The organism is Pseudomonas sp. gcc21, from assembly GCF_012844345.1.
GTDB lineage: Bacteria > Pseudomonadota > Gammaproteobacteria > Pseudomonadales > Pseudomonadaceae > Halopseudomonas.
This window is the reverse complement of record NZ_CP051625.1, coordinates 3669373-3784715: the sequence shown is the minus strand read 5'-3', so window position 1 is coordinate 3784715 and position 115343 is coordinate 3669373. Positions and strand designations below refer to the sequence as shown.

At 58.9% G+C, this 115343-nt stretch carries 104 protein-coding genes (2 of these 104 only partly in view); 33 read left to right on the top strand and 71 right to left on the bottom strand.

What is annotated here, in order from left to right; all coding sequences use genetic code 11:
* Positions 1-76 carry the start of a cysteine synthase CysM gene (gene cysM, locus HG264_RS17595; protein WP_169408814.1) on the bottom strand. 827 nt of this gene lie to the left of the window's left edge, so only the first 76 of its 903 coding nucleotides appear in the window; its start codon is at positions 74-76; its stop codon lies beyond the left edge, outside the window.
* Between the two features lie 96 nt (positions 77-172).
* Here cysM and HG264_RS17590 point away from each other — a divergent pair, with 96 nt between their 5' ends.
* Positions 173-2974, top strand: coding sequence for a response regulator (locus tag HG264_RS17590; RefSeq protein WP_169409197.1), 2802 nt, complete (start codon positions 173-175; stop codon positions 2972-2974).
* A 22-nt stretch (positions 2975-2996) separates the two neighbouring features.
* Here HG264_RS17590 and acpS read toward each other — a convergent pair whose 3' ends face one another.
* The 13 genes from acpS to rpoE all read right to left on the bottom strand — a co-directional run bounded on the left by acpS (position 2997) and on the right by rpoE (position 14039).
* Positions 2997-3377 carry a holo-ACP synthase gene (gene acpS, locus HG264_RS17585; protein WP_169408813.1) on the bottom strand — a complete coding sequence of 127 codons (381 nt, stop codon included), beginning with the start codon at positions 3375-3377 and terminating at the stop codon, positions 2997-2999.
* Positions 3374-4117, bottom strand: coding sequence for a pyridoxine 5'-phosphate synthase (gene pdxJ, locus HG264_RS17580; protein ID WP_169408812.1), 744 nt, complete (start codon positions 4115-4117; stop codon positions 3374-3376). The genes acpS and pdxJ overlap by 4 nt, the downstream gene beginning before the upstream one ends.
* Positions 4114-4827 carry a DNA repair protein RecO gene (gene recO / locus HG264_RS17575; protein ID WP_169408811.1) on the bottom strand — a complete coding sequence of 238 codons (714 nt, stop codon included), beginning with the start codon at positions 4825-4827 and terminating at the stop codon, positions 4114-4116. The genes pdxJ and recO overlap by 4 nt, the downstream gene beginning before the upstream one ends.
* Positions 4828-4899: 72 nt before the next feature.
* Entirely contained in the window at positions 4900-5799 is a 900-nt protein-coding gene (era, locus tag HG264_RS17570; protein WP_150300657.1) for a GTPase Era, read from the bottom strand.
* Complete coding sequence (gene rnc / locus HG264_RS17565) at positions 5792-6481, bottom strand: ribonuclease III (protein ID WP_169408810.1); 690 nt, start codon at positions 6479-6481, stop codon at positions 5792-5794. The genes era and rnc overlap by 8 nt, the downstream gene beginning before the upstream one ends.
* On the bottom strand, positions 6478-6855 hold the full coding sequence (locus HG264_RS17560) for a DUF4845 domain-containing protein (RefSeq protein ID WP_169408809.1): 378 nt from the start codon (positions 6853-6855) through the stop codon (positions 6478-6480). The genes rnc and HG264_RS17560 overlap by 4 nt, the downstream gene beginning before the upstream one ends.
* Before the next feature lie 192 nt (positions 6856-7047).
* Complete coding sequence (gene lepB, locus HG264_RS17555) at positions 7048-7929, bottom strand: signal peptidase I (RefSeq protein WP_169408808.1); 882 nt, start codon at positions 7927-7929, stop codon at positions 7048-7050.
* 17 nt (positions 7930-7946) lie between these two features.
* Complete coding sequence (lepA, locus tag HG264_RS17550; RefSeq protein ID WP_169409196.1) at positions 7947-9746, bottom strand: translation elongation factor 4; 1800 nt, start codon at positions 9744-9746, stop codon at positions 7947-7949.
* A 167-nt stretch (positions 9747-9913) separates the two neighbouring features.
* A complete protein-coding gene (locus HG264_RS17545) occupies positions 9914-11341 on the bottom strand; it encodes a DegQ family serine endoprotease (RefSeq protein WP_169408807.1) in 1428 nt (475 codons plus the stop codon).
* 58 nt (positions 11342-11399) lie between these two features.
* Positions 11400-11852, bottom strand: a complete 453-nt coding sequence (locus HG264_RS17540; RefSeq protein WP_169408806.1) for a SoxR reducing system RseC family protein — start codon at positions 11850-11852, stop codon at positions 11400-11402.
* Positions 11849-12760, bottom strand: a complete 912-nt coding sequence (locus HG264_RS17535) for a MucB/RseB C-terminal domain-containing protein (protein ID WP_169408805.1) — start codon at positions 12758-12760, stop codon at positions 11849-11851. The genes HG264_RS17540 and HG264_RS17535 overlap by 4 nt, the downstream gene beginning before the upstream one ends.
* 47 nt (positions 12761-12807) lie before the next feature.
* Positions 12808-13407 carry a sigma-E factor negative regulatory protein gene (locus tag HG264_RS17530; RefSeq protein WP_169408804.1) on the bottom strand — a complete coding sequence of 200 codons (600 nt, stop codon included), beginning with the start codon at positions 13405-13407 and terminating at the stop codon, positions 12808-12810.
* A 56-nt stretch (positions 13408-13463) separates the two neighbouring features.
* Complete coding sequence (gene rpoE, locus HG264_RS17525; RefSeq protein WP_150300648.1) at positions 13464-14039, bottom strand: RNA polymerase sigma factor RpoE; 576 nt, start codon at positions 14037-14039, stop codon at positions 13464-13466.
* A gap of 259 nt (positions 14040-14298) precedes the next feature.
* On the opposite strand from rpoE, the gene nadB reads away from it, so the two are divergent.
* Positions 14299-15912 (top strand): L-aspartate oxidase, encoded by a 1614-nt coding sequence (gene nadB, locus HG264_RS17520; protein WP_169408803.1) that lies wholly within the window; start codon positions 14299-14301, stop codon positions 15910-15912.
* Here nadB and HG264_RS17515 read toward each other — a convergent pair.
* On the bottom strand, positions 15881-16333 hold the full coding sequence (locus HG264_RS17515; RefSeq protein WP_169408802.1) for a protein YgfX: 453 nt from the start codon (positions 16331-16333) through the stop codon (positions 15881-15883). The two genes, nadB and HG264_RS17515, sit on opposite strands and share 32 nt — an antisense overlap.
* Entirely contained in the window at positions 16317-16571 is a 255-nt protein-coding gene (locus tag HG264_RS17510; protein WP_169408801.1) for a succinate dehydrogenase assembly factor 2, read from the bottom strand. Before HG264_RS17510 ends, HG264_RS17515 begins: the two co-directional genes overlap by 17 nt.
* Positions 16572-16718: 147 nt before the next feature.
* Between HG264_RS17510 and HG264_RS17505 the strand changes: the two genes are divergently transcribed.
* Both HG264_RS17505 and HG264_RS17500 read left to right on the top strand, forming a co-directional pair.
* Entirely contained in the window at positions 16719-17741 is a 1023-nt protein-coding gene (locus tag HG264_RS17505; RefSeq protein ID WP_169408800.1) for a folate-binding protein YgfZ, read from the top strand.
* Between the two features lie 14 nt (positions 17742-17755).
* A complete protein-coding gene (locus tag HG264_RS17500; protein ID WP_169408799.1) occupies positions 17756-18586 on the top strand; it encodes an HDOD domain-containing protein in 831 nt (276 codons plus the stop codon).
* Positions 18587-18653: 67 nt separating this feature from the next.
* Here the strand turns inward: HG264_RS17500 and HG264_RS17495 are convergent, their stop codons facing one another.
* From HG264_RS17495 to prfB, 6 genes are all read right to left on the bottom strand, one after another.
* Positions 18654-19469: an enoyl-CoA hydratase gene (locus tag HG264_RS17495; RefSeq protein ID WP_169408798.1), complete on the bottom strand. Its 816-nt coding sequence runs from the start codon at positions 19467-19469 to the stop codon at positions 18654-18656.
* 59 nt (positions 19470-19528) lie between these two features.
* On the bottom strand, positions 19529-20233 hold the full coding sequence (gene ung / locus HG264_RS17490; protein ID WP_169408797.1) for a uracil-DNA glycosylase: 705 nt from the start codon (positions 20231-20233) through the stop codon (positions 19529-19531).
* 5 nt (positions 20234-20238) lie between these two features.
* Positions 20239-20565: a hypothetical protein gene (locus tag HG264_RS17485; protein ID WP_169408796.1), complete on the bottom strand. Its 327-nt coding sequence runs from the start codon at positions 20563-20565 to the stop codon at positions 20239-20241.
* 12 nt (positions 20566-20577) lie between these two features.
* On the bottom strand, positions 20578-21861 hold the full coding sequence (locus tag HG264_RS17480) for a flavohemoglobin expression-modulating QEGLA motif protein (RefSeq protein WP_169408795.1): 1284 nt from the start codon (positions 21859-21861) through the stop codon (positions 20578-20580).
* A 408-nt stretch (positions 21862-22269) separates the two neighbouring features.
* Complete coding sequence (gene lysS / locus HG264_RS17475; protein ID WP_169408794.1) at positions 22270-23775, bottom strand: lysine--tRNA ligase; 1506 nt, start codon at positions 23773-23775, stop codon at positions 22270-22272.
* A gap of 133 nt (positions 23776-23908) precedes the next feature.
* A protein-coding gene (prfB, locus tag HG264_RS17470) for a peptide chain release factor 2 (protein WP_218573018.1) occupies positions 23909-25004 on the bottom strand; the annotation gives its coding sequence in 2 pieces (ribosomal slippage) (positions 23909-24931 and positions 24933-25004; 1095 coding nt in all).
* 255 nt (positions 25005-25259) lie between these two features.
* Here prfB and HG264_RS17465 point away from each other — a divergent pair.
* Positions 25260-27668 carry a xylulose 5-phosphate 3-epimerase gene (locus HG264_RS17465; protein WP_169408793.1) on the top strand — a complete coding sequence of 803 codons (2409 nt, stop codon included), beginning with the start codon at positions 25260-25262 and terminating at the stop codon, positions 27666-27668.
* A gap of 40 nt (positions 27669-27708) precedes the next feature.
* On the opposite strand, the gene HG264_RS17460 is transcribed toward HG264_RS17465, so the two are convergent.
* From HG264_RS17460 to HG264_RS17440, 5 genes are all read right to left on the bottom strand, one after another.
* Positions 27709-29979, bottom strand: a complete 2271-nt coding sequence (locus HG264_RS17460; protein ID WP_256663716.1) for an EAL domain-containing protein — start codon at positions 29977-29979, stop codon at positions 27709-27711.
* A 104-nt stretch (positions 29980-30083) separates the two neighbouring features.
* Positions 30084-32783, bottom strand: a complete 2700-nt coding sequence (locus HG264_RS17455) for an HAD-IC family P-type ATPase (protein WP_169408792.1) — start codon at positions 32781-32783, stop codon at positions 30084-30086.
* A 106-nt stretch (positions 32784-32889) separates the two neighbouring features.
* Entirely contained in the window at positions 32890-34608 is a 1719-nt protein-coding gene (recJ, locus tag HG264_RS17450; protein WP_169408791.1) for a single-stranded-DNA-specific exonuclease RecJ, read from the bottom strand.
* Entirely contained in the window at positions 34608-35147 is a 540-nt protein-coding gene (locus tag HG264_RS17445) for a YaeQ family protein (protein ID WP_169408790.1), read from the bottom strand. The genes recJ and HG264_RS17445 overlap by 1 nt, the downstream gene beginning before the upstream one ends.
* A gap of 160 nt (positions 35148-35307) precedes the next feature.
* Positions 35308-35796, bottom strand: a complete 489-nt coding sequence (locus tag HG264_RS17440; RefSeq protein WP_169408789.1) for a CinA family protein — start codon at positions 35794-35796, stop codon at positions 35308-35310.
* Between the two features lie 302 nt (positions 35797-36098).
* Here HG264_RS17440 and glgA point away from each other — a divergent pair, with 302 nt between their 5' ends.
* The 12 genes from glgA (at position 36099) to HG264_RS17380 (ending at position 52621) form a co-directional block, all read left to right on the top strand.
* Positions 36099-37649, top strand: a complete 1551-nt coding sequence (gene glgA, locus HG264_RS17435; RefSeq protein WP_169408788.1) for a glycogen synthase GlgA — start codon at positions 36099-36101, stop codon at positions 37647-37649.
* Positions 37649-39400, top strand: coding sequence for a malto-oligosyltrehalose trehalohydrolase (gene treZ / locus HG264_RS17430; protein ID WP_169408787.1), 1752 nt, complete (start codon positions 37649-37651; stop codon positions 39398-39400). Before glgA ends, treZ begins: the two co-directional genes overlap by 1 nt.
* Positions 39397-41478, top strand: coding sequence for a 4-alpha-glucanotransferase (malQ, locus tag HG264_RS17425; protein WP_169408786.1), 2082 nt, complete (start codon positions 39397-39399; stop codon positions 41476-41478). The genes treZ and malQ overlap by 4 nt, the downstream gene beginning before the upstream one ends.
* 35 nt (positions 41479-41513) lie before the next feature.
* Complete coding sequence (locus HG264_RS17420; RefSeq protein WP_169408785.1) at positions 41514-44324, top strand: malto-oligosyltrehalose synthase; 2811 nt, start codon at positions 41514-41516, stop codon at positions 44322-44324.
* Complete coding sequence (locus HG264_RS17415) at positions 44321-44683, top strand: DUF2934 domain-containing protein (protein ID WP_169408784.1); 363 nt, start codon at positions 44321-44323, stop codon at positions 44681-44683. The genes HG264_RS17420 and HG264_RS17415 overlap by 4 nt, the downstream gene beginning before the upstream one ends.
* A 35-nt stretch (positions 44684-44718) precedes the next feature.
* Complete coding sequence (glgX, locus tag HG264_RS17410; protein WP_169408783.1) at positions 44719-46887, top strand: glycogen debranching protein GlgX; 2169 nt, start codon at positions 44719-44721, stop codon at positions 46885-46887.
* Between the two features lie 58 nt (positions 46888-46945).
* Complete coding sequence (locus HG264_RS17405) at positions 46946-47701, top strand: PIG-L deacetylase family protein (protein ID WP_169408782.1); 756 nt, start codon at positions 46946-46948, stop codon at positions 47699-47701.
* A gap of 724 nt (positions 47702-48425) precedes the next feature.
* Positions 48426-48596 carry a hypothetical protein gene (locus HG264_RS17400; RefSeq protein ID WP_169408781.1) on the top strand — a complete coding sequence of 57 codons (171 nt, stop codon included), beginning with the start codon at positions 48426-48428 and terminating at the stop codon, positions 48594-48596.
* 29 nt (positions 48597-48625) lie between these two features.
* Positions 48626-49555 carry a DUF72 domain-containing protein gene (locus HG264_RS17395; RefSeq protein ID WP_169408780.1) on the top strand — a complete coding sequence of 310 codons (930 nt, stop codon included), beginning with the start codon at positions 48626-48628 and terminating at the stop codon, positions 49553-49555.
* 65 nt (positions 49556-49620) lie between these two features.
* The gene (locus HG264_RS17390) at positions 49621-50340 is read left to right on the top strand and encodes an endonuclease/exonuclease/phosphatase family protein (RefSeq protein WP_169409193.1); all 720 of its coding nucleotides are present in this window, start codon (positions 49621-49623) and stop codon (positions 50338-50340) included.
* The gene (gene clsB, locus HG264_RS17385; RefSeq protein WP_169408779.1) at positions 50337-51572 is read left to right on the top strand and encodes a cardiolipin synthase ClsB; all 1236 of its coding nucleotides are present in this window, start codon (positions 50337-50339) and stop codon (positions 51570-51572) included. Before HG264_RS17390 ends, clsB begins: the two co-directional genes overlap by 4 nt.
* Positions 51573-51622: 50 nt before the next feature.
* Positions 51623-52621: a lysylphosphatidylglycerol synthase domain-containing protein gene (locus HG264_RS17380; RefSeq protein ID WP_169408778.1), complete on the top strand. Its 999-nt coding sequence runs from the start codon at positions 51623-51625 to the stop codon at positions 52619-52621.
* On the opposite strand, the gene glgB is transcribed toward HG264_RS17380, so the two are convergent.
* The 6 genes from glgB to HG264_RS17350 form a co-directional block, all read right to left on the bottom strand.
* Positions 52577-54778 carry a 1,4-alpha-glucan branching protein GlgB gene (glgB, locus tag HG264_RS17375; protein WP_256663715.1) on the bottom strand — a complete coding sequence of 734 codons (2202 nt, stop codon included), beginning with the start codon at positions 54776-54778 and terminating at the stop codon, positions 52577-52579. The genes HG264_RS17380 and glgB overlap by 45 nt on opposite strands.
* Positions 54779-54789: 11 nt before the next feature.
* Positions 54790-58110, bottom strand: coding sequence for a maltose alpha-D-glucosyltransferase (treS, locus tag HG264_RS17370; RefSeq protein WP_169408776.1), 3321 nt, complete (start codon positions 58108-58110; stop codon positions 54790-54792).
* Positions 58110-60125, bottom strand: a complete 2016-nt coding sequence (locus HG264_RS17365) for an alpha-1,4-glucan--maltose-1-phosphate maltosyltransferase (RefSeq protein WP_169408775.1) — start codon at positions 60123-60125, stop codon at positions 58110-58112. The genes treS and HG264_RS17365 overlap by 1 nt, the downstream gene beginning before the upstream one ends.
* 64 nt (positions 60126-60189) lie before the next feature.
* The gene (locus HG264_RS17360) at positions 60190-61044 is read right to left on the bottom strand and encodes an SDR family oxidoreductase (protein ID WP_169408774.1); all 855 of its coding nucleotides are present in this window, start codon (positions 61042-61044) and stop codon (positions 60190-60192) included.
* 378 nt (positions 61045-61422) lie between these two features.
* Positions 61423-62310 carry a Ku protein gene (locus tag HG264_RS17355; RefSeq protein ID WP_169408773.1) on the bottom strand — a complete coding sequence of 296 codons (888 nt, stop codon included), beginning with the start codon at positions 62308-62310 and terminating at the stop codon, positions 61423-61425.
* 98 nt (positions 62311-62408) lie between these two features.
* Entirely contained in the window at positions 62409-62891 is a 483-nt protein-coding gene (locus HG264_RS17350) for an MgtC/SapB family protein (RefSeq protein ID WP_169408772.1), read from the bottom strand.
* 174 nt (positions 62892-63065) lie between these two features.
* Here HG264_RS17350 and HG264_RS17345 point away from each other — a divergent pair, with 174 nt between their 5' ends.
* From HG264_RS17345 to HG264_RS17335, 3 genes are all read left to right on the top strand, one after another.
* Positions 63066-63290, top strand: coding sequence for a hypothetical protein (locus HG264_RS17345; RefSeq protein ID WP_169408771.1), 225 nt, complete (start codon positions 63066-63068; stop codon positions 63288-63290).
* 245 nt (positions 63291-63535) lie between these two features.
* A complete protein-coding gene (locus HG264_RS17340; RefSeq protein ID WP_169408770.1) occupies positions 63536-63814 on the top strand; it encodes a hypothetical protein in 279 nt (92 codons plus the stop codon).
* A 587-nt stretch (positions 63815-64401) separates the two neighbouring features.
* Positions 64402-64689 carry a hypothetical protein gene (locus HG264_RS17335; protein ID WP_169408769.1) on the top strand — a complete coding sequence of 96 codons (288 nt, stop codon included), beginning with the start codon at positions 64402-64404 and terminating at the stop codon, positions 64687-64689.
* Positions 64690-64710: 21 nt separating this feature from the next.
* On the opposite strand, the gene HG264_RS17330 is transcribed toward HG264_RS17335, so the two are convergent.
* Positions 64711-64929, bottom strand: coding sequence for a PLDc N-terminal domain-containing protein (locus HG264_RS17330; protein WP_256663714.1), 219 nt, complete (start codon positions 64927-64929; stop codon positions 64711-64713).
* A gap of 173 nt (positions 64930-65102) precedes the next feature.
* On the opposite strand from HG264_RS17330, the gene HG264_RS17325 reads away from it, so the two are divergent.
* The 3 genes from HG264_RS17325 to HG264_RS17315 all read left to right on the top strand — a co-directional run bounded on the left by HG264_RS17325 (position 65103) and on the right by HG264_RS17315 (position 67773).
* Entirely contained in the window at positions 65103-65480 is a 378-nt protein-coding gene (locus HG264_RS17325) for a Rho termination factor N-terminal domain-containing protein (protein WP_169408767.1), read from the top strand.
* 131 nt (positions 65481-65611) lie between these two features.
* Positions 65612-66301 carry a DUF4142 domain-containing protein gene (locus tag HG264_RS17320; protein WP_169408766.1) on the top strand — a complete coding sequence of 230 codons (690 nt, stop codon included), beginning with the start codon at positions 65612-65614 and terminating at the stop codon, positions 66299-66301.
* A gap of 275 nt (positions 66302-66576) precedes the next feature.
* On the top strand, positions 66577-67773 hold the full coding sequence (locus HG264_RS17315; RefSeq protein ID WP_169408765.1) for a CaiB/BaiF CoA-transferase family protein: 1197 nt from the start codon (positions 66577-66579) through the stop codon (positions 67771-67773).
* Positions 67774-68345: 572 nt separating this feature from the next.
* Here HG264_RS17315 and mdoH read toward each other — a convergent pair.
* From mdoH to HG264_RS17300, 3 genes are read right to left on the bottom strand one after another with little or no spacing between them, the layout of a single operon-like run.
* The gene (gene mdoH, locus HG264_RS17310) at positions 68346-70499 is read right to left on the bottom strand and encodes a glucans biosynthesis glucosyltransferase MdoH (RefSeq protein WP_169408764.1); all 2154 of its coding nucleotides are present in this window, start codon (positions 70497-70499) and stop codon (positions 68346-68348) included.
* Entirely contained in the window at positions 70499-70750 is a 252-nt protein-coding gene (locus HG264_RS17305; RefSeq protein WP_169408763.1) for a hypothetical protein, read from the bottom strand. Before HG264_RS17305 ends, mdoH begins: the two co-directional genes overlap by 1 nt.
* A 10-nt stretch (positions 70751-70760) precedes the next feature.
* The gene (locus HG264_RS17300; RefSeq protein WP_169408762.1) at positions 70761-72308 is read right to left on the bottom strand and encodes a glucan biosynthesis protein G; all 1548 of its coding nucleotides are present in this window, start codon (positions 72306-72308) and stop codon (positions 70761-70763) included.
* Between the two features lie 278 nt (positions 72309-72586).
* On the opposite strand from HG264_RS17300, the gene HG264_RS17295 reads away from it, so the two are divergent.
* Positions 72587-72769, top strand: coding sequence for a hypothetical protein (locus HG264_RS17295; protein WP_169408761.1), 183 nt, complete (start codon positions 72587-72589; stop codon positions 72767-72769).
* 96 nt (positions 72770-72865) lie between these two features.
* A complete protein-coding gene (locus tag HG264_RS17290) occupies positions 72866-73927 on the top strand; it encodes an endonuclease/exonuclease/phosphatase family protein (RefSeq protein ID WP_169408760.1) in 1062 nt (353 codons plus the stop codon).
* A gap of 28 nt (positions 73928-73955) precedes the next feature.
* Here the strand turns inward: HG264_RS17290 and HG264_RS17285 are convergent, their stop codons facing one another.
* The 3 genes from HG264_RS17285 to coxB are packed head-to-tail and all read right to left on the bottom strand — an operon-like array spanning position 73956 to position 77609.
* Positions 73956-74306, bottom strand: a complete 351-nt coding sequence (locus tag HG264_RS17285; protein ID WP_169408759.1) for a hypothetical protein — start codon at positions 74304-74306, stop codon at positions 73956-73958.
* Positions 74306-76822 carry a cytochrome c oxidase subunit I gene (ctaD, locus tag HG264_RS17280; RefSeq protein ID WP_169408758.1) on the bottom strand — a complete coding sequence of 839 codons (2517 nt, stop codon included), beginning with the start codon at positions 76820-76822 and terminating at the stop codon, positions 74306-74308. Before ctaD ends, HG264_RS17285 begins: the two co-directional genes overlap by 1 nt.
* Positions 76815-77609 (bottom strand): cytochrome c oxidase subunit II, encoded by a 795-nt coding sequence (gene coxB, locus HG264_RS17275; protein ID WP_218573017.1) that lies wholly within the window; start codon positions 77607-77609, stop codon positions 76815-76817. Before coxB ends, ctaD begins: the two co-directional genes overlap by 8 nt.
* On the opposite strand from coxB, the gene HG264_RS17270 reads away from it, so the two are divergent.
* Positions 77565-78062 (top strand): DUF2231 domain-containing protein, encoded by a 498-nt coding sequence (locus HG264_RS17270; RefSeq protein WP_372240246.1) that lies wholly within the window; start codon positions 77565-77567, stop codon positions 78060-78062. The two genes, coxB and HG264_RS17270, sit on opposite strands and share 45 nt — an antisense overlap.
* Before the next feature lie 11 nt (positions 78063-78073).
* Here the strand turns inward: HG264_RS17270 and HG264_RS17265 are convergent, their stop codons facing one another.
* The 11 genes from HG264_RS17265 to ffh form a co-directional block, all read right to left on the bottom strand.
* Positions 78074-78508: a CopD family protein gene (locus HG264_RS17265; RefSeq protein ID WP_169408755.1), complete on the bottom strand. Its 435-nt coding sequence runs from the start codon at positions 78506-78508 to the stop codon at positions 78074-78076.
* A gap of 38 nt (positions 78509-78546) precedes the next feature.
* The gene (locus tag HG264_RS17260; RefSeq protein ID WP_169408754.1) at positions 78547-79131 is read right to left on the bottom strand and encodes an exopolysaccharide biosynthesis protein; all 585 of its coding nucleotides are present in this window, start codon (positions 79129-79131) and stop codon (positions 78547-78549) included.
* Between the two features lie 152 nt (positions 79132-79283).
* A complete protein-coding gene (gene thrC, locus HG264_RS17255; RefSeq protein WP_169408753.1) occupies positions 79284-80693 on the bottom strand; it encodes a threonine synthase in 1410 nt (469 codons plus the stop codon).
* A gap of 93 nt (positions 80694-80786) precedes the next feature.
* On the bottom strand, positions 80787-82091 hold the full coding sequence (locus HG264_RS17250; protein ID WP_169408752.1) for a homoserine dehydrogenase: 1305 nt from the start codon (positions 82089-82091) through the stop codon (positions 80787-80789).
* A gap of 79 nt (positions 82092-82170) precedes the next feature.
* Complete coding sequence (gene dsbC / locus HG264_RS17245) at positions 82171-82890, bottom strand: bifunctional protein-disulfide isomerase/oxidoreductase DsbC (RefSeq protein ID WP_169408751.1); 720 nt, start codon at positions 82888-82890, stop codon at positions 82171-82173.
* A 48-nt stretch (positions 82891-82938) separates the two neighbouring features.
* Positions 82939-83820 carry a site-specific tyrosine recombinase XerD gene (gene xerD, locus HG264_RS17240; protein WP_256663869.1) on the bottom strand — a complete coding sequence of 294 codons (882 nt, stop codon included), beginning with the start codon at positions 83818-83820 and terminating at the stop codon, positions 82939-82941.
* 183 nt (positions 83821-84003) lie between these two features.
* The gene (gene rplS / locus HG264_RS17235) at positions 84004-84354 is read right to left on the bottom strand and encodes a 50S ribosomal protein L19 (RefSeq protein ID WP_169408749.1); all 351 of its coding nucleotides are present in this window, start codon (positions 84352-84354) and stop codon (positions 84004-84006) included.
* A 27-nt stretch (positions 84355-84381) separates the two neighbouring features.
* Entirely contained in the window at positions 84382-85131 is a 750-nt protein-coding gene (trmD, locus tag HG264_RS17230) for a tRNA (guanosine(37)-N1)-methyltransferase TrmD (RefSeq protein ID WP_169408748.1), read from the bottom strand.
* 3 nt (positions 85132-85134) lie between these two features.
* The gene (gene rimM, locus HG264_RS17225; protein WP_169408747.1) at positions 85135-85677 is read right to left on the bottom strand and encodes a ribosome maturation factor RimM; all 543 of its coding nucleotides are present in this window, start codon (positions 85675-85677) and stop codon (positions 85135-85137) included.
* Between the two features lie 2 nt (positions 85678-85679).
* Complete coding sequence (gene rpsP / locus HG264_RS17220) at positions 85680-85928, bottom strand: 30S ribosomal protein S16 (protein WP_150301861.1); 249 nt, start codon at positions 85926-85928, stop codon at positions 85680-85682.
* A 138-nt stretch (positions 85929-86066) separates the two neighbouring features.
* A complete protein-coding gene (ffh, locus tag HG264_RS17215) occupies positions 86067-87467 on the bottom strand; it encodes a signal recognition particle protein (protein WP_169408746.1) in 1401 nt (466 codons plus the stop codon).
* Positions 87468-87623: 156 nt separating this feature from the next.
* Between ffh and HG264_RS17210 the strand changes: the two genes are divergently transcribed.
* A complete protein-coding gene (locus HG264_RS17210) occupies positions 87624-88424 on the top strand; it encodes an inner membrane protein YpjD (protein WP_169408745.1) in 801 nt (266 codons plus the stop codon).
* A 49-nt stretch (positions 88425-88473) separates the two neighbouring features.
* Positions 88474-89736, top strand: coding sequence for an HlyC/CorC family transporter (locus HG264_RS17205; protein ID WP_169409192.1), 1263 nt, complete (start codon positions 88474-88476; stop codon positions 89734-89736).
* Between the two features lie 26 nt (positions 89737-89762).
* Here the strand turns inward: HG264_RS17205 and purT are convergent, their stop codons facing one another.
* The 4 genes from purT to HG264_RS17185 are packed head-to-tail and all read right to left on the bottom strand — an operon-like array spanning position 89763 to position 92291.
* On the bottom strand, positions 89763-90944 hold the full coding sequence (purT, locus tag HG264_RS17200) for a formate-dependent phosphoribosylglycinamide formyltransferase (RefSeq protein ID WP_169408744.1): 1182 nt from the start codon (positions 90942-90944) through the stop codon (positions 89763-89765).
* Positions 90941-91156, bottom strand: coding sequence for a DUF1289 domain-containing protein (locus tag HG264_RS17195; RefSeq protein WP_306085222.1), 216 nt, complete (start codon positions 91154-91156; stop codon positions 90941-90943). Before HG264_RS17195 ends, purT begins: the two co-directional genes overlap by 4 nt.
* Positions 91157-91161: 5 nt before the next feature.
* The gene (locus tag HG264_RS17190; RefSeq protein ID WP_169408742.1) at positions 91162-91686 is read right to left on the bottom strand and encodes a gamma carbonic anhydrase family protein; all 525 of its coding nucleotides are present in this window, start codon (positions 91684-91686) and stop codon (positions 91162-91164) included.
* The gene (locus HG264_RS17185) at positions 91683-92291 is read right to left on the bottom strand and encodes a CoA pyrophosphatase (RefSeq protein WP_169408741.1); all 609 of its coding nucleotides are present in this window, start codon (positions 92289-92291) and stop codon (positions 91683-91685) included. The genes HG264_RS17190 and HG264_RS17185 overlap by 4 nt, the downstream gene beginning before the upstream one ends.
* A gap of 308 nt (positions 92292-92599) precedes the next feature.
* On the opposite strand from HG264_RS17185, the gene HG264_RS17180 reads away from it, so the two are divergent.
* The 3 genes from HG264_RS17180 to HG264_RS17170 all read left to right on the top strand — a co-directional run bounded on the left by HG264_RS17180 (position 92600) and on the right by HG264_RS17170 (position 94775).
* A complete protein-coding gene (locus HG264_RS17180; protein ID WP_169408740.1) occupies positions 92600-93160 on the top strand; it encodes an NUDIX hydrolase in 561 nt (186 codons plus the stop codon).
* Positions 93157-93642, top strand: coding sequence for a murein L,D-transpeptidase family protein (locus HG264_RS17175; RefSeq protein ID WP_169408739.1), 486 nt, complete (start codon positions 93157-93159; stop codon positions 93640-93642). The genes HG264_RS17180 and HG264_RS17175 overlap by 4 nt, the downstream gene beginning before the upstream one ends.
* Positions 93643-93776: 134 nt before the next feature.
* Positions 93777-94775: a cytochrome-c peroxidase gene (locus tag HG264_RS17170; protein WP_218573073.1), complete on the top strand. Its 999-nt coding sequence runs from the start codon at positions 93777-93779 to the stop codon at positions 94773-94775.
* A gap of 91 nt (positions 94776-94866) precedes the next feature.
* On the opposite strand, the gene HG264_RS17165 is transcribed toward HG264_RS17170, so the two are convergent.
* The 3 genes from HG264_RS17165 to purL form a co-directional block, all read right to left on the bottom strand.
* Positions 94867-95178 carry a YqfO family protein gene (locus HG264_RS17165; RefSeq protein ID WP_169408737.1) on the bottom strand — a complete coding sequence of 104 codons (312 nt, stop codon included), beginning with the start codon at positions 95176-95178 and terminating at the stop codon, positions 94867-94869.
* 63 nt (positions 95179-95241) lie between these two features.
* Positions 95242-97287, bottom strand: a complete 2046-nt coding sequence (locus HG264_RS17160; RefSeq protein ID WP_169408736.1) for a TonB-dependent receptor — start codon at positions 97285-97287, stop codon at positions 95242-95244.
* 218 nt (positions 97288-97505) lie between these two features.
* The gene (gene purL, locus HG264_RS17155; RefSeq protein WP_169408735.1) at positions 97506-101402 is read right to left on the bottom strand and encodes a phosphoribosylformylglycinamidine synthase; all 3897 of its coding nucleotides are present in this window, start codon (positions 101400-101402) and stop codon (positions 97506-97508) included.
* A 353-nt stretch (positions 101403-101755) separates the two neighbouring features.
* On the opposite strand from purL, the gene mltF reads away from it, so the two are divergent.
* The gene (gene mltF, locus HG264_RS17150) at positions 101756-103162 is read left to right on the top strand and encodes a membrane-bound lytic murein transglycosylase MltF (protein WP_256663713.1); all 1407 of its coding nucleotides are present in this window, start codon (positions 101756-101758) and stop codon (positions 103160-103162) included.
* 138 nt (positions 103163-103300) lie between these two features.
* Here the strand turns inward: mltF and tadA are convergent, their stop codons facing one another.
* The 4 genes from tadA to HG264_RS17130 form a co-directional block, all read right to left on the bottom strand.
* Positions 103301-103759, bottom strand: coding sequence for a tRNA adenosine(34) deaminase TadA (gene tadA, locus HG264_RS17145; protein WP_169408734.1), 459 nt, complete (start codon positions 103757-103759; stop codon positions 103301-103303).
* A gap of 3 nt (positions 103760-103762) precedes the next feature.
* A complete protein-coding gene (gene cysN, locus HG264_RS17140; protein WP_169408733.1) occupies positions 103763-105670 on the bottom strand; it encodes a sulfate adenylyltransferase subunit CysN in 1908 nt (635 codons plus the stop codon).
* A 21-nt stretch (positions 105671-105691) separates the two neighbouring features.
* Entirely contained in the window at positions 105692-106597 is a 906-nt protein-coding gene (gene cysD / locus HG264_RS17135; RefSeq protein WP_169409190.1) for a sulfate adenylyltransferase subunit CysD, read from the bottom strand.
* 140 nt (positions 106598-106737) lie between these two features.
* The gene (locus HG264_RS17130; protein ID WP_169408732.1) at positions 106738-107511 is read right to left on the bottom strand and encodes a Nif3-like dinuclear metal center hexameric protein; all 774 of its coding nucleotides are present in this window, start codon (positions 107509-107511) and stop codon (positions 106738-106740) included.
* Between the two features lie 150 nt (positions 107512-107661).
* On the opposite strand from HG264_RS17130, the gene HG264_RS17125 reads away from it, so the two are divergent.
* Positions 107662-108807 (top strand): S1C family serine protease, encoded by a 1146-nt coding sequence (locus tag HG264_RS17125; protein ID WP_169408731.1) that lies wholly within the window; start codon positions 107662-107664, stop codon positions 108805-108807.
* A gap of 48 nt (positions 108808-108855) precedes the next feature.
* On the opposite strand, the gene hisC is transcribed toward HG264_RS17125, so the two are convergent.
* The 9 genes from hisC to mlaE form a co-directional block, all read right to left on the bottom strand.
* Positions 108856-109911, bottom strand: coding sequence for a histidinol-phosphate transaminase (hisC, locus tag HG264_RS17120; protein WP_169408730.1), 1056 nt, complete (start codon positions 109909-109911; stop codon positions 108856-108858).
* 63 nt (positions 109912-109974) lie between these two features.
* Positions 109975-111285 (bottom strand): histidinol dehydrogenase, encoded by a 1311-nt coding sequence (gene hisD, locus HG264_RS17115; protein WP_169408729.1) that lies wholly within the window; start codon positions 111283-111285, stop codon positions 109975-109977.
* A 33-nt stretch (positions 111286-111318) separates the two neighbouring features.
* Entirely contained in the window at positions 111319-111963 is a 645-nt protein-coding gene (hisG, locus tag HG264_RS17110) for an ATP phosphoribosyltransferase (protein ID WP_169408728.1), read from the bottom strand.
* Between the two features lie 10 nt (positions 111964-111973).
* The gene (gene murA / locus HG264_RS17105; protein ID WP_169408727.1) at positions 111974-113239 is read right to left on the bottom strand and encodes a UDP-N-acetylglucosamine 1-carboxyvinyltransferase; all 1266 of its coding nucleotides are present in this window, start codon (positions 113237-113239) and stop codon (positions 111974-111976) included.
* A 26-nt stretch (positions 113240-113265) separates the two neighbouring features.
* The gene (locus tag HG264_RS17100) at positions 113266-113505 is read right to left on the bottom strand and encodes a BolA family protein (RefSeq protein ID WP_169408726.1); all 240 of its coding nucleotides are present in this window, start codon (positions 113503-113505) and stop codon (positions 113266-113268) included.
* 31 nt (positions 113506-113536) lie between these two features.
* On the bottom strand, positions 113537-113857 hold the full coding sequence (locus HG264_RS17095; RefSeq protein ID WP_169408725.1) for a lipid asymmetry maintenance protein MlaB: 321 nt from the start codon (positions 113855-113857) through the stop codon (positions 113537-113539).
* Entirely contained in the window at positions 113854-114501 is a 648-nt protein-coding gene (locus tag HG264_RS17090; RefSeq protein WP_169408724.1) for a phospholipid-binding protein MlaC, read from the bottom strand. The genes HG264_RS17095 and HG264_RS17090 overlap by 4 nt, the downstream gene beginning before the upstream one ends.
* Before the next feature lie 12 nt (positions 114502-114513).
* The gene (gene mlaD, locus HG264_RS17085; RefSeq protein WP_169408723.1) at positions 114514-114981 is read right to left on the bottom strand and encodes an outer membrane lipid asymmetry maintenance protein MlaD; all 468 of its coding nucleotides are present in this window, start codon (positions 114979-114981) and stop codon (positions 114514-114516) included.
* A gap of 19 nt (positions 114982-115000) precedes the next feature.
* On the bottom strand, positions 115001-115343 hold the 3' end of the coding sequence (mlaE, locus tag HG264_RS17080) for a lipid asymmetry maintenance ABC transporter permease subunit MlaE (RefSeq protein ID WP_169408722.1). The gene runs 443 nt beyond the window's last position; only the last 343 of its 786 coding nucleotides appear in the window; the start codon falls outside the window, past its right edge; its stop codon occupies positions 115001-115003.

Genomic DNA, 115343 nt, shown 5'->3' with positions numbered 1-115343 from the left:
CACCTGGCATACGCTGCAGTCTTACCAGCGGAGTGTTACCGATAAAATCGGCAATGGTCGGAAATTCGATGCTCATCATCCACCCTTGCGGCCTCGCCCGGTCAAGCCGTGCGCAAGGCTGTGCTTTTGTGTCAGTCGGCATATGATACCGGCATCGGAGAGACGGATACACATAATGAACGAGATTGGCATCAAGGCCCGGATACTGGCGATGACGCTGGTTCCTGCTGGCATTCTAGCTCTCTCACTGGGGGTGTATTTCAGCTGGCAGCACGTGCAGGACCTGGACCGGCAACTGCTGGAACGGGGGCTGCTGACCACCGAATATCTGCAAAGCCCGGCCGCAGCTGCGCTGCTTGAAAACCAACCAGAACGTCTCAGACCGATGATGTCGGTAGCGCTGAACCATCGCGATGTCCGTGCCGTCACCCTCTACGATGCCGATATGCAGCGTCTTGAGCACAGTGGTCCGCAGATGCACACCCCGGATCGTATTCATCAGAGCGAGTTCGGTGCTGGATCAGGCCTGCAAGTCCAGGCAAGCAGCTCCAGCAGCCGATTCAAGTTGCCGTTGCTGGCCAGCCCCGACCTCACCGGGTTGCGCACTTCGCCTGCGGTGGAACCGGACGCGCTGCTGGGTTGGGTAGAGGTAGAACTCAGCCATGGCAATACCATTATCCGCCGCTATCAGACCGTGCTCAGCGCCTTGGTGCTGATTGTGCTGGGGTTGGTCGTTACTGGTGCAGTCGTGGGCCTGATGGGCCGGCGTATCACCCGCCCGATTGGTCAGATCAACCAGGCCATCAGCCGCATCAGCGAGGGGCGTCTGGATATTCGCCTGCCACCGCAAGGCAGCCGGGAGCTGAACGAGCTGGCCGAAGGCATCAACACCATGGCGCAGACTCTGCAAAGCGCGCAGGGCGAACTGCAGCAGAACATTGACCAGGCCACCGAAGATTTACGGCAGACGCTCGAAACCATCGAGATCCAGAACATCGAGCTGGACCTGGCGCGCAAGACCGCGCAGGAGGCCAGCCGTATCAAGTCCGAATTCCTGGCCAACATGAGCCACGAGCTGCGCACACCGCTCAACGGTATCCTGGGCTTCAGCAATCTGTTGCAACGCACCGAACTCAGCGGCCGGCAACAGGAATATCTCACCACTATCGAAAAATCGGCCGACAATTTGCTGGCGATCATTAACGAGATTCTGGATTTTTCGAAGATCGAGGCCGGCAAACTGGTGCTCGACAACCTGCCCTTCAACCTGCGTGACCTGATTCAGGACACGCTGACCATGCTCGCGCCGGCAGCGCACCAGAAAGGACTGGAACTGGTCAGCATCATTTATCGCGATACGCCGCTGGGCCTTAGTGGAGACCCGTTACGTCTCAAGCAGATCCTCGCCAACCTGGTGAGCAACGCCATCAAGTTTACCCATCGCGGGTCCGTCAGTGTGCGCGTGATGCTTGAGCAGGAAGACGACACCTACGCACTGCTGCGAATCAGCGTCACCGATACCGGGATCGGCTTGTCGCCGTCCCAGCAGAAATCCCTGTTCCAGGCGTTCAGCCAGGCGGATAACTCACTGTCACGCCAGAGCGGCGGCACCGGCCTTGGGCTGGTTATCTCCAAGCGGCTGGTTGAGCAGATGCAGGGGGAGATCGGACTCCACAGTCAGCAGGGCGAAGGCTCTGAATTCTGGTTGACCTTGCGCCTCGGCAAATCCAGCCAGGCGCTCGACGATCTGCCATCCAAGCCCCTGAGGGGCATGCATGCGGCACTGGTCGAGCCACAATTACTCAGCCGTCAGGCCATCATGCATAACCTTGAAGACATGGGCTTGCAGGTAAGGCTGTTCGATAGTCCTGAGGAGCTGCATATCGCGCTCGAAGCAGGCAATACACGCGTCGAGCTGGCTCTGCTGAGCACTGCCAGCAGCAGCACATCAGCCAAGGCCATCTTCGACATGGTCAGCTACTGGGCCGAGCAAGGCTGGTGCAAGACGCTGCTGTTCACCGATACCACGGAGCATTATCCCGAACTCGATTCGCTGCCCCGGGCGCAGTGCCAGATACTCTCCAAACCGCTGTGTACGCGAAAGCTGTTCCGTGCGGCCTCACAGCTTCTGCTCAAGCCAGCCCCCAGCATACCCGCGTTGAAGCCACCGCCTCGCTCGGCTTCGCCTGCCCTGCGTGTGCTTTGCGTGGATGACAACCCTGCCAACCTGAAGCTGGTCGAAGCATTGTTGACCGATATGGGCGCACAGGTGTTGCTGGCGACTAGTGGCGAGGAAGCACTGGAGGCGCTGGACCAGCAGGATGCCGGGCTGATTTTCATGGACGTGCAGATGCCCGGTATGGATGGCCGACAGACCACCATCGAGTTGCGCAAACGCGAAGCGCGCGCCCACAGTGCAGCCATCCCGATCATCGCGCTGACTGCGCATGCGTTACCCGGCGAACGCCAGCAGCTGCTGAAATGCGGAATGAACGATTACATCAGCAAGCCCATCGATCCTGAGCAGCTTCGTCATTGCATCCGCAAATGGACCGGTGTGGAGCTGCTCGCGCTGGATGGCCCCCCGCCCCCTGCGCCTGAACCGGAACCTGACGAAGCAAAAGACGGCGACGCTCGAATACTCGACCAGGCCGAGGGGCTTCGGTTAGCTGCCGGCAAAGCCGACCTTGCCGAAGATATGCTCAGCATGCTGTTGGCCGGCCTGCCAGAGGAATGCCGGCAGATTGAGGACGCAAGCCTGACCAACGACCAGCAGGCATTGCTGGAAGCCGTACACCGACTGCATGGAGCTACCCGCTATTGCGGGGTACCGGAACTACGGGAATGTTGTAACCGGGCAGAAACCCTGATCAAGCGAGGGGAACCCAGCCAACAGGCAATCGACGCATTGCTTGAGGCAGCCGGACGATTGCAGATCCGATATGCCGCCCTCGGCTCAGTCGACGTTTCGTAGCTGCTACGGTGATCCGTGCGCTTTACTGCGCCGACCAGATGGCGAAAGCGAGGGCCTGCTCACGCTCATCACTGAGCGAGAGCAGCATGCGTCCGCCGCCACGCTGCTCGAGCCACTGCGCGGCGACACCGCTCAGGAGCACCTGCGGCGCGCCGTTAGCGTCGTTGTCGATCTGCATGTCCTGCCATGACATCCCCTTGGCCAGTCCGGTGCCAAGGGCCTTGAGGATAGCTTCCTTGGCGGCGTAGCGCTTGGCCAGATAGCGCGCTGGCTGCGAGTGGGCCCTGAATCGTTCGAGCTCCACGTCGGTCAGGATGCGCCGCGCAAACCGTTCACCTTGCCGGCCCAGCGCCGCCTCGATGCGGCTGACCAGCACGATGTCCGTTCCGATACCGGTAATCATCGGGCGACAGAGGCATCCATGATCAATGCACGCATGTCTTTGACCGCCGTTGCCAGTCCGCAAAACAGGGCGCGGGCAATAATCGCATGGCCAATGTTGAGTTCGTTGATGCCGGGAATGGCCGCAATCGGCTCGACATTATGATAGTGCAACCCATGCCCGGCATTCACCACCAGGCCGAGCTTGCGCGCGTAGGCGACGCCTTCACGGATACGCTTCAGCGCAGCAGCCTGCTCCTCACCCTCGGTGTCGGCATAATGCCCTGTATGCAGCTCAATAACCGGTGCCCCCACCCGCCGTGCGGCTTCGATTTGTCGCGGATCCGCATCGATGAACAACGAGACCTCCGCACCATGCGCTGCCAGCTGTTCTACCGCCCGCTGGATCCTCGCCTGATCTGCGGCAATCTCCAACCCTCCTTCGGTGGTAAGCTCCTCACGGCGCTCCGGCACCAGACATACATGCGCAGGCCGGATTTCACGGGCGAAAGCGAGCATCTCATCGGTCACTGCCATTTCCAGATTCATCCGGGTCTGCAGAACCTCGGCCAACAGACGAACGTCGCGCTCCTGAATGTGGCGGCGATCTTCACGCAGATGCACAGTGATGCCGTCAGCACCTGCCTGCTCGGCGTCGATAGCTGCCTGAACCGGATCCGGATACCGCGTACCGCGGGCCTGACGCAGCGTGGCGATATGGTCAACATTCACACCAAGCAATACGCGCTGGGGATGGGTCACTGTGGGTCTCCTTTGGCAATAAATGGATGGCGAGTAAAAAGAGAACGGCTCGTCAGCGGGCGCTCACCCAGGTGCGGCGCCAGCGCCTGACGCATCAGCTGCTTCGCCGCCCGCAGTGTCTGCGGCTCGGCCCAGTCGTTGGCGGCCATGGCCAGCAAGGCGCTACCCGGCACGCCGCCATCGTTAACCGCTTCCAGAACGACCAGCCCCTGCTCTGCTTGCCATACGTAGCGGGCATCTGCGACGACCGGCTGACCCCTGGCATCCAGGGTCAAGCTGAAGCCATAACCGAGGCTATCGAGTAACTGCCATTCGAACTGACGCAGCACCGGCTCAACCGGCGCATTACCGGCAAGCTGTTCCAGAGCGTGTTGATAGGCCGCAAAAAGGACGGGTTGGGGATCACCCGGATAGACCAGGCGAACCAGTAACTCGTTGAGATACATGCCGCTGAACAGCGCATCGCCCTGAAGCAGAACGTAGGATCCGGCGGCTTCGGCCTGGGTCAGCGTCTTGAGCTCACCCCGTCCGGTGGTGGCGACCATCAGCGGCATGAAAGCTTGGGGCACCAGCGCCTTGCGCTGTCCCCGGGCGCCTCGCCAGACCGCCCGCTGCAGGCCCTGGTGAAGCGTAAACAGATCCACCAGCGCGCTTGTGTCGCGATAAGGTCGACTATGCAGGACGTAGGCAGGGCTGAGAGGACGGCTCATAGGATCTGCTTGAGTTGGAATAGTCGATTTACCCAGGGCGCGCCCTTACGCCGGACAGGCGGGGCAGCAGCCTTAAGGCTCGAAGCGATAGCCCAGCGAGCTGAGCGCGCGTTCATCATCGGACCAGCCACGACGCACCTTGACCCACAGATTCAGCATAATCTTGCTGCCGAACAGCTTCTGCATATCCATGCGAGCCTCCTGGCCAATCTTCTTCATGCGATCACCACCGTCGCCGATGATGATCTTCTTCTGGCCTTCGCGCTCTACCAGAATCAGCGCATGGATATGCAGAACCTTGCCTTCCTGCTTGAACTGTTCGATCTCCACCGCAACCTGGTATGGAATCTCGGCGCCTAGCTGGCGCATTACCTTTTCGCGCACCAACTCGGCAGCGAGGAATCGTGAGCTTCGATCAGTGAGCTGATCGTCCGGATAAAAATGCTCGCTCTCGGGAAGACGACTGGCGATCAATTCCTCGAGATGTTCGATATTGCGACCATGCAAGGCTGACACCGGTACGACCTCCGCCTCGGGCAGCTGGGTAGTCAGCCACTCCAGGTGCGGCAGTATCTCGCTCTTTTCTTCCATGCGGTCAACCTTGTTGACCACCAGCAGCACCGGGCATTTGACGTAGCGAACCTTGTCCAGAACCATCTGGTCCTCGTCGGTCCAGCGCGTCCGATCCACCACGAACAGCACGACATCCACGTCACGCAGAGCCTGGCTGGCGCTCTTGTTCATGAAGCGGTTGAGCGCCTTGTCATTTTCTTTATGCACACCGGGCGTATCTACATAGATGGCCTGCACGGCGTTCTCGGTCTTGATACCGAGCATGCTATGTCGGGTGGTTTGCGGCTTGCGTGAGGTAATCGCCAGCTTCTGACCGAGGATGTGGTTGAGCAACGTAGACTTGCCGACATTCGGTCGGCCAACAATCGCTACGTAACCGCAACGGGAAACTTCACTCATCCAACTTCTCCACGCCAAGGGCGATTAGGGCTTTTTCCGCTGCTTCCTGCTCGGCGCAACGACGGCTACTGCCAGCGCCGAAGGTTGGCTTGTCCAACGGAGCGACCTGACATTCGACCTTGAAGGTCCGGCAATGGGCTTCGCCGCTACTTTCGATTACTTCGTAACGAGGGAGTTCGCTGTGGCGCGACTGAAGATATTCCTGCAGCCTCGTTTTCGGGTCCTTGTTGTTGTCCACCAGGGTCAGCGAGGCGATATGTTCGGTCAACCAGAACAGCGTGCGTTCACGCGCCGTCTCCATGCCGCTATCGAGATATATCGCGCCAATGATTGCCTCCGTGGTATCGGCGAGGATGGATTCTCGCCTGAAGCCACCACTTTTCAGCTCACCCGAACCGAGGCGGAGAAACTCGCCCAGCTCGAAGCCCTTGGCCAGTTCGGCGAGCGTGACACCCTTCACCAGTCTGGCGCGCAGGCGGGATAGCTGCCCTTCCCGCGCTTGGGGAAAACGTTCGAACAACGCTTCCGCCGCGACAAAATTGAGGATCGAGTCGCCCAAGAATTCAAGACGCTCGTTATTGCGCCCCCCCAGACTACGATGGGTCAGCGCCAGAACCAGGAGATCCGGGTCCTTGAAGCTGTATCCAATTTTACGTTCCAGTCGGTCTAACTTATTGCTCACTTGATTGGTCTGACAATATGGGATTCATCGAAATGGACCAGCAGGTCCACGTTCTGCAGCATGGGCGCGCGCACGTCATACTTGATCAGCACAGTGTAAGTATCGGTGCCGCTGGCGTTTATCTTGATGGCCTCGGCTGCGTTGACTTCCCTGATACTGTTGATTTGCATGCCCTTGTTGATATGAGAACTGAGTTCGCGTAGCGAGCCGATCTTGATCGTTGGGTCTTCGTTGATCGAAGTGACGATCTTGCGCAACGCAAAGTGATCCATGTAGATCGGAACCAGCTTGACTGTCACCATCATGCCGAAAACGACCAGCGCTATGACTGCAAGCCAACTGAAAAAAGACATACCCTTCTGGGAATGGCGCATGATTTCCTCGCAACGTCCGTTGTTTGATTGTGTTTATCGCTCCCAGCCATGCCAGGACATCGGCCCGCGAGCGGACCCTGTCAGGCTATGCTGCGCTACATTCCTGAGCTACTCGGCGCAACTTTTGCGACGTACCGCCCAACTATCGCAATCAGGAAAATACCCCGCTCTCTCACCCGTTCCTGCGCACACCTATTTGATCAGCGATACGCTGGAAAAACTCGGCAAGTTCTTGAGCTTGGGCTCCGGCCAATGCATCCAAACTGCAAAGGCCTTACCGACAATATAGTTGTCAGGCACCATGCCCCACAACTCTTGGGGCATGTTCGGCGCATTCCAGTAGCGGCTATCGTTGGAATTATCACGGTTATCACCCACCATGAAGTAGTGCCCGTCGGGCACCGTCCACTGCTTGGGTGCCGGCGGCTGAGACAAGCGCTTGTGACGTATCTGATGCGTCACGTCGCCAAGCCGCTCTTCGAATATTTCAACCTTGGCAACAGCTTGAAGCGGATGCCCCGGCGGGATTTCATCGTCAGCACGGGTCTCGACCAGCTCGGTATCAACCAACTCGCCATTGATATACAGCTGCTTGTCGGCATAACGAACATGATCGCCAGGCAGACCTACGACACGCTTGATGTAATTAATACGCGGATCATTGGGATACCGGAAAACCATCACGTCTCCGCGCTGCGGATCGCCAACATCGATGACCTTGGTATCGACTACAGGTAAACGGACGCCATAGGCAAACTTGTTCACCAGAATGAAATCGCCCACCTCAAGCGTCGGCTTCATCGAACCTGAAGGGATCTGAAACGGCTCCACAAGAAACGAGCGCAGAATCAACACCACGGCAAGAACGGGGAAAAACGATTTACCGTACTCAACCAGTAACGGTTCCTTGTCCAGCTCCTGGATAATGTGCGGATCGGCATTTTCTGTCTGCTGGCGATAAGCGGCAATGGCCCGGCGACGGCGCGGGGCGAACCAGACAAAATCCAGCAGAGCGAGAAAACCGGCGACCGCAACAGCGATCACCAACAGGAGTGGAAAGTTGATATGCGTCATGTAGCGGACCGAGGTTCCTAATTATCGACTTTCAGGACGGCCAGGAAGGCTTCTTGTGGAATTTCCACATTACCTACCTGCTTCATCCGCTTTTTACCGGCCTTCTGCTTTTCCAGGAGCTTTTTCTTGCGGCTGGCGTCGCCACCATAACATTTGGCGATGACGTTCTTGCGTAGAGCCTTGACAGTGGAACGGGCGACCACTTGTCCGCCGATCGCTGCCTGAATAGCCACGTCGAACATCTGGCGGGGAATCAGCTCCTTCATCTTCTCGACCAGCTGGCGCCCCTTGAAAGCGGCGTTGTCACGATGCACGATCAACGCCAGGGCGTCGACCTTCTCAGCGTTAATCAGTACGTCCAGACGCACCAGCTTGGCGGCCTGGAATCGATCGAACGCATAGTCGAGCGAGGCGTAACCGCGGCTCACGGACTTCAGACGGTCAAAGAAATCCAGGACTACTTCATTCATCGGCAGGTCATAGACCACCTGCACCTGGGTGCCAAGGAACAGCATGTCATGCTGCACTCCGCGCTTCTCGACGCAGAGCGTAATGACACCGCCAAGATGATCCTGCGGAACCAGAATATTGGCGCGAACAATGGGCTCGCGCATTTCCTCGATCATCGACGGATCAGGCAAATGGGACGGGTTATCCACGTAACTGATGCTGCCGTCTTTTTTCACCACTTCGAAAACAACGGTCGGAGCGGTGGTAATCAGATCCAGGTTGTATTCACGCTCTAGACGCTCCTGGATGATCTCCATGTGCAACATGCCAAGGAAACCGCAGCGGAATCCGAAACCCAGTGCATCCGAGCTTTCCGGCTCAAAATGCAGGGAGGCGTCGTTCAGTGTCAGCTTCGACAACGCCTCGCGGAAATCTTCGAAATCGTCGGAGCTGACCGGAAACAGACCGGCATAGACCTGCGGCTTGACCTTCTTGAAGCCGGGCAGCATATCCACATCCGGCGTACTGGAAAGGGTCAAGGTGTCACCCACCGGAGCGCCGTGAATGTCTTTGATGCCGGCGATGATGAACCCCACCTCGCCGGCTTTCAGATCAGCCGTGGCCGTGTGTTTCGGGTTGAATACACCAACGCTGTCGACCTGGTGAATTTTGCCGGTGGACTTGACCAGGACCTTGTCACCTTTGCGAATCCGGCCGTGTTTCACACGGACCAGCGACACCACGCCCAGATAGTTATCAAACCAGGAATCGATGATCAGAGCTTGCAGCGGCGATTCCAACTCACCAACGGGCGGCGGGATGATCTCGATGAGCCGTTCAAGCACGTCTTCCACGCCTACACCGCTCTTGGCGCTGCACACCACGGCGTCAGTGGCGTCAATGCCGATAACACTCTCGATCTCGGCTTTCACCCGGTCAGGCTCGGCCTGCGGAAGATCGATCTTGTTCAACACCGGCATGACTTCGAGCCCCTGCTCGATGGCGGTATAACAGTTGGCAACCGACTGGGCTTCAACTCCCTGCGCCGCATCAACCACCAGCAAGGCGCCTTCGCAGGCAGCCAACGAACGACTGACTTCATAATGGAAATCGACGTGACCGGGGGTATCGATAAAATTCAGTTGATAGGTTTTGCCATCGCGGGCGGTGTAATACAGCGTGACGCTGTGTGCCTTGATGGTGATGCCGCGCTCACGCTCAAGGTCCATGGAATCGAGGACCTGCTCGGCCATTTCCCGCTCGGTCAGCCCTCCACAAATCTGTATGAAACGGTCGGCCAGGGTCGACTTGCCATGATCGATATGGGCAATGATCGAAAAATTTCGGATTAGGCTCAGGTCACTCAAAGCAAGGATCTTCCAGACAAGATTGCCAGACATGGCGATGGCGGGGAGGTTCCCCGAAAACAGCCCGCGAGTGTACCTGATAAGCGGCACCTGCGCCATGCTGCTGCAGGGTTAGCAGGCAGCGCCGGGCAAGCGCTGCCACACTGGATGCGGCGGTGTGTGCCGCCCTATTCAGCGAGACGGAAAGTGATATAGCTGGCCCGTCCCTGACGAATGACACGCATCGAAACAGAACGATTGGTTGGCAGCTTGTCGGCCAGATTCTCGAACTTCTCGGCCGAATCGACAGGCTGATTGTCGAGACTGGTGATGATGTCGCCGGGACGCAGACCAACCATCGCTCCAGGACCCTGGCGCACCTCGCGCACAACCACACCCGCTTCAACGCCGGTGTTCTGTTTCTGTTGCTCAGTCAGGTCCGCCACCATCAAGCCGAGCCGATTGGCTGCGGTTGCCGCGCTACCCGGCGCACTGGATCCAGACGCAGCGGCCATTTCTTCATCGTCAGGCAACGCACCTATGGTCATCTCCAATGTCTGACGCTTCTTGTTACGCATGATCACCAACTCGGCCGTCTCGCCCGGGCGAACCCTGCCTACGGCATGCGGGAGATCTGAAGAAAGAATGATTTCCTGGCCATTGAATTCAAGTATCACATCGCCGGCTTGCAACCCGCCCTCTTCCGCAGGGCCTTCCGGCATCACCTGGGCGACCAGCGCGCCCGCTGGCTTGCGCAGGCCAAATGATTCAGCGAGATCCTTGTTAACTTCCTGAATGATTACACCCAACCAGCCACGGCGCACGACTCCGTCTTTTTTCAGCTGCTCGGCGACGTCCATCGCCACATCGATCGGAATGGCAAAGGACAGCCCCATAAAACCACCCGAACGGGTAAATATCTGGGAATTGATGCCTACAACTTCACCGTCAAGATTAAACAAGGGTCCGCCCGAATTACCGGGATTGATCGCAACGTCTGTCTGGAGAAAGGGAACATAACTCTCATTGGGCAGGCTCCGCCCCTTCGCACTGACTATGCCGGCTGTAACCGAGTAATCGAAACCAAAGGGAGAGCCGATAGCCAACACCCAATCGCCAGGGCGAATATCCGCTGATTTGCCTATTCGCACTACTGGAAGATCTTCTCCTGCGTCGATCTTGAGCAGCGCCAGATCAGAGCGGGGATCAGCACCAATCAATTCCGCCTCGACCTCGCGACGGTCCGATAGCCGCACAAAGATTTCATCAGCCCCGTCGATCACGTGGTTGTTGGTGAGCACGTAGCCGTCTTTGGAAGTGATAAAACCAGAACCAAGCGATTGAGGGGCCTGACGCTGTCGGGGCGCCTGCTGGGGTATACCCCGCTCAAAAAACTCGCGGAACAACGGTGGCAAGCCTTCGAGATCAGGCATGCCGGGCGGCATCCCCCCCGCTCTAGTCGGGGCCGTTTGGCGAGTACTGATATTCACTACCGCAGGTGAGGCTTCTTCAACCAGGTCTGCGAAATCCGGCAGGCTCTGCGCCATCAGGGTGGACTGCCAGGACATCAGTAGCGTTCCGGCCGCCGCTAGTAGCCAGCGTTGCGCGATCGACATATGAACCAACTCCCATTGATTAGAACTCGGTAGATTGTTCAAGAAAAATATGAAGGGATCAACTCTGCACAACGGTCGACCGCTGGGGTCTTAACACGCGAGGTTGCAATGAGGGGTCGCCGACACTGCGACGGGAGTGCCAGCGGACAGCACCAAACCCGGCAAACAGGCCGGTAAATGCCGCGGCGATGGTAGCGGGCTCGCTCATACCCAGCATGCCGGCCAGCGAGCCAGAGGCAAACAGCCCAATCAGCGGAACCACGTAAACCCACAGGGAGCCACGCACCACAGCGTCTTCCGGGATACCGATGACGATCTCGTCACCGACCTGATACTCGCGGTCAGCAATGACCCGGATAAAACCCTGTCGAGCACCCGAGCCGAGCCGCTGCAGTAGCGCCTGCCCACAACCGGCCCGCGCCTGACAGGAGCCGCAGGTGCTGCGGCGGACGGTTTCGACCCAAACGGCACCCTCTTCCACGCTGAGAACGCGCCCCTGCTCCTCAATCATGGTGCTTGCAAGCCTTGCTCCGGCAACAGCGAGCCCACGATGCGTTCAGCGGTGGCAGGCGGAATCTCTCCGACAACAGTGGCCAGGAAAAGCCCTTCGGCAAGATTCAGCCTCCGGCTCACGGCTACGGTGGGGCCCAGTTGTGCCCGTAGATCTTCGGCTTGATGCTCTTCGCTCAAGGACTCGATAAACAGGGTGAAACGCGCCAGACCATCGGTATAAACCTGGCTGACAACCTGCCCATCACCCTCATTGATCAGCTGCGCCTGCTGGCCTTCGGCAAACCCGGGCGGCAGCCATGCCGGTTGCCATTGACTATCCGGAACCATGCTCTCGGCCTGCGCTGCCGTGAGCTCAAGGCATGCATTGCCCGCCGCCACTTGCCCGGAAGCAGCCGGATCAAGACTGAACGTAGCGAACTGGAAGCGCTCAAGCAGCGCCTGTCGCTCGTTCACCATCAACGACTTGAGCAGCAGCCCGGTATCCGAATCAAGATAGAATTCATAAGCATAACGATGGGAATCGCGCGGCCTGACAGCAACGACAGTTACCGGTCGAGAGGCTACGCGAGTCGCGCCAAGCACCTGAAGCTCATACCATTCTTCCAGCAATTCAGGTTGCTTGATGGTTTGTGGGGCTTCCTGGCTGGCGATAACTGGCCCGCCACTGGTGGAACACACCAGCTTGCCATTGCGGCGCAGCCATTCCTGATATTCGCCATCAGTCTGAACCAGACGTTCGGTTGTTGTGTCTTCACCAACCTGACGCCAGATTTCATGAGTGGTAAAACTACCGGTTCGTTCATAAACGAAGGCACCGTGAAAACTTTGTTTTCCGGCCGCCTCCGTCATGCGTGCCAACCAGCTCTGGGCTTCCCCTGCCATCGCCACAGGTGCTCCGAGGAGCATGGCGAACAACCAACAGGACCGCCTATGGACGCTCCCCCTGAACAACACTATTTGTCATCCAGGCTCGCCGCGCGGGCATAAGGGACCGGGCTCGGTGCTGCAGCCTGGGTGCCTTGTTCCGCATGTTTGCGAAGGTAGTTGTTGATTCGCTGCTCATGCCAATCGGATGGCGCAGCAGCGTCGGACGAAGCCGGGAAACCAGCCAGAACCGCACTTCCGGACTGTCTGGCGGCCGGGGCAGCAGCAGGGGCTGGAGCCGGTGCAGCTTCCTGCACCGGGCGCTCAGCCACGATGGTCGGCTCGCCAGGCACGTTATTCTGATTTACCATCTTCACGCCGACCAGTACGGCCAGCGTGACGGATGCGGCGACAGCCAGCTTGCCCATGTTCTGCCATATTGCAGAAGGCTGGGAAGCTGCACTGGGCGCCGGCTCGTTAGCCAGAGCAGCAGCAATACCAGCGGACAAGTCCACCTTGCCCTGCCATGGCTCTTTATGCATAGCGGCCCGGGCGATCTGATAGCGCTCCCATGTATCGCGCACAGCAGGCTCCTGCTCTGTCGCCTGGAGCACACGATGTAATTCAAGCTCTCCGGCTTCGCCATCCATGATTGCGGAGAGAGACTCCTGCAAGGATTCGCTTCTCATTGGTGTACCTCTACTAAAGGCCCAAAGGGCTCGCTGCGTTAACCCTATTTCCTGCTTCATGCTTCGAGCAGGGGCTTGAGGGCTTTGTCGATTGCCTCACGCGCCCGAAAAATACGCGATCTAACGGTACCTACCGGGCATTCCATCACAGCGGCAATATCTTCATAACTCAAACCCTCAAACTCACGCAGGGTCAAAGCCGTTCTCAAATCATCCGGTAACTGCTGCAGCGTACGATTGACCACTTGTTCAATCTCGTTGCGCAGCAAGTCCCGTTCCGGTGAGTGAATATCCTTGAGGGCGCTGTCTCCCTCGTAGTACTCAGCATCCTCGGCTGCGATATCCGAATCAGGCGGACGTCGGCCTCGGGCCACCAGGTAATTCTTCGCAGTATTAATTGCGATCCTATATAACCATGTATAGAACGCACTATCGCCACGAAAGTTCGCCAGGGCTCGATAAGCCTTTATAAAGGCTTCTTGTGCCACGTCCTGCGCTTCATGCGTATCGTGAACAAAACGAGTAACCAACGCCAAAATCTTGTGCTGGTATTTCAGTACCAACAGATCGAAAGCTCGCTTATCACCCTTTTGAACCCGTTCGACCAACTGCTGGTCTGTCTGTTCAGCCATTCCCAGGCTCTCCGTTGCGAACAGGTACCTGTCGCGCCCTGTTGTGATAGACCCGCAATGTAGCCAAAAGTTCTCCCCTTATCAGGTTCAGCAATAGGAACAGTAGGAGAGAAAAAAGTTCCGTTCAGTGCTCTGGTTGGCAGTTTCTCCCCGGCAGCGCAACCATACAGGAAAGTATTGCATGGCAGTCAGCTTCTATATACTGGCCCGGCGAATTGCTTCGCACCCTCTGACATTGACGACCTGACACGAGTTCGAGATGACGCCTGAACTAAAATACGACGTACTGGTTATCGGCAGCGGCGCCGCCGGCTTGACCCTCGCCTTGCATCTGGCCGCGCACCTGCGCGTTGCGGTTTTAAGCAAAGGCCAGCTGTCGGAAGGCTCGACTTATTGGGCCCAGGGCGGCGTAGCGGGCGTCCTGGATGACAGTGATACTGTCGATGCGCATGTTCAGGACACCCTCGACGCAGGCGGAGGACTGTGTCGTGAAGCTGCGGTCAGACACATCGTCGGCCATAGCCGCGAAGCAATCGGCTGGCTGATAGATCAGGGCGTGCCCTTTACTCGCGAGAGAGGCGAAGACGGCAACGAAACAGATGACTTCCATCTGACTCGCGAGGGCGGCCACAGTCACAGACGCATCATCCATGCTGCGGACGCTACCGGCGCCGCGATATTCACCACTCTGCTCCGCCGCGCTCAGGCGCACGGCAACATTGAGTTGTTGGAAAACCGCGTCGCGGTTGACCTGATCACTTCCGAAAAAATAGGCCAGCCCGGCGACCGCTGCCTGGGTGCTTATATTCTCAATAGCCAGACCGGCCGGGTCGAGACCTTCAGCGCGCGCTTTACGGTATTGGCCACCGGCGGCGCCAGCAAGGTATACCTCTATTCAAGCAACCCCGACGCCGCGTCAGGGGATGGTATTGCCATGGCATGGCGTGCGGGTTGCCGCGTTGCGAATATGGAGTTCAACCAGTTCCATCCGACCTGTTTGTACCATCCGCAGGCGAAAAGCTTCCTGATTACCGAAGCCTTGCGCGGTGAGGGGGCGTTTCTCAAACTCCCGGATGGAAGTCGCTTCATGCCGCGCTTTGACAAGCGCGCTGAACTGGCACCCCGCGATATCGTCGCCCGCGCCATCGACCATGAAATGAAGCGCCTGGGCGTTGACTGCGTGTATCTGGACATCAGCCACAAGCCCGCCGAGTTCATTCGCAGTCATTTTCCGACGGTGCATGATCGCTGCCTCGAGTTCGGCATAGACATTACTCGTGAACCCATCCCGGTGGTTCCCGCAGCACACTATACCTGCGGCGGAGTGATGGTCGACCACGCAGGGCGTACCGACCGGAATAACCTGTATGCCATCGGTGAGACCAGCTTTACCGGCCTGCACGGCGCGAACCGGATGGCGAGCAATTCCCTGCTGGAATGCATTGTGTACGGACGGTCCGCTGCCCAGGATATTCTGGACAATATGGCCAGCACCCGGATGCCGGAGAATCTACCGCCGTGGGATGAGAGCCAGGTTACTGACTCTGATGAGGACGTGATCATTTCGCACAACTGGGATGAACTGCGCCGTTTCATGTGGGACTACGTAGGCATAGTCCGAACCACCAAACGCCTGCAGCGGGCCAAGCACCGCGTGGATATGCTGCTGGCCGAAATACACGAGTTCTACAGCAATTACCGGGTCAGCCGCGATCTGCTGGAGCTACGTAACCTAGCCGTGGTTGCGGATCTGATCATCCGCTCTGCCATTGAGCGCCGGGAAAGTCGCGGTCTGCACTACACCCTGGACTTCCCGGGACTTCTACCCGAAGCACTGGATACTATTCTGCAGCCGCCCAGCGCTGTCGACTGAAGCGCAGTCTCAACCTCAGCCGACGTAAAGCGTCTTCCGGAGCTGAGTCGGCCGGCAGGATCACCGAGACGGGAAACCACCGCCCGGGCTCGCGCAGTCGCACGACTACCAGGAAAGCACTCACAAAAGTGTCTGGTTGCAGGCTTGCGCCAGCCTCCGAACCATCACGGCGCAGCACGTGCCAACCCTGACTGTCAAACCGCAATCCGGTGACCGAATGGGCGTGCTGCAAACTGATCTGGCGTGGCCATATCCACCAGCAATAAGCCAATACCGCTGCCGCAAATATCCCGGCGTGCAGTGCCGGTAGGTCGCTGCGATACAGCGCCGTTACGGCCAATAACGACATGACCAACAGCACAGCTCCCAGAAAACGGGAGGGCTGGCGTTTGAGCATGAGAAAATCACTTGGGCTGGACACGATCCAATATCATCCTCACGATGCGTTTGAGATCCGCGTCTTCCGGCTCGCTGCGCTGCATGAACCAGCCAAACATATCCTGATCCTCGCACTCGAGCAGCATCCGATAACGCTCTTTATCTGCGTCTTCCAGATCGCGATAGGCCTCTTCCAGGAAAGGCAGAAGCAATACATCCAGTTCGAGCATGCCGCGGCGGCTGTGCCAGTACAAACGCTTGAATTCCACTTCGGCCGACATCGACATCTCCATAACAGATTTGAAAGCTTCTTTAGGTTCGGGTTCATTATAGCCGTAAGTCGCACCGGCAGTCGCTCCGACAGACTGACAAATAACCCCGCCTGATCCTATGATGTAACAGGCCAATTCACCGACATCTGGAATCCCATGACCGAGACAAATGATCTTCACTCGCTGCTGTCCGAACGGTTCCCTCGCCAGGCTGGCGCCGAAACGGACGGGACCACCATTACCTGGCTTGCAAACCAGGGCGTGATGAGCGCCCGTGGCGCTGATCCGAGCAAGTTTCTCCAGGGACAGATCACCTGCGATGTCGACAAGGTCACGGCCAACGTGAGTACGCTGGGTGCGCGCTGCAATCCCAAAGGCCGCATGCAGTCGAGCTTTCGGCTGCTCAAGTCAGGCGATGATGAATTCCTCTTGTTCATGAATCGCGAACTGATAGCCGGCCAGGTAAGCGAGCTAAGCAAATACGCCGTGTTTTTCAAGACAGCGCTAACCGACGTCTCTGCCGACTGGGTCGGCCTCGGCCTGTGGGGACCTGACGCGCAACAAGCGCTGCACGGCGCCAGACTTGAGGTGCCCGGCCGTAGCAATGAGGTAATGCACACTGGACGTGCCATGGTGATTCGCCTGGGCGAAGACGCCTTCGAGATCTGGCTGCCCGCCTCCGAACTCCAGCCGACCCTGGACAACCTGTGCCAGAGCGCCACACCCGCAGCAACGGAGGAGTGGCAGGTGCGTCAGATCCGTGCCGGCATTGGCGAGGTCACCCAGTCCACCTATGAAAGCTTCATCCCGCAGATGCTCAATCTGCAACAGCTGGGTGGCGTCAGCTTCCGCAAAGGCTGCTATACCGGGCAGGAAATCGTTGCGCGCATGCAGTATCTGGGCAAACTGAAACGCCGGATGTATCGCCTCCTCCTCGCCGGCGAAGCGCCGCCTCCTCCCGGCACGCCTATCGTCGATCGCGAGGATGGCAAACCCCTCGGCGAAGTGGTCATCGCGGCGCGCTGCAACCATATTGTAGAAATGCTGGCCGTGCTGCAGAAGGATGCGGCACAATTGACCACGATGAGCGTGGCAGACAGTGGCGGACCCTTGCTTACCATGGCGGATCTCCCCTATGAGTCCGAACTGATAGCCAGCGAAGCCGACAAGGAAAATTGAAAAGGGATTTCTTGATGACAGATCTGGCTGAACGGGTGCAAACCCAACTGATGGACGCTATCGACAAGGACCAGCTGGTGCTGCCAACCCTGCCCGAGGTCGCCTTGCGCGTCCGGGAAGCTGCAGAAGACCCGGATGTATCCATTCAGGCGCTGGTACAGGAAATCAGCAACGACGCCGCCTTGAGTGCGCGACTGATCAAGGTAGTCAACAGCCCGCTGCTGCGTACCAGGCAGGAAATAACCGACCTGTCCATGGCAGTCAACCGGATGGGCATTACCTATACCGCGAACCTGGCTACCGGTTTGGCCATGGCCCAAATGTTCCAGGCCACCTCGGATGTGATTGATCAGAAAATGCGACAGGTCTGGGCCCGCAGCCTGGAGGTGGCCGGAATCAGTCATGTGCTGTGCCGTCACTACACCCGTCTCAAACCCGATCAGGCAACGCTGGGTGGGCTGGTTCACCAGATAGGCGTGCTGCCCATACTCAGCTATGCCGAGGAACACGACGAACTGCTGCGCGATCCGGCGAGCCTGGAGCTGGTTATCGAGCGCCTGCATCCGTTACTTGGCGACCGCATCCTCGAAGCCTGGGACTTCCCGCAGCCGCTACGACGCATCCCTTCGCAGCATCTGGATTTCCAGCGCGATTCCGCAGCAACCGACTACGCTGACGTCATTCAGGTGGCAATGCTGCAAAGCCTTAGCGGGACAGATCATCCGTTCACCGCCATGGACTGGAATAGCCTGCCCTCCTTCGTCAAGCTGGGACTCACGCAGAGCGAAGGCGAAGACGAGGACCTTTCCGCGGAAATGGAAGCCGCCATGCAGCTTCTGGCGTGAAGACACGAGCACTGGCTGTCCCCTGACAGCCGGTGTTCAATTCAATAGGTTAATCCAGGCGTGATAGCTAGCGGTTAGTCCATTGCGGTGGGCGCTTGTCGAGAAAGGCGTTGATTCCCTCCAAGGTATCCTCAGCATCAAACAGGTCCACAAAGCGCTCACGCTCCTCAGCCAGCAGACTGTTGATTGGCTGATTCCGTGCCCCCTGAATCAGTTGTTTGCAGTGACGCACCGCCAACGGACTTTGTCGCGTGACCTGAGCCGCCAGCCGCAACGCAGTGGTCACCGCCTGGCCCTCTTCAACTACCTCCTCAACCAGCCCGATCCTCTCAGCCTTGACGCCATCGATGCGCTCTCCACAGAGAATCATGCGTTTGGCCCAGCCCTCGCCCACCAGCCAGGACAATGCCTGGGTACCACCCGCGCAGGGCAACAAACCGACCCCGGCCTCCGGCAGCCCGAGCTGAGCCTGGCGCTCAGCGATGCGGATATCACAGGCCAGGGCGCACTCGAGCCCGCCGCCCAGCGCATAACCATTGATAGCGGCGATGGTCACACCCGAGAAATCCCGTAACGCTTCGAATGCCTGACCAAACAAACGGGCCAACATCCTCGCCCTCGCCTTGTCACCCTCGGCAAACATCTTGAGGTCGGCGCCCGCCGAAAAGAACTGATTACCCCGACCGGTAAGCACCACGGCATAGATTTCATGGTCGTGGTTGAGATGGTCGACGAGCTCATAGAGGCCGTGCAGCGTATCGGAATCCCAGGTGTGGGCTGGCGGGTTGTCCATGGTCACCAGCGCTGTATGTCCGACTTTCTGCACGACCAGCTTGTCGGTGCGAGGAACCAGGGCGGTGTAGGGTTGAGGTACATGCTCCATAACAATCTCCTCTGTGGCGGGCCAACATCATTCGCCCGCCTGCTACTGAAAGCCACCTATCAGGGAGTCGAAGCGCAGTCGGGAAGACTCCAGTCGACGGGATGACGCCCGTGCTCCTGCAGATATTCATTAGCGGCGGAAAAATGGCCGTTGCCAATGAAGCCACGATGCGCAGACAGGGGTGAAGGATGAGCCGAGGTCAGTATCAGATGTCTCGATACATCAATCTGTGCGCCTTTTTTTTGTGCATACGCTCCCCACAGCATGAATACCAGATTCTCGCACTCTTCGTTAAGCACTTCGATTATGCGGGTCGTCAAACGTTCCCAGCCGCGCTTGGCGTGCGAGCCAGCGAGACTGTGTTCCACCGTCAACACAGCATTAAGCAAGAGCACGCCCTGTCCGGCCCAACTTTCCAGAGAGCCATGCCGGGGTGGCGCCAGCCCGAGGTCACGCTCAATCTCCTTGAAAATATTCCTCAAGGAAGGCGGTGGCGGCACACCCGGCGGCACTGAGAAGGACAAGCCGTGCGCCTGGCCTGGGCCGTGATAGGGATCCTGGCCGAGGATGACCACCTTGACCTGCTCAAGCGGCGTTTTATTCAACGCGTTGAATATCAGCCGCCCGGGTGGATAGATCCGTTTTCCCGCGGCCTTCTGCTCAAGCAGAAATGCCTTCAGCTCGCGCATGTAAGGCTTCTCAAACTCCCCGACCAGAGCGCGCTTCCAGCCCGGCTCCAACTGAATAGTAGACTGATTGACCATGCCGATCAGAGCGCCGGCACGCTCTGCGCGTCGCAGCGTACCACGCGCCCGCGATTATCCACCAGCAGGCCGGAAAGGCCGTTATGGCGGCTGTCATGAAGGACCAGAACCCCATCAACACATTCCGCGACCTGGCTCGCCGGTTTGCTACGCACTTGCCCGGCCTCTTCGCTGCCCACCGTGATCAGGCTGAACTCGGCGACCAGCAAACCCTCTTCCTCCCGCACGAAGTTGAGATATCCGTAAAAGTGCAGGATCGCGACAGTCGCCAGTACTGTGCCTATGGCGGTGAGTATCAGAGGTAACTTGTTGGTTTCGGTGTCATCAGACATCAGGCGGCTCCATCAGAGAATATTGGCATAATCGGCCTCGATACGATCGAGGCTCAGGTTGGTCAGGAAGCCCGAAAAACACATCCAGGCGCTGAGAGCGTTCAGGTCGGCAAAGGGCTCCGGCAGATAACGCGGCGGCACCACCAGCCCTTCCTCCACCAACTGCCCCAGCGTGCGCATATCCTCGAGCGTGGTCTTGCCACAGAACAGCAACGGAATCTGCTGCAACTTGCCCTTGCGTACGGCCAGCTGGATATAGTTGTAGGTCAGGATAAAGCCCTTGAGGTACGCCAGATCCTTGGTGAACGGCAGACCATTGCTGCTTGATCCGCGGAACACCCGGCTCGCATTGGTGTAGCTATCCTGCTTCGAATAACCTTCTTCCTGATAGAACCTGAACACATCCATGAAATCCGCACCGGATTCAGCCAGCTGGATGGCGCGGGTACGGTTGGTCAGTTTGCGTAGTCGCGCCGGGTAGGAAGCAAAGGTGATCACTTCCATGAGGATCGCCAGGCCTTCCTGTGTCACGGTGGATGACGGCGGCCCCTTGGCCAGGAAGGTACAGATGGGCTGATGTTGACCATTGAGACTGGTCGCCACGTGCACCATGCCTTCGTGCACAGCAAGGATCTTCAGGTCACGCTGGTTGAACATGGCGTCACTGCGGATCTTGATATAGTCGGCCCCTGCCGCAGCATCGGCAACGATGCCGTCGGATTCGAACACCCGTACCGCCTGATCGTCCGGAAACGCCTGATTCATCTTGTCCTGCAGAATGGCCACCGCCTCGGGCGCAGCAATGTGCTTGGGTTCCCGGCCAAGGTCCGAGCCGATGTTGGCCAGTGATTCGCTAAGCGTAATGCTCAAATCGGTCAGCGTCGGATCGCCGGCATGAAAGGCATCCGAGGCAGACCCATAGAGTTCCTGGGAAATACGACCGAGTTCCGGCGTGCCCCGCCCTTCGAGCATGCGGATAACCATGCGGTATTCACGACACATGCGGCGCATAATCTGCCCGACCGGGTTGAACGTGCCGAGCTGGCGGGTGATATCGCGCTCGATGTCCTGAAAAACCTGCAGGCGCTCGGCGGGATCGAAACTCAGCGGGCGACCGGCGTAATAATCCGGACCCACGTCAGGGATGGTGTTGCAGCCCTTGCGGAAAAACGCGTCGCGCAGACTATCGTCCCACTTGATGGCATCGAGTATGCGAATCGGCGCCTGCGCCTCGACCAGCCTGTCGGACAGGCTGCGTATGACCAGCTGATATTGCTCGCTTTGCTTGATTGCCATGCTGTTATTCCTGCTCTTAGTGTCAAGACATCACGAGGCCTCGGGCTGGGTGCAACACTGTGCCGGCTAGCTGAACTGCTGGCTGCGGTGCAAGGCTGCGCCAGAGGTCTACCCTGGCGGACACGCCGCAAGTATCTCCCTGTAGGCTCGGCGATAGCCATCCCTGGCTATCGACGGTCCGCCAGCACCGACCTCCGGCTCCGCCTACAGCATTCTCGTTTTCTCAGCCGCAAACCGTTGTTTTCTCGCGCCCCTCCGCAATCTGCCGCGCGTCCGGGCATGTCCCATGTCAGACCGTCGATGGCCATGGATGGCCATCGTCGAGCCCCATGGATGGCTTGCGGCGTGTCTGGCATGGGGCGTGCCCAGATGCGCACTCCCCTATACCAAACATTCACGGGGTTTTAACTAAGCCTGCTCAGGCCGCATATGCGGGAACAAAATCACATCGCGAATCGAGGGTGCATCAGTCAACAGCATGACCAGACGATCAATACCGATGCCCTCGCCTGCCGTCGGCGGCATGCCGTATTCCAGCGCGCGAACAAAGTCGGCATCGTAATGCATGGCTTCATCATCGCCCGCGTCCTTGTCGGCTACCTGAGCGTGGAAACGCTCAGCCTGATCTTCGGCATCGTTAAGCTCCGAGTAGGCATTGGCAATTTCGCGACCACCGATGAACAGTTCGAAACGGTCCGTCACACTCGGGTCATCATCGCTGCGCCGCGCAAGCGGCGAAACTTCGAACGGATAACGGGTGATGAAGGTGGGCTGCTCCAACCGGTGTTCAACCAGCTCTTCGAAGATCATTACCTGCAGCTTGCCCAAACCCTCGAAGCCTTGCACCTTGGCGCCTGCTTTGGTTGCAATGGCACGGGCGGTATCGACGTTCTGCAGATCGGCAGCGCTGATTTCTGGATTGAACTTGAGAATCGCGTCAAACACCGACAGCCGCGCAAAGGGCTCGCCAAAGTGGAATACCTTGCCCTGATAGGGCACGTCAGTTGTTCCCAGAACAGCCACGGCCAGCTCGCGGAACAACTCCTCGGTCAGATCCATGTTGTCTTCGTAGTCGGCATAGGCCTGGTAAAACTCGAGCATGGTGAACTCGGGGTTATGCCGGGTGGAAACGCCTTCGTTACGGAAGTTACGGTTGATCTCGAATACTCGCTCGAAGCCGCCAACAACCAGGCGCTTGAGATACAGCTCGGGCGCAATACGCAGGAACATTGGCAGGTCCAGCGCATTGTGATGGGTCTCGAAGGGCTTGGCCGCGGCACCACCGGGAATGGTTTGCAGCATCGGCGTTTCAACTTCAAGGAAGTTGCGCTCAGCCAGAAACTGGCGGATATGCGAAATCACCTTGGAGCGCACCTGGAAGGTGTGACGCGTTTCCTCGTTAACGATCAGGTCGACATAACGCTGGCGATAACGCTGCTCGGTATCGGTCAGGCCATGGAACTTGTCAGGCAAGGGTCGCAGTGACTTGGTCAACAACTGCACGTCGCGCATGTGCACATACAGATCGCCCTTGCCGGAGCGCGCCAGAGTACCCTCGGCAGCGATGATATCGCCCATGTCCCAGCTCTTGATAGCCTCAAGCGTCTCGGCGGGCAAGCCCTTGCGGTCAACGTACACCTGAATGCGACCGCTCATATCCTGAATTACCATGAACGCGCCGCGGTTGAGCATGATGCGGCCGGCGATCTTGACCGGAATAGCGGCCTCTTCCAGCTCCTGCTTGCTCTTGTCCGCGTACTGCTTCTGCAGCGCGCCAGCATAGCTGTCCCGACGAAAGCGATTGGGGAAGGCGTTACCCTTGGCCCGCTCAGCTGCCAGCTTCTCCTTGCGCAGGGCAATCAAACTGTTCTCTTCCTCGTGCTGAGCTTGCTGGTCTTGCGGCTGATCGGTCATTTTTCGCTAATCCTGAAGAAACGGTATTGTCAGTGCTGAATCCCGTTGCCGGCTTCCCCGGTATACATCGGGCCTGGCAACGGGTGGCGATTCCAGATGGAACCATGGCGCTAGGCATTGCGCCCGAGCGGGGTCAAAGCCCCTGTTTGAGGCTCGCCTCGATGAACTCGTCCAGGTCGCCATCAAGCACCGCGTTGCAGTTGCTGTTTTCGATGCCGGTACGCAAATCCTTGATCCGCGACTGGTCGAGTACGTAGGAGCGTATCTGATGCCCCCAGCCGATGTCAGACTTGGTATCTTCCATCGCCTGCGCTGCCGCGTTGCGCTTCTGCATTTCCAGCTCATAGAGCTTGGCGCGCAGCATTTTCATCGCGGTGTCACGGTTGGCGTGCTGGGAGCGCTGGTTCTGACAGCTGACCACGGTGTTCGTCGGAACGTGGGTGATCCGGATCGCCGAATCAGTGGTGTTGACGTGCTGTCCACCTGCTCCGGATGAGCGATAGGTATCGACGCGCAAATCCGCCGGATTGATATCGATCTCGATGTCATCATCAATCTCAGGGGAGACAAAAACCGCTGAGAATGACGTATGCCGGCGGTTGCCGGAATCATATGGGCTCTTGCGCACCAGGCGGTGTACGCCGATTTCAGTACGCAGCCAGCCGAAGGCGTATTCGCCCTTGATATGCACGGTCGCGCTCTTGATGCCGGCTACTTCACCGGCGGACAGTTCGACAATCTCGGTCTCGAATCCGCGGTCATCAGCCCAGCGCAGATACATGCGCAGCAGCATGTTCGCCCAATCCTGGGCTTCGGTACCGCCGGAGCCGGCCTGGATGTCCAGATAACAGTTGTTCGCGTCCATCTCGCCGCTGAACATACGACGGAATTCGAGCTTTTCAAGACTGACCTGCAGGCGTTCCAGCTCGGTGACGACATCCGCCACGGCAGACTCGTCCTCTTCTTCGGCGGCCATTTCAAGCAGCTCCGAGGCGTCAGCCAGACCGGCATGCATGTCGTCCAGTGTCTCGACGATTTGCGCCAGCTGCGCACGTTCCTTGCCCAGACCCTGAGCACGTTCCGGATCGTTCCAGACGCTGGGGTCTTCCAGTTCACGCTCTACTTCGGTCAGACGATCACGTTTGTGATCGTAGTCAAAGATACCCCCTGATAGTCTCGGAACGACTACGCAGATCTTTGATGGTGTTGAGAATCGGGTTGATTTCCATGGTGACAGATCCCGTCAGGAAAAAGGGCGTCATTGTAGCGGAAATTGCCAGAGCCGTGCAGCGTTCTCGGCGCAGGGCGCGCAGATACGACGGAACACTTCGATTGCGCAAACCCGTCCGGCCGCCTCCCCCGGCGAGCCAAATTCGCCGTGACAGCAAAGCTGGCAGAGCTTGATACAGGTCAGGAAGGCAATCTCCGGAATCACGCTAGACTGGGTGTATTCGCTAGCCACCATTACCCGCCAGGAGTCTTTTGTGAGCCAGTTATTACCCGACCAGACCATTCTCGATCAGCACGCAGCAGAACATGCCTCATTCGCCGAATGGCGCGCGGGCTATGGCGTGATAGAGCACAGCCCGGCCACACAGGCGGCAGTATACCGGCTGGCCCACCAGCTCCAGCAAAGCGGCGTCCAGCCCGATGTCGACACGGTATACCGGATGCTCATCGCGCTTGACCGCCTGACCAGTGCCGGGATGTGGCTGGTCGTGCATATGACCTACGCCAAACGCTGCCGTCCGGATGGCACAGCGCTGAATGCGGAAGATTTCAAGCGCAACCCGGAGGGCCATACAGGCGGCGCGCTGAATATGGTGCCCGGCTACGCTGCCTATCTGGCGCTGAACAACCTTACCGGCAATACCCGTAGCTGGCTGATGGGCCAGGGACATTGCGTCGCGGCGATCGACGCACTGAATATCCTCACCGGCAATCTTCATCCTGAACAAGCCGAACGCTACGGCGCAGACGGCGGGCTGGACCGACTGCTTAAAGACTTCTACGGGTACGCCCAGCAACCCGACGGCCGCCCTGCCGCCCCCCTGGGAAGTCACGTCAACCCTTACACCGCCGGTGGCATCATCGAAGGTGGCTATCTCGGCTTCGCCGAGTTGCTTTATGCCCATATGCCCTTGCCCGGCGAGAAGCTGGTTGCGTTTCTCTCCGATGGCGCGGCCGAAGAGCAGCGCGGCAGTGACTGGATACCACGCTGGTGGCGCGCCGAGGATTGCGGCGCTGCGTTCCCCGTCATGATTGCCAATGGACGGCGGATAGAACAGCGCACCGAGTTGGGAACGGTGAAGGGCCTCGATGGCTTCGTTGAGCACCTGACCGCGTGCGGCTTCGATCCGATACGCTTTGATGGCCGGGACCCGGCTGCCTTTGTCTGTACGTTGTACGAGATGGAGCAGCGGCTCGATCGCAGAGTCGAGGAACTTCAGCGCGGCCTGCTCAGTTATCCGCTGCCTATCCCCTATGCCATCGCCGAAACCACCAAAGGCTTCGGATTCTATGGTGCGGGAGAGAATGCTGCGCACAATCTTCCCTTGCCGGGTAATCCGCGGCACGACGAATCCGCACGGGATCTGTTCAACCAGCACGCTGGCAAACTCTGGGTCAGCCCCGAGCACCTGGAGCAGTCCAGGCGGCTGCTGACAAGTCACGCCGAGCAGAGTCGGCCATTGGAGCGTGACCACGCACTGGCCAAGCGTCACCCGCAAACGCCCGCCGTGCCCGAGTTGGAGTGGATAAGCGAACCTGCCTCACCAATGCTCGCCGTGGACCGGTTTTTCGTGAAAATGACTGAGGCCAACCCGGAACTGCGCGCCCGCGTGGGTAATCCGGACGAGCTGGCCAGCAACAAGCTCGGCGGTGTGCTGCGTGCGCTCAAGCACCGCGTAAGCGAGCCGGAAAGTGATCTGGAAGCTGTTGATGGCCGGATCATCACCGCCTTGAACGAAGAAGCCGTCGTCTCGGCTTGCCTTGGCAACAAGGCAGGCCTGAACCTGGTTGCCAGCTATGAAGCCTTTTGCGTAAAAATGCTCGGTGCTGTACGCCAGGAGGTTATTTTTGCCCGACACCGTAAGGAAGTTGGCCGGCCGGCTGCCTGGCTGGGCTTTCCGGTTATCGCTACCTCCCACACCTGGGAAAATGGCAAGAACGAACAATCCCACCAGGACACCACCTTCTGCGAGGCACTGCTGGGCGAGATGCACGACGTCATGCGCGTTGTTCTGACAGCAGACTACAACAGCACCATGGCCGTATTGCCGAGCATCTACACCGAGCGCGGCCGGCTGAGCTGCATGGTCATCGCCAAGCGCGACCAGCCCTCACGCTTCACCCCCGAACAGGCGGTGCAACTGGCGAAAGAAGGAGCGCTGATGTTCGATGAACACAACGGCAATGGCGAGCCCGTGCTGCTGGTCGCCTGCGGTGCGTACCAGATGGGCGCCATGCAACGCGCAGCGGAGCGTTTGTCGGCGCATAACGTCAGCTGGCGCCTGGTGTATCTGCAGGAGCCCGGCCGCTTCGCCATTCCACGCGACGAGCTCGAAGCAGAATATGCCGCCAGCGAAGAACTCATCCAGAAACTGTTCCCCCGCGATATCACCCGCCGGATCATGCTCACCCACATGCGCCCGGAAGTCTTTCGTGGCCACCTGCACAAGCTGCTACCCGACCCGCAACACAGCCGTGTGCTCGGTTACATCAACCGTGGCGGCACTTTGGATGAAGCCGGCATGCTGTTCACCAACCGCTCGAGCTGGGCCCACGTCGTCGCCGCAGCAGCCGAAGTCAGTGGCGTAGAACCCGCTCAATGGCTGGAGGATGAAGAGCTCAAAGCAGTGCAGGGACAGGGGAGTCCAAGCGTGTTGCGGTAGGATTGAAAAAGGGTTTCGTCGCATAGCGCGACGAAACCTGTCAGACCCGAGTCAGGCCTTCTTTGCCGACGCCCGCCTCCACAAGCACCTCAACATCCAACCCCGCCAATGTATTCAGCACCGGTTTGATCATGCTGGCCGAGAGTGGTCGGCTGAACCAGTAGCCTTGTATGTAGTGACACCCTTCGGTGTTGAGGAAGTCCATCTGCTCGATGGTTTCAATGCCTTCGGCGATCACGTCCATGCTCAGGCCGCGACCCAGACCGATGATTGCACGGCTGATGGCGCGCAGGCGCTCATCATCCGGCGCGCGGGAAATGAAACTCTTGTCGACCTTGATGATATGCAGCGGGTAGCGGTGCAGATAGCCCAGCGACGAGAAGCCGGTGCCAAAGTCGTCGAGGGCAATGCGGATGCCCAGACTTTCCAGTTCGCGCAGCGTAGCGAGCGTATCGGGCCCGTCCTGCATGAGCAGGCTTTCGGTTATCTCCAGCACCAGGCTGCTGGCCGGAAAGCCGGTTTCCTCCAGTATCGCAGCGACCGTTGCAGCGAAATTCTCTTCGCGCAGCTGGCGGCTGGACAAATTGACAGAGCAGCGCAACGCAGGGTGGCCATTCTCATGCCATTCACGCACCTGCACGCAGGCCTGGCGCAACACCCAGGCGCCCACTTCGACAATCTGCCCTGACTCTTCGAGTGCAGGAATGAATTCATCCGGCGGGATCATTTTGCCGTCGCGCCACCAACGCAGCAGGGCCTCAACACCGATCACGCTGGAGCTGTCGCCTTCTACTTTTACGATGGGCTGGTAATACAACTCGAACTGCTCGCGGTTGAGCGCCTCGCTAAGCGCGCTCTCCAGCTCCAGACGGTGATGGACCTCTTGTTGCAGATTCTCGCTGTACAGGGCCAGCTGCGATTTACCGAAGGTTTTTGCCCGGTATAGCGCAAGGTCGGCTTCGCGCAATGCGTCCTGTTCCTGATCATGCCCCTTGAGCGGAGCCAGACCAATGCTGGCAGTCACGGTCAGGCGTCGTTCGCCAATAAGCAGCGGCGACAGCAAGCCCTGCATGATGCGCTTGGCGACGTTCTCAGCATCGCCCGGCTCGGCCATATCGTTGAGCAGCACAACAAACTCGTCGCCACCGAAACGGCACAAATGATCGCCAGGCCGCAGACAGCGCTCGATACGCTTTGCGACGTGAATCAGCACCTGATCGCCAACCTGATGTCCCAGACTGTCATTGATCAGCTTGAAGCGATCCAGATCGATGAACAGCACCGCCGCATGCCGCGCACCGGGCTTGGCCTGCCGCTGCAGGGCCTGCAGCAGAAGCTGATTCATGCGTTCGCGATTGGGCAGCTTGGTCAGTGGATCGTGCAGGGACGCATGCGCCAGCTCCTGTTCCGCCGTCTTGCGTATGTGGATATCCGTGAGGGAGCCCGACAACAGGCGGTCGCCATGAACGTCTTCAGTCAGCTCGCCCCGCACCAGTACCCAGCGGTACTCTCCCTGGGCATGACGCAACTGGCACTCAATCTTCAATTCGGGTCGATAGCCCTCCAGGTGCGCCATCACCGAAGCCTTGAATCCGCTGCGCTGGCTCTGTGGAAGCATATCCAGCCATTCGACCAGATTTACTGGCGCGTCCGCCGCATCAAGCCCAAGCACCTCCAACCAGCGCTCGGATACTTCCAGTAGATCGTCCGCGACACGCCATTCCCAGATGCCGTCGTTGGTCCCGTGCATAGCGCGGGCGTAGCGCGTCTGGCTCTCCTCTAGCGCGAGCTGGCTGGCGGCAGAATAGGTATCAACCGCCAGGGTCATGTCGAAAAACACCACCTTGAGCAGACAGCTGTACAGACGGTGTACCAGCTCAAGCTGCCCGGGCCAGCGCTTGCGCAGCTGGGCGTGCATGAAATCAAGGTAGAAGTGGTAGCTGGCCAGCGATACGTTTTGCCCCAGGCCGACACTCTCATGGGTTATACCGACGAGCAGGCGCAGCCGCACGTATTGCATGTCGTAGGGACCGCGCAGCATCTGCTGGTAATAGTGTTTCTGTTGTTCCTTCAGACGCACCAGCATGTCTGGGCGATTAAGCAGCCCGGCGGCATGGGGAAACTGCAGCAAATGGTCATGCAACGCATCGATGCATTGCACATGCAGCGCTTCCAGCTCAGGGAGGTGTTCAGCCAACTCCTTGATACTTTGATCATCCATGAGCAGCAGACGCAGCCGGGTGCGGATATCCTCCGCATTCAGACCGAGATGGTTCTGCATTCCCTTCAGACGCTTCTTCAAGTCAGGCAAGACCTGGCGCTCCCTGGTATCAAACACCATCATACGACTGCTTACGCGTTACCGTTTCGCTGAAATTTTGTGAAGCATTACACATATTTGTATCACCAGAAACTTTATTTACTGACCGTCAGGTCATCGTGCCGAACGCGCTTTTCAAGCTCGAGCACCATCAACACTGCCACGCCCGCCATCACCGGAATCAGCAACAGCGGGATATTCAAAGCCGCTGAGTCGAACAACGTGTGCATGAACGCCGCGTAAGTAAAGAGCATCTGCAAGGTCGATACCAATAGCACCACAATCCACACCGCCGGCGTGCCCAGCATCCCGCGCAGCGTGATCGACGGGCTATCCAGGTAACGCACCGCAAACAGATAGAACACTTCCATCGCCACCAGCGTGTTGACCGCCAATGTGCGAGCAGTTTCCGTACTGTAGCCAGCCTGAATCGCCCACTGGAAACTGGCGAAAATGCCCGCCAGAAACAATAGCGACACAAGCACGATGCGCCATACCAGAAAGCTGTTCAGCAAGGACTCACCGGTTCGCCTCGGCGGCTTCTCCATCACTGAGGGTTCAGCCGGCTCGAAAGCCAGCCCCATCGCCAGTACGACCGAACTGACCAAGTTGACCCAGAGAATCTGTAAAGCGGTTATCGGCAGAGTCAGTCCGATCAATAGGGCAACGATAAGACTGGCTGCTTCCCCGCCGTTGATCGGCAGCAGGAAGCTGATGGCCTTTTTCAGATTGGTATACACCGTGCGTCCTTCCCGCACCGCAGCGGCAAGGCTGGCAAAATTATCATCCAACAGCACGATATCCGAGGCTTCACGGGCTGCTTCAGATCCCTTGACACCCATTGAAATGCCGACATCGGCACGCTTGAGCGCTGGCGCATCATTTACCCCATCGCCCGTCATGGCCACCACGCCATGTACAGACTGCAGGGCCTGCACCAGCCGCAGCTTGTGCTCGGGACTGGTCCTGGCAAACACGTCGACATCCTGCGCCAGCTGCATCAGCTCGGCGTCGTCCAGACTGTCCAGTTCTTGCCCGGTGGCAACCCGTTCGGTGTTACGCAGTCCGAGACGGGCAGCAATGGCCCGCGCTGTCATGGCGTGATCACCGGTTATCATCTTCACCCGAATGCCTGCACGGTGACATTCCGCTATCGCTTCCATCGCCTCGTGCCGCGGCGGGTCGAGCAACCCGACAATTCCGACCAACTGGAAATCTTCACCCAGCGCATCGCCATCGAGGTCGTGCTGTTCCGCCCTCACCGGCTTGCGCGCCAGCGCCAACACCCGCAACCCCTGCCCGGCCAGCTCGTCGATGTGTGCCTGCCAATCGGCAGGGTCCAGCACCACGGGCGCGCCCTGTGCGTTCAGAGCGCTATTACACAACGCCATGACGCGCTCCGGCGCACCTTTGAGCAACACCACAGCCTGGCCGTGGTGATCATGGTTAAGGGTCGCCATGTAGCGCTTGTCAGCATCGAAGGGAATTTCATCGCGGCGCGGCCATTCGGCCGTATACGACGCCGCATCCAGCCCGGCCTTTGCGGCCAGCACTGACAGGGCACCTTCCATCGGATCACCGATGACCTTCACTTTCTCGCCCTGGCGCTGCAGCTCGGCGTCATTACAGAGCAAGGCTGCCTGCGCCATATACTCAAGCAACACTGGCGAAGGCTCGCCGGACTGCGCATCGCCGATCCGGCCTTCGATAGCGTAACCCTCGCCACTGACCGGATAACTGGTCCTGTCCAGCAGCAGCGCGGCGACCATCATTTCATTGCGGGTCAGGGTACCGGTCTTGTCAGAACAGATCACCGATACGGCGCCGAGGGTTTCAATGACTGGCATGCGCCTGACCACCGCCTGGCGAGACGCCATGCGCCGCACCCCGATAGCCATGGTGATGGTCAGGATTGCCGGCAGGCCTTCGGGTATCGCCGATACGGTCAGTGCGACGACCGCCATGAACAGTTCATTGAGGGGCCGTTCGCTGAACATCCAGCCCGCCAGGAACACCAGCGCGCCAATCACGACGATGATCAGCGAAAGGTATTTGGCGAAGCGATTCATCTGCTCCAGCAACGGCGTTTGCAAGGTAACCACACCGCTGAGCAGGCCCGATATACGACCAATCTCGGTCTGTTCGCCCGTTGCGACGACCACGCCGCGCGCCGTACCGACATTCACCAACGTGCCCGAATACGCCATGTTGAAACGCTCGGCCAGTGGCGCGTCGCCGGGTTGCTGGTCGGTCAGCTTGTCCACCGGTACCGACTCGCCGGTCAGCAGCGCTTCGTCGACCTTGAGACCGTGTATCTGCTCCAGACGCACGTCTGCCGGGACGCGGTCGCCCGCCTCCAGTAACAGCACGTCCCCTGGCACCAGCTCACGGGCAGCTATGCGCTGCCGTTCACCATCGCGCATCACCGTTGCCTGGGGCGCGAGCATATGCCGAATAGCGGCCAACGCCTGCTCGGCCTTGCCCTCCTGCACGATGCCAACCACAGCCTGCAGTAACACCACCGTGAGGATCACCGAGGTGTCCAGCCAATGGCCAAGCAGCGCAGTGACCAGCGCGGCCACCAGCAGCACGTAGATCAGTACGTTCTGGAATTGCGCGAGCAAGCGACGCCACCATGGCCGGGCACTCGCAGCGCCAAGCTCGTTGGGTCCATATTGTGCAAGCCGGTCAGCTGCCTCGGCAGCAGTCAACCCCTTGTCGCGGCTACGCAGCTGATGCCGGACTTCGGCTACGGATTGCGTGTGCCAACTGGAGGATGACGGTTTCTGATCCATAATGAGTTCCCGGCGACGAATGACCACAGCAGGGCCAGTGTAGACGGTGGGAGCTGACCGGACATTGGCTCAGGTCAATGTCCGGGCGCGGGGAAACGCCGACCCGTCAGGCCGGCTGGACGTGCTTGACCAGCAACTGCAGGTTCTGCTGGCCGCGGAATTCGTTGATATCCAGCGTATAGGCCAGCACGACCCGCTGGATGGCAGGATTCGGCCAGACAGCCGGATCGACATTGAAGGCAATCGCGTCCAGCAGGTTGGTGCAGCCGGACGGCTGTACCACCATCTTCAGATGCCGCTCGCCTACAAGGCGCTGCTGAATAACCTGAAACTCACCATGGAACCCCGGCTCGGGAAAATGTTGGCCCCAGGGGCCCGCCTCGCGCAGCTGTGCGGCCAGTGGAAGCGTGAACTCCTCGGCACAGAGTTCACCATCGGACAGCACACGCCCGGTCAGGTCATCGGCCACCAGCTGACGGCGCACCTCGGCGTCGAAGGCAATGCGAAACTGTTCGAATAACGCCTCGGGCAAGGACAAGCCTGCGGCCATGGCATGCCCGCCAAACTTGCTGATCAGCCCGGGATTGGCCGCAGCCACGGCATCCAGTGCATCACGGATATGCAAGCCGGCCACCGAGCGCGCCGACCCTTTGAGCATGCCGTCCCCTGCGTCGGCGAACGCAATGACCGGTCGGTGGTAACGGTCCTTCAGGCGCGAAGCGAGAATACCGATAACGCCCTGATGCCAGTCAGGATCAAACAGACACAATCCAAACGGCAACTCCTGCTCAGTGACGCTGACCGCTTCCAGACTGGCCAATGCCTGCTGTTGCATATCCCGCTCGATGGCCTTGCGATCCTTGTTCAGCCCGTCCAGCTCACGGGCGATATCCCGCGCCAGATCCTCGTTGTCGGTGATCAGGCATTCGATGCCCATGCTCATGTCATCCAGTCGCCCTGCCGCATTCAGGCGCGGCCCGACGATGAAGCCCAAATCGGTGGACACCAGCCGCTGCGCGGGCCGCCCGGCCACTTCCAGCAGAGCGCGAATGCCGGGGCGACACCGGCCGCTTCGAATCCGCGCCAGCCCCTGATGCACCAGAATCCGGTTATTGGCATCCAGCGGCACCACGTCAGCCACCGTGCCAAGGGCTACCAGATCAAGCAACTCGGCCAGGTTCGGCTCGGGGCGCGTGGCATTGAACCAGCCGCTTTTACGCAGCTCGGCCCGCAGTGCCAGCATTACATAGAAGATCACCCCAACGCCGGCAATCGCCTTGCTGGGGAAATCGCAACCGGGTTGGCTGGGGTTGACGATGGCATCGGCTGCCGGCAGTTGCTCGGCTGGCAGATGGTGATCGGTTACCACCACGGACAACCCCGCCGCCTTGGCAGCAGCGACTCCCTCGATGCTGGATATGCCGTTATCCACGGTCACCAGCACCTCGGGTTTACGCGCCAGTGCTACTTCGACGATCTCCGGCGTCAGGCCATAGCCGTATTCAAACCGGTTGGGCACCAGATAGTCCACATGGCCAGCCCCAAGCGCACGCAGCGCCAATACTGCGACACTGCTGGCGGTGGCACCGTCACAGTCGAAATCGCCCACAATCAGAATTGGCTGTTGCAGTTCAAGCGCACGGCGCAATACCGCCACCGCTTCGCGCATACCCTTGAACAAATCAAACGGAAGCAGTGATTTCAGGCTCCGGTCGAGCTCAGCAACGGACGCAACGCCGCGCGCCGCGTACAAGCGCTGCAACAACGGCGGCAGATCACCCAGCTCAGGTAGCTGGGCAGGAACGGGGCGGGATTCGATGCGCATCAGCGCTCACCCTGCAGCCATTCGAGCGGTAGCTCATGTTGCATGCGGGCATCACTCACATAGAGCACGCCGTCGCTGATCATCAGACCCCAGTCGATCGCCCGGGGTAGATCGATCGCGAGGGCATCCAGCGGCTCCTGCGGCAAAACGGCGATATTCAGGTTCTTCAAGCCGGCGACGGCAGGCAAGGTCTTGCTCGCCCAGACGCGCGTGTTGCCGTAGGCCAGCAGGGAGAGTTTTTCCGACCGCCGCGAGCACCAGGTGAGGCGATCGGCATCCGGCTGACCAACCTCGATCCAGTGCTCGATGCGGTCGTCCAGACTCTTGTGCCACAGCGCCGGCTCGTCGACGTCCGACAGCCCGCGACCAAAAGCGAGCCGCTCCTGATACCACAAGCCATACGCCAATATGCGCGCGGTCATGCGCTGCTCGGTTTCCGACGGGTGACGCGCGATGGTTATGCGTACCGACTCGTAGATGCCACGGTCAACATCGGACAGACCGAGGTGCACTTTGTAGGGGGTCGCTTGCAGGGCCATGGGATTCATCGACGGGAAAAAGGGCGGGCAGTGTACCTTAAACAGCCGCGCCCCTGCAGCGCCGGAACCTGCTACCCGCTGTCAGATGGTTGACTGGCGGCCCTGCAAACTGGCCCCCATCGCGCAGATATAGATCAGCCAGCACGCATCGGGTTGTGTCTCAACCCTGCTCAAGCATCTGACGATAATACTCCGGAATCTTCAGCAGCCCGTGCTGCGCGGCAAGCTCCCGAACCTGGTTACGGCTACCGTCAAACTGCTTCGTCTCGCTGACGACATGCTCGCGACCGTCCAGGATCAGCGCGCAGGCGAAACACACCGTACCGTCCAGATCTTCATCCTCGGCTTCCGCAGCGCCGGTATCGGCTATCGCCATATTGGACTTGCTGTTACGCAAGGCGCCAAGGGCCATTTCCCTGGCCACCGGCTCGCTGGTCAGACCATGCTCATCAATTGTGTCAAAACTAACGCCCAGGCAATCATTCTTGGCTTCCGGTGCGTAAACAACATAGCCCCGTTCAAAGACCGCACCGCAACCCGGAATATCGGCCAGTTTGGTTGCCATCAAGCCCGCCGTGCAGGACTCCGCCGTGGCCAGTTTCAATTGATGCGATTTAAGGAAATCGATCACCACTTTGACACTTTGCATATTTGAACTACCCCTTTGTTAATACGCAGCGAGCTGTCTGAATAAGAGGCAATCGCAAGTACCAAAGTTCCGGTTGTTTCCTTCTGTCGACTGCTCCGCAAAACCGGAACTAAACACTCCCCAGACGGGTCATCAAAGTAAGCGGATTTTTTATTCGCAGCAGCAGCCCCCCTTGCTTATAGCGCGCGGATCAGAGGCCTTCTGCCATGGATGGCTTGGTCTGAACTGCGCACCGAACCAGTGCACAGCACTCAGACAGGAGCTGCCTCGTCAGACGCACGTTTATCCGGAGGGTATGGAGTATGGGAAATGTTGTTTCAACAGTGCGATCCGCCGATCCGGCTCAGGTAAAAGTCCGGCCACATTTACATGTGGAAAGTCAGCAAAACCAGAAGAAGAAGGTACTTTTCGTAACGCCGGAGTTTTCCGACTTGATTAAAGTGGGGGGGCTTGGAGATGTATCGTCCTCATTACCACGGGCACTCGCTGAATTTCACGATATTCGCGTTCTGATACCCGGTTATAGCCAGGTTATGGACAGCGGGCACCCGATCAGAATTGTCGGCAAGGTGGAGGGCCGTGCTGCTATTCCACCCTGCCGGATCGGACGTATGGATCTGGCGGACGGGCTGATTGTCTACGTACTCATCTGCCCGGAGCTATTTGAACGTGAAGGCAACCCCTACGGCGATGCGCAAGGTCGCGACTGGCCCGACAACCATATCCGTTTCGCTCGCCTCGGACTGGCGGCTGCGGACCTTGCTTCGGGCCACGCCGGAATCAGCTGGTGCCCTCAGTTGGTGCATGCCAATGACTGGCCCGCCGCGTTAGCGCCCGCTTATATGGCACTGCGCGGCGAGCGAACGCCTAGCGTGTTCACCATTCACAACCTCACCTATCAGGGCCTGTGCGACGCCGAATGCCTGCCCGAGCTTGGCATTCCGTCCCAGGCCTTTGTCTCCGAAGGGCTGGAATTTTACGGCAAGTTGTCTTTTCTCAAGGCAGGTATCGCCTACTCCAGCCACATCACCACTGTCAGCAAGACCTACGCCCACGAGATCACTACAGCAGAAGACGGCTGCGGGCTGGACGGTCTGCTCCGGCGCCGGGCGATCGAGGGGCGTCTGACCGGTATCACCAACGGCATTGATCGTAGCTGGGAACCGGGCAGTGACCCGCACCTGATCGAAGGGTTTACCAACCTTGAAGCGGAAGGCAAGGCTGCACATGCCCGATACATCGAAGAGACTTTCGGGCTCGACCACAGCGACGGCCCGCTGTTTGTTGTGGTATCGCGCCTGGTACATCAGAAAGGTATCGACCTGACCCGCGCCATCGCTGGCGATATTGTCGCAGCGGGTGGCCGCATCGCCGTCATCGGTCGCGGTGAGCCGGCACTGGAAGTCGATATGGTCAAGCTCGCTGAACAGTACCCAGGTCGTATCGGAGTCAATATCGGCTTCAACGAGCTGGACGCTCGGCGGATGTTCGCCGGCAGCGACTTTCTGCTGATGCCTTCGCGCTTCGAGCCCTGCGGCCTCAGTCAGATGTATGCTCAACGCTTCGGCTCGCTGCCAATCGCGCACCGCACCGGCGGCCTGGTAGACACCATCGAAGATGGCGTAACCGGCTTCCTTTTCAGCGACGCCACTGCCGAGAGCTATCGCGATGCTGTCATGCGCGCGATCAACATTCACCAGCATCCAGAGCTGATGAATGCCATGCGTCGTCGCGCCATGATGTCTCCGATGTATTGGGCCGACTCGGTCAAACCCTACGATGAGCTCTACCGCAGCCTGGTCCGCGAACGCGTGTCCCGCTCGCTGGCAGCAGAAGTCGGGAGGCGGAATTGATGGCAACCGCGCCCACCCACGGCGCACTGGTGCTGGACAACGGCGAGACCCGTTTCAGTCTCTGGGCTCCGGATGCCCGTGAAGTGTCGGTTGAGCTGGTCAGCGGTGCGATCCATAACCTCGAATCCAATCCGGACGGCTGGTTCCGGGCCCAGGTGTCCTGCCCGGCCGGGACCGGTTATCGCTTCATCATAAACGGGGACCTGCGCGTACCCGACCCCGCGTCCCGCGCGCAACTCGGCGACGTCCATGCCTTCAGCTCGGTAGTCGACCACGACGCCTATAACTGGCAGACCGTTGATTGGAAAGGGCGACCGTGGCACGAGACGATCATCTACGAGCTGCATGTCGGCCTGCTCGGCGGGTTCAAGGGCGTGCAGGCCTATCTGCCCTACTTACAGAAACTGGGTATCACAGCCATAGAACTGATGCCGCTGGGTGAGTTTCCCGGCGCGCGCAATTGGGGTTACGACGGCGTTCTGCCGTTCGCGCCCGATTCGTCCTACGGCACGCCGGAAGAGCTGAAAAGCCTGATCGATGCTGCGCACGGCCTCGGCCTGATGATCTATGTGGACGTGGTGTACAACCATTTCGGCCCTGACGGGAATTATCTCGGCCACTATGCCGGCGATTTCTTTCGCCAGGACATCGAGACGCCATGGGGGCCGGCGATTGATTTTCGGCGCCCCGAAGTGCGGAACTTTTTCTGCGAAAACGCGCTGATGTGGGTCAACGACTACCGCGTAGACGGGCTGCGCCTCGACGCAGTGCACGCCATCAGCGAGAAGGATTTTCTCATCGAACTGGCGCAGCGCGTACGCGAGGCAACCGGTCCCGACCGCCACGTGCACTTGGTTCTGGAAAACGAAGACAACTCGGCCAACCTGCTGCAACGCGGCTTCGACGCCCAGTGGAACGATGACGCGCACAACGTATTGCACACCTTGCTGACCGGTGAACAGGAAGGTTATTACGCTGAATTCGTTGAAGAGCCGACGCTGAAGCTGTCCCGATGCCTCGGGGAAGGATTTATCTTTCAGGGCGAGGACTCGCGGCACGGCAGCAGCCGCGGCGAACCCAGCGGTCATCTGCCGCCTTCGTCCTTCGTGCTGTTTCTGCAAAACCATGACCAGATTGGTAACCGCGCCTTTGGCGAACGCCTGACAAAACTGGCCGATGAGAGCACGCTTAAGGCTTCCGTTGCATTGATGTTGCTGTCGCCGATGGTTCCGCTGTTATTCATGGGCGAGGAATGGGGCTCGAAGAAACCCTTTCTATATTTCACTGACCATAACGAAGAGCTGGCCCAGGCAGTGCGCGAGGGTCGCCAGAAGGAATTCAGTGAATTCTCGCTGTTCGCCGAACATCCCGAGCGCAAGATCCCGGATCCCAACGCGGTGGATACCTTCTCTGCCTCGCGTCCCGACTATGTCGCCATCAGCCGGCCCGAATACCAACACTGGCGCGATTTCTATACCAGGTTATTGGAGCTGCGCCACCGACACATCATTCCGCGGCTTGCCGGTGCCCGCTTCGCCGGTACCAGCGTGCTGGCCGATAACGCCGTGTCAGCGTCCTGGCAAATGGGCGACGGCAGCCTGCTGCGCATTGATATCAATCTTAGCGACGCCTATGTGACCTGCGATCCGCTCGCCGAGACAGCCCAGGTGTTGTTCGCCTACAACGGTGAACCGCAGACCGGTGTTCTCGCGCCCCGCAGCGCTCTGGCGTCTCTGGAGCCTGCCGCATGAGCGATACCCTGCTGACGCAACTGGCCAGGGCGGCAGGCATCAACATTGAATGGACTGACGCCTTCGACGAAGAGCATCAGGTGTCGGTCGAAGTCCAGCGCAACCTGTTGGAGGCGCTCGGCTACGCCATTGCGGATGACGCCCAGATCCGGGAAAGCCTGGCGCATCTGGAAAACCAGCAGAGCGGCAAGGAACTGGCTCCCCTGATCACCGTGGAAGCCGGCCAGCCGCTGTCGCTGACCCCGCATTTCGGTGCCGGCACGGCATTTCGCCTCACCCTGGAGAACGGCGGATCCCGTGAGGGCAAACTGGACGCATCAGGGGCGCTGCCGGCTATCACCGACTGGGGCTACCATCGGCTGGAGATCAGCGACGAGCGCATCACGTTGGCTGTCGCACCCCATGCCTGCCCCAGCATTGACGAACTGACCGGCGGGACTAATGCGCACCTCTGGGGGCTTACCGCCCAGCTCTATTCGCTGAGGCGCGAAGGCGATGGCGGGCTGGGCGATACCGCAGCCCTGTCCGATCTGGCAAGAAGTGCTGCCGCTGCCGGCGCCGATACCCTGGCGATGAGCCCGGTTCACGCGATGTTCAGTGCCGATACCGGTAACTACAGCCCCTATTCTCCCTCCAGTCGTATGTTCTTCAACATACTGCACTCAGCACCCGCCAGCGTGCTGGGGGAACAAGCGGTAGCCCAGGCCATTGACGCCTGCGGTCTGGCAACGGAAATGCAGCGGCTCGAAGCATTGGACCTGATCGACTGGCCAGCCGCGTCGCAGGTGCGGCTGACTTTGCTGCGCCAGCTTTATCGCGACTTCACCGCCACCCAGAACGAACTGCAGAGTGATCTCGCCCGCTTCGAACAGCAGGGCGGCGAAGCGCTGGCCCAGCATTGCCGTTTCGAGGCGTTGCACGAACACATGCTTGCCACCGGCCAGTCAGGCGATTGGCGGCAATGGCCGCAAGCCTTTCGCGATCCACGCAGCGCAGAAGTCGAACGTTTCGCCAGTGAGCACGCCGACGAGGTCGGATTTCATGTGTTCGCCCAGTGGCTTATCGACCGTAGCCTGCGCAGCGCCCAGCAATCTGCCTGCGACGCCGGCATGCGCCTGGGCCTGATCGCCGATCTGGCCGTCGGCGCACACGGCTCAGGCAGCCAGATCTGGACGCGTCAGGCAGAATTTCTACCCTCTGTCAGCGTCGGCGCTCCGCCGGACATACTCAACCGTTCAGGCCAGAGCTGGGGCATATCAGCGTTCTCGCCCTCCGGTCTGCGCGCCAATGGGTTTCGCGCTTTTATCGAAATGCTTCAGACCAACCTGGCGCATGCCGGGGGCATCCGCATCGACCATGTGATGGGCCTGAAGCGTTTGTGGATTGTTCCGCATGGCGCCTCGCCTGATCAGGGCGCCTATCTCGATTATCCCTTTCAGGATCAGTTACGACTGATTGCCCTGGAAGCCTGGCGTCACCGGGCGCTGGTTATCGGCGAAGACCTCGGCACCGTCCCGCCGGGACTGCGTGAAGAGCTTGCCAGCCGCAACATCCTAGGCATGCGCGTGCTGTTGTTCGAGCAGGACAAGGGCCAGTTCATAGCGTCCAGCAAATGGCCCAGAGACGCCCTCGCCACCACCACAACGCATGATCTGCCCAGTTTGTGCGGGTGGTCAAAGGGGCGCGATATCGATTGGCGTCTCAAGGCCGGGCACAGCTCTGTCGAGCAGGCCGAGGCGGATCGCCCGGAGCGGGAAAAGGAAAAACGTGCGCTGACCGCAGCGCTCACCAAAGCCGGCTGCCTCGATGTGACCGAGGCCGGACTGAGCAAGAAACTCGAGGCAAGCATCGAGTTTATCGGCAGTACGCCAGCCTCGCTGGCCTTGCTGCCTATTGAAGATGCCATGGCCAGCGAAGAGCAGCCCAACCTGCCGGGCCCGGGCAACGAACATCCCAACTGGCGCCGGCGCTGGCCAATGCAAGCGCGGCTCATGCTGGAGGACAAACAGGTCAAGGGCCGCTTGCAACGCCTGGCGACTGCTCGCGCCTCGGCGCATTCGCGCAGCAGCAAGCCTTGATCGAAAGCAATACATATCAAGCGGAACAGCACACCATGAATGATCTGCGGGCGACGCTAAGACTGCAATTTCACAAGGGCTTCACCCTCGACGACGCGGTACCTCTGGTCCGGTATTTTTCCCGGCTGGGCATCAGCCACCTCTACGCCTCTCCTCTCCTCACCGCCCGACCCGGCTCGACGCACGGTTACGATGTCGTCGATCCGACCCGTATCAACCCCGAGCTGGGCGGCGAGGCTGCGCTGGAGCGGCTGGTCAACGAACTGCGGGACCACCGCATGGGCTTGATTCTCGACATCGTGTCGAATCACATGGCGGTGGGTGGCGATGCCAATCCCTGGTGGCTGGACGTGCTGGAATGGGGGCCGATGAGCCATTACGCGCAATTCTTCGACATCCAGTGGCAGTCTCAGGATCCCCTGATGCATGGCCAGTTACTGGTGCCCTTTCTGCGCACGGACTACGGCGAGGTGCTGGCCTCCGGGGAAATCGAGCTGCATTTCGATCAGAAGGAAGGCGCTCTGTATGCCAGCCACTACGATCACCACTTTCCCTTGTATCCACCGACCTACGCCGATGTGCTACAGGCCAGCGACGACGCAACCCTGGTCGCCCTGTCCGGCAAGTTTGCCGAGCTGGAAAACACCGCTGGCGCCTGGAAAGCCGCCCGGGTGTTGCGCCGCGACCTGTCAATCCAGTCAGCCAATACCGACACGCTTAACGCCATCGAAGCGGCGCTGGCACGATTCAGTCCCGACGCGCCGCAGGGCAAGGAGAAACTGCACCAGCTGCTCGAACGGCAGCATTATCGCCTCGCCAGCTGGCGGACCGCGTCGGACGATATCAACTGGCGGCGGTTCTTCGACATCAACGAGCTGGGCGGCCTGCGGGTAGAGAACACGGCGGTATTCGAGGCGACCCACGCCAAGATCTTCGAGCTGATCGAAAAGGGCTGGATCAACGGGCTGCGCATCGATCACGTAGACGGGCTGGCCAACCCACGCGCTTACTGCCGCAAGTTGCGCCGGCGGGTCAACAGCCTGCTCGACAGGCGTCCGGCTGACCTGCTCGGCGAGCAGTTTCCGATTTATGTCGAGAAGATCATCGCCGAAGGCGAAACCCTGGCCGATGACTGGGGCGTCAATGGCACCACCGGTTATGAATTCATGAACCAGATATCGCTCCTGCAACACGACCCCCGGGGCGAAACCCCGCTCACGGAGTTGTGGGCCGAGCTGAGCGGCCGGCCGGCTGATTTCATGGTCGAAGTCTATGAGGCGCGCAAACTGGTGCTCGCCAGTTCCCTCGCCGGAGACCTTGAAGCCGTGGCCCAGGGACTGCTGCAGATCGCCCGCCAGGATATCGACACCCGCGATCTGACACTGGGTTCGATACGCCGCGCACTGACCGAACTGGTAGCGCATTTCCCGGTATATCGGACCTACGCTGGCGCGTGCGGACGCTCCCACACCGACCAGGCATTCTTTCAGCAGGCCTACGAAGGCGCGCGCGAAGCCCTGTCCGAAGCGGACTGGCCCATCCTCGATAAACTTGATTACTGGCTTGGCGCACAGCCACTGCGTGAGTTGCCGCCGGGCAATGAACGCCAGCTGCGCGAGCGAATCCTCGCTCGGTTCCAGCAGCTGACCTCCCCGGCTGCAGCCAAGGCGGTCGAGGACACCGCCTGTTATCGCGCGGCTGTGCTGTTGTCACGTTATGACGTCGGCTACGACCCGCAACACTTCAGCGCGCCCCTGCAAAGCTTCCACCAGGCCTGCCTGGATCGGCTGATTCACTTCCCTGAAAACATGCTGACCACTGCAACCCACGACAACAAGCGTGGCGAGGACACACGTGCACGGCTGGCTGTTCTCAGCGAACGCGCCGAATGGTTCGCGCACCGGGTACAGGACTGGCGAGCATTGGCCGCTCCGTTGCGTCAGGAACTGGCAGATGGCATAGCGCCCAGCCCGGCCGATGAGTACATCCTGTACCAGACGCTGATGGGCAGCTGGCCGCTGGATCTGCTACCCGGCGAACAGGCAAAAATGGATGACTATATGCAACGGCTCATCGGCTGGCAGGAGAAAGCCCTGCGTGAAGCCAAGCTTCGCAGCAGCTGGAGCGTGCCCAACGAACCCTATGAGACCGCCTGTCGCGAATTCCTGACCCGGCTGCTGACCGATCCCGCCGCCCGCGAGCTGTGTGAGGACATTGCTGCCGCCGCCGCCTCGATCTCACCCGCCGGCGCGCTGAACAGCCTGACCCAGAGCCTGCTACGTAGCACGGTGCCAGGCGTACCTGACCTCTATCAGGGCGCGGAATTCTGGGACTTCAGCCTGGTCGATCCGGATAACCGGCGCCCGGTGGATTTTGATGCCAGAGTGAGCGCATTGAAGCACCTGCCAGACAAGCAGGAGCTGGTGGAACATTGGCGCGATGGCCGCGTCAAACAGTGGCTGCTGCGTTGCATTCTGGCTGTACGTGGCGCTCAACCGCAGATATTCAGCCGGGGGGCCTATGTTCCGCTGGAGATCGAAGGTGAACACGCCGACCGTGTTATCGCATTCGCGCGACGCTATGAAGGAGATCACATGATTATCGTCGCGCCCCTGCACGCATCCGATCTGCTTGCCGATCACAACACGCCGCATATCCCGCCCGAGCGCTGGGGCGACACCCGGATTCGTCTGCCCAATCCGCTCAGCGAGAATACCCTGACCGGCGTGTTCTCGCAGCGCACTATCGAATCCGAGGCGGGCAGCATTGCACTCTCCGACGTGCTGGCTGACTTCCCGGTGAACCTACTTTGTTCCACTCCACATTGTCAGGAGTTCCTACTATGACCGCAGATGAGCAACGCATCCGCGATTTCGCTTACCAGATCTGGGAATCCGAAGGCCGGCCCAGTGGCAAGCATGAACGGCATTGGGAAATGGCCCGCAAACTGGTCGAGGCCGAGAATCAGGAAGCGGCAAGGCCCGTTGTGCGCAATCGCAAGGTAACCAAGCCCACCGAGGCCACACTAACGCCCGACGCCGAAGCACCGGTGGAGGTGCCCGCCGCACCCACTGGCCCGGGCACACCAAAAAAACCCCGTGCTCCTCGCTCCTCCGCTGCCAAGACCACCAAGGAAGCGAAGGAACCCAAAGCCCCCAAGACGCCCAAGGCAACCAAGACACCGAAAACGCCCAAGAGTAAATAACCTGCCCGCCGGGCAGGATTTGAAGAGGTAATCGCATGAGCAGGCAACACAACGAAGCCACGCCCCTGGTGCCCGAATTCAAGCAGACGTCCCGCGTCACAGAGGGCTCGCCCTTCCCTCTTGGCGCGACATGGGACGGGCTCGGCGTCAACTTCGCGCTGTTCTCGGCACATGCCACCAAGGTTGAGCTTTGCCTGTTCGATAGTAGCGGCCAGGTTGAACTGGAACGCATTGAGCTGCCCGAATATACCGACGAGATCTGGCACGGTTATCTGCCCGATGCCCATCCCGGCGTTATCTACGGTTACCGTGTTTATGGCCCCTACGATCCGGAGGCCGGGCACCGGTTCAATCACAACAAGCTGCTGATTGATCCGTATGCCAAGCAGTTGGTGGGCAAGCTGGAATGGACCGACGAATTGTTCGGCTACACCATCGGCTCGCCAGACGGTGACCTGAGCTTCGATGAGCGTGACAGCGCCCCCTTCGTACCCAAAGCCAAGGTCATCGACCCGGCCTTCACCTGGGGCAACCAGCACCATCCACGCATACCCTGGAACCGCACAATCATCTACGAAACCAACGTGCGCGGTTTCACCATGCAACACCCTGCCGTGCCGGATGCTTCGCGCGGTACCTTTTCCGGATTGATGCACAACGAAGTCATCAAGCACATCCGCTCGCTCGGGGTCAGCAGCGTCGAACTGCTGCCCGTGCATGCTTTTGTCGACGAGCCGCACCTGCAGGACAAAGGCCTTTCAAACTTCTGGGGATACAACACCATCGCCTTCTTCGCGCCGCACGCGCCCTATCTGGCCAGCGGCAAGGTCAGCGAATTCAAGGAAATGGTCGCGCGCATGCACAACGCCGGCCTCGAAGTGATACTTGATGTGGTGTACAACCACACCGCCGAAGGCAACGAGATGGGCCCAACGCTGTCCATGCGCGGCATCGACAACTCCAGTTACTACCGCCTGATGCCGGATAACAAGCGCTATTACATCAATGATTCCGGCACCGGCAACACGCTGGATCTGGGGCATCCCTGTGTACTGCAGATGGTTACCGACTCGCTACGCTACTGGGCCACTGAAATGCGTGTGGATGGCTTCCGCTTCGATCTGGCAACCATCCTCGCCCGCCACCACGACGGATATGACGAACGCCACGGCTTTCTGGTCGCCTGCCGTCAGGATCCAGTGCTGAGCAAGGTCAAACTCATCGCCGAGCCCTGGGACTGCGGCCCGGGCGGTTATCAGGTCGGTGGATTCCCGCCGGGCTGGTCGGAATGGAATGACCTGTTCCGCGACAACGTGCGCGCCTATTGGCGTGGCGACGAGGGCAAGCTACCGGACCTGGCCAGCCGACTGACCGCGTCGGGCGACCATTTCAACCAACGCGGCAGACGCCCCAACGCATCGGTCAATTTCATCACTGCCCACGACGGCTTCACGCTGCGCGATATCGTCACCTACAACGACAAGCACAACGAAGCGAACGGCGAGAACAACGAAGACGGTCACGACAACAATCTGTCCTGGAACCACGGGGTGGAAGGTTATACCGACGATGAGGAAATCAACGAGTTGCGTCTGCGCCAGATGCGCAACATGCTCGCCACACTGATTTTCTCGCAGGGCACACCCATGCTGCTGGCCGGCGATGAATTCGGGCGGACTCAACACGGCAACAACAACGTTTATTGCCAGGATAACGAAATCGGCTGGATAAACTGGGAGCTGGATGACGAAGGCTCCGCATTGCTCAAATTCACCCGCCGACTGATTGCCCTGCGCCAGGCGCACCCGGTTCTGCGCCGGGGCCGCTTTCTGGTCGGCCACTATAACGAGGACCTCGGGGTCAAGGACGTCACCTGGCTCACTCCTGACGGGGAAGAGATGTCAGAGGAACAGTGGCATGACACAAACGGCCGCTGCCTCGGCATGTTGATGGACGGCCGAGCCCAACCGACGGGGATCCGTCGGGGCGGCGAGGATGCCACGCTGCTGCTGATCATGAATGCGCACCACGAGACAGTGAACTTTTTACTACCGGAGGTTGCCCAAGGATCTGGCTGGGTGTGCCTGATTGATACCAACAGGCCTGAACTCAGACGAATCGAGCACCACCAGTTTGACAGCAGCTTTGCAGTGACCAGTCGTTCATTGCTCCTGTTCGAGCTGCAACACAAGGACCAGCGGTAAGGCTTCGGCCAGCCTCGGGTATTGATAGCGCTGACTCTCCTAGGGAGCTGGGAACACGATGAACTTTGATATCACCAGGGATGGCTCGCCGCTGCACGCGTGGAAAAACTCGGAACGAATGGCGTCGGTCCCGGTGATCGCTTGCGAGCAGTTGGTTCCTGCCCATGCGCGCGCGGTTATCATTTCACCCCACCCGGACGTTGAAATCCTGGGCTGCGGCGGGCTACTGCAGCTGCTCGCCCGGCAACAGCGCAACCTGATGCTGGTCTCGATTACCAATGGCAGCGCCAGCCATCCCGGATCCAAACTCTGGACGGCTGAACGGCTTGGTATTATCCGGCCCCAGGAAAGTGCCGAAGCCCTGAGGCGCCTGGGATTGTCGATGAATCGTCTGCAGTGGATTCATGGTGGCTTTCCCGACGCGGATCTGGCCGGTCGACAACCCGCTCTGATTGAATTCCTCCGCACCTATCTTCGACCCACCGATGTGGTATTCACCCCTTGGCGCGATGATGGCAACAGCGATCATCAAGCGGTAGCTCAGGCGGCTGTGGCGGTGGGCGCAGAAATTGGCTGTGCGGTGCATGAAGTACCGGTTTTTGCCTGGCAATGGGCAAGCCCCGAAGACCCACGCATTCCCTGGAAACGCGCCTGCAAGATTCATCTTGATCGCTGGACCCAGGCGCGCAAACGACATGCTATCCAGGCCTTCGCCAGTCAACTCAGTGGCGATCCCGAAGCCGGTCTCGCACCCCCACTGACCCCTGCCATGCTGGAACGCATGCAGCAGCCATTCGAGGTTGTGTTTGTTTAGGGTTTCAATCTAGACATCACACCGATGCCAGAACAAGCCCGCCGGCTGTCAGGGCGGAGCAAGTGTCGAAAACAGGGATGTTTTCGTCGAGCCCCCAGTGATGGGTTTACGGCGTCTTGCGCAGTCCTGACAGCCGATGGCCGCCCTGCCCCAGCCATGTCGGCGGCAACATCCACCGATTCAAATAAATTCAAAGCAATTCGCTGGGTTGGTTTACCGGAGTCAGCTGCCGCGAGACGGCAGGGGTGGGCCGACACGCTGCAAGTACGTCCGTGTAAGCTCGTCGATGACATCCCTGTCATCGCACGGTCGGCTCAGCCCTGTCGCCTCGCTTCGCGGCAAAGATTGAATCGCCAAATAGCACAACCCAAACCGGACGCATTCTCCACATCACGCCGATGCCCGACCGAGCCCGCCGGCTCTCAGGGTGGAGCAACTGTTGAAAACAAGGATGTTTTCACCAAGCCCCCAGGGACGGGTTCACGGCGTCTTGCGTAATCCTGACAGTCGGCGTGCGTTCAGCACCCCGACCCAGCCAGATAATCTGTTAAATCAATTCCCCGTTGCATGACGCCCAGGAGATCTCTTGGCACGCCAGCCGGTTACGACTCGAGACAGCGCGTGCCGCCGCAGCCACAAAAAAACTGAACCGTCGTCGCGCCCTCAAGTCCGAAAAGGAGAGGTCTGTATATGTAGTTCGTTCAGCTTATCGCGAGGTTTCAGTATGAAAGCAGTTACGTCCCCGGAAAAAGACGACGAGATCCGGCCTGATGATTTACCCGATCCGGATCGTGGGTCACGAGAGAATCTGGAGAACCCCGAAGACGACGAAGATCGCGTTGACGAGACGATCGACGAGTCTTTTCCGGCCAGCGACCCGCCAGCCAAGTATTGAACACGTCATCGGCAGTAAAGAGACGCTGAATGAGCGATATTCGCATCGGGATTTCCGGTTGGCGCTACCGCCCCTGGCGAGGGGATTTCTACCCTGAGGGGCTGGTGCAACGCCGAGAGCTGGAATACGCCTCGCGAGCGGTCAACAGCATCGAAATCAATGGCTCCTTCTATGCACTGCAAACGCCCGAGCGGTATGCCAGCTGGGCCGGGGAAACACCTGAGGGTTTCGTCTTCAGTGTAAAGGGTCCGCGCTTTATCACTCACACCAAACGGCTCCGCGATATCGAGGAGCCATTGGCGAATTTCCTGGCGTCAGGGCCACTGCACCTCGGTGACAAACTCGGTCCGATGCTCTGGCAGTTTCCTGCGAACTTCAAACTCGACCGGGAGCAATTCAAGGATTTTCTGGACCTGTTGCCGCGCAATACCGACGACGCAGCCAAGCTCGCCAAGGGCTGCGCCGAACGCTTGAAAAAACCGGGTTATCTGGACATCGGCGCGAAACGCCGCATGCGCCATGCCGTTGAGATTCGTAATCCGAAGGGGCTCGATGAGGATTTCGTCGAGCTGCTACACAGCCAGAAAATCGCACTGGTGGTCGCTGACACCGCGGGCAAATGGCCCTATCACGAGGACGTGACCAGCGACTTTGTCTACATTCGCCTGCACGGTGACAAGGAGCTGTACAGCAGTGGCTACTCCGACGAAGCGCTCGAACGTTGGAAGAAACGTATAAAGCTATGGGTCAAAGGCCGCCAGCCGAGGGATGCCACGCTCATCGCCCCCCATCGCGACACAGCCGAACACGCGTGTGATCTGTACTGTTATTTCGACAACGATATTAAAGTCCGCGCCCCCTACGATGCCCGCCAGTTGCTGGAAAAGCTGGGCCGGGCGAAGAAACTCGAAGTCGTACCGGGGCAACTGCCGGACGAAGGCAAGGGAGCCAAGCAGTGACCGAAGCGTCTTATTCCGCCCACGCCAAAACCCAACTCGCCCCACCGGTCCATTCACTTCGCATCATGACCGCGAACGTGCACAAGGGCTTTACCTTCTTCAACCGGCGCTTCATTTTGCCGGAGCTGCGCGACGCGGTTAACACGACATCGGCTGATGTCGTATTCATGCAGGAAGTGATAGGCGCGCACCGGGTACACGCCGAACGCTGGCAGAACTGGCCCGATACGCCGCAATACGAATTTCTCGCCGATACCATGTGGCCGGATTTCGCCTACGGGCGCAACGCGGTCTACCCGGACGGTGACCACGGTAACGCGCTGCTGTCCAAGTTCCCGATCCTGCGTTACGACAATCTCGACGTCAGTATCAGCGGCACCGAGGAACGCGGCATGCTGCATTCGATCCTGGACGTACCGGGCCAGCGCGACGTGCATGCCATCTGCGTGCACCTTGGCCTGCGTGAAACGCACCGGGACGAACAACTGCGCAGCTTGCGTGACTTCATCGAAAGCCTGCCGGCGAATGAAGCGGTCATCGTCGCCGGGGACTTCAACGACTGGCGACTGCGCGCCGACCGCATCCTGAACGAATGCGGCATGACCGAAGCCTTCGTCAACGCCTTCGGCAAACCCGCCAGAAGTTTTCCGGCGCGCTTGCCACTGCTGCGTCTGGACCGCATTTACGTACGCAACGCAACGACCCATGCGCCTGCAGTACTTTCACAACGGCCGTGGTCTCATTTATCAGACCATGCTCCCCTGGTTGTCGAGGTACGACTATGAGATTCAACTGGCAGGAAGGCAATGACGTCGAGCTGCTGATCAACGGCGAGGAATTCTTCCCCCGGGTTTTCGAGTGCATTCGCGCCGCCCGCAGGGAAATACTGCTCGAAACCTTCATCGTTTTTGATGACAAGGTAGGGCGGGATCTGAAGGAAGCGCTGATCGAGGCTGCTTCCCGTGGCGTTCACGTGGAGATGATCGTCGACGGTTACGGTACTGCAGAACTGAGCAGGGACTATATTGCCGAGCTCGCCGCAGCCGGTATTGTCATGCAGATGTTTGATCCGCGCCCGCGCCTGCTAGGCATGCGCACCAATCTGTTCCGCCGGTTACACCGCAAGATTATCGTTATCGATGCGGAGATCGGTTTTGTCGGTGGCATCAATTTCGGTGCCGACCATCTGGCCGATTTCGGTCCGCTCGCCAAGCAGGATTATGCCGTGCAGGTACGCGGACCGATCGTGGCCGACTTGCATCGCGCCAGCCGGGCGATCCTCAAGCACAGCCCGGTCACCGAGGCGCTGCCGGCGATCAAGCCCGTTACGGAACGCGCCGGTAACGCGCGTATTCTGCTGTCGATTCGCGATAACCAGACCCACCGCAACGACATCGAAGAGCAGTACATACGCGCTATACGGTCGGCTAATTTCCGGCTGCTGTTGGCCAACGCCTATTTTTTCCCCGGCTATCGGATTTTGCGAGAGTTGCGCAATGCGGCGCGGCGCGGGGTGAAAGTCACGCTGATCCTGCAAGGTCAACCGGACCGGGCGTGGGTACGTGCGTTGTCGGTGTTGTTATACAACTATCTGCTGCGCGACGGTGTTGTCATCCACGAATATTGCGAGCGCCCGCTTCACGCCAAGATCGCACTGGTCGACAAGGAATGGTGCACCGTCGGCTCCAGCAATCTTGATCCGCTGAGCCTGTCGCTGAACCTAGAGGGGAACCTGTTCATTCGCGATGCTGACCTGAACCAGCAGCTTTACGAGCACCTGGTTGAACTGGGTAACAGCAAATGTCAGCCGGTCACCCTGAAAATCGCAGCGAGGGGCTACTGGTGGCGGGCTCCGCTGATTTCAGCCAGCTTCCACTTCCTTCGTCATTTTCCGGCCATCATCGGTTGGCTGCCAGCGCATACCCCTCGATTGCAACCTGTTACGGACGAAATCACGCCGGTCGATACGGACGCCACAACCCCGGAGATAGCCTGCGGCCAAGAGAAGTCATCGTGAAGAAAAACCACTCTGAAGCATCGCCGAAGAACGATAAACGCGCCCGTAGAATGACCTGGCTGAAACGCGGGGTCACCCTGTTCTTTTTCATCGTGATCCCGGTTCTGTTGTTCAACATGATCAAGAATGTCGAATGGCAGGAAGTAAAGGACGCCCTGCAGAGCTATAGCCTGCCCACGCTGCTGGCAGGTGCCGGTATCACGCTGGTCAGCTATCTGGTGTTCAGCAGCTACGATCTGCTCGGGCGCTATTACACCGGGCACAAACTTAAAGTCACGCAAGTGCTGCCGACGGCCTTTGTCTGCTATGCCTTCAATCTCAATCTTGGCGCCTGGGTGGGAGGTATCGCCTTGCGCTATCGGCTTTATTCCAGACTGGGATTGAGTGTTGCGACGGTAACGCGCGTGCTGAGCATCAGCCTGCTGGCCAATTGGGTGGGTTACATGATCCTTGCCGGCTCGGTGTTCTCGCTGCGCCTTATGGAGCTGCCAGAGAACTGGGCCATCGGCACCACGACCCTGCAGCTGATCGGCTTCGCCTTGCTGGCAGTGTCGCTGGCATACCTTCTGGCCTGCCGGTTTTCATCCAAACGCACCTGGAAATGGCGTGACCACGAGATCGAACTTCCTTCGCTTCGTCTCGCGTTGATGCAAGCCACGCTCGGTGCGGTCAACTGGTCGCTGATGGCGGCTCTGATCTATATGTTGCTGCCCGAAGAAGCGTTCTTTCCGTCCATTCTGGGCATTCTGATGGTGAGCAGTATTGCCGGGGTGGTGACGCACATTCCGGCCGGACTGGGCGTACTGGAGGCGGTCTTTCTGGCGCTGCTTCAGCACCAGATCCCGGCAGGCACCCTGCTGGCGGCGCTGATCGGTTACCGGGCTATCTACTTTCTATTCCCGTTATCCATCGCGCTGATCATGTATCTGGTAATCGAGAAACGCGCCAAAACCCTGCGCAAGCAGGCCGGGACTGACGAGCCCGACCCGCAGGGTGCAGAGTCGTCAGACGATGTCGCCCGACTGCGGACGCAGGATCAGCGTGCCTAACGGCGGAAGATCCAGTACCAGTGACACAGGCTGACCATGGGCGACCTGATCTTCGGTCATGGTCTCCGTGGCGCAGCCGGCGTTTGAGCCCGCATACTGCTCGCCGTCACTGTTGAGCAGCACTGTCCAGGCTCCTTCCAACGGCACGCCGATCCGGTAGTTGTTGCGCGGCACCGGCGTAAAGTTATGCACCACCAGCAAGGGCACGCCCGCTTCGCCCTTACGCAGCCAGGCATAGACGCTGTTGCTTTCGTCATCCCCGATCAGCCACTGAAAACCCGCTTCCTTGCCATCCAGCTGATGCATGGCCGGTTCCTCCCGGTAGATGCGATTCAGCTCTTTCATGAGCGTCTGGACGCCCTGGTGCTCGTGATAACGCAGCAGATACCAATCCAACTCATGGTCGTGGTTCCATTCGCGCCAGGAGCCGAATTCGCAGCCCATGAACAGCAGCTTCTTACCGGGATGCGTCCACATGAAGCTCAGGTAGAGCCGCAGGTTGGCAAACTTCTGCCAGCGGTCGCCGGGCATCTTGTCCAGCAGGGATTTTTTGCCGTGGACCACTTCGTCGTGGGAAATCGGCAGAATGAACTGCTCGGTAAAGGCATACAGCAACCCGAAGGTCAGCTGATGATGGTGGTAACGTCTGTGGACGGTTTCCTCAGCCATGTATTTCAGCGAGTCGTGCATCCAGCCCATGTTCCATTTATAGGAAAAGCCGAGCCCCCCTTCCCGCGTCGGATGGGTCACGCCCGGGAAGGCCGTGGACTCTTCGGCGATCACCAGCGCGCCAGGCACCTCGGTGCCGACCACATCGTTGAGATGGCGCAGGAAGTCGATCACCTCAAGGTTTTCACGGCCGCCATACTTGTTCGGGATCCACTCACCGTCCTTGCGTGAATAATCGCGGTAAAGCATCGACGCTACGGCATCCACGCGCAGCGCATCGATATGAAACTGACGTAACCAATGCAGCGCGGAAGCCAGCATGAAGCCATGCACTTCGGTTCGTCCAAGGTTATAGATGTAAGTATCCCAGTCCTGGTGAAAGCCCTCGAAGGGATGCTCATATTCATAGAGCGCAGTGCCGTCGAAACGGCCCAGGCCGTGTTCATCGGTTGGAAAATGCGCCGGAACCCAATCAAGGATCACGCCGATCCCGGCGCAGTGGCAGGCATCCACGAAGGCAGCGAAATCCTGTGGCGAGCCGTACCGCGCAGTCGGTGCGAACTGCGATAGAAGTTGATACCCCCAGGAGCCGCCGAAGGGATGCTCCATGATCGGCATCAGCTCAATATGGGTAAATCCCAGATCCTTGATATAGGGGATCAGGCGCTCGGCGAGTTCGTGCCAGGTGTAAAAACGCCCATCGCCGTCCTCACGCTGCCAGGAGCCGGCGTGCAGCTCGTAAATGGACATCGGTGCAGAATGCGATTGACGTTCAGGCCGCTGCGCCATCCATTGCTGATCCTGCCAGTTATGCCGCAGCGGTTCGGCAACCTTCGAGCCCGTGGCAGGCGGCGCCTCGGTAGCCAAGGCAACCGGGTCCGCACGCAGTGGCAGAATGCCGTGCTGACCGAGTATTTCGTATTTATAGACCTCGCCTGGCTGCAAGCGCGGAATAAACAGTTCCCAGACGCCGGACGGGTGCCGCTGGCGCATCAGATGGCGACGTCCATCCCAGCTATTGAACGGGCCGACCACCGACACCCGGCGGGCATTGGGGGCCCATACCGCAAAGCGGACCCCATCGACGCCGCCGATAGTCATTACCTGTGCACCAAAACAGTGGCCGAGATCCCGGTGGTTGCCTTCGGAGAACAGATACATGTCCATCTCGCCGAGCAGCAAGCCGAAGCTGTACGGATCCTCGGTCTCCTGAATACCGCTGGCCCAGCGAATGCGCAGCCGGTATGCCCGCCGATCAGGCAGGCGCCCAACGAACAGCCCTGGAACCTGCGGCTGTTCCATCTGCCCCAGTACATCGCCGCTCTGGGCGTCGATCAGCTCGGCGCTCAATGCGTTGGGCAGATAACTGCGCACCACTGTCTGCCCGTTTATCTCGTGTGGGCCGAGCACCGCGAAGGGGTTCCAGTGTTCAGCCCGTACCAGCGCCTGGGTATCAACTTCCGCCAGACGAAGATCGTCATCGGACATTTGGCTATCCATCATAGATCGTCCTCAAGCTGCTGAACGAGCTCGGCCAGACCATTGAGCGGAACGCTGATCCAGGTTGGTCGATGCTCTGTTTCGTAAAGAATTTCGTAGGCAGCCTTTTCCAGACTGAACAAGGTTAGCGCTGCGTTTTCGCCATCGGGGTCGGCCCAGTCATGCGCGATCTCCGCTGCAGCCTGCCGATAGGCCTGCAGGAAGGCGGCGGTCGATCTGTTCCGGTAGTCGCGGACGATCTCCTCGCGGCTCTGCTCGGCTTCGTCGGAGCTGTCGGTGCTCTGAGCATTCAGACAGGCCATGGCGACAGCGTAATCGATCGAGCGCAGCACGCCGGTGACATCCTTGTAAGGGCTGAGCTTGGCGCGACGTTCCAGCAATGGGCGGGACGGTTCCCCTTCGAAGTCGATGAGATAAGCGTCGCCCTTGACCACCAGGACCTGACCCAGGTGCAAGTCACCGTGCACTCTGAAACGCAGCCCGCCGACCGCTTTCGCTGCCAGCTTATCGATCTTCTGTTCGAGACGCTGCCGCTGCTTTTGCAATGTCGTAACGAGCTTGGCATCTTCCTCTTCCAGCTGAGCCCGGCTGCCTTCGAGTGCATCCAGCGCAGACTGGAGCTGCTGACGGATACTGTGTGCCCAACCCTGGGCGTCCTCTTCGCGGGTCGGCTCGGAGGCGAAATCAGGGTTGTCCGTGGGAGAAGACAACGCAACGTGCATTTCACCCAGCCGCTGACCCAACGCTGCGGAAAACTCTTCCAGTTCGGCCAGAGCGCTGTACTGGTTCTCGTGCTGCGACAGGCCGCCGGCCATCTGGTCGCGGATGGCCCGGTCGAGGGTGACCAGCGTCCATTCCCAGGCATCGCCCTGGTTGTCCAGATAACCCTGCAGAACCATGAGCGCATAGGATTCACCCGACGGATCAGTGCGGGTGACCTGACCCAACATCGGTGCGCAATTCTCGAAGCCGTGATCGGTCAGATAGGCACCCATCTCCAGCTCCGGATGTATCCCTGCGTGCAGGTGACGGATCAGCTTGAGCACCATCCTGCCGCCCAGAATAACCGAGCTGTTGGACTGCTCGGCGGACAGATACCTGACATCGATATCCTCCTCGATTTCCATCGACGACAAGGCTTCACTGCCCTGGAACGCCAAGGCACCGCGCTCGGTCTCGACCGATCGCCCGTCACGCAGTTGCGTAATCAATGCCCGGATGAAGCTCTCCATAGTAAAGGCATCAGTCAGCAGCCCGACCTGGCGCCCGCGACGGATACGCGCCATCGCCAAATGTTCGGACAATACGCTGGTATCGTCCTCACCGATGAAGCCCAGCGGCAGCTGGTAATAATCAACGTGATCGCCGGTCTTGACCTCTACCTCGCTAAGCAACGCCGGATGGGCAGTATCGCCAAAGGGAACCGCATACAGGATGCGCGTCTTGGGCTGCCGTGTGCCCGCCCCGGCAAACCAGCGACGCTTGGGCAGATAAGCCGGCAGCGTCTCTTTCTCGAGGATTTTCAGCGGTTGCTCATCGAGCACTTCCTGCAGTTGACGCTTCAGCACCAGGGTCGCCATTTCGGGCATCCTCTCTGGAGGTTCGATATGCCAGCTGGGCATCTGCGTCTGCTCGGCCAGCAGAAACCAATAGAAACCATAGGGCGGCAGCGTCAGCAGATAACTGAGCTGGCCGATAGGCGGAAAGGCGCTGCCGCCGATCATCTCCACCGGCACCTTGCCGACATACTGGCTGAGATCGAGCTCGACCGCCTGGGCTGCGCGGGATACGTTGGCCACGCAGAGGATGGTATCGGTCTGCCCTTGTTCATCCGTGTATTCGCGCAGATAAGCGAGAATGCGCCGGTTTGGCGGCGCCAGCATTTTCAGCGTGCCACGGCCGAAGGCCTTCTGCTGTTTACGCACCGCGAGCATGCGCCGCGTCCAGTTAAGCAAGGAGTGCGGATCTGCCGACTGCGCTTCGACGTTGATGGTCTGGTAGCCATACAACGGATCCTGAATCGGCGGTAATACGAGACTGGCGGGGTCAGCCCGGGAAAAACCGCCGTTCCGGTCGGCTGACCATTGCATGGGCGTGCGCACGCCATCGCGATCGCCGATGAAGATGTTATCGCCCATGCCCAGCTCATCACCGTAATACAGCGTCGGCGTGCCGGGCATCGACAGCAGCAGGCTATTAAGCAGTTCGATGCGTCGACGATCACGCTCTACGAGCGGCGCGAGCCGGCGACGAATGCCGAGATTGATACGCGCCCGGCGATCGGCGGCGTAGTAATTCCACAGGTAATCACGCTCGCGATCGGTCACCATTTCCAGCGTGAGCTCGTCATGGTTACGCAGAAAAATCGCCCATTGACAGTTAGAGGGGATATCCGGCGTCTGGCGCAGAATATCGGTGATCGGGAAGCGATCCTCCTGGGCAATCGCCATATACATGCGCGGCATCAGCGGGAAATGGAATGCCATATGGCATTCGTCACCGAGGCCTTCCTCGTTGCCGCCGAAGTACATCTGGGTGTCTTCCGGCCACTGGTTAGCCTCGGCCAGCAACATACGGTCCGGGTACAGGCGATCCAGCTCGGCGCGGATCTTTTTCAGCACCACGTGGGTTTCTGGCAGGTTCTCGTTATTGGTCCCGTCGCGCTCGATCAGGTAGGGGATGGCGTCGAGGCGCAGACCGTCGACCCCCAGGTCCAGCCAGAAGCGCATGACCGATAGCACCTCCTTGAGCACCTGCGGATTATCAAAATTCAGGTCTGGCTGATGCGAGTAGAAACGGTGCCAGAAGTATTGCCCGGCGACCGGGTCCCAGGTCCAGTTTGACGTCTCGGTATCGAGGAAGATTATGCGGGTGCCATCGTACTTTTCATCCGTATCGGACCACACATAGTAATTGCGCGCCGCTGATCCCGGCTTGGCCCGGCGGGCACGCTGGAACCAGGGGTGCTGGTCCGAGGTGTGATTGATGACCAGTTCGCTGATCACCCGCAGGCCACGCTTGTGCGCCTCGGCAATGAAGCGTTTGGCATCGGCCATGCGGCCATAATCCGGATGTACCTTGCGGTAATCGGAAATATCGTAGCCATCATCGCGCCGCGGTGATGGGTAAAACGGCAGCAACCAGATGGTGTTCACGCCCAGATCAGCGATGTAATCGAGCTTGGCGATCAAGCCCTGGAAGTCACCAATACCATCATTGTTGGAATCGAAAAACGATTTGACGTGCACCTGGTATATGACCGCATCTTTGTACCAGAGCGGATCATCGATGAAGGCAGCGCTACGTTGTTTTTTTGGCATTATTGGTCTCTCTGATGTAACGGCCGCAGACGCCAGATACCGAAGGGCTGCGCCCATGGCTCGATCCGCATCCACTGGGTCTTGCCATACCAGGTCCAGGTATGACCGGTCATAAGGTCTTCGCCGACCATCTCGGCATCATCCGGCAAGCCGAACTCCCACAACGGCAGCTCGAAATGCGCCTCCTGGGCGTTGTGTGGATCCATACTGATGGCCACCAGCACGAAATTCTGCCGATCCTCGGTACGTTTGCCGAAATACAGGATGTTGTCATTCCAGACGGTGTAGGCCTGGAAACCCAGGTGAGTCTGCAGCGCCGGATTGGCGCGTCGGATACGGTTGAGGTGGGTGATCTCTGCAACGATGTTGCCCGGTGCGTAGTAATCACGCGGTCGGATCTCGTATTTCTCCGAGTCGAGGTATTCCTCCTTGCCCAATACCGGAGCTGCTTCGCATATCTCGAAGCCTGAATACATACCCCATGAGCCTGCCCCCATGGTCGCCAGTGCCGCCCGGATCAGAAAACCCGCTCGACCGGATTCATGCAAAAAGTAGGGATTGATGTCCGGCGTGTTGACGAAGAAATTCGGCCGGTAGCAATCGCGCCAGGGCTGCTGGTTAAGTTCGGTAAAAAATGTCTGCAGCTCCTGCTTGGTGTTGCGCCAGGTGAAATAGGTGTAGCTCTGACTGAAGCCCAGCTTGCCCAGGCGAGCCATCATGGGTGGCCGGGTAAAGGCTTCTGAAAGGAAAATCACGTCGGGATGGCTGTCGCGGATATCCGCTATCAGCCATTCCCAGAAAGGCATGGGCTTGGTGTGCGGGTTGTCGACCCGGAACATTTTCACGCCCAGCTCGACCCAGCCCATCACCACGTCACGCAACGCGACCCACAATGACGGGACGGCATCATCAGCGTAGAAGTCGACGTTGACGATGTCTTCGTACTTTTTCGGCGGGTTTTCCGCGTGGCGGATAGTGCCGTCCGGCCGCCAACTGAACCAACCGGGATGCTCCTGAAGCCAGGGATGATCAGGTGAACACTGGATGGCGAAATCCAGCGCGATCTCAAGCTTATGCGCCTGAGCCGCTTCGACCAGAGCGCGAAAATCCTCGAACGTGCCCAGCTGCGGATGTATCGCTTCGTGCCCGCCTTCGTGACTACCGATGGCGTAGGGGCTACCCGGATCATTCTCGCCGGCAATCAGCGAATTATTCGGCCCTTTACGATGCGTACGGCCGATCGGGTGAATCGGCGGGAAATACAGCACATCGAAATTCATCGCGGCGATGTCCGGCAGCCGCTCGATCACATCACGAAAGGTGCCGTGACGCTCGGGACTATCTGTTACCGAGCGGGGGAAAAGCTCGTACCAGCTGGCAAACTCTGCCGCACGGCGGTCCACCTCCACCGGATAGGCAGCGCTGCGCACCTTGTGCGGGTGTGATTCGCTGGCAATCACCGCCTCGACGGTTTGCGGCGCCAGCAGCACGTTCACCTTGTCATCCAGCGCTGTCGCCTCGGCCAGCTGACGCAGCACCTGGTCAAGCACATCGGCTAGCTCGGATGACGCCTGCTGTTTGACCTCACGCAGCAACTGCTCGCCCTCCTCCAGCTCCAGCGAGACGGGCACTCCGGCGGCGAACTTCTTCTTCAGCTCGTCACAATAGGTTGCGTAGGTATCCACCCAAGCTTCAATGGCGAACTCCATGCGTCCCAGCTGATCAGGAACGAATCGGGCTCGCCACACATCGTTGGCGACAAATTCCAGTGGCACACGCTGCCAGCTCTCATTCCGGATCGAGCGCCAGATCAGGCGCCCGCCGAGTTTGTCGTGACCATCGGAAAACACCACAGCGGAGACCTCTACCGGCCTGCCCTGAATAGCCTTGGCCGCGAACCGACCCGCCTCAACTTGCGGCTGCACCCTTTCGATAGCGATGCGCGGAAGCCGGACCGCGTCATCCAGGGATAGAACAGCACCATTCGAATGCTCGTTGGTATGTTCAGACGACATCTGTTTAGGCTCCTTGTGCCCGGCTGGCCGGGCGATGGAAAGTCGGGCGGCACGGCCTGAGTTATCAACCGTTAACGACACTGCCACCATTGATGTGAAGAACCTGGCCACTCATATAACTGGAGTCGTCACAGGCTAGGTAGACATAGGCCGGCCCGAGTTCGGCGGGCTGACCGGGGCGCTTCATCGGCGTATTGGAACCAAAGGTTTCTACGCTTTCAGCATCGAAGGTCGAGGGAATCAAAGGCGTCCAGATCGGACCTGGGGCTACCCCATTTACGCGAATTCCGCGTTCCGCCACATTCATCGAAAGAGAGCGAGTGAATGCGGTGATGGCACCCTTGGTCGAGGAATAATCAAGCAGCATCGGGCTGCCCTTGTAAGCCGTGACCGAGGTGGTGTTGATGATGGACGCACCGGACTGCATATGCGGCAAGGCGATCTTGGTCAGCTGGAACATGCCGAAAATATTGGTACGGAAAGTCTTCTCCCATTGTTCCTGCGGGATCTCTTCCAGATTCTTGCGCGGGTGCTGTTCGCCGGCATTGTTGACCAACACGTGAATCTGGCCCCACTCGGCGACCGTCTCCTCCACCACTTTGCGGCATAGCGCTTCTTCGGCCACATCGCCGGCGTACACTTTTACCTTGCGCCCCGCCTTTTCGACCTCCTTGCGGGTGTGCTCGGCGTCGGCATGCTCTTCGAGATACAGCATGACGATGTCGGCTCCTTCACGGGCAAAATGCACCGCCACCGCACGCCCGATCCCGCTGTCGGCGCCAGTCACGATCGCAACCTTGCCCTCCAGCTTGCCGGCCGCCTTGTAGTGATCAGAAATATAGATGGGTTCCGGATGCATCTCGCCCTCTTTGCCGGGGCGATGCTCCTGATGTTGGGGGGGGAGCGTTTGCTCGGACATGATGACCTCCGAAGGTGTGAACCACGTGTATGTTCCGACAGAACTGCGGAAACATTGGTTCCAGTCAATCGGGGCGGATTGCTGAACAGCGGGTGGAATGGGGCGGGAATACCTCGCCAGGTAGATTGCTTCGGGTGGGCTGGACTTGCCGCGGTGTTGCGGGAAGCCTTATCGCCGCAACGGGCCACAAAGGCCACGGGGTTCAGGTGCAATCTGCGTTGACTGGCCTGTCGGCCAGCGTCGTGCCGAGGGCGACATTCCCACGGGTGTGTGCAAGCCAGAACTCTTGAGCAGGCTCAACTCGGTATAGCTGGCGGGCACTGATCGTTGTCGGAGGGGCGTCCTCGCCGCGAGGGCGTCCGCAGCAGGCCTCCGGGTTCAGCCCCGCGAGGCCCGCTTAGGCTTCGGCGCGTCCTCTTCCTTGTCGCTGCTCCTGGCCTTGCTGCGGGGTGGTTTGCCGCTGCCCTTGCCTCCAGATTTGCCGCCCAGGCTGCGCTTGAGCAGCTCGGTGAGATCGGTGACGTCGGCACTGCGTCGCTGCTCGACGCTCTCTTCCTTTTCCACCGACTCGATCTTGCCCTTGGCGGCCTTTTCCTCGACAAGCTCCATGATCTTCTCCTGGAAATCGTCGCGGTATTCCTCTGGTTGCCAGTCGCTGCTCATGTCCTCGATCAGCCGGGTAGCCATATCCAGCTCCTTCTTGGTTACCTTGGCTTTCGTCACCGCATCGGACAGCTCAAGCGTGCCCAGTCCCCGCACCTCGGCCGGCCAGCGCAGCATCACCAACATCAAGGCGCCTTCGAGCGGCATCAGCGCGGCAAGGCGTGCCTTGGTGCGGATTACCACATTGGCCAGGGCCACCTTGTTGGTTTGCACCAGCGCTTCGCGCAGTAGGGCGTAGACCTTTTCGCCGCGCTTCACCGGACTCAGGTAATAGGGCTTTTCGAAGTTGGGCAAGGGAATCTGTGAACTGTCAACGAAGGAAAAGATGTCAATTGTCTGGGTAGCCTCAGGATGCGCAGCGCGGATTTCGTCCTCGCTGATGACCACGTACTGCCCTTTCTGCAGCTCGACGCCCTTGACGATATCCTCGCTGGTAACTTCCTTGCCGGTAGTCTTGTTGATGCGCTTGTAGCCGACCGGATCCATGCTGCGTTTGTCCAGCCAGTCGAAATCCACTCCCTGCGACGAAGTAGCCGAGACTAGACCCACAGGAATATGGACCAGACCGAAACTGATGGCGCCTTTCCAGATTGATCGGGGCATTGCCGTTACTCGCGTTAGCCTGTCTTCGAATGACCTTGACGCAGCGGAGAAAGTTTCATTTCCTCACTGGCCCTAAGGCGCCACACCGTTCACTTTCACTAGGGTCCGCGCTCTTCCTCGCGCTGCATGAGCAACGGCAGGACATGCAGAATAACCAGAGCGATCAGGGTGCTGACCATCGCGGTCATTTCATGCCCAAGACCGACCGCGACGCCAATAGCTGCGGTGAACCAGATCCCCGCTGCAGTGGTGAGCCCTTTCACATCCATAAGGCTTTCGGTCTTGATGATGGTCCCCGCCCCGAGGAAGCCCACCCCCGCGACGATACCCTGGATCACCCGGCTCATGGCATCGTCCATGGCGCCGTCCTGCAAGGAAGCAATAACGAACAACGACGCACCAAGTCCTACCATCATGTGCGTGCGAATGCCGGCGGCCTTGCCCTGCTGCTCACGCTCATAACCCAGCAACCCACCGAGGAACGCAGCGATCAGCAGTCGCAGCGTTACCCGCGTTGCGCTCTCGACATCATCCAGATCGGAAAATTCGCTGATTACCGTGGCGAGAATCGTGTCCCACACCGTGTCTGCCTCCTCATCATCTATCGCTCCTCTACCAACCCGCAGCAACACAATGGCCGCTTCTGCTGTGACTACCGCTCAGCTTAGTAGTTGCCCGGCCTTGGCCGTGGTGGAACTTATGGGTGGCTGAACACGGTCTACCTGTGTATCGCACCCCGAAAACGGAGAGACCCCATGGCGAAGAAAAACCTGTTTCTGGTGAGTTACATCCTGGATAACCAACCGCAATCCTGTGAAATCGAGTCGGATGCCCAGACGCTGACGCCCGAGCAAGCACTGCCGCTGATCAAGGAAAAAAATCCCGATATAGGCGCGGGAAACGTAACCGATGTGCAGGTGCAGCATATGGTCGAGCCGAAGGAAGAAGGCACAACCCCCTCACACCATATTCAATCCTGAGCGAGCCGACCGTCCGTCTCGATCGGCAAAAAATCGGGAACTATCAAGTGGCCATGTTCTCGAACAAGCACAACAACGTATCGCGACTAGCCGCTTCGCTTGCTCACCTAAACAGACGAAGCGGCTCGCCGGGAAGCTGATTGCACTGCGGGTGGAAGGGGCAGGTCGGCATCTCCGATACGGCTCACATGAATAGCAGATGGCGAGGCTGAAGTGCTCGCCCGCGTTAACCAGGGAGGTTGTCCATGAGCCCGGCAAGTTATGTATTACTGCTGATTGGTTGTTGGTTTTTACTCGCCAGCACCACGCTTTGGGGGATATTACGCGTTACTCGCCGCCACTATCTCGAGCTCCCGGACACCGAGAATGAACCAACCCCTGTGCCGGACATTGTCCATAACGAACCCACCGATGTTCGCTCGCCTTTGCTGGAAAAAGGAATCAAATGGCTAGGCGCCATCGCGCGTCTGCCCTGGACGATCACACCCGCCTTGCTGCTTCAGAGACGCACCAGCACAGATTAGTCCCTCCTAGGGCAAATCTATCCAGCGCCTTAGACATACTCTTGCGGCTGTTACTGAACAGCGAGGAAAAAATCCCCATACAAAGTTATATCAATATAGCTAAATACAATAACGAGCCTTTCTGAAAGAGCAATCGTCGTCAGCGAAGTGTATGGCCTTTAGCCTCATCTTGAATATTGCAGCGCTCTATTTGGATATTTGTACCACCGCGAGACCATCCCGAAGTTGTTCTCTTCAATTCTTGAGCTATGCTCAAATTTCGCTTGATCCAGCGTTACCCTGCTGTTAAAACCGTACCTGTAGACATAATAAATAGAGAGCGAAGGAACTTCTGACGAATCTGGCAAATGATGCTTATGTAAACTCCGCCAGGGTTTCGCTTGGCTATTCAGTCCTGATTTGGCCGCTTCGCCGTCATGCCTGACAGCCTCAGAACGACCTTCTCCGTAATAACGGACTATTCGGTGAGCATCCCGACGGCCAGCCTTCATCTGCCGACGTATTTCGGTTTATTGCCACGATCTTGAAACAAAGGACGAGCAATCTTATATCGGCGTATGGGGCATCCAATGATCACAGGGCTAGCCATGAAGAGGTCTGACCACCTAACCGTCACGGACATCGAAACCGTACTGAATAACTCCATGCAATCAGTACGCAGCAGGTGCAAGGTTGAAGCGGATCGTACCCTTACTGTTCAACTCAATTACCAGAATGAAGATTTCACCGTAGTGGGCATTGGCCGGGATCAGTACCGGGACGTTCAGTCCTTACGTCAACTAGGCCGGCATCTTCTTGAAGAGATTGAAGCGACGATTATCATGAGCGCCATGCGCAGCAATACACCGCTGCGCGCCAAAGCTCAGGCCCATTGAGGGGCCGCTGGACGGATCGCGCTACTTGCTATGCTCTGGGGAAGCCGGCGCCTTCGCCATGCCGCGGGGCCCCATCCGCGCCCAGATTATCCAACCGATGACAGGCAACAGAAAAATGAGCGCAATCCACCCGTAACGGGTCTGCTTGGGTTTGTCGCTCTTGAGGATATTGGCCGCCAGCCAGATATCCACCAGAAAAATAATTACCAGTGCTACACCAACCAATAGAAGTGGGTCCATCAATCCGCCTCCAGATTAAGGCTGTCTAGTAGTATGGCTCTTGCCGATCAGCCAAGTTCAAAAATTCCTGCGTCCGTACACCGTTCATCTCTCGTGATGAACTCGCCAAACCGCGTCAAGTCATAACTCACACAACCGAAACGACTTGTCATTGGCGGCGAGGAGGATATTCCATGCCACGCGGAAGCAAGGACAAATACAGCGAGAAACAAAAGCGCAAAGCCGAACACATTGAAGAAAGCTACGAAGAGAAAGGCGTTTCCGAAAATGAAGCCGAGGCGAGAGCCTGGGCCACTGTGAATAAACAATCTGGTGGTGGCGAACGTTCGGGCGGCTCAGGACAGAAGAAATCCTCACAGCAAAAGCACAAAGACGCCAGCCAGTCGGCGCGCCGAGCGGTTGCTACCAAGCGGGGTGAGCCTCGGAAGGACCGCTCGCTTGAATCCGAAACCAAGCAAGAACTCATGGAAAAAGCGCGCGCAAAGAACATTCGCGGCCGCTCTTCGATGCGCAAGCAGGAACTGGTTCAGGCTTTGAAAAAAGCATCCTGACTGAGTACGTGAATTAACCGCTGCAACTTACTGCGATCGCGGCGGCCGGATCGATACCTACATAACACGCCGGCTGCCGCTCGCCTCAAGACCACACGCTCTAACTGATACGTTTCTAACCGGGAGAAGTCATGAACACCTTGCGAGCATTAACTATCGGGGCTGCCACATTAGGGGCCGCCGCGTTCATCTATCACAAGATGTCTGAACAGAAGAGCTTTGGGCCGGCACGCTTTATCGATACTGCAGCAGCAAAGGGATTTTCCGAGATTGAAGCGGCGCGACTGGCATTGGAGAAAACCAACTCGGTAGAAGTTAAATCTTTCGCTTATAAAATGATTGAGGATCACCTCGAGATAAACAAGGAGCTCAGACAGCTGGCTCGCGAAAAAGGCCACGAGCTGGACGAGGAAACCGACCTGATCAATAAAGCTCGATCAATGTTGCTCAGCCTGCGCGAGGCGGACAGTTTCGATATGGCCTATGCGGACCATCAGGTCGCCGCACACGAGCAGATCGTGGCTATCTTTCAGCAAGGCACTCATCTAGACGATTTTGAAGTGAGCAACTTTGCCCAAACAATGCTGAGCAAACTCGAACATCACCTTAAAATGGCCAGAGCCCTGACCAGGAATCTGCGCGAAGCGCCCGCACACCCCATCGACAAACCTGGGGTAAGCGCTTCGTCAGCGACCAACGAGGCGGTGAACAAGCCCGCCCCCCAGACCAGCAGCATGCCGCTGATGGACAAGGAGGCGCCTGAGGTCAGCACAGGCACCCCGCAACAGAACCGTGGCAACGCGGCTAATCCCAAGCACTGATATTTCCTGGATTCCAGGCCTAGGGGATCGAAGCTGGAAGGTACCGGCTTGAGGCTTGAGGCTTGAGGCTTGAGCTAAAAGGATCGCACCAGCAAGCTAGCGCCTGGAAAAGAGCAATAACCCCCAGGCCGGACCAGCTCTCCCCTTGGCAAAGGGGGGGGGAACAATGGTTCGGCTTTTCAGTTTGAATCGCACTCCACACACCTCAAACCACCGCGTTAAAGCGCAGCGCAATCCGGTTAGAATGACGTGACATTCGACGCACCGGAGCCGGCATGAACGCTGACAAACCCCTCGCGGGTCTCAAGATTATCGAACTCGGTACATTGATCGCAGGCCCCTTCGCCGCACGTATATGTGCTGAATTCGGCGCAGACGTCATCAAGGTCGAGTCCCCCGACGGCGGGGACCCGCTGCGTAAATGGCGCAAGATTTATGAGGGCACATCGCTGTGGTGGTTCGTGCAGGCGCGCAACAAAAAATCGCTTACGCTGGATCTCAAGCAAGCTGCCGGCCAGCGCATCCTGCGCGAACTTCTCGCCGACGCAGACATACTGATCGAAAACTTCAGACCCGGCACTCTCGAGAAGTGGGGGTTGGACTGGGACGCGTTGCACCAGCTTAATCCACGACTGGTCATGGTGCGCCTTTCGGGCTTTGGGCAAACCGGCCCGATGAAGGATCAGCCCGGCTTTGGTGCGGTCGGCGAATCAATGGGCGGGCTGCGCTATATCACCGGCTTCGAAGATCGCCCGCCGGTTCGCACCGGCATATCCATCGGAGACTCCATTGCGGCGCTATGGGGCGTGATCGGCGCGCTCATGGCCCTGCGTCATCGCGATGCCGGTAGCGGCGAAGGCCAGATGGTCGATGTGGCGCTATACGAAGCGGTATTCGCCATGATGGAAAGTATGGTGCCGGAATACGACGTGATTGGTTATGTGCGCGAACGCAGCGGCAATATCATGCCAGGCATCACCCCTTCTTCAATTCATACATGTAGCGATGGCAAGGCCGTTCAGATTGGCGCCAACGGCGATGCAATCTTTAAACGCTTCATGTATGCCATTGGACGCAGTGACCTTGCTGAAGATGCCAGTCTCGCCGATAACGCCGGGCGCGATGAGCGCCGCGACGAACTCTATACCGCAATAGATAAATGGGTAGAAAGTCAGACCCAGGACCAGGTATTGAACGTATTGGCCGACGCAGACGTACCCGCAAGCCGAATATTCTCGGTCGCCGACATGTTCTGCGATCCGCAGTTCCTGGCCAGGGAAATGTTCACTCAGGGTACGCTCCCAGATGGCAAGCCGTTCAAGATGCCTGGAATCATCCCCAAACTCTCCGCCACGCCGGGATCAACCGAGTGGGTCGGGCCAGCGCTGGGCGAACATACAGATGCCGTGCTGTCAAAGCTGGGTTATACGCCGGAACATATCCAGGACCTGAGGCAGCGCAAAGTCATATAAGCGGGCGGCGCCGTGCCTGCACGACGCGACCGCTTTGCGAGGCGCCTTATGTTACGCGCCATCGTTTTGGCGATTAAGGAACCTCTGAAAACGTAGCGAGCGAAGGTCAGGCGAGGCGAAATCCGACAAAAAGTGCACCGGGCTGGCGTACCAGTTTACGCGTTGTAAATGAGCACTTTGAGGAGGATTTCAACGCAGCATGGCCGAACGCAGTAGTTATCCAGAGGTTTCTTAACGGAATCCAAGGAACGAAAGGATAGCCAGGACAATTACCACAGCGCCAACGATGTATACGATGTTATTCATGAGGTTACCTCTTATGGAAATTAAGAGCTGAACCGTACTTGAGCACAGTCCCACTTTATTTAACGAGCGGGCCTTGAAGTTCCAAAGCCCTTCCCGCTGAAATTTTGGACAGCGCAACGTCCAGAAAAGTTTGTTTCGATTTCAACTTAGCTTTCATCTAATTCGCAGGCGCGCGGATATTGATAATGAACTTTTTATTACGAAGTATTCCTATAGCGCGTAAAACGCTGTTAGGGCATAAAACTTATTGAAACGCCTTGTCAGGTTCAGTCGGTAAGAATGGCTGGAGGCAACCCCTGGTCCCGTCGCCGGCGCGCCTGCATGCGGATTCCTAGAATACGCCCCCAAGGCGAGTCTACCGGTGCCTGCCATGCCTGCTGATGTAACCAGGCCAGTGAAGCGGCATCGCCTGCCAGGGCGCTCTGCTCAGCTTTGTCCAGCGCACGCGGCCCGTGTTCAAGACAGTCCTGACACAGATGTTCAAGCCAGGCAGCGCGCGGTCCCCGCCGTCTATCCCGTGCCAGGGAGACCTGCAACGCGTTGATTTGCGGATGGACGACCGCTTCATGAAAGGCGGGAAAGTCACCGGTTGCTGTCTCCAGTCCGCGCGTGTCAGTCAGGCCGTCAATCAGCTCCGAGCCGTGTGTTTCTTCGGGAATCATCAACAACTTGCGCCGTCGCAGCCCCTGTCCTACGCGCACTTTGCCCAGGATGACGAATATGGGTGCAGCCAGTACCAGCGGCAGCGCGACCGGCAGGGACCAGAGGAAAAACATGGGATCCAACCACCAGGCAAAGGAGGACCAGGAAATGGCCAGCAAGGTGCCTATTGCCTGATTGAGTATGGCCTTGCCCCAGCCAATTTCCCCCGCGCGGTTCTGCCCAGCCCAGCGTAACGTGACGTTCAGCACGGCCTCGAGGATGTACCGCGAATGAGCGAGCATACGAATCGGCGCCAGCAAGGCTGAAATGAATATCTCCATCAACACGCCGGCCGACAAGCGCAGGAAACCGCCAAACGCTTTTGCACGCCCGCTCAATACAGCATCGATCAAGGCGAGGAATTTGGGCAGGAACAGCAGCGTCATGGTAATCCCTACCAGGACCACAGCCCGTATCGGCTCCCACTGCGGCCAGAGCGGATGCAGCTGGTACGGATCGGGAAAATAATCAATAGGCATGAGCACCATGCGCGCGGCTTCGATCGTAGTCAGCACCAGAAAAGCCAACCAGAGTGGCGAGGCAAAGTAGGACATGATGCCATTGACCAGCGCCATGCGATGCGCAACCCGCATGCCCTTGCCGCGCAGCAATAACCATAGGTGCTGCATATTGCCTTTGGCCCAGCGCCGGTCGCGTGTCAGTTCTTCTACCAGAGTCGGCGGCGACTCCTCATAGCTCTGGTCCAGCCCTGGCTCAAGCCAGACCTCCAGACCGGCCCGCCCCATATAGGCAGCCTCGACAAAGTCATGACTCATGATCGGGCCGCGAAATAGTCCCCAGCCTGGCAGCTTGCGCAATCCGCAATATTTCATGAACGGCTGGGTGCGCAGGATCGCGTTGTGCCCCCAGAACGCAGCCTCGCCGAGCTGCACCGCTGCCAGGCCGGTGGTGAACAAGGGACCGTACAGCTGATTGCCGAACTGTTGTATGCGAGCGAATACCGATTCGCCATTGAGGAGTGCAGGACTGGTCTGCAAAATCCCCACGCGGGGGTGGCGCTGCATCAGCTGAACCATACGCACCAGCGTCCGCCCGCCCATGAGGCTGTCAGCGTCGAGCACCACCATATAGGCGTAGTTGCGCCCCCAGCGCCGGAGAAAGTCGCCGATGTTTCCGCTCTTGTAGTTCAGGTTCAGCGTGCGCCGTCGGTAGAACAGCCGGCCCTCGGCGCCCAGCTCCTTGCACAGACCCGCCCAGGCGGTCTGCTCTCTGAGCCAGATGTCCGGGTCGCGGCTGTCGGAAAGGATATGGAAGTCAAAATGCTCCAGCTGGCCGGTGCGCTCGAGGCTGCGATAGACCGACTTCAGCCCGCTCAGGCTGCGCTCGACGGACTCATGATAGATGGGCATGACAATCGCCGTGCGCGCGAGCGTTGTGCCCGCCAAGGTGGCTTCATCCTGCTGGGCCAGCAGCGAATGCGCGTCGCCGCCCAGTCGGCGGATACAGAAACCGATCAAGCCCACCCAGAAGCCGATGGAAATCCAGGTGAACAGAATAGCGAACAGCACCGCCATACCTACTTCCAGCCCTGTGCCGCCGTTATAGGGCAGCACCGAAAGCATGAAATAGGTGGCGATAGCTGTCTGCAGCAAGACCGCCAGCAGCAGAAAACTGCGGCGCCAAACAGCGGCACGACGCCAATGCGAAGCACCCAAATGCCGGTCGGCTTCGGGCAATTCCGAACGGAGCGCAGTCATCAGTGCGTGCCGTAACCGATGCTGCCGCGGCAGATCGGCGGGGCTGGCGTCGGCACAGTGGCAGGCGACAATTCGAAGCGCTCCCTGACCATCTCCATGCAGACCCGGAAGAAGTCCGGGACATCCGCATCGAGCGCTTCCTCAACAATACGCAAGGCCTTTCGCTCCACACATGTATCAACTTCCACGCCGGTCCATTGCAGATATGCAAGCACTCTGGCCAGCGCTATTTCAGCCCGTATCGGCTGCATCAAACACTCCTTATTTACGCTGCATCACACCCAGCACGCCGCTGCCAGGCGGAAGCTCATAGCTCCACGTTTCGCTGAGGGTATCTTCGTTCTGGCTGAGGTAGGCACGCAGCGACAGCGGCCTGTCGGCTGCAGGTCGCGCCAGAATAGACAGCCGCCAGCGTTGCAACGGCTCGACATACTCGACGAAATGCTCGAGTACTTCGGTGTCTTGCAGGCCGCTGACGTGGCCGACGACCGGTGCGTCGGGTTTGCGATCGGCGAGCGGACCGCCGGCGAAGTCGGCAATCACCCGAACTGAACCCGGCTGGTCGCCACCGCCCACCCGCATGCCATCGCCAAGATAGGTATCTACCGCGCGCGCCAGAGGTTCGTTCGCCACGCGGTCTCCCCCAAAGCGTGCGGTATAGTTGAAGTGCAGCGACTGCTCTTTGCTGATCTGCCCATCAGTACGCCAGAACGCCACCACATTGTCGTTGGTTTCATCTGACGTCGGCAGTTGCACCAGCACCACCTGGCCCCGCCCCCAGTCACCCTCGGGCTCGATCCAGGCACTGGGTCGCGTTTCATACCGTGCCTCAAGGTCCATATAGTTATGAAAGTCCGTGTCGCGCTGTATGAGACCAAAGCCGCGCACGTTTTCGGTGGCGAAGTAATCGATACTGAGCGGCTGGGGGTTGCGCAGCGGCCGCCACAGCCACTCGTCGGTGCCACCGTCGTGAATCAGGAGTCCGTCCGAGTCATGCACTTCCGGCCGCCACTCACCCGGCGGCAGCAGGGTATTTTCACCGTAGTAGAACATGCTGGTCAGCGGTGCGAGCCCAAGCATTTCCACCGACTGGCGGGGGAACAGCGCCGATTCGACTTTGAGCGCAGTCTCCTCACCCGGTGTGACAGTGAATTTGTAGGCTCCGGCAAGGCTTTTACCGTCCAGCAGGCCATAAAAAGTCATGCTTTCCGCGTCGGCTGCAGGTTTCTCGAGCCAGAATTCGATAAACGAAGGAAATTCCTCACCACCTGGCAATCCGGTGTTGACTGCTATCCCGCGACCCGACAGCCCAAAGTTGTTTTCCTTGCCCACCGCGCGGTAATAGCTGGCGCCTGCGAAAACAAGGAACTGGTTCATGACATCCGGCCCATCAAAGGGAAAGGTCAGCTTGAACCCGGCGTAGCCCATATCGGCCGGGACCAATCGCTCAATGTCCGGATTGGGATAGGTAAACTGCGCCTTCTCGAAATTGACGGGATCCACTGCGCCCTGATTGACCACATTGATACGCACCGCGTGGTTATAGAACAGCCCCGGCGGGATCATCATCACCTTGAATGGCGTCTCGTCGTCATGCCAAAGGCTGCTTTCTGGCTTGAAGCGAATCCCCTGATAATCCTGATAGTTGAGATCGCGGAGAAAGCGCGGCACCTGAGCGGGGGCTGCGTAAGGCCGGGACGCCAGTTCTCTGGCTTTTCCGATTACAGTTTCGAAGTCGAAATTCTGTTCCTGGGCCAGAAGCGGCATGGACAGCACAAAGGGCAACGCCCTGAAGAAAAACCTGATCATCTTTAAGCAGTTCCTTGCGAGCATTCAAGTGCTAAACAGTTGACCCCGAACGGGCCGTTAGAGTCCGCCTCCATTCCATCGCGAACCGCGATGGAGCGGGAATAACCCCAGTGTCTTCGGCCGCCGGGCCATCGAACACTCCCATGACAACGCACACAAATACGCAGCTGATTAGTGCCGTGAACCATCATGAAGTTCCGGACCCACCCGGACGGGCGTATTCTGCAACCGGCTCCCACATCCTTTACACTGGCTAAATACACAAACAGGAGCGCTAGATGGCCAAGCCAAATTACTCGTTTGAAAAACGTCAGCGAGAGCTGAAGAAAAGCAAACAGCAGGAAGAAAAGCGCCAGGAAAAAATCGCACGTAAAGCCGCAGCTGAGAATGAAGCCAATCCGGCCCGGGACGGGGCTGCTCCTGATCAAGCGACACCGGATGACAGCGGGAAGAATGAGTAATCCGGTGCGGTTGCGCAGGCGTCAACCGATACCGGTAAAGAGCGCGCCGTGCGTGTCCACGCGGCCAATCAACAACCTGCATTGATGGAGTAGCGTTTGCTGACCCTGCCACTGTTCGTTCTGGCCCTGTTTCTGCTAAGCATGACGCTGCTGGCGAAAATTCGCCTGCATGACTGGTGGCTGCGTGCGTGCGAATTCCCCCGCCTGCAGATCGCGACCCTGGCGCTGCTGGTCGTTGTGCTGTCGGCCTGGAGCGAAGAGCCATGGCAGATGCCGACAATCGCCTGTGGGCTTCTGGTACTGGCCGTTCAGTTGTACCGTATCCTGCCCTGGACCCGATTGTGGAAGGTGCAGGTACTGCGCGCCAAGGATGCGGACCAGGACAGCTGCGTTACCCTGCTTATCTCGAATGTATTAACGCCCAATCGCAACGCCGATGGTTTGATCAGCCAGATTCTGGACCAGCAACCCGACGTAGTCCTGACCCTGGAGTCTGATGAATGGTGGGGCGAGCAACTGGACGCCGCGCTGGCAGACTGGCCGCACCGCGTCAGCGTTCCCCAGGACAACCTGTACGGCATGCATCTGTACTCACGGCTGCCATTGCACGATATCGAGATCAAGCGCCTGATCCAGGACGACATCCCGTCGATTCATGGTGGGCTCGAGCTCGAGGACGGCAGCGTCATCAACTTTCATGCGTTGCATCCACGGCCACCCGCGCCCAACGAGAGCAAGGAGTCACTCTGGCGGGATGCCGAGCTGTTGCTGGTCGGCAAGCATGTCCACGAGCGCAACGAGCCCGCATTATTGATTGGCGATCTGAATGATGTGGCCTGGTCCCGTACTACCCGCACTTTCAGCCATGTGAGCGGCATGCTCGACCCCCGCTGTGGTCGCGGAATGTTCAATACCTACAATGCCTGGCACGTGCTGCTACGCTGGCCACTGGACCATATATTTGTCACCCGGCATTTCAAACTGTGCGCAATCAAGCGGCTGAAGCAGTTTGGCTCTGATCACTTCCCCATCATGGCGACACTCTGCTACACGCCGGACGAAGCCCGCGACCACGAGAAACCGACAGCGGACGCCGAGGAGAAAGAGCAGGCCCGCGAAACCATCAAGGAAGCGCGTTCACGCGAGCAGGAGGAATGACACGCGGCGCAGCACGTTGCACTGCCTGCTACACACAGGGCGGGTAAATCACCACCGGCAACGTCACCGCTGCGGCGGCGACGGCAGATAGCAGGTAAATACCGCCACTGATGCGTGCGATGAACTTCCGCTGGGAGTCCTCGGTGACAGGGGTATCCGGCCCCGCTTTCCAGCACCGGTAGGTGGCAATGAGCAGCAGCAGCGTGACGCACGCACCCAACCCCAATAGCAGCGCATTGATCCACGTCCGAGGGCCGAGCTCCGCAGCGGGCGGCGCAATATTGCAGCCTACGCCCTGTAGCCCGTACAGCACGACGAACCAGACTGACCAGATGATCAACCCCAGGACCAGATGTATCGGATGTGTAAACGAAAACATCAGCTACCTCCCCATCCCATAGGCAGCAAGACGAAAGCCGCGACTGCCAGCCAGAAAATAGCCAGCGTATACACCCACAGGGGCCACACCACGAAGGGCTCATAGGGTACGCGCAGACTCACATAGCCGAACTGAACGCGCATCGCCTGCATCGCTGTTACCACTGTCGTCAGCCCACTATGGATCAGCAGATACATCAGCATCACCGTCAGCACCGAATCATGCGCAAGCTCGGTGGCTTGCAGGGGTGCGCTGAGCAATACCCACAACAACAGCCCGAAGTGGGCCAGCCCGATGACAGATGCCAGCCAGAACAGCCCTTGCATACCCTTGGCATTGCCTGCGCGCAATCGCCCTACGGCATAGCGAAACACCAGTGCAGCGACCGTCAACAGCGCCCCGCTGATCAGCAATAGCGACAGATCAAGCGGCCCCTCGTCCGGCGCTTGCCATTGCGGTGCTGCAGTCCACAAATAAAACCAGCCGAACAGCATTGAGGCGTAGAGCGTCCCATTGCCCATCATCGCAACGACCATCCCCCACAGGCCCGGGCTGTCGAACGTGCGCGAATGCAACGGCGGATCGGTGCGCTCGTCTGCAGTCAGTGGCGCGCTACTCGCGTGGGCGCCGTTATGCCAGCTCCAACGCAACAGGGACAGTACCGCGAATACCGCAGCTACCAGCGCCACCCAGTAAAACTTGGTCAGCAATCCCAGGCAGACAACGGCAATGATCGCCCCGCTTTGCAACGGCAGCCATGAGTTGGTCGGCAGATGAATTACCTGCATGACCTTGCCGCTTGCAGCTTGTGAGCCATAGATCTCGCGGCGGCCGTGACCGATATCAGCCAGGCCGTAATTGCCATTGGCAATCTTCTGCGGCAATTCCGGATCTTCGAACAGGGGATGTCGGGTCGGCACATCAGGCAGACTGGCAAAATTGTACGGGCTGACTGGCATCTCGACTGCCCATTCCAGCGAGTCCGCATTCCATGGGTTCTGCCGCGCGGGTCTGCCAAAGCGGAAGTGCAGCAGCACATCGACTATGATCGCAGCGATACCAATGGCCATGATAAAGCCGCCGATCGACGAGATGAGGTTGAACAGGTCCCAGCCCAACCCGGCTTCATAGGTGTAGACCCGACGCGGCATGCCGAACAAGCCGGTCAGATGCATGATCAGGAAGGTGACATTGAAGCCAATAAAGGTCAGCCAGAAACCCCAGCGACCCAGGGTGTCTGAAGGCATGCGTCCGGACACATGCGGCAACCAGTAGTAAAACCCTGCTATCAAGGGGAACAACATGCCGCCGACCAGTACATAGTGCATATGCGCGACTACAAAGTGCGTGTCGTGCACCTGCCAGTCAAACGGCACCAGCGCCAGCATGACGCCGGTCAGCCCGCCGGCGACAAAGATGATAAGGAAGCCCAGAATCCACAGCATGGGTAGGTGAAACACCACCCGCCCGGTCCACAGGGTGGCGATCCACGCAAAGAACTGGATAGCAGTGGGTATCGCTACCAGCATGCTTGCCATCGAAAAGAACGCCAACGCCAGCGAGGGTATCCCGACGGTAAACATGTGGTGGACCCAAAGCCCGAAACTGATGAAACCCATCAGGATGATTGCCAGCACAATCCAGCGATAACCGAGCAGCGGACGCTGGGCAAATACCGGGATCAGCGTGGAGACTATTCCGGCACCCGGCAGGAAGATGATGTACACCTCCGGATGCCCGAACAGCCAGAACAGGTGCTGCCACAACAGCGGATCACCACCGCCCGCCACTTCGAAAAACACCATGCCTGCGGCACGCTCAAGCTCCAGCAGGATGCTGCCGAGAATCAGCGGTGGAAAGCCGAAGACAATCATCAGGGCCATCGCCAGGATGTACCAGCAGAAGATCGGCATCTTGCGCAGCGACATCCCGTTGGCCCGCGTGCGCAGGATCGAGACCACCAGCTCGACCCCGGCGGACATCGCCGAAATCTCCACAAAGGTGATGCCCAGCAGCCAGAAATCCGGCCCCAGGCCCGGCGAATAAAAGGATCCACTCAAGGGCGTGTACATGAACCACCCGGCGTCGGGGGCCATGTTCAGGAACAGGCTTGAGACGATAATGATGCCGCCGAACAGATAACAGTAATACCCCAGCGCGCTGAGACGGGGGAATACCAGATCACGGGTCCCGATCATCTTCGGGATCAGGTACATCGCTGCGCCTTCCAGCACCGGAATGGCGAACAGAAACATCATCACCGTACCGTGCATGCTGAAAATCTGGTTGTAGGCGCTGGAGCTGAGAATATCCTGTTCCGGCAATGCCAGCTGCGTGCGCAGCAACATCGCCAGGATGCCGCCGATCAGGAAGAACACCATGCCGGTGACAACGAAGCGCAGCCCCACAGACGTATGGTTGACCGCGGACAGTTGGCCCCAGCCGGGCAGGTTTCCCCATACCCGATCAAACTGTTCCAACCGCGCGCGGTTGCCTGCGTTTCTGAGCTCACTCATCGGCCTGCTCCTGCGTCAGCCAGGTTTGAAATGCCTCTGGTTCGAGGGCCTCCACCACGAAATGCATATGCGCGTGGCCCGCCCCGCAAAATTCGGCGCAGTGGCCCCGGTACGTCCCGGGTTGGTCCGCCTGGATCCGAATGACATTGGTACGGCCCGGAATCACATCCAGCTTTCCGGCCAGTCGCGGGACCCAGAAGGAATGAATGACGTCGGCGCTATTCAGATGTACATCGACCGGCACCCCAGCGGGGACGACCAGCCGGTCCTCCAGCACGATATCACTGTCGGGATAACTCACGTCCCAGCGCCACTGCTGCGCCATAACATTCAGTCGTACGGGTTCGCCCTGCTCCAGGGGCAGCGGCAGCATGGCTCGCCCTATCGGCAATCCGAACGCCAGCACCACCGCCAGGCTGACCCCTGGAAGTACCAGTCCGCCCCAGATAACCCAACGGTTTTGCAACCGCTGCGACTGCTGCTGGTCAACATCTCCAGGGTCCCGGCGCATGGCGTAAAACCACAGGGCAAACACCACCAGCATCACCAGGGTGAAGTAACCGAACATGCCCCACCACAACCAGGACGCCGCGGTTGCGGAGGGCCCGGCGGGATTCAGGGCAGAGAACGGCCCGCCACAACCGCTGACAAGCATGCACAGGCCAAGCAGCCCCGCGCCTGCTAACCTTTTGAAGACCGCTCCGGAACGGAAACCGGCGATGACTTCTGCGAAACCACGAGGATCACGATGAATTCCGCTTCCATTGCCAGCAAACTCGCCATTCATGGTCACCCCATCCATCCGATGCTGATTCATTTTCCGGTGGCGGCGCTGATCGGTGTCATAGGGACCGATGTCGCCTATGTGCTGACCCAGGATTATTTCTGGGCGCGCGCCAGCCTCTGGCTGGTCGGTATCGGCACGCTGGGCGGCTGGGTATCGGGCACCATCGGGTTGCTTGACCTGGTTATCGTCAGCCAGATCCGCCGTCTGATCACCGCCTGGTGCCACGGCATACTCGCCGTGATGATGCTGTCGCTCGCCACGCTCAACTGGTTGATACGCCTCGATGAGCCGGCGAGCGCCCTGTTTCCATGGGGCATCTATCTGTCGTTGCTGAGCGGCGTGATGATCTCCCTGACCAGTTTCCTGGGTGGACAGCTGGTTTACGACCACGCTGTCGGGGTGTCTCACGAGAAAATCAGAGAACGCGCCGAGCGTCTGGGTGTGGATCCCTAATACCAGCCGGCTCATGGCAGGACCTGCAACGTCGGTTTGGCGAGCACCAGCCAAACGATTCCAACAATCAGTACGCACTGCACCAGACCCAGGACCCAGCACCAGCCAAGGATCGGCTTGCCGTTCCCGGACTCGGCACGCAGGATCAGCAACCCCGTCGCCGCGTGGGAAAGCACCAGCCCTGCCACCAGGGTCAGTTTGGCGATGAGCCAGACGTCAACCGTGTGATCAATCAGAAAAACCAGGGTTCCGGCAATAATGGCGACCAGTGCGGCAGGGGTAGCGATGCGCGTGAAGGCCATGCGCGCGACTGAATCGAAGGGGTCGGAGGGCTCACGAAACGCGTTTTCTCGGGCCAGGCTGCCGGCAATCAGAGCGGGGAGATACAGCAGCGAGGCAGCCCAGAACAACAAACCAATCAGATGTGGCACGAGGAACCAGAGCATGCGCTGGGCCGTCTCCTTTTGTTTTTTGCCGGGTCAGTTCACAGTATGTTGACAACAGCGACACTGAAAGTTGCGCATACCAATGCCACAGCCAGAATCACCAGCAGCCCGTCGTTGACCACCAGCGACAATCCGAAGGCGGCCAAAGCCAGCCCCACCACGGAGGCGGAAAACGGCACAATTTCCATCATTGGCAGGCCGACGCTGATCACTACACAGATCAAGGCAATCGCGTAGGCCGCGCCGTTGGTCACCAACACCGTGAGCCGGGGGCGCAGGACGGAATCAACGCGCCGCGCCACCGGGCGCACCCAGGATATCGCCTTGATCAGGTGGTCATGTTTGACCGAGCGATCGAGAAGCCAGGCTGGCAACCAGAACTGCTTGCGCCCGAATAGCATCTGCACCGCGATGAGAAGGACGAATACCGCCATGGTCGTGGCCATGCCGGGTATCCCGCTGAGCGGAGACGCGAGAATGATGCCGACCAACATCAACAGGGGCCCGAAGGAACGCGTACCGATGGACTCAACCACCAGCCGCAGGGAGACTTCATCCCGGCCCCGGTTAAGCCTGGCGAGATGATCCAGTAACTGTTGAAGGTTTCGCAGGGGTCGACGCATGGCGTGAGATCGTCCTCGCTAAAGCTCAAAGCTTGGAGGAAGATTCGGCTGCGTTAGTTCGGTCAGAAACGACTGCGGCCCGGATCGCTCCGGGCCGCAGGGCATTCCAGCTGTACAACAGGCCGTTTCGGCACGGCCTCCCAGCGCTTTACCTAGAGCGGTTTGCCGCGATTGCCATGGGCAGCAACGAATTGCTGAACATCAACCAGATGGTTCGGCAGTACGCTGCAGCGTTCCTCGCGCTCGAACAGATCAGCCAGATGCGCTGGCAACGCCGGCTCCTCAGCGATCGAAGATTGGCGCACCGCATCAGGAAACTTGACCGGATGGGCCGTACCCAGCGTGATCATCGGCAAACTCATGGAGCGGCGACACTCGCGAGCTGCGCGAACTCCGATCGCGGTATGCGGGTCCAGCAGCTCGCCACATTCCTTGAAGACTTCAGTAATGGTGGCGCAGGTCTGCTCATCGTCAACGGCTAACGAATCGAACAGGCGGCGGGTTTCAGTCCAGCGCTCTTCGTCCACCGACAATTTGCCAGTCTGACGGAACTGATCCATCAGCTGGGCCACCTGCAGGCCGTTACGTCCGTGCATGTCAAACAGCAAGCGCTCGAAGTTGGACGAGACCATGATGTCCATCGACGGCGACAGCGACGGATGCAGCGCGTCCTTGTCGTACTGGTTGCCGCTCATGAAGCGGTGCAGGATGTCGTTACGGTTGGTCGCCACGATCAGCTGACTGATCGGCAGCCCCATGTTGCGCGCCAGGTAACCGGCGAAAATATCACCGAAGTTGCCGGTGGGCACAGAGAAGGCCATCGAACGCGCTGGTCCACCGAGCTGCAGCGCAGCGTGGAAGTAATAGACGATCTGCGCCATGATGCGCGCCCAGTTGATCGAGTTGACCGCTACCAGACGGGTGCCCTTGAGAAATGCCTGATCGGCAAAACTGGCCTTGACCATCTCCTGGCAGTCGTCAAAGTTGCCTTCGATGGCGATATTGTGAATATTGTCACCAGCAATGGTGGTCATTTGCCGGCGCTGCACTTCCGACACCCGGTTATGCGGATGCAGGATGAAAATATCGACGTTCTCGCAACGGCGACAGCCCTCGATTGCCGCAGAGCCTGTATCCCCCGAGGTCGCTCCCATGATCACCACGCGTTCGCCGCGCTTGGCCAGAAAGTAGTCCAGCAAACGACCAAGCAACTGCAGGGCGAAATCCTTGAACGCCAGCGTCGGACCGTGAAACAGCTCCATGACCCATTCGTTAGCCGCCAGCTGACGCAAGGGTGCGACTGCCTGGTGCTCGAATACAACATAGGTTTCGCGCAGGATTTCCCGGAAGTCGGCGTCGGGAATGCTACCGGCAACGAAGGGCCGCATCACATTGAACGCCAGTTCGTGATAAGGCAATCCAGCCCAGGAGGCAATCTCCTCTTGGGTGAAGCGCGGTAAATTCTCGGGCACATACAGGCCACCGTCGGTAGCCAGCCCTGCGAGGAGTACATCTTCAAAGTTCAGGGCCGGTGACTGGCCACGGGTGCTTATATAGCGCATATCGTCACACCTTCGGTTCGCGCTGCAAGCGGCAAGCTGTAAGCCCCAAGCTGTCCGAAGCGGACCTGCTTGTCGCTTGTCGCTAGCTGCTAATTAGTTAAGTTGTTCTACCCGGATCCGCATCAGCGGCGCAGCGATATCATCCAGTGCTTCCAGAGCCGCGATGGCTTCGTTCATGCTCTGTTCACGCACGCGGTGCGTCATCAGAATGATCGGCACCAAGCCATCCTGCTCCTCGGCTTCCTTCTGGATAATCGATTCGATATTAATGCCGCGCTCGGAGAGGATCGAAGCGACTTTGGCCAGCACACCGGGACGGTCCTTGGCATGCAGGCGCAGATAGTAAGCTGTGTTCACATCCCCTACCGGCAATACCGGGAAATCGGACAGCGAGTCGGCCTGGAACGCCAGATGCGGAACCCGATTGTTCGGATCGGTCGTAAGCGTGCGCACCACATCAATGATGTCCGCCACGACTGCAGAGGCGGTAGGTTCCGCACCTGCCCCGGCACCGTAATACAGCGTGGAGCCGACCGCGTCACCGTTGACCATGACTGCGTTCATCACGCCTTTGACATTGGCCAGCAACCTGTCGGCCGGGATCAATGTCGGATGTACCCGCAACTCAACACCGGACTCGGTGCGCCGTGCAATACCCAGATGCTTGATGCGATAGCCAAATTCCTCGGCATAATTCACGTCGGCCGTGGTCAGCTGAGTGATGCCTTCGGTGTAGGCCTTGTCGAACTGCAGCGGAATGCCGAATGCAATGGAGGCAATGATAGTCAGCTTGTGTGCCGCGTCGATCCCTTCCACATCGAAGGTCGGATCAGCTTCTGCGTACCCAAGTGCCTGCGCTTCAGCCAGTACATCGGCGAAGGTCCGGCCCTTGTCGCGCATCTCGGTGAGAATGAAGTTGCCGGTACCGTTGATGATGCCAGCAACCCAGTCAATCCGGTTAGCCGCCAGGCCTTCACGCAGCGCCTTGATGATCGGGATACCGCCGGCCACGGACGCCTCAAAGGCAACCATAACCCCCTTTTCACGCGCAGCCTCAAAGATTTCGTTGCCGTGCACGGCAATCAGGGCCTTGTTGGCGGTGACGACGTGCTTGCCATTGGCGATCGCCTGCAGCACCACTTCTCTGGCGACGTCACTGCCACCGATCAGCTCGACGATAATGTCGATTTCAGGATTGTTGACCAGCACAAACACATCGTCGACCACCTCGGTGTCGCCGAGGCTGCACGCCGGGTTGAGCCGCCGCGTGGCAATCTGTGCCACCTCAATATCACGCCCGGCGCGCCGCACGATTTCCGCTGCGTTGCGTTGCAGGACGTTAAAGGTGCCACCGCCAACGGTGCCCAGACCACATATTCCAACTTTGACCGGTTTCAAACTAAGGCCCCTACTTATCCGCTGTGTTGTTTGTCTGAATTGAGAACCATCCAGGTACGTCCGGATCGAACAGCCAACGCTACTGGTTAGCGAGGGCTTCCTTGGCCAATGCTGCAGCTGGCTTGTAGCCAGGAATCAGCACGCCATTACCCAGGAAAATCGCAGGAGTACCCTGTACCCCAACCTGACGACCGAGCTCAAAATGCTTGGCGACCGGATTATCGCAGGTCGCTTCTTTCACGCTGTCACCCTGCTTGGCGCGGGTCATGGCTGCTTGCTGATCCTCGGCGCACCAGATCGACTGCATGGTGCGTGCTGTCTCGGTCGACATGCCGCCACGCGGAAAGGCCGCGTAGCGAACTTCGATCCCCAGCTTGTTCAACTCGTCTACTTCGGTGTGCAACTTGCGGCAATAACCGCAATCCGTGTCAGTGAACACGGTGATATGAGCCTTCCGTTCTTTGGCAGGAAAGACCACGAGTTCGTTTTCCGGGATCGCATCAATCGCTTCACCGATGCCTCTGGCTTCAGCCTCGGCAGTCAGATTGCGCGGCTGCGCTCCGCTGACATCAAATATCGCGCCCTGGATGATGTAGCTTCCATCTTCGCTGACATACAACAGGCGACCACTTGCAAGCTGCACCTGATACAGGCCGCCAACAGGCGCGGGACTTACCGCCTTGATGTCGCCGCTCAGGTTGAGTTTGTCGAGACTGGCGCGGATGGCTTTTTCGGCATCAGCCGAGACCTGCGCAGCGCACAGGGCCAGCAGACAGCCGGCAACATATCTGAAACGCATTGATTCGATCCTCCGGAAGACGCGCAAGCTTAGCATGAAACCGCCCCATCACCCACGTGGATGATGGCTGGCGTGCAGATCCTTCAGGCGATGGCGTGCGACGTGAGTGTAGATCTGCGTAGTAGACAGATCGGTGTGACCAAGAAGCATTTGTACCACACGCAGGTCCGCGCCATGGTTGAGCAAATGGGTGGCAAACGCATGCCTCAGGGTATGCGGTGACAACGCACTGCGAATGTTCGCCTGTGCGGCGTGAAGCTTGATCCGGTGCCAGAACGTTTGCCGGGTCATCTGCCGCGCCCGCTTGCTGGGAAACAGCACATCACTGGGCTGACCGTTGAGCAAAGCCGGGCGGGACTCGCGCATGTACCTATCGAGCCAGCTCAACGCCTCCTCACCGAGCGGCACCAGCCGCTCCTTGTTACCCTTGCCGGTTACCCGCACGACACCCTGCCGAATATTAACCTGATCCAGCCGCAGCTCAACCAGCTCGGTAACCCGTAGACCGCACGCATAAAGCACTTCGAGCATGCAACGATCACGTAGTCCCAGGGAGTCATCGACGTCTGGCGCATCCAGTAGCGCCTCGACATCCGCCTCGCTGAGGGACTTGGGTAGCGAACGTCCCAGCTTGGGCAATGCGATGTCCAGCGTGGGATCTTCAGCAATCAAACTCTGACGCAGCGCGTGTCGATAAAAGCCGCGGAGGCAGGACAAATGCCGTGCTGTTGAGCGGGCGTGATAACCCTTGCCGATACGCCAGGCCAAATGCTCCATCAGCATTGTTCGTGTGGCTGCCAGCAGGCCCGAGCGGCGCTGAGTCAACCAACCACTCAATAACTCAAGATCGGTGCGATAGGCGGTCAGGGTCTGGCGCGACAGTCCGCGTTCCAGCCACAAGCTTTCGAGATAGCGCTCGATGGCACGCATATCAGCTGCGGGCAGAACCGATTCAGGCGGGGCTGACTCGCCATTCCCTGCCCCATGTTGCTGCGAGCTAGCCTGATTGATGCTGGCGGACATGCTTACCTCATTTTGCTGGCTGCTCATCATAAAACCATCAGGCAACAAAAAAGCAGCCCGAAGGCTGCTTTTTGTGCTGCAGGACTGAAATCAGCCCAGCTTTTCCTTGATACGTGCGGCCTTGCCGGACAGTTCACGCAGGTAGTACAGCTTGGCTTTGCGAACATCACCGCGACGCTTGACGTTGATGCTATCGATCAGCGGCGAGTAGGTCTGGAAAGTACGCTCTACGCCGAAGCCGTTGGAGATCTTGCGCACTGTGAAGGCAGAGTTCAGCCCACGGCTACGCTTACCGATAACCACGCCTTCGAAGGCCTGCAGACGCTGACGATCACCTTCCTTTACTTTTACCTGAACAATAACAGTATCGCCCGGCGCGAACGCGGGGATCTCTTTGGTCATCTGTTCAGCTTCGATCTGGGCAATAATATTGGACATCATAAACTCCTGCACAAGCCGCCGGACTTGCTAATGGTTATCGGTTTCCTGCTCGCGGATGAATTCCGCCAGCAGCTGTTGCTGTTCTTTGCTCAGCATAAGATCCTCGAGCAACTCTGGCCGGCGTTGCCAGGTTCTGCCCAGGGACTGCTTGAGTCGCCAGCGCCGGATTAACGCGTGATTACCACTGAGCAGCACCTCCGGTACGCGCTGCCCTGCAAACTCTTCCGGCCGGGTGTAGTGTGGACAATCCAGCCACCCTTCCGAGAACGAATCTTCTACCGCAGAATCCGCATGCCCGAGCACGCCGGGAATCAGACGGGTCATTGCATCCAGGAGCACCATGGCCCCCAGCTCACCACCGGAGAGCACGTAATCGCCGATGGACACTTCTTCATCGACACAGCGCTCAATAATACGCTCGTCAATGCCTTCGTAGCGTCCGCACAGCAGCACGACGCTTTCCAGCTGCGCCAGCTCCGCGGCCCGTTTCTGGCTGAGCGGCTGACCCTGGGGTGAAAGGTAGATCACCCGTGGAGGCGTTGGGGCCTGCTGCCGGATAGCCTCGATGGCTTCGAGCAGGGGTTCCACCTTCATCAGCATTCCCGGTCCACCACCAAATGGCCGATCATCGACAGTTCGATGACGATCATGGGCGTGATCACGGGGATTACTGAACGCAACGCTCAGCTGGCCACGCTTTACCGCACGACCGGTTACGCCGTAATCGGTAAGTGCCGTAAACATCTCGGGAAACAGGGTAACTACACCGGCCCACACCGGTCAGAACTCCGGATCCCAGTCAACCTGCACAATACCTGTGCTCAGATTGATATCTTTCACGTACTGGTCCGGCAGATACGGCAATAGCCGTTCACGCTGATCCAGACTGCCTTCGCAGGGCTTGACCACAAACACGTCGTTGGAACCGGTTTCCAATAGATGGTCTATGCGACCAAGCAACTGACCTTCGAGGGTCACTACCTGCAAACCTTCCAACTGGTGCCAGTAAAACTCACCTTCATCGAGACCAGGGAGCGCGTCTTGCACTACACATATCTCGAAGTCCGTCAGATCAAGCGCCTGGTTGCGGTCGTTCAGCCCTTTGAGCTGCACCACCAGCACCCGGCCCTGAATTCGGGCATCGGTGAAGGTTACTGTCCGCGTTTCGGCGCCCTTGCGGAGCGTCCACTGCGGATAGTCCAGAATGTTATCCAGCGGGTCGGTATGCGAATACACCTTGACCGCCCCGCGAATTCCATGAGCCCCGACAATCTTGCCGAGAACCACCAGAGGTGATTCAGCGGACTCAGGCACGCTGGTCATATTCAGGCAGAAGCCTGATTTTCCTTCAGCAGTGATGCAACACGCTCAGACGGCTGTGCACCCTGGCTCAGCCAGTAAGCTACGCGCTCCTGGTTGACCGACAGGCGGGTTTCAGCACCGGCAGCAACCGGGTTGAAGAAACCTACACGCTCTACGAAACGGCCATCACGGGCGTTGCGGCTGTTAGCGACGGTCAGATGATAGAAGGGGCGCTTCTTGGAGCCACCACGAGCTAGACGAATGGTTACCATGTGGACATCGTTTCCTGTATTTGAGTAACGCTACAATATTTCAACGAGCCTATAGCCCGAAAGGTCGCGTATTCTACGGAATAACGCGGCCATTGAAAACAGTTATTTGTCCCGTCGCCGATTCGGCGACAGGTCCGGTCAGAACTTGGGCATACCGCCACCGGGGGGCAACATACCGCCGCCCCCTGCGCCGCCCATCCCGCCCATGCCGCGCATCAGCTTGGCCATACCACCCTTGCCGCTGACTTTCTTCATCATCTTCTGCATCTGCTTGTGCTGTTTGATGACGCGGCCAATATCCTGAATCTGCGAACCAGATCCGGCAGCAATGCGGCGCTTGCGCGAGCCGCTGATGATATCAGGATTACGTCGTTCAGCGGGGGTCATCGAATTTATGATGGCCTCCATCTGCTTGAACTGTTTTTCAGCCTGGGTCTGTGCGGTTTCCATCTGGGACGGATTGATCTTGCCCATCATGGGCAGCTTGTCCATCAACGACCCCAGTCCGCCCATGCCGCGCATCTGCTGCAACTGGTCACGGAAATCTTCCAGATCAAAGCCCTTCCCCTTCTTGAGCTTCTTGGCGAGCTTCTCGGCCTTGTCTTTATCCAGCTTGCTCTCGGCCTGTTCGATCAGACTGAGCACATCGCCCATGCCAAGAATGCGCGAGGCAATACGATCCGGATGGAATACTTCGAGCGCGTCGGTCTTTTCCCCTACACCCAGAAACTTGATCGGCTTGCCGGTGATATGACGCACCGACAGCGCTGCACCGCCACGGGCGTCGCCGTCGACCTTGGTAAGGATCACACCGGTCAGCGGCAACGCCTCGTTGAACGCCTGTGCGGTGGCCGCTGCGTCCTGGCCGGTCATGGCATCCACAACAAACAGGGTCTCTGCCGGCTTGGCCGCCGCGTGCACTTCTCGGATCTCGTTCATCATGTCGGCGTCGATTGCCAGACGACCGGCAGTATCGATAATCAGTACATCCATGAAGCGATTACGCGCTTCACGTATGGCCGCATCGACGATATCCACCGGACGCTGGCTGATATCCGACGGGAAGAAATTGATACCGACTTCCGCCGCCAGCGTCTCCAGCTGTTTGATGGCCGCAGGGCGATAGACGTCGGCACTGACGACCATCACCTTTTTCTTCTGGCGCTCGCGCAGGGTTTTACCCAGCTTGGCAACCGAAGTGGTCTTACCCGCGCCCTGCAAGCCCGCCATAAGAATGATCGCCGGGGGCGCTACGCTGAGATTGAGCCCTTCGGACCCACCCATCACCGCTTCCAGCTCGGCCTTGATGATCTTGACGAACACCTGACCGGGCGACAGGCTGCGCGACACCTCCTGCCCAACCGCACGCTCCCGCACCTGGTCGACAAAGCTCTTCACGACAGGCAGCGCCACGTCGGCTTCAAGCAATGCCATGCGCACTTCGCGCAGCGTGTCCTTGATATTCTCTTCGGTCAGCTTGGCCCGGCCGGTGACACCGCGCAGGCTATGGGAAAGGCGTTCGGTAAGATTTTCAAACATCGATGGTTCTCCTTTGCTTCACACGCCCGCCACGGGAGAGAAGCCTGTTAGCCGGCAAGTATACCTTTGCCTATGCGCAGATTACAGGGAAGCGCTTTATCAGCACCGCGGCTTATGCCACACTCCCTTATTGTTGGTAACCACTCTCAAGGACGTATGACTGCTCTGATCCCCAGCATGCTGGCTGCCGGGCTTTACCTGGGCGGCACGCTTTATCAATTTCAGTGCCTCAGCAAGCGCCTGACAGCGAATACCCATATCCTGCGTATGGTCGGGTTCGTTGCGCTTCTGGTACATGCGGCCAGCCTTTTTCTGCAGCTATTCTCCGATCAGGGATTGTCACTCGGCTTTTTCAATGCAGCATCATTGATCGCCTGGCTGGTAGTCAGTCTCACGCTTGTGTCCAGCTTCCGCGCCCCGGTCACGACTTTGCTGCTGAGCCTGTATCCGCTGGCGCTGGTGACTGTTCTGCTGGCGGCGTTATTGCCAGACCACGGCACTATTTTTGTCGCCGACCGACACGGTCTGATCGTACACATACTATTGTCGATTCTCGCCTACGGCATATTGTCCATTGCCGCCTTCCAGGCTGTGATGCTGGCGGTTCAGGAATATCAACTCAAACACAAGCGCCCTACCCGCTTCATTCGCACCTTTCCGCCGCTTCAGACTATGGAGCGTTTGCTGTTCCAGTTTCTGATGTGCGGCGAGGTCCTGCTTACCCTGGCGCTCATTTCAGGCTTCGTATTTCTGGAAAACATGTTCGCCCAGGATGTCGCGCATAAAACCCTACTATCGTGTCTGGCATGGGTCTTGTTCGGCATCCTGTTATGGGGCCGGCACGTCCGCGGCTGGCGCGGCAGCAACGCAATCCGCTGGACCCTCGCAGGTTTCCTGGTGTTGATGCTCGCGTATTTTGGTAGCAAACTGGTGCGCGAATTCATACTCCCACTGTGATCATCTTCTACAGTTCCGAGGCATTCCCTTGAACGAAGCCCCCATCGGCATGCTGATGCTCAGTCTGGCAGTGCTGATCCTTCTTTCCGCATTTTTCTCCAGCTCCGAAACCGGCATGATGAGCCTCAACCGTTACCGGTTGAAGCACCTGAGCAAGGAGGGAAACAAATCCGCCAAACGTGCTACCCGCCTGCTTGAACGCCCGGACCGGCTGTTGGGTACCATCCTGGTCGGCAACAATATCGTCAATATCCTTGCTGCCTCGATCGCTACGATTGTCGCCGTGCGGATATGGGGCGATGCCGGCATTGCAATCGCGACCATCGGACTGACGGTCGTCATTCTGATATTCGGGGAAATCACGCCAAAAACGCTGGCCGCGCTGCGCCCGGAAATGATCGCCTTCCGCGTCGGCATCATTCTGGAATTGCTGCAGCGACTGTTCTATCCCATCGTCTGGGTCTGCAATGCACTGAGTAATGGTCTGCTCAAGCTGATCGGGGTGAATCCGGCTGATGCCGACGAAGGCCAGCTCTCCACCGAGGAATTGCGCACCGTTGTCCGCGAAGCCGGCCTGGGGATCACCCGTAGTCGGCAGAACATGCTGCTGGGCATTCTCGATCTGGAAAAAATGACCGTCAATGACATCATGGTCCCGCGTAATGAAGCGATGGGCATTGATCTCGACGACCCGCTGCCTACCATCCTCAGTCAGCTGCGCACCTGCCACCACACACGCCTGCCGGTCTATCAGGGCGACATCAACAACATTACCGGCATCGTGCATATGCGCTCCATCGCACGCTTGCTTAGTCGCGGCACCCTGACCAAGGAATCGCTGATTTCAGCGTGCAAGGAACCTTATTTCATCCCTGAAAGCACGCCGTTGCATACGCAGCTGTTTAACTTTCAGAAGAACAAGCGCCGCATCGCATTTGTAGTGGACGAATACGGGGATGTGATCGGACTGGTGACGCTGGAGGATATTCTCGAGGAGATCGTGGGCGAGTTCACCACTGATCTAATGCCGAGTCAGGATGTGCATCCGCAGGATGACGGCACCTTCGTGATCGACGGCAGTGCAGCCATTCGTGATGTCAACCGCCAACTCCAATGGAAGCTGCCGGCCGACGGCCCCAAGACGCTGAACGGATTGATTACCGAGCAACTGGAAAGCATTCCGGAAACCAGTGTCTGCCTGGCGATTGGTCCGTATCGGATCGAGATACTGCAGACCAAGGACAACATGGTCAAAAGCGCCCGCGTATGGAACCGGGCGCTGGATCAGATCATGGCCGCAAAACCGCTGTAGCGCCTTGCGGCGCCACAGCTCTCGTTTTACAACCTGACGTCGACTGCCCCTGCCGCGCACGACGCTTTGTCGCGCGCCTCTTCAACTGTTGCGCCACGCGCCAACGCAACGCCCATACGTCGCTGACCGTCCACCTCAGGCTTGCCAAAGAGACGCAGCTGGGTATCGGGTTCGGCAAGCGCCTGGTGCAGGTTATCGAAACAGACATTGTCCGAGGTGCCATTGACCAGCAGCACTGCCGAGGCGGACGGTCCCAGCTGGCGGATCAACGGAATCGGCAAGCCGAGTATGGCGCGCGCATGCAGGGCAAATTCGGACAGATCCTGGGAGATCATGGTGACCATACCGGTGTCGTGCGGGCGCGGCGACACTTCGCTGAACCAGACCTGATCACCCTTGACGAAGAGTTCCACGCCAAACACACCACGCCCGCCCAAGGCGTCCGTCACTGCCAACGCAATCCGCTGAGATTCAGCCAGCGCTGCTTCGGTCATTGCCTGCGGTTGCCACGACTCGTGATAATCCCCAGCTTCCTGACGGTGCCCGATCGGTGCGCAGAAGGTAGTACCGCCAATGTGCCGTACGGTCAGCAGCGTGATCTCATAATCGAAATCCACAAAGCCTTCAACAATCACCTTGCCCTGACCAGCACGGCCTCCCGCCTGTGCGTAATCCCAGGCGGGAGCGACATCTGACTGATTACGCACCAGACTCTGGCCCTTGCCGGAGGAGCTCATCACCGGCTTGACCACGCAGGGCAAACCCACCGCGTCTACCGCCGCAAGATATTCGTCATGGGTGTTGGCGAACTGATAGGCCGAAACCGGCAAACCGAGCTCTTCGGCGGCCAGTCTCCGGATACCCTCGCGATTCATCGTCAACCAGGCAGCCTGGGCCGTGGGAATCACGTGATAGCCTTCCTGCTCAAGCTCGACCAGCATGGCGGTGGCGATCGCCTCAATCTCCGGGACGATATAATCAGGCTGCTCAGCTTCGATGACTTCCCGCAACAATCGACCATCGAGCATGTTGAGTACATGGCGACGATGCGCCACCTGCATCGCAGGCGCGTTATCGTAGCGGTCGACAGCGATCGTCTCGCAGCCCAGCCGCTGAAGCTCGATGATCAGCTCCTTTCCCAGCTCCCCCGAACCGAGCAACATCACCCGCGTGGCATTTGCGGCGTTAGGCGTTCCGATGCAGGTCATAGCTGGTTCCCTTGAGGATTCGTTGAGGCACTGATCCATAAACCCTGATCGCGAGCGCGTTGCTCGCACAGCTTGAGAATTTCCCGCTTCTCGGCATCGCTGATCCGGCCCCAGCGAGTGATTTCCTGGCCGGTGCGCTGACAGCCGGTGCAGATATCCTGGTCATCCAGCACGCAAATGCTGACGCAGGGCGAACGTACGGTTGTATGCATGACCATCAGTCGAGCTGCGGTTTGAGATCGCGACGGTAGCGCTGAGCGTTATGCACATAGTGCGCGGCACCTGCTTCGATCATCTTTTTCTGGGCTTCGCTCAGCTGTTTGACCACCTTGCCGGGGGACCCCATAACCAGTGATCCATCGGGAATTTCCTTGCCCTCGGGTATCAGGGCATTGGCGCCGATAATGCAATGCTTGCCAATTTTCGCACCGTTGAGCACCACGGCATTAATCCCGATCAGGCTGTAGTCATCTACAGTACAACCGTGCAGCATGGCGTTGTGGCCAACTGTTACACCCTTGCCCAGGGTGAGCGGGGAACCGGGATCGGTATGCATTACCGCGCCGTCCTGGACGTTGCTATGCTCGCCCAGCAGGATCAGCTCATTGTCTCCGCGCAGTACCGCGCCGAACCAGACGCTGGCACCCGCTTCCAAGCGCACCTTGCCGACGACCACGGCGCTTTCCGCAATCCATGCATCGTCAGCCATTTCTACGCGGCTATCTCCGAGACTGTATTTCATCGTGATTTCTTCTCCTGGTCCGAGTCATAGGGGATGCTCAGCGGAATATTGGCATCGAAGGCGACGTTCATCAGCTCAGTCAGCATCAGAGCGGTCAGCCCCCAGATCTTGAAGCCCTCATAACGGTAACTGGGCACATACCAGCTACGGCCTTCGTAATCGATACGGTGGGTCATTTCGCGGGGATCTTCGAGCAGGTAGCTCACCGGCACGCGAAAGATCTCTTCAATCTCGTCCGCGTTCGGCGTCAGTTCGAATACGTCCGGGAGAATACCTACGTACGGGGTAACCTTGATGCCAAACCGCGACACCAGACTGTCCATCGGGCCAACGACATCGATCAGCTCCGGGCTCAGGCCTATCTCTTCATGGGTTTCCCGCAGTGCAGTGAATTGCAGGTCGACATCGCCCGGGTCCCGTCGCCCACCCGGGAAGGCGACTTCTCCCGAATGCGTCGATAATCGCTTCGAGCGCAGCGTCAGAATGATCTCGGGTTCATTGTGCACACAGGTAATCGGGATCAGCACGGCAGCCTCCGGCAGGCCCGCCGCTTCGATGACACGCGGCTTGTGATCCATTACCCGCATGCGCAGCTTGTCCAGCATGCACATACCTCGCTGTTTGCCTTGAGTCTGTGGATATCGAGGATGCCGTGGAGGCTCAACTGATCAGGCATTCCGCTCGCCCGCGCGACCGTTAGGATAATTTTTACCGAACCGGTCAAACGCTGCGGGATATCGACAGACCCGTATGATGTCATGATCACCTGACCAGGACCAGAACCCTCCTCGGGCTGAATAGCCGCTTATAGAAGCGGGCGTAGCGGCTGCGGCGCAGCAGGGGTTGCTGCATGAACGGATGAACCGCAAGATATGCCTCAGTATGAATCTTTCACGAAGCGAAGCCGTTACAGATGAAATTTTGCAGCCAATGCGGGGAAGCCGTCTCCGAACGCATTCCAGCCGGCGATAATCGTGTGCGTTTCGTCTGCGCTTATTGCGAGACGATTCATTACCAGAACCCGCGGATCGTCGCCGGTTGCCTGGTAACCCACGAGCACCAGGTGTTGCTGTGCCGACGGGCAATTGAGCCACGCCACGGCTTCTGGACCTTACCGGCGGGCTTCATGGAAAACGGCGAGACCACCGAGCAGGCCGCCCTGCGAGAGACCTGGGAAGAAGCCCGGGCGCGGGTTGAAGCGCAACAGTTGTATATGCTGTTCAACCTGCCGCACATCAATCAGGTTTACATGTTCTTCCGCGGACAATTAGCCGACATGGAATTTGCCGCAGGAGAAGAAAGCCTGGAGGTTGGGCTGTTCAGCGAATCGGATATTCCCTGGGACCATCTCGCCTTTCCCACCATCAGCAAGACGCTGCGCCAGTATTACGCCGACCTGCGTAACCGCGACTTCCCGGTACGCATGCTGGACATCACCTGGCCGGCCATCCGCCGCACCGGCCCCATCGCATGACTCGCCTGCTGCTCACGCTGCTGGTTGTGTTGTTCTCGCCCGTCAGCTGGGCCTCCCCCTCCATCGACAAACTGCTGGTCCACAAACAGGAACGCAAGCTGCAAGTAATCAGCGATGGAGCTGTGATCCGTGAATACCGCGTTGCGCTTGGCAAGCAACCTGTAGGGCATAAACGCCAGCGGGGAGACCAGCGCACTCCCGAAGGCATCTACAGCATCGATTGGCGCCACAAGAGCCCCAATTACAATCTGAGCCTGCATCTCGATTATCCGAACCTCAAGGATCGTGCGGCTGCCTATGAGCGCGGCCTGGACCCCGGCAGCATGATCATGATCCATGGCACCCCGGTGGACGAAAACTACCCCGAGTGGTTCTACAAGGGCCTCGACTGGACCAACGGCTGCATTGCGCTGGATAACCAGAGCATGCAGGAACTATGGGACTTGGTGCCAGATCAAACTATTGTCGAAATCAGACCTTGACCCAGGTCAACACCCAGGGCTGCCCATTAAGGGAGACTCTCTCATAGAGGACATGGCGGACGGTTAGCCTGTTGTAGTCACGTGAGGAGATTCCGATGAAGATCAAATTGCTGTATCTGGCCATTGCCGCAAGCATGGGCCTGAGCCCGACGGCCATGGCCGATCGCGCCACCAGCGAGCCTATCCAACCCATCCAGGAGGCCAAGGTAACTGAGCCGGCCAAGGTCGAGCTGGGTAAAAAATTGTGGTTCGATCCACGCCTGTCCCGCTCCGGCTTCATCTCCTGCAACTCCTGCCACAACCTGAGCACCGGTGGCAGCGATAACCTGCCTACTTCTATCGGGCATAACTGGCAGGAAGGGCCGATCAACTCGCCGACGGTGCTGAACTCCAGCCTGAACGTTGCGCAGTTCTGGGATGGCCGGGCAGCAAACCTTCAGGAACAGGCTGGCGGCCCGATCTCCAACCCGATGGAAATGGCTTCCACTCACGTACTGGCGCTGGACGTCATCAATTCAATACCGCAGTACCTGCAGGAGTTCGAGGAGATCTACGGCACCAAGGAAATCACCATCGATAACGTCACCGACGCCATCGCCGTGTTTGAGGAAACGCTGGTGACACCCAATTCCCGCTTCGACCAGTGGCTGAAGGGCGACGACAAGGCGTTGAGCGAAGAAGAACTGAGCGGCTATCAGACATTCAAGGATATCGGCTGTGTCGCCTGCCATAACGGCCCGGCCGCTGGCGGAACGTCCTTCCAACGCATGGGCATCGTCGAACCCTATCAGACAACCAACCCGGCCGAGGGGCGCGTAGCGGTCACCGGCAAGGACAGTGACCGCTTCAACTTCAAAGTGCCGACCCTGCGGAACGTGGAGCTGACGTATCCCTATTTCCACGACGGCGCCTACTGGGAGCTGGAAGAGGCCGTGGATGTCATGGGCCGTCTGCAGCTGGGACGTCAGTTGAAAGAAGGCGAAATCGATAACATCGTCGCCTTCCTCAAGACCCTGACCGGTGATCAGCCGAACTTCCAGCTGCCACACCTGCCGCCATCCACCAACGATACACCTCGTCCGGTTCCGTTCGAGAGCCATGTAGAAGCGGCCGAGGAAGAGAAAAGCGAGTAAGCACCGCGACTGGCTGGTCTGATTCAGCAAAACAGGATGCGAGCGCCGTCACCGGTGCTCGCATCCTGTGCTCACAACTCCTTTGCGCAAATCAAAACGCCGCTAGCGGCCAGACGTCATAGGCGGGCTCTTCATACGGATGCGCCGCCTTCAATGCCGCCACGGAGCGGGCAATCAGCTCGTCACTACAGACCAGCTCAACTCTGTACTCGGCTACTTTCTCCAGCTCGCCCTGTGTGCCGATGAATGGCTGAGCACCGGCTCGTGGACGAAACTGCCCCTGACCCAACACCTGCCAGCAGCATTGCTCGTAATCACCAATGCAGCCTCCTCCCACATCGAATATGGCCTGCTTGACCGGCTCAAGATGCGATTCAGGGACGTAAAAGCAGAGTTTGTACATGCGGGCGCTCCGGGTTGTTGATCTGCAAACCAGTGTTGCAGCCCGGAATGCTTTTCTCAAAGGTCAGAAGCTCAGGCGCAGCCCGACGGTCAGATTGCGCCCCGGAAGCAACACCTCATCTTTGATGAATGAACTGTGCTGGCGAACCTCTTCATTGAGCAGGTTGTCAGCGCGCGCGTACACCAGGTAATCCAACCCCGCTGCGCTCTGCGCGTGATAACTCAATCCCGCAGCCAGCATGCTGTAACCCCCGGTTTCGGTTTCATATTCTGCTGCGTCATCCTGCCGGCGCACGCGGTAGCTTTCCAGATTACCGGTGAGGTGGCTGGACAGGCGCTGCTCAAGCCGCAAACCGTAACGATCCGCCGGAATCCGCGGCAGATCGCCACCGCCATCGCGCAACCGGCCCCGCACACTGTCGCCGAAGAATGTGACCTTGAGATTATCGGTGGCCTGTATGCCGACACTCGCCTCGACCCCGTGGAGTACCGCGTCCTGCTGACGGTACTCCACTACCCGGTAATCGCCACCTGGCTCGTAGCCGGCATCGGCTGCATAAATAAAGTCGTCAATCTCGTTACGGTATGCGCTGAGGCTATAGGTAACCGCGCCGCTGAGTTTACGCAGGCCGACCTCCAGGTTGTGGCCGGTTTCTTCCTCAAGCTCGCTGTTACCCAGCTCCACGGTACGGGTGGCCGCATGCGGGCCGGATGCAAACAATTCTTCCGCTGTGGGTAAGCGCTGCGAGCGAGAGACGCTGCCGAACAGCGCGTAACCAGGTGAGAAGGTCCAGGCGCTGCCGGCTGATATTGACGTGCCTCGGTGCGATACGCCTGTCGTGGCACGTCTGGCATCAATGTCCTGCCATTCATGTCGCAGGCCGATTTCATGTAGCCAGTCGCCCTGCTGCAGTGCTTCTATCAGGAATAAGGCATGATTATCGGTCTGCGTAGCCGGCACATAGGCCTCTTCACCCAATGCGGAAAAATCCCGCCGGGAGGTCTGGCCACCCAGCACGCCCTTCCAGCCTGCAATGGGTTTATGCGTCAGCTCCAGACGTGCCTCGCTACCTTTGTTCTCGAAGCGGGTCCCGACTTCGTCACCCTCAATCTCTTGATGGGTGTAATCGGTATGCCCCAGGCGCAGGCGAAGTCGGTCGAATCCCGCAAAGGGGTCACGGTATTCCCCACGCACATCCCAGCGTTTCTGCCGCATGTCGATGAATGCCGCGTCGTGTTCGTGGTGATGATCATGATCCCCCTCATGGTCGTGTTCATCATGCCCGGGACCATGCCCGCCGCAATGCCATGTCGGACCATGCGTATGACAATCGGCATGAACGTGCCCCAGCAAACCGTATTCCCGATTCTGCACACTGTAGGCCAGGCCTATGTAACCGCGGTCACCGATCCAGCTTAGGCCTAGCGCCGCCGAATCTGACTCGTTGAACGCGCCGTGTTGGCGTGACGGGCTGCCCGGAACCCTGTAAGGATCGGCAGTCAGTTTGCTTCCCTCCAGCCGAACGGCGACCTGACCTGCGCCTGCCGTGACGCCAACCGAACCTGCACGCTCGTCGGCCACCGAATTACCGCGGACCTCCATGTCGACCTCGACACCCTCATCGGGCACGTAGGTGGGTACCTTGCGATCAATCAGATTGACCACACCTCCGATTGCGCCGCCCCCATACATCAGTGTCGCCGGGCCCTTTAGCACTTCTACCTGCTCAAGTAACTGCATGTCGCTGGTTATGGCGTGATCGGGGCTGCTGGTGGACGCATCCAAGGTGCTGACGCCATCGCTTAGTACCCGCACCCGCGCCCCTTCCAGACCACGAATAACCGGGCGCCCCACTCCGGGGCCGAACCCGCTGGAATGAACGCCTGGGAGGCCATCCAGAGTATCGCCCAGCGTTGCGGCACGTCCCGTCACCAGCTCATCGCCGCGCAACACTTCTACCGATGCGCTCATGGCTTCGGCGCGACTGCCATGGGAGGAGGCGTTAACGGTGGTGTCGGGCAACGCCAGAGTATCGGCGTCCGCAGCAGACAGCCCAACAAGGCTGACAAGGCCAATTGCCACAGCCAACGGCTTAGGTAGGGATTTCATTGCTTCCTCGCTCTCAGTTTGATGATGGGGGAATCCCCCCTCCAAATTCGGGAAGCAATATGAATTGTTATACTATTACAATCAAGCGTTTCGTTTAGCTATTTGAAATTAGTCAGTACCGGCTTTTTCGTTTCAGGGCTTGAACATGCGGAACCTAATTTCGCTCCAGATACGAAAATCCCGGCGAATGGCCGGGATTTTCGTACAACGTTGACCGGTTAACCGACCCAGGCCCGCGCATTGCGGAACATGCGCATCCAGCCGCCATCCTCCGTCCAGTCCTCAGGGCACCAGGAGTTCTGCACCGCACGGAACACCCGCTCGGGGTGCGGCATCATGATGGTGACCCGGCCATCTGCCGTGGTCAGCCCGGTAATCCCGCGCGGAGAACCGCCGGGGTTCGCCGGATAGCGCTCGGTCATGCGACCCCGGTTATCGATATAACGCAGAGCGACGCTGCTGCTCGCCTCGCACGCATCGACCGCCTCGCTGGAGGCGAACTCGGCGTGCCCCTCACCGTGAGCGACCGCGATCGGCAAACGCGAACCGGTCATGCCGCTGAGGAATATCGAGGGAGACGGTTGCACTTCGACCATCGCCACCCGCGCCTCGAACTGCTCGGAGCGGTTGCGTACAAAGCGCGGCCAATGCTCGCTGCCCGGAATCAGCTCGCGCAGGTTGGAGAGCATCTGACAGCCGTTACAGATCCCCAGCGCAAAGGTTTCCGGCCGGGCGAAGAATTCGCTGAAGGCCTGACGTGCGGTGTCGTTGAACAGAATCGATTTGGCCCAGCCTTCACCTGCACCGAGCACGTCACCGTAGGAGAACCCGCCGCATGCAACCAGACCGCGGAAGCTGTCGAGCTCAACCCGACCAGTGAGGATATCGCTCATGTGAACGTCAATGGCGTTGAAGCCTGCCCGAGTGAAGGCAGCAGCCATCTCAACCTGACCGTTTACCCCCTGCTCGCGCAAGATGGCTATGCGCGGACGGATGCCCGAGTTGATATAGGGAGCCGCGACGTCTTCGTTGACCTCGTAGCTAAGCAGCGCCTGCAGACCGGGGTTGGCGTCATCCGCCAGGCTTTCAAATTCCATATCAGCGCAATCGGCGTTGTCGCGTAGCCGCTGGATCTGCCAGCTGGTCTCGCTCCACGCCTGCTGCCAGGCACCGCGCGTGCCGCTGAGCACGATCTGCTCGTTGTAAGTGAAGTTCAGCGTTTGCTCCTTCACCGGACGGCCGATCACCGCACTGCAATCACCCAGCCCAACAGAACTCAAGGCGTTGAGCACCCGTTCAGTATCCGCCTGACGCACCTGAATGACCGCGCCCAGCTCCTCGTTAAAGAGCGCAGCGGGCAGATCAGCAACCTGATCGGCCAGGACATCCAGATTGACGTCCAGTCCGCAATGTCCGGCAAAGGCCATCTCCGCCAGCGTCGTCAGCAAACCACCGTCGGAGCGGTCATGATAAGCCAGCAACAGACCGTCGCTGTTCAAGCCCTGGATCACGGCAAAGAAAGCCTTGAGGTCTTCTGCGTCATCCAGATCAGGCGTTTCACTGCCAATACGGTTATACACCTGTGCCAGCGCCGAACCGCCCAGACGGTTACGCCCGCGACCCAGATCGATAAGAATCAGATCCGTTTCGTCCTGGTCCAGTCGCAGTTGCGGCGTCATGGTCTGGCGCACGTCCTGTACCGGAGCAAAGCCGGTGACGACCAGTGACATCGGCGAGGTGACGCTCTTTGTTTCGTCAGCCTGTTGCCAGCGCGTCTGCATGGACATGGAGTCCTTGCCCACCGGAATGGTAATGCCCAGCTCAGGGCACAGCTCCATACCCACCGCACGAACGGTTTCGTACAAGCGAGCATCCTCACCCGGGTGCCCTGCTGCAGCCATCCAGTTGGCGGACAGTTTGATGTCCGATAGCTTGTCGATCCGCGCCGCTGCCAGGTTGGTCACCACTTCGGCGACAGCCATGCGACCCGAAGCGGGCGCATTGAGCAGTGCCAGCGGCGTGCGTTCGCCCAGCGCCATGGCTTCGCCGGTATACACATCGAAGCTGGTCGCCGTCACGGCACAGTCGGCAACCGGCACCTGCCAGGGTCCGACCATCTGATCTCGCGCGACCAGACCGGTGATACTGCGGTCACCGATGGTTATCAGAAAGCTCTTGCTGGCAACCGAGGGCAACCGCAGCACCCGGTCTACAGCCTCGGTCAAATCCAGGCGCGCGCTATCGAACGCATCGCCCTGCTCGGCTTCCCGCTGAACGCTGCGGTGCATGCGCGGCGGCTTGCCGAGCAGAACCGACAGCGGCATATCTACCGGGTTGTTGCCGAAGTGGCTATCGCTCAACGTCAGCAGCTGCTCTTCAGTGGCTTCGCCAACGACTGCAAAGGGACAGCGTTCACGCTCACAGATTGCCTGGAATCGCTCGAAATCGGCAGGATCGACCGCCATCACGTAACGTTCCTGCGACTCGTTGGACCAGATCTCCAGCGGGCTCATACCCGGCTCATCATTGGGAATATTGCGCAGTTCGAAACGGCCACCGCGCCCGCCGTCATTCACCAGCTCGGGGAAGGCGTTGGACAGGCCGCCGGCGCCCACATCATGAATGAAGCGGATCGGGTTCTTCTCGCCCAGCTGCCAGCAACGGTCGATCACCTCCTGGCAGCGGCGTTCCATCTCCGGGTTCTCGCGCTGAACCGAAGCAAAATCCAGATCAGCGGCGCTGCTGCCGGTCGCCATGGAGGACGCAGCCCCGCCGCCCAGCCCAATCAACATGGCAGGTCCGCCAAGCACGATCAACTTCGCACCCACCGGGATTTCAGCCTTTTCAACATGATTGGCGCGGATGTTACCCATACCGCCAGCCAGCATGATCGGCTTGTGGTAGCCACGGATTTCCGGGCCACGCGGCGAGTCGATCGTCTGCTCGAAGGTGCGGAAATAACCCGTCAGGTTCGGGCGTCCGAATTCGTTATTGAACGCCGCCCCGCCCAGCGGGCCGTCGATCATAATCTGCAAGGGCGTGACGATACGATCAGGCTTGCCGTTATCTTCTTCCCACGGCTGCTCGAAGCCCGGGATGCGCAAATTCGATACCGTAAAGCCGACGAGACCAGCCTTGGGCTTGGCGCCTCGCCCGGTAGCGCCTTCATCACGAATCTCACCACCTGAGCCGGTCGAAGCACCCGGGAAGGGCGCGATGGCCGTTGGATGGTTATGCGTTTCGACCTTCATCAGAATGTGCACCGGCTCCTGATAAGCACGGTACTCACCGCTGGCTGCATCCGGAAAAAAGCGCCCCGCAACAAAGCCTTCGATAACCGAGGCGTTGTCCTTGTAGGCCGAGAGCACCCCTTCGCTGTGCATCTCATAGGTATTCTTGATCATGCCGAACAGGCTTTTTTCCTGCGCCTGGCCATCAATATCCCAGGTGGCATTGAAGATCTTGTGCCGGCAATGCTCGGAGTTGGCCTGCGCGAACATCATCAGCTCGACATCACTGGGGTTACGCTCAAGCCCTTTGAAGCTATCAACCAGATAATCGATTTCGTCATCAGCCAGAGCCAGTCCAAGCTCGACGTTGGCCTGCTCCAGCGCGCCTCGGCCGCCGGAAAGGATATCAACTGTGCTGAGCGGCTTGGGCTCAGTGTGCTTGAACAGGTTTTCAGCCGCCTGAAGATCGTCCAGTACCAGCTCGGTCATCCGGTCATGCAGCAGATCCGCCACGATCAGGCGATCGGCGGGTGTGAGCTCCCCCCGAACGTAATAAGCCGTTCCCCGCTCCAGCCGCGCGACCGCATCGAGACCGCAGTTATGCGCGATATCGGTCGCCTTGCTCGACCAGGGCGAAATGGTGCCAAAACGCGGAACCACCAGAATCAGATTGTCGCCAGGCTCTTCAACCGTAACCGACGGACCATATTTGAGCAGTCGCTCAAGCACCTGTTCGCTGTGCTCGTCGAGCTCCGCCGCCAGCTCGGCGAAATGCATGAACTCGGCATACAGGCCCTGCACCGCAGGCACAGTGGACTGAAGGCGCGCAAGCAGCTTGTCACGGCGAAAATCGGAAAGGGCTGGGGCTCCACGCAGAATTTGCATGTCGATATAGGCCTCGGGGTGCTGGAAGGTAAAATTGAAGGCCCATAGGATACCTCAAGCGCTGACTTCCCACCACGCTGGGGAGCGACTCGGACAGCCCACCGGTACGCGGCGGTGCCCCATGCAACACTACTGCAACCCGCCGCTATTGCGGGGCGGTGGATTTGCATATACTTGCGCCCATGCGTCCCATCCCTTTGAACAACACATCCTCGCAGGCTCCACGCGAGGCAGCCAGAACACGGCCAGATGTGCTGCGAAGCGCGCCGACTTCCCGTTCGGTCACAGCGGGCTTGGCTGGGCGAGGCGTTCAGTCGACGGCAATCGGGTGGTCAGGCAAAGCACGCTCAGCAGTGCTGACCCTGCTTGCCCTGACCCTGGTTCTGACCGGTTGCGAGAAACCCAACCGACTGGAGCAGATTCACGAAGAGGGTGTGCTCCGTGTAATCACCCGCAACACACCCACCACTTATTACCAGGACCGTAACGGCGATACCGGTCTCGAGTACGAACTCAGTAAACGTTTTGCCGACAGCCTGGGCGTGGAGCTGGATCTCAGCACTTCCAATACGCTCGATGAAATCTATCAGCGTCTGGGCGCAGAGAATGGTCCGGACCTGGCTGCAGCGGGTCTGACAATCAACCCGGCCCGTGAGGGTCAGGTTCGCTTCGCTGAACCCTACCTTGATGCTACCCCGCAGGTGGTCTATCGGCGCGGTACCCGCCAACCACGCAATCTCGGCGATATCTTCGGCAAACGCGTCATGGTACTGAAGGGCAGCACCGTGGCCGACCAGCTGCGCAATCTGCAACTCGAACACCCCGAGCTGACGTTCGAGGAATCCGACAACCTCGAAATCGTCGACCTGCTACGCCTGGTCAACGATGACGAAATCGACCACGCGGTGGTGTATTCCAACGAACTGGTGGTCAATCAGGCGTTCTACCCCGCTGTCCGCGTCGGTTTCGATCTTGACCAGCCCCGCCCTATCGCCTGGGTGTTGCCGCACAGCAATGATGACAGTCTGCTCAAAGCGATTTCTTCCTTCTTCGAGACGATAAAGACAAACGGAACGCTCGATCAGCTGGTTGAGCGATTTTATGGCCATTCCGATGTGCTTGATTACGTCGGCGCCCGGGCCTTCGCCCGACACATGCAGAGTCGGTTGCCGCGGTTTGAAACCCATTTCCGTCAGGCCGGCGATCAGTATGCTCTGGATTGGCGCCTACTGGCAGGCATGGCCTACCAGGAATCGCTGTGGGACCCGGATGCACGTTCACCCACAGGCGTGCGCGGTCTGATGATGCTGACCCTGCCGACGGCCAAATTTGTCGGCGTGACCAACCGCATTGATCCCAAGCAGAGTATTTTTGGCGGGGCGCGCTATCTGGTCTGGGTGCGGGATCAATTGTCGACGGATATTCCCGAGCCAGACCGCACCTGGTTTGCCCTGGCTGCGTATAACGTCGGGCTCGGGCATCTGGAAGATGCGCGGATCCTGACGCGTAACAACGGCCGCGATCCAAATCGCTGGATTGATGTAAAAGACCATCTGCCTCTGCTTGCCAAGAAACAGTGGTACACCCAGACCCGCTACGGTTATGCCCGCGGCGGGGAACCCGTCAACTACGTGCAGAATATCCGGCGCTATTATGAAATCCTGCAATGGATAACCCAGCCGCAGTCTGAAACGGGCCGCTTACCGGACAGCAACTACCACACACCAGGCATATTGGAGCAACTGCCCCAGGGGATCTGAGCGCGACGCTGCCGCAGCAACCTGCCAGAGGCTGAGCGTGACGTGAGATACCGATAGAAACTACCGAAAGGTTAACTCGCAGCAAAGGAAGCGACTGTCAGGATGGCGGCTGAGAAACGCCCAAGCCGTGCGCTTGGCTCAACGCCCCCGACGAGCCTTGAAAAACGCGGTCAGGACGGCAGCGCACTCCTCTTCCAGCACACCGCCTTCCACTTCAATGCGATGATTCATCCAGGGCTGCGCAAGGATCTGGCTACGGCTTACTACCGCGCCCGCGCGCGGCTCCGTGGCGCCAAATACCAGCCGTTTGACCCGACTATGAATCAGAAGCCCCGCACACATGGTGCAAGGCTCCAGCGTCACATACAGCGTGGAATCGGGTAAGCGGTAGTTCTGCTGCTTGGTGGCCGCCTGACGCAGCGCCACCATTTCAGCATGGGCGCTGGGATCATGGCTGACGATAGGCTGATTGAACCCCCTGCCGATAACCCGGCCGTCCTGCACCAGCACGGCGCCAACCGGCACCTCACCGCAGGCGGCGGCCTGTTCGGCTTCCGCGAGCGCAAGGCGCATGAAGTCGATATCGGCAGGTTTCATTGATCAGATCAGCGCCCGTTCGCGCAGCAGGCCGATAACCTTCTCAACGCAGGTATCCACATCCAGCTCGGCAGTATTCAATACCAGCTCTGCGTCTTCCGGCGCTTCGTAAGGATAAGAAACTCCCGGCACGGTGTCTTCGGTGTTGGCCGCGTACAGCCCGGACGGATCCCGAGTTTTACAGACCTCAAGCGGCGCATCCAGATACACCATCAGGCACCGTTCGCCAAGGATGTGCTTGGCAGCCGCACGCCCCTCTTCGGTAGGTGCCATAAAGGCGCCAAGAGCAATCAAGCCGGCTTCATTGAGCTGTCTGGCGATGCGTGCACCTTTCTGCAGGTTCGCGGCACGGCCGGCAGCATCCTGCCCTACCCCCTTGCTCAGATCCTGACGCAGCACCTTGCCATCCAGCACGTAACAGGCGCGGCCGCTATCGAACAGCTTGCGCTCCACCGCGTAGGCAATAGTACTTTTGCCGGACCCGGACAAGCCGGTGAAGAGCACGGTGACCGGCTCCTGACCGAAACGTACAGCACGTTCCGATGCGGTTACGTGGGCCAGACGGCCATGATGGCTGCCCGTGGTGTTCTGTCCGAACAACCCCTTGGCCACGATCATGCCTGCGCCGACGGTGCCATTGGTCATGCGGTCGACGATAATGAATGCGCCTGAAACCGGGTTGGCTCGATAATCGTCATAGGCAATCGGCCGCTCCAGGGCCAGCTCAACCCGACCAATCTCATTCAATTCCAGCTGCGCCGCGGTCTGCTTCTCCAACGTATTGACGTCGATCTGGTGCAGGATACGCGTGAAGGAGCCCGGGCTGGTGCTGGTCGCACGCTTGATGTCGTACTTGCGCCCTGGCTGCATTGGCTGCTCAGCCATCCACACGATGTCGGCTTCGAACTGATCGCCGATCAACGGCCGATTGTCCACATGCGCCAGCATGTCGCCCCGGGAGATATCCACCTCATCTTCCATGGTCAGAGTAACGGCCTGGCCTGGTCCGGCGCTTTCCAGCTCGCCATCATAGGTCACGATGGATTTGACCCGACTGGTCTTGCCCGAAGGGAGCACCACCAGCTCGTCGCCCTTGTGGACGACGCCGGACGCAACGGTACCGGCGAAGCCGCGGAAGTTCAGGTTCGGTCGGGTAACCAGCTGCACCGGGAAGCGCAGATCGGTAAGGTTGCGGTCGGCGGCGATTTCAACCGTCTCGAGAATTTCCATCAGCGACGGCCCGGTATACCAGGGGCTGCGCTCGCTGCGATTGACCACGTTGTCGCCCTTCAGCGCAGACATGGGCACAAAGTGCACGCTGCTGCCGTCAAGCAGTTCAAGCCCGCCGGCGAAGCGCCGGTAATCGTCACAGATCCGGTCGAATACGGTCTGATCGAAATCCATCAGGTCCATCTTGTTGATAGCAACGACGATGTGTTTGATGCCCAATAGCGACGCGATAAAGCTGTGCCGGCGGGTCTGCGTCTGTACGCCGTAACGGGCGTCAATCAGGATGATCGCCAGGTCACAGGTTGAAGCCCCGGTGGCCATGTTGCGGGTGTACTGCTCATGGCCGGGGGTGTCGGCAATGATGAATTTGCGCTTGGCAGTGGAAAAGTAGCGGTAGGCTACATCGATAGTGATGCCCTGCTCGCGCTCGGCCTGCAACCCATCAACCAGGAGCGCGAGGTCGACTTCCTCGCCCGTGGTACCGGACTTTCTCGAGTCTCGGGTGATGGCTTCCATGTGATCTTCATAGATCATCTTGGAATCGTGCAGCAAACGGCCGATCAGCGTGCTTTTGCCGTCGTCGACGTTGCCGCAGGTCAGAAAGCGCAGCAGCTCCTTACGCTCGTGCTGCCCCAGATAGGCCAGGATATCCTGACTGATAAGATCTGATTGGTGACTCATGTAATTCTCCGGGGTGAGCGCTTAGAAATAGCCTTGGCGTTTCTTTTCTTCCATCGATCCGGCTTGATCGTGGTCGATCACCCGGCCCTGGCGCTCAGACGTGCGGGTCAAAAGCATTTCCTGAATGATTTCCGGCAAGCTGGCAGCGGTGGACTCCACTGCGCCGGTCAGCGGATAACAGCCGAGGGTGCGGAAGCGGACCATCTTTTCTTCCGGCACTTCGCCCTCTTCCAGCGGCATGCGCTCGTCATCGACCATGATCAGCGAACCGTTGCGCTCGACCACCGGGCGCTTGGCGGCAAAATACAAAGGCACAATCGGAATGCTTTCGAGATAGATGTATTGCCAGATATCCAGCTCGGTCCAGTTGGATAGCGGGAATACGCGGATACTCTCGCCTTTGTGAACCTTGCCGTTATAGATATTCCACAATTCGGGACGCTGGTTCTTCGGATCCCAGTGGTGATGCTTGTCACGGAAGGAGTAGACGCGTTCCTTGGCCCGCGATTTTTCCTCATCACGGCGGGCACCGCCAAAGGCGGCATCAAAGCCATACTTGTCCAATGCCTGTTTCAGGCCCTGCGTCTTCATCACATCAGTGTGCACAGCACTACCATGGGTGAAGGGTCCGATGCCCTGCGCCACGCCCTCGGGATTCTTGTGAACCAGCAGTTCGAGCTCCATCTCCTCGACCATGCGTTCACGGAAACTGTACATCTCGCGAAATTTCCAGCCGGTATCGACGTGCAGGACCGGGAACGGCAGCCGGCCCGGATAGAAGGCCTTGCGGGCCAGGTGCAACATGACCGCGGAGTCCTTGCCGATCGAATACAGCATCACCGGATTCTGAAACTCGGCGGCCACCTCGCGAATGATGTGGATGCTTTCGGCTTCCAGTTGCTTGAGATGTGTCAGTTTTTCGAGCATGGCGTACTCACGATGAAGGGCAATCAGATAGGCAGGCATTGTAACAAAGCCACTTGCATCTAATAAGCCGCCTTTTAATACCTTTAAAGCATAACCATATATTAGCCCGATCAGCCCGATGCAACCGGAGTCACAACGAATCAGACAGGGTTATCGATATCGACAAACCGGTGTTCGATACCGAACTGAGCGGCAAGCTTCTCGCCCAGCGCCTGCACTCCGTACCGCTCGGTTGCGTGATGACCTGCGGCAAAGAAATGAATACCGTTCTCCCGCGCACTATGAACCGTCGGCTCGGAAACCTCCCCCGTGACGAAGGCGTCCATCCCAAGTGCTATGGCCTTCTCGATGTAACCCTGGGCCGCGCCGGTGCACCAGGCAATACGCTTGATCGGCCGGTCGTTTCCGGCGATGTGCAATGGCGCCCGTCCGAGGGCTTGCTCGAGGCTGCTCGCCACCTCAGCCCCCGAAAGGGCTGACTCGAGTTCACCGTGCAACCCTACCGACCGCGGATTGGTCGGCTCCAGGCCGCCGAGAATATGCCAGCCCAGCAACCGGGCAAGCTGGACGTTATTGCCTACCTCGGCATGGACATCCAGCGGCAGGTGGTAGGCCAGCAGGCTGATATCGTTTTCCAGCAGGGCCTTGAGTCGTTTCTTCTTGATCCCGGTCAGCGGCGCAGCTTCACCTTTCCAGAAATACCCGTGATGGACCAACAGCATGTCCGCGCCCTGCTCTATCGCAGCATCAACCAATGCCTGACTGGCGGTGACGCCGGTAATCAATCGCCGCACCTGGTCGCGCCCTTCGACCTGCAATCCGTTCGGGCAGTAGTCTTGAAACGCCGGACTTTCCAACATGGCATCACAGTAGGCAACGAGCTCGTTGCGTGGGACCGAGCCTTGATCGCTCATGATATTCTCCAGCCAATGGACAGAGCTTGCATTCTCGAGCCGCAGCAGAGCCTTTTCAAGAACTTGCGCTCCACAGGGCCTTGGCATGTACCTATAATGCTCGGTTTAGGTTCCTTAGACGGGCCGACCATGATTCAAGGGACAGCGTAAATGAAGGATCTCGTGCGTAATCTCGCGTGGCCTGTGGCCTGCGGCCTGTTGGCGGCACTGCTGATAATCCAGAAGTACCCGCACTGGCTCGGCTTGCCCGAAAAAAGCAACGTAGCGATTCAGGTCGCACCGCAGGCTGCAGCTCCGTCGGTGGGCCCAGCCTCCTATAGCGACGCGGTACAGCGCGCTGCGCCCGCCGTCGCCAGCATCTTTACCAGCAAGGACCTCGGCACCGAGACCAACCCACCGCCGCGTGCGCCAACCCTCAGGGATTATTCGGACACCATGCCGGCGCCCGCACGGCGCCAGTCCAGCCTCGGTTCGGCAGTGATTCTAAGCCCCGATGGCTATCTGCTGACCAACAATCACGTCATTGCTGACGCCGATGAGATTCTCGTTGCTCTGCAGGACGGCCGCGAAGCACTTGCCAGGCTGATCGGCACGGATCCGGAAACCGATCTGGCGGTACTGAAAATCGATCTGCCCAACCTGCCGGCGGTCACCATCAGCTCCAGCGACGAACTCAGACAGCGCACCGGTGATGTGGTCATGGCAATCGGTAACCCGTTCGGCCTGGGCCAGACGGTAACCATGGGAATCATCAGCGCCACAGGTCGCAATCAGCTGGGGCTTAATACCTATGAAGATTTTATCCAGACAGATGCTGCTATCAACCAGGGCAACTCCGGCGGCGCGCTGATAGATGCACACGGCAATCTGATCGGTATCAATACCGCGATTTTTTCCCAGTCAGGAGGCTCCCAGGGAATCGGTTTCGCTATCCCGGCTCGACTGGCCTACGAGGTGATGCAGGAAATCATCGCCGCTGGCCGGGTCATACGGGGCTGGCTGGGCGTCGAAGTGCAACCGGTAACCCCCGAGCTGGCGGCTTCTTACAAGCTCAACCAGAGCGAGGGTATCGTGATTACCGGACTCTATCGAGATGGCCCCGCCTGGCAAGCGGGGTTACAGCCTGGTGATCTGATTTTGCGCATTGATGACCAGCCCGCCAGCAGCGGACGCGATGCCATGAACCAGGTGGCACGGGCCGATCCCGGTGAGAAAGTGACCATGGAGATTTTGCGCGACGGCAAAAAGCACACCTTTGTCGCGCAGGTTGGCGTTCGGCCCAGTTTCAAACCCTGAGCGGCCCCGCACCGAAAAGGGCCCCGAGGGGCCCTAGCCGGTCACGAATCAGATAAGGTGTTTCAGCGCGTCGAGCAGCGCCTGATTCTGTTCATCGGTACCGATGGTTATGCGCAGAAACTGGTTGATTCGCGGCGCATTGAAGTGCCGGACGATTACCCGCTGCTCGCGCAACCCCTGGGCTAACCCTCCGGCATCATGCGCGCCATGCCTGGCAAACACAAAGTTGGCGGCAGAAGGCAACACTTCAAATCCCAGCGCCTGTAATGCCTGGCTCAGATTTCCCCGGCTACGCATGACCGCCTGACACGTCGTGCGGAAGTATTCCTCATCTTCAAAAGCCGCGACCGCTCCCAGCAAAGCAAGACGATCCAACGGATAGGAATTGAAACTGTTCTTTATCCGCTCAAGCGCTTCTATGAGCTCCGGATGACCCACCGCCAGGCCGACCCGCATGCCAGCGAGCGAGCGTGACTTGGACAGGGTCTGGGTCACCAGCAGATTGGGATAACGATCGACCAGGCCGATTGCCGTCTCGCCGCCGAAATCGACATAGGCTTCATCGACCACCACCACCGACTCGGTGTTGGTCTGAAGAATGGCTTCGATCTTGTCCAGGCCCAATAGCATGCCGGTCGGCGCATTCGGGTTAGGAAAAATAATGCCGCCGTTGGGCTGCGCGTAATCTTCCGGACGAATAGTGAAATCATCCGCCAGCGCTACCGTACGGGCTTCGATGCCATACAGACCACAGTACACCGGATAGAAGCTGTAGCTGATATCAGGAAACAGTACCGGCCGGCCGTGCTGGAACAGGCCATGAAATATATGTGCGAGCACCTCATCGGAGCCGTTGCCCACAAATACCTGCTCTGCCGTGATCGAGTAATACCCGGCAATCGCCGCCTTCAGACTGTCGGCATTGGGCGCCGGATACAGCCGCAGGCCCGCATCCACCCCGCCGCGAATCGCCTCGAGTACACGCGGTGATGGGCCATAGGGGTTTTCGTTGGTGTTGAGTTTGACCAGGTTATCCAGCCTCGGCTGCTCGCCCGGGACATAGGGCACCAGATCTTTAACAAAGGGACTCCAGAAGCGGCTCACTTATCAACCCTCGAAACGGAAAGCTTGAGACCCGGACCACTGAGGTGATCCGGGCTCCGATTATCAGTCTTTGATGCGGTATTCGGCACTGCGCGCATGGGCTGTCAGGCTTTCGCCCCGGGCCAGCACCGATGCCGTTTTGGCCAGCTCCGAGGCACCCTCCGGGGAGCAGAAAATGACCGATGAGCGCTTCTGAAAATCATAGACGCCAAGTGGCGAGGAGAACCGCGCGGTACCGGATGTTGGCAACACATGGTTTGGACCCGCGCAATAATCACCCAGCGCCTCAGGAGTGAAGCGGCCCATGAAGATCGCACCGGCATGACGGATCTTCGGTAGCAGCGCATCGGGATCCGCTACAGACAATTCCAAGTGCTCCGGTGCGATGCGGTTCGAGACTTCGATCGCCTGATCGAGACTGGCGACCTTGATCAGCGCCCCGCGGGTTTCGATCGACACGCGCACCATATCGGCGCGCTCCAGACTGGACAACAGCTTGTCGAGGCTGGCCTGTACCGCGTCGAGGAATGCGGCATCGGGTGACAACAGAATCGACTGGGCATTTTCATCGTGTTCAGCCTGCGAGAACAGGTCCATGGCGATCCAGTCCGGATCTGTCTGGCCGTCACAAATCACCAGGATTTCCGAAGGTCCGGCAATCATGTCGATACCGACCTGACCGAACACGGCTCGCTTGGCGGTGGCGACGTAGATATTCCCCGGCCCGACGATCTTGTCTACGCGCGGAACGCTTTCGGTTCCATAGGCCAGCGCAGCGACCGCCTGGGCACCGCCGATGGTGACCACGCGATCGACACCGGCCAGACAGGCAGCAGCCAACACCAACTCGTTGATTTCGCCGCGAGGGGTCGGCACCACCATGACTACTTCGGGAACGCCAGCCACCTTGGCGGGTATGGCGTTCATCAACACCGAGGACGGGTAGGATGCCTTGCCGCCGGGCACGTAAAGCCCGGCCCGATCAAGCGCGGTGATCTGCTGGCCCAATACCGTGCCGTCAGCTTCCGTGTAGCGCCAGGATTCCTGACGTTGATGTTCGTGATAGAGACGCACCCGCTCTGCAGCCACTTCAAGGGCGGTGCGCTGTTCAGGTGTTATACGCTCGAGGGCAAGTTCAAGCCGCTCACGACCGAGTATCAGATCAGCCATGTTCGCGACATCAAGACCATCAAAGCGCGCCGTATAGTCGACTACTGCCGCGTCGCCCCGCTGGCGTACCGCCTCGATGATCTCATCAACGCGCTGGTTCACCGCCCGGTCAGACACCCCTTCCCACGCCAGCAGCGCATCCAGATGCTGATTGAAATCGACCTGGTCGGCGTCGAGACGGGCGATGTTCAATGGCGTGTTCATCAATCAGCTACCTTTGTTGAGAATGACAGGTTATTAAGTTTCGCTACGACGCTCGACAGCGTCGCCCAGCACATCGATCAGCGCCTTGATGCGGGCATGCTTCATCTTCATAGCCGCCTTGTTGACGATCAGTCGCGAGCTGATATGGCAGATCAACTCTTGCGGTTCCAGCCCGTTGGCGCGCAGCGTATTGCCGGTGTCGACCACGTCGATGATCTTGTCAGCCAGCCCCACCAATGGCGCCAGCTCCATCGAACCGTAGAGCTTGATTACCTCCACCTGACGCCCCTGCTCCGCATAATAGCGCCGCGCAACATTGACGAACTTGGTGGCGACGCGCAGCCGGCCCTTCGGCTCGGGCGTGTTGACCGGGCCTGCGGTCATCAGCCGGCAATTGGCGATCTTCAGATCCAGCGGCTCGTACAGGCCCTGGCTGTCGTACTCCATCAGCACATCCTTGCCCGCCACGCCCAGATCGGCAGCGCCGAGCTCGACGTAAGTCGGCACGTCAGTCGCGCGCACGATCAGCAGACGCACATCCGGATCGCTGGTGGGAAATATCAGTTTGCGGCTTTTCTCCAGATCCTCGATCGGTTCGATGCCGGCGAGCTTCAGCAGCGGCAGCGTATCGTCCAGGATGCGGCCCTTGGACAGGGCAATTGTCAGACTCTGGCTCATTACTGCTCCCTCAAGCGGGTACCCGTCGAATGCAGGCGCCCAGCGTTTGCAACTTTTCCTCGATGCATTCGTAGCCGCGATCGATGTGATAAATGCGATCGACCAGCGTTTCGCCGTCAGCAACCAGACCGGCAATGACCAGACTCGCCGAGGCGCGCAGATCGGTCGCCATGACTGGCGCACCCTTGAGCCGCTCGACGCCGCTTACGATCGCCGTGTTGCCTTCAATCAGGATATTGGCGCCCATACGGTTCATTTCCTGGACGTGCATGAAACGATTCTCGAACACCGTTTCAACGACAGTCCCGGTGCCTTCGGCGACCGCATTCATGGCTATGAACTGCGCCTGCATATCGGTCGGAAACGCCGGGTATGGAGCCGTGCGCAGATTGATCGCCCTGGGCCGGTTGCCCTTCATATCCAGGCTGATCCAGTTCTTGCCGGTATCTATCAAGGCACCCGCTTCTTCCAGCTTGAGCAACACGGCTTCAAGAATTGCCGGATCAGTATCCTTGAGCTTGACCCGGCCGCGGGTGGCAGCCGCCGCAACCAGATAAGTACCGGTCTCGATACGGTCCGGCATGACCGAATAACGCGCCGCATGCAAGCGATCCACGCCCTCGATAGTGATAGTTGCGGTGCCGTGTCCAGTGATGTTCGCGCCCATTGCAATCAGGCATTCAGCCAGATCAATGACCTCAGGTTCGCGGGCCGCGTTTTCCAGCACGGTACGCCCCTTGGCCAGGGTCGCCGCCATGAGTACGTTTTCAGTGCCGGTCACACTGACCGTATCGAAGAAGAAATGCGCACCGCGCAGACCGCCCGGGGGTGTTTTGGCCTTGATATAACCGCCGTCTACGGTGATCTCCGCGCCCATGGCTTCGAGGCCACGAATATGCAGATCGACAGGACGCGTACCAATAGCGCAACCGCCCGGCAGCGCGACTTCGGCCTGGCCGAAGTGTGCCAGCATGGGCCCAAGCACCAGGATGGATGCGCGCATCGTCTTGACCAGTTCATAGGGCGCAACCAGTGTGGTGATGCGAGTCGGATCGACTTCAACATTGAGCCGCTCGTCAACCACGGGTTCGACACCCATTCGGCCAAACAGCTCGATCATGGTGGTGATGTCGTGCAGATGTGGCAGGTTGCAGATAGTAACCGGCTCATCAGCCAACAGGGTGGCGGCCAGAATCGGCAGGGCCGAATTCTTGGCCCCGGAAATGCGGATTTCGCCGTCGAGGCTGTCGCCGCCGGTGATGATCAGTTTGTCCATGCGGATCTCTTTAGTCGGGGCCTTTCTCAGGAACGGCTTGTCCAGGCTTCACGGGTGAAAAATTTCATGGTCACGGCATGTATGCTGCCGTCAGTTATTGGCTGATTAAGCAGGGCGTAAACCTGCTGTTGACGCTTGACTGGCGGCAGCGCCGCCAGCTCGTCACTGATAACGTTAAGCTGAAAATTGCAGCCTTCGCCTTCCACTTCCACCTGGGCTCCCGGCAATTGCTCTTCGAGCATCTTCTTCACGTCGTGTGCGTGCATGAGGTTCTCTCCTGTGGCGTTTCGGTGCGGTTCAGCTGACCTGGGGGGACTCGGTTACCGAGGTCAGCCACTCATCAAGCTGACACACGGTGGCGATGCTGCTCAGTGCCTGCGGAACCTCGGTCAAACGTAGATTGCCGCCCTTTTCGGTCTGTTTGCGGGCGGCGACGAGGATAAGTGACAGACCAACACTGTTCGCCCGGCTGACACCAGACAGGTCCAGGAGAACGTCCTGCCCTGCCTGACCGACCGCCCTTTCGAGCTCGGCGCGTACGGATACCGCGGTGACGAAATCGAGCTCGCCTTCTATTTTTATCCGGTTGCCATCATCGCTGACGACGCGTGCACTCACTGCGCGACACCTTCTTCAACCTTCTCGCGGGACTGGGCAACCACCCCTCCCCAGTTGTCGATGACCTTGTCCAGGTCGTTACCATGCGCCTGCATGGCCTGCGCGAACTGGTCACGGAACAGCAAACCGATGTTGATGCCTTCAACGATCACGTTACGCACCATCCATTGACCATCCTTGTTGACCATGGTGTAAGTGGCCGGGTAAACGGTGCCGTTAGCGGTCTGGATTTCCATGTTGACGCTGGCGCGGTCGTCACGCTGCTGGTCGCGGTTACGCGGAGGCAGGACCTTGATCTTGCCGCTATCGAACTCCAGCAGAGCGTTGCCGTAGAACTGCACCATGCTTCGCTTGAACGTCTCGATGAACCGCTGGATTTGCTCAGGGCTGGCGTCACGACTGAATCGAACGGTCATGACGCTGCGCGCGATGCCTTCGTAATCCACCACAGGATCAAGCACTTCGCTGAGACCTTCCAGGAATGCCTCGGAATCCTTTCTGTACAGCTCCCGATTCGAATCGAGCACGTCCATCACGCGGTTGGACGTATCTTCAACCACTTGCTGCGGGGTCGCCGAAGCCGCGTGGGCAAACAGTGGGACAGACAGCGCCAGCATCAGAGCCAACTTGATTACATTTCGCATTTCTCTCTCCGGTTATTCGTCGCTGCTGCTGACGGTATTGAGCAGGAAGCGCCCGATCAACTCTTCAAGCACCAGGGCTGACTGAGTGTCATAAATTTCATCACCGTCGGCGAGCATCATGTCATCCCCACCGACTGAAATCCCGATGTACTTCTCACCAAGCAGACCTGAGGTAACAATTGAAGCGGCACTGTCCGACGGCAAGGTATCCACGCCGCTGAATATGGCCATTTCAACCTTGCCGGTATAACGGTTCTTGTCGAATTCGATACCGGTTACCTGCCCGATGGTCACGCCTGCCATGGTGACACGCGCTCGAGTGGTCAGCCCCGCGACGTTATCGAAATGGGCGTAGACCTTATAGACATCCCCGGTTGCATTCGTCGACAGGCCACTGACCCGTACGGCGAGAACCGCGAGAGCCAGCAATCCGGCGAGTATGAACACGCCTACTGTCAGTTCCAGAGTACGCATACGCATCTTGGGTTTCCTTGGGTAATCAAAACATCAAAGCGGTAAGAATGAAGTCCAGGCTCAGAACGGCCAAAGACGCGTAGACCACAGTGCGGGTGGTTGCCCGGCTGATGCCTTCGGAAGTCGGGTCGCAGTCATAGCCCTGGAATACTGCAATCCAGGTCACCACGAAGGCGAACACCACGGCCTTGATCAGGCCATTGATTACGTCGTCACCGAACTGGACGGCGTTCTGCATATTCGACCAATAGGAGCCGGAGTATACGCCGAGCCAGTCGACTGCGACCATGGCACCGCCCCAGATCCCCACCACGCAAAAGATCATGGCCAACAGCGGCATGGAAATAAACCCGGCCCAGAGCCGCGGA

Excerpts from the sequence above, each read along its gene's own strand:
- acpS (WP_169408813.1), bottom strand. The coding sequence starts at position 3,377 with ATGATTACCGGTATCGGAACGGACATCGTGCTGGTCAGCCGCATCGAG.
- recO (WP_169408811.1), bottom strand. The coding sequence starts at position 4,827 with ATGAGCCGTCCTCTCAGCCCTGCCTACGTCCTGCATAGTCGACCTTAT.
- era (WP_150300657.1), bottom strand. The coding sequence starts at position 5,799 with ATGAGTGAAGTTTCCCGTTGCGGTTACGTAGCGATTGTTGGCCGACCG.
- HG264_RS17560 (WP_169408809.1), bottom strand. The coding sequence starts at position 6,855 with ATGCGCCATTCCCAGAAGGGTATGTCTTTTTTCAGTTGGCTTGCAGTC.
- lepB (WP_169408808.1), bottom strand. The coding sequence starts at position 7,929 with ATGACGCATATCAACTTTCCACTCCTGTTGGTGATCGCTGTTGCGGTC.
- HG264_RS17545 (WP_169408807.1), bottom strand. The coding sequence starts at position 11,341 with ATGTCGATCGCGCAACGCTGGCTACTAGCGGCGGCCGGAACGCTACTG.
- HG264_RS17540 (WP_169408806.1), bottom strand. The coding sequence starts at position 11,852 with ATGATTGAGGAGCAGGGGCGCGTTCTCAGCGTGGAAGAGGGTGCCGTT.
- HG264_RS17535 (WP_169408805.1), bottom strand. The coding sequence starts at position 12,760 with ATGCTCCTCGGAGCACCTGTGGCGATGGCAGGGGAAGCCCAGAGCTGG.
- HG264_RS17530 (WP_169408804.1), bottom strand. The coding sequence starts at position 13,407 with ATGAGAAGCGAATCCTTGCAGGAGTCTCTCTCCGCAATCATGGATGGC.
- rpoE (WP_150300648.1), bottom strand. The coding sequence starts at position 14,039 with ATGGCTGAACAGACAGACCAGCAGTTGGTCGAACGGGTTCAAAAGGGT.
- nadB (WP_169408803.1), top strand. The coding sequence starts at position 14,299 with ATGACGCCTGAACTAAAATACGACGTACTGGTTATCGGCAGCGGCGCC.
- HG264_RS17510 (WP_169408801.1), bottom strand. The coding sequence starts at position 16,571 with ATGTCGGCCGAAGTGGAATTCAAGCGTTTGTACTGGCACAGCCGCCGC.
- HG264_RS17505 (WP_169408800.1), top strand. The coding sequence starts at position 16,719 with ATGACCGAGACAAATGATCTTCACTCGCTGCTGTCCGAACGGTTCCCT.
- HG264_RS17500 (WP_169408799.1), top strand. The coding sequence starts at position 17,756 with ATGACAGATCTGGCTGAACGGGTGCAAACCCAACTGATGGACGCTATC.
- HG264_RS17495 (WP_169408798.1), bottom strand. The coding sequence starts at position 19,469 with ATGGAGCATGTACCTCAACCCTACACCGCCCTGGTTCCTCGCACCGAC.
- ung (WP_169408797.1), bottom strand. The coding sequence starts at position 20,233 with ATGGTCAATCAGTCTACTATTCAGTTGGAGCCGGGCTGGAAGCGCGCT.
- HG264_RS17485 (WP_169408796.1), bottom strand. The coding sequence starts at position 20,565 with ATGTCTGATGACACCGAAACCAACAAGTTACCTCTGATACTCACCGCC.
- HG264_RS17480 (WP_169408795.1), bottom strand. The coding sequence starts at position 21,861 with ATGGCAATCAAGCAAAGCGAGCAATATCAGCTGGTCATACGCAGCCTG.
- lysS (WP_169408794.1), bottom strand. The coding sequence starts at position 23,775 with ATGACCGATCAGCCGCAAGACCAGCAAGCTCAGCACGAGGAAGAGAAC.
- HG264_RS17455 (WP_169408792.1), bottom strand. The coding sequence starts at position 32,783 with ATGGATCAGAAACCGTCATCCTCCAGTTGGCACACGCAATCCGTAGCC.
- recJ (WP_169408791.1), bottom strand. The coding sequence starts at position 34,608 with ATGCGCATCGAATCCCGCCCCGTTCCTGCCCAGCTACCTGAGCTGGGT.
- HG264_RS17445 (WP_169408790.1), bottom strand. The coding sequence starts at position 35,147 with ATGGCCCTGCAAGCGACCCCCTACAAAGTGCACCTCGGTCTGTCCGAT.
- HG264_RS17440 (WP_169408789.1), bottom strand. The coding sequence starts at position 35,796 with ATGCAAAGTGTCAAAGTGGTGATCGATTTCCTTAAATCGCATCAATTG.
- glgA (WP_169408788.1), top strand. The coding sequence starts at position 36,099 with ATGGGAAATGTTGTTTCAACAGTGCGATCCGCCGATCCGGCTCAGGTA.
- treZ (WP_169408787.1), top strand. The coding sequence starts at position 37,649 with ATGGCAACCGCGCCCACCCACGGCGCACTGGTGCTGGACAACGGCGAG.
- malQ (WP_169408786.1), top strand. The coding sequence starts at position 39,397 with ATGAGCGATACCCTGCTGACGCAACTGGCCAGGGCGGCAGGCATCAAC.
- HG264_RS17420 (WP_169408785.1), top strand. The coding sequence starts at position 41,514 with ATGAATGATCTGCGGGCGACGCTAAGACTGCAATTTCACAAGGGCTTC.
- HG264_RS17415 (WP_169408784.1), top strand. The coding sequence starts at position 44,321 with ATGACCGCAGATGAGCAACGCATCCGCGATTTCGCTTACCAGATCTGG.
- glgX (WP_169408783.1), top strand. The coding sequence starts at position 44,719 with ATGAGCAGGCAACACAACGAAGCCACGCCCCTGGTGCCCGAATTCAAG.
- HG264_RS17405 (WP_169408782.1), top strand. The coding sequence starts at position 46,946 with ATGAACTTTGATATCACCAGGGATGGCTCGCCGCTGCACGCGTGGAAA.
- HG264_RS17400 (WP_169408781.1), top strand. The coding sequence starts at position 48,426 with ATGAAAGCAGTTACGTCCCCGGAAAAAGACGACGAGATCCGGCCTGAT.
- HG264_RS17395 (WP_169408780.1), top strand. The coding sequence starts at position 48,626 with ATGAGCGATATTCGCATCGGGATTTCCGGTTGGCGCTACCGCCCCTGG.
- HG264_RS17390 (WP_169409193.1), top strand. The coding sequence starts at position 49,621 with ATGACCGCGAACGTGCACAAGGGCTTTACCTTCTTCAACCGGCGCTTC.
- clsB (WP_169408779.1), top strand. The coding sequence starts at position 50,337 with ATGAGATTCAACTGGCAGGAAGGCAATGACGTCGAGCTGCTGATCAAC.
- HG264_RS17380 (WP_169408778.1), top strand. The coding sequence starts at position 51,623 with ATGACCTGGCTGAAACGCGGGGTCACCCTGTTCTTTTTCATCGTGATC.
- glgB (WP_256663715.1), bottom strand. The coding sequence starts at position 54,778 with ATGTCCGATGACGATCTTCGTCTGGCGGAAGTTGATACCCAGGCGCTG.
- treS (WP_169408776.1), bottom strand. The coding sequence starts at position 58,110 with ATGCCAAAAAAACAACGTAGCGCTGCCTTCATCGATGATCCGCTCTGG.
- HG264_RS17365 (WP_169408775.1), bottom strand. The coding sequence starts at position 60,125 with ATGTCGTCTGAACATACCAACGAGCATTCGAATGGTGCTGTTCTATCC.
- HG264_RS17360 (WP_169408774.1), bottom strand. The coding sequence starts at position 61,044 with ATGTCCGAGCAAACGCTCCCCCCCCAACATCAGGAGCATCGCCCCGGC.
- HG264_RS17355 (WP_169408773.1), bottom strand. The coding sequence starts at position 62,310 with ATGCCCCGATCAATCTGGAAAGGCGCCATCAGTTTCGGTCTGGTCCAT.
- HG264_RS17345 (WP_169408771.1), top strand. The coding sequence starts at position 63,066 with ATGGCGAAGAAAAACCTGTTTCTGGTGAGTTACATCCTGGATAACCAA.
- HG264_RS17340 (WP_169408770.1), top strand. The coding sequence starts at position 63,536 with ATGAGCCCGGCAAGTTATGTATTACTGCTGATTGGTTGTTGGTTTTTA.
- HG264_RS17335 (WP_169408769.1), top strand. The coding sequence starts at position 64,402 with ATGAAGAGGTCTGACCACCTAACCGTCACGGACATCGAAACCGTACTG.
- HG264_RS17330 (WP_256663714.1), bottom strand. The coding sequence starts at position 64,929 with ATGGACCCACTTCTATTGGTTGGTGTAGCACTGGTAATTATTTTTCTG.
- HG264_RS17325 (WP_169408767.1), top strand. The coding sequence starts at position 65,103 with ATGCCACGCGGAAGCAAGGACAAATACAGCGAGAAACAAAAGCGCAAA.
- HG264_RS17320 (WP_169408766.1), top strand. The coding sequence starts at position 65,612 with ATGAACACCTTGCGAGCATTAACTATCGGGGCTGCCACATTAGGGGCC.
- HG264_RS17315 (WP_169408765.1), top strand. The coding sequence starts at position 66,577 with ATGAACGCTGACAAACCCCTCGCGGGTCTCAAGATTATCGAACTCGGT.
- mdoH (WP_169408764.1), bottom strand. The coding sequence starts at position 70,499 with ATGACTGCGCTCCGTTCGGAATTGCCCGAAGCCGACCGGCATTTGGGT.
- HG264_RS17305 (WP_169408763.1), bottom strand. The coding sequence starts at position 70,750 with ATGCAGCCGATACGGGCTGAAATAGCGCTGGCCAGAGTGCTTGCATAT.
- HG264_RS17300 (WP_169408762.1), bottom strand. The coding sequence starts at position 72,308 with ATGATCAGGTTTTTCTTCAGGGCGTTGCCCTTTGTGCTGTCCATGCCG.
- HG264_RS17295 (WP_169408761.1), top strand. The coding sequence starts at position 72,587 with ATGGCCAAGCCAAATTACTCGTTTGAAAAACGTCAGCGAGAGCTGAAG.
- HG264_RS17285 (WP_169408759.1), bottom strand. The coding sequence starts at position 74,306 with ATGTTTTCGTTTACACATCCGATACATCTGGTCCTGGGGTTGATCATC.
- ctaD (WP_169408758.1), bottom strand. The coding sequence starts at position 76,822 with ATGAGTGAGCTCAGAAACGCAGGCAACCGCGCGCGGTTGGAACAGTTT.
- coxB (WP_218573017.1), bottom strand. The coding sequence starts at position 77,609 with ATGAATGGCGAGTTTGCTGGCAATGGAAGCGGAATTCATCGTGATCCT.
- HG264_RS17265 (WP_169408755.1), bottom strand. The coding sequence starts at position 78,508 with ATGCTCTGGTTCCTCGTGCCACATCTGATTGGTTTGTTGTTCTGGGCT.
- HG264_RS17260 (WP_169408754.1), bottom strand. The coding sequence starts at position 79,131 with ATGCGTCGACCCCTGCGAAACCTTCAACAGTTACTGGATCATCTCGCC.
- thrC (WP_169408753.1), bottom strand. The coding sequence starts at position 80,693 with ATGCGCTATATAAGCACCCGTGGCCAGTCACCGGCCCTGAACTTTGAA.
- dsbC (WP_169408751.1), bottom strand. The coding sequence starts at position 82,890 with ATGCGTTTCAGATATGTTGCCGGCTGTCTGCTGGCCCTGTGCGCTGCG.
- xerD (WP_256663869.1), bottom strand. The coding sequence starts at position 83,820 with ATGCGTGCCATCGAGCGCTATCTCGAAAGCTTGTGGCTGGAACGCGGA.
- rplS (WP_169408749.1), bottom strand. The coding sequence starts at position 84,354 with ATGATGTCCAATATTATTGCCCAGATCGAAGCTGAACAGATGACCAAA.
- rimM (WP_169408747.1), bottom strand. The coding sequence starts at position 85,677 with ATGACCAGCGTGCCTGAGTCCGCTGAATCACCTCTGGTGGTTCTCGGC.
- rpsP (WP_150301861.1), bottom strand. The coding sequence starts at position 85,928 with ATGGTAACCATTCGTCTAGCTCGTGGTGGCTCCAAGAAGCGCCCCTTC.
- ffh (WP_169408746.1), bottom strand. The coding sequence starts at position 87,467 with ATGTTTGAAAATCTTACCGAACGCCTTTCCCATAGCCTGCGCGGTGTC.
- HG264_RS17210 (WP_169408745.1), top strand. The coding sequence starts at position 87,624 with ATGACTGCTCTGATCCCCAGCATGCTGGCTGCCGGGCTTTACCTGGGC.
- HG264_RS17205 (WP_169409192.1), top strand. The coding sequence starts at position 88,474 with ATGCTGATGCTCAGTCTGGCAGTGCTGATCCTTCTTTCCGCATTTTTC.
- purT (WP_169408744.1), bottom strand. The coding sequence starts at position 90,944 with ATGACCTGCATCGGAACGCCTAACGCCGCAAATGCCACGCGGGTGATG.
- HG264_RS17195 (WP_306085222.1), bottom strand. The coding sequence starts at position 91,156 with ATGCATACAACCGTACGTTCGCCCTGCGTCAGCATTTGCGTGCTGGAT.
- HG264_RS17190 (WP_169408742.1), bottom strand. The coding sequence starts at position 91,686 with ATGAAATACAGTCTCGGAGATAGCCGCGTAGAAATGGCTGACGATGCA.
- HG264_RS17185 (WP_169408741.1), bottom strand. The coding sequence starts at position 92,291 with ATGCTGGACAAGCTGCGCATGCGGGTAATGGATCACAAGCCGCGTGTC.
- HG264_RS17180 (WP_169408740.1), top strand. The coding sequence starts at position 92,600 with ATGAAATTTTGCAGCCAATGCGGGGAAGCCGTCTCCGAACGCATTCCA.
- HG264_RS17175 (WP_169408739.1), top strand. The coding sequence starts at position 93,157 with ATGACTCGCCTGCTGCTCACGCTGCTGGTTGTGTTGTTCTCGCCCGTC.
- HG264_RS17170 (WP_218573073.1), top strand. The coding sequence starts at position 93,777 with ATGGGCCTGAGCCCGACGGCCATGGCCGATCGCGCCACCAGCGAGCCT.
- HG264_RS17165 (WP_169408737.1), bottom strand. The coding sequence starts at position 95,178 with ATGTACAAACTCTGCTTTTACGTCCCTGAATCGCATCTTGAGCCGGTC.
- HG264_RS17160 (WP_169408736.1), bottom strand. The coding sequence starts at position 97,287 with ATGAAATCCCTACCTAAGCCGTTGGCTGTGGCAATTGGCCTTGTCAGC.
- purL (WP_169408735.1), bottom strand. The coding sequence starts at position 101,402 with ATGCAAATTCTGCGTGGAGCCCCAGCCCTTTCCGATTTTCGCCGTGAC.
- tadA (WP_169408734.1), bottom strand. The coding sequence starts at position 103,759 with ATGAAACCTGCCGATATCGACTTCATGCGCCTTGCGCTCGCGGAAGCC.
- cysN (WP_169408733.1), bottom strand. The coding sequence starts at position 105,670 with ATGAGTCACCAATCAGATCTTATCAGTCAGGATATCCTGGCCTATCTG.
- cysD (WP_169409190.1), bottom strand. The coding sequence starts at position 106,597 with ATGCTCGAAAAACTGACACATCTCAAGCAACTGGAAGCCGAAAGCATC.
- HG264_RS17130 (WP_169408732.1), bottom strand. The coding sequence starts at position 107,511 with ATGAGCGATCAAGGCTCGGTCCCACGCAACGAGCTCGTTGCCTACTGT.
- HG264_RS17125 (WP_169408731.1), top strand. The coding sequence starts at position 107,662 with ATGAAGGATCTCGTGCGTAATCTCGCGTGGCCTGTGGCCTGCGGCCTG.
- hisD (WP_169408729.1), bottom strand. The coding sequence starts at position 111,285 with ATGAACACGCCATTGAACATCGCCCGTCTCGACGCCGACCAGGTCGAT.
- hisG (WP_169408728.1), bottom strand. The coding sequence starts at position 111,963 with ATGAGCCAGAGTCTGACAATTGCCCTGTCCAAGGGCCGCATCCTGGAC.
- murA (WP_169408727.1), bottom strand. The coding sequence starts at position 113,239 with ATGGACAAACTGATCATCACCGGCGGCGACAGCCTCGACGGCGAAATC.
- HG264_RS17100 (WP_169408726.1), bottom strand. The coding sequence starts at position 113,505 with ATGCACGCACACGACGTGAAGAAGATGCTCGAAGAGCAATTGCCGGGA.
- HG264_RS17090 (WP_169408724.1), bottom strand. The coding sequence starts at position 114,501 with ATGCGAAATGTAATCAAGTTGGCTCTGATGCTGGCGCTGTCTGTCCCA.
- mlaD (WP_169408723.1), bottom strand. The coding sequence starts at position 114,981 with ATGCGTATGCGTACTCTGGAACTGACAGTAGGCGTGTTCATACTCGCC.